Raw genomic sequence first — 114,629 nt, 5'->3', positions numbered from 1 at the left:
GTAGGTGCGTTTGCGCAGATCGTGGAAATCGTCGGCCGATGCCTCGCCGTGGCAAGCCGCAAGCGCGGCCTTGGCCTTGCGCGCAGTGCGGCGCCAGCTCTTCGCCAGCATGCGTGCATTCTTGCGGTGGCGGCCATCAAAGGAGACTGCGTCCAAGGCGGCGATCGCCTCCTTCAGAACGCCGGAGGTTTCCGCGAGCCGCTGTTCCAGTCCGCTTTCGGCTTCGGCCATCCAGTCACGGCGTCCTTCGAGAATGGTGATGATGCGGCCGAGCGCCTCGCTCTCCTCGTTCCCGCGGGCTGCATGATGCAGATATTGAGCGGTGCCGATGAGGGCGGTAGCGTCGCGGATCGCCGAAAGCGAGCGTGCGGCATCGCGCAGCCGCGCATTTTCCTGGGCCTGAAAATCCGGCGTCTCGCGGGCCACGAGGCGATAGAGCGAGCGTAGTCGCTTCAGGTTCTTGCGGAAAGAATGGATCGCCTCATGCGCGCCGTCCGGGCGTTCCCCGAGGACAGTGACGGCGTGTTCCAGCTGCTTGGTCGCGACGCTGCGGAACGCTTCGGTGAAATCGGCGTCAGGCCGAATGCGATAGGCCATGCCTGTCGTGCCCGTATTCTGTGGCAAGCGCCTGGTTGGAATAACGGAAATCGCCGGTCACTTCGCGGCCGAGCCAGGCAGGTAGGGCCGGATCATCAGTTTCCGCCGTCATTTCGACCTCGGCGATTACCAGTCCACGATGCTCGCCGGTAAAGACGTCGACTTCCCAGACGAACCCCTCATGCGGAACGCGGTAGCGCGTCTTCTCGATGACGACGCCGATCGCGTTCTGCAACAGCTCTTCGGCGTCGGCGATCGGTATATCGTATTCGAATTCGTCACGGGTGATGGTGCTGCGGCCGATCTTGATCGTCAGTCTCGCCTTCTTGCCGTCGAGGACGCGTACCCGCACGGAACGATCGTCCATCGAGGCGATGTAACCCTGCCTGAGGACAGACTTCGTCTCGACAGCGGAACGCCATCCATCGCTGCGTACGAGAAACTTCCGCTCGATCTCTTTCGCCATACCGGTGAACCTTTTGTGACGATTGCGGCACGGTAGACCAATTTCCACGCATTTCCTACCCATCTTGTCATATGGCCTGGTTTTATCTCGACAAGGTTCCGCCGGGGCGTTATTCGGGATCCGAATTCAATCGTTTCAAGGAAGTCGCACGACCATGGGCGAGAAAACAGAGAAGCTCCTTTCCATCCTGAAACTCCAGCCAGTCGTTCCGGTCTTGATCGTCGATGATGCAAAGACGGCCGTACCGCTGGCCCGGGCGCTCGTCGCGGGCGGGCTGAAGGCGATCGAGATCACCATGCGCACGCCGGCAGCCCTCGAGGCCGTGCGCGCCGTCGCCGCCGAGGTCGAGGGCGCCGAAGTCGGCGCCGGGACGATCCTCAATGTCGCCCATTGGGAGGCTGCCGTCGCGGCCGGTTCGAAGTTTATCGTCAGCCCGGGCACGACGCAGGAGCTGCTCGATGCCGCTGCCGATTCCGACGTGCCGCTGCTTCCGGGGGCCGCGACCGCCAGCGAAGTCATGGCGCTGCGCGAAGAAGGCTACCAGGTGCTGAAATTCTTCCCGGCCGAGCAGGCCGGCGGCGCCGCCTATCTCAGGGCGCTGTCCTCGCCGCTTGCCGGCACGCTATTTTGCCCGACCGGCGGCATTTCGCTGAAGAATGCCAATGATTATCTCTCGCTGCCGAATGTCATCTGCGTCGGGGGCTCGTGGGTGGCGCCGAAGGAACTGGTCGCGGCCGGCGACTGGGCTGGCATTACCAAGCTCGCGGCAGAGGCGGCAGCGCTGAAGGCCTGAGTTTCGGCAGGGGGCGGGCGAGCCTCACGGCTCAATCCCGCTCCCCCTATTTGTATTTCAGCCGTCGCAAACCTATGTTCTCCTCCAGTTTCAAACAGGGAGACGACGAGGAATGTTCGACGCAAAGAAGCTTCTCGACCAGTTCTTGGGTTCACAGATGCCGGGTCTCGGCGGTTCGGTCCGCGACAGGGCCGGCGACGCCGTGCAGACGGCAAAGAACAATCCGCTGGCGACTGGCGCCATTGCCGCCGTGCTTCTCGGCACCAAGACCGGCCGCGGTATTGCCGGCAATGCACTGGCGATCGGCGGTCTTGCCGCGATTGCCGGCCTCGGCTACCAGGCCTACAAGAATTACCAGGCGGGGCAGGCGCCCGCAGCCCCCTCGGATGCACCGTCGGCAAATAATCCGGTTCTCCTGCCGCCGCCTGCCGAATCCGGTTTCGGACCGACATCGCCTGCCGGCAGCAATGAATTCGTCCTCGTGCTGATCCGCGCGATGATCGCCGCCGCCAAGGCCGACGGCCATATCGACGATGCCGAACGCGCCCTCATCATGGACAAGGTCAAGGCCGCCGATGTCAGCGGCGAGGCTGCGGCCTTCATCGAGCATGAACTCGCTTCGCCGACGGATATCGATGCGCTCGTTGCCGCCGCGACGACGGAAGAACAGCGCGTCGAGCTTTACACCGCCTCGCGGTTGACCATCGACCCGGATTCGCGCGCCGAGCGCGGTTATCTCGATCTGCTTGCCGGCCGCCTCGGCCTTGCCGACCAGCTGGTCGACCATATCGAGGCAACGGTGTCCTCGGCTAAGGTGACCTTGTCACAGTGACATCTAAAGCATGTCGCGCAAAACTGTGCAGCGGTTTTGCGACAACGACATGCGTTGGAAATAAGGACCGAAAGCGTGAGGAGCGAATCTGAAAGATTGCGACGCGCTTAGGCCGGTTGCCTTTGTTGGGTGGCTGGCCTATCCACTCTTGCGAAAAAGGGAGTGGACATGCGTGATCTTGCAAATTTCAAGGGCTGCCCGGCGCCGAAGCCGGTCACACTGAAGGGCCGTTTCGTTACCGTGGAGCCCTATCGGTGCGCCGAACATCTCGAGGCGCTGTGGGACGGGCTCGGCGGCATGGGCATCAATCCGCTGCTTCTCTATTTCGCCCAGGACGACTTCTCCGGTATCGACGATTTCGCCAACTGGCTGGAAACCGTCTACACCAAGTCCGGCTGGCTCACCCATATCTTCCGCGACAACGCCACCGGCAAGATTCAAGGCATGGCCAATTACATGCGCGCCGACCCGGCGAACGGTGTCGTCGAGATCGGCGGTGTGGCGCATGGCGTCGAGATGAAGCGTTCGCCGCTTTCAACCGAGGCGCATTATCTGATGGCCAAACACGTCTTCGAGGATCTCGGATACCGCCGCTACGAATGGAAATGCGACAATAACAACGAAGCGAGCAAGACGACGGCCGCCCGTTACGGCTTCAGCTTCGAAGGGGTCTTCCGCCAGCACATGATCTCCAAGCATCGAAACCGCGACACCGCCTGGTTCTCGATGATCGATGCCGAATGGCCGATGATCAACGATGCCTTCGAAGCCTGGCTTTCGCCTGGGAATTTCGACGCCGAGGGCAACCAGATCCGCCGCCTGCAGGATATCCGCGCCGATCTTGAAAAGGAAAGGCTCGTATGAGCCCGGAAAGCCGCTCGCAGGCAACCGCCGCCGGCATCATCCTGCTTGGCGCTGCCCTCGTCATCTATTTCCTGCCGACCATCGTGCTGTGGATCGGCAATTTCTCGCCGACGCTGGCAATCGTCGTCGGCGTCTGCCTGATCCTGGCATTTTTCGCAGTTTTCTGGCTGCGGGCGCGCTACCAGCGCAGCCGGGGAAAGTAATTTTATCCCTGCAGCGAGGCTCCGAGCAGCAGGGCGCCCATCAGCATGACGAGCACGGCGCCGAGGATTTCGATGGCATTGCCGACCCAGATCGAGGCGGTCGAGCCGCGTCCGGAGAGGCGGACGGCCGCACTCTTGGCGGTGACCGCAAGTGTGGCAAGCAGGGAAACGGTGATCGCCGTGCCAAGCGACATGGCAGCGACCGAAAGCACGCCGCCGAGATAGAGCCCGTTCAGCAGTGAGAAGGTCATGACCAGCAATGCGCCGGAGCAGGGGCGCAGACCGACGGCAACGATCGCCGACCAGGCCTCGCGGGCGCTGAACCTGTCGCCGCCGAGCAGGGCTGGATCGGGCACATGGGCATTGCCGCAGGTCTCGCAGAGCATGCCGGTAACGAATGTGTGGCCGGCTTCGACAGGCTGCGCCTTGCCGTTGAAGGTATAGGCCTGGCGTTCGGCGGCATTGTCCTTCCAGTCGAGCATCATGCTGACCGGACCGGCAGGCGTCGCCATCAGCCGGCGGCGCGGCATGTTGCCCACCAGCGAGCGCAGTTTGCGAAACAGCAGCCAGCCGCCGAAGAGGATGACCATGATGAAGCTTGCGATCTCCATCGCGTGGGTCGCTGCCGTCAGCGTGATGCCGGTGCCGCGCAGCACCAGCCAGGCGCCGCCGACCAACGCCACCGCCATCACGCCCTGGACGAAGGCCGAAATGAAGGAAATCACCACGCCGCGCTTCAGCTCGACCTCGTTGGCGATCATGTAGGAAGAGATGACCGCCTTGCCGTGGCCCGGGCCGGCGGCATGGAAGACGCCATAGGCGAAGGAGAGGCCGATAAGCGATGCCAGCTGCCAGGGGTCTTGGCGCATCGCCTTCAAGGCGCCGGTCAGCGCCCGATAGAAGGCCTGCTGCTCATAGTTCACATAGAGCAAGAGCGGTGCGAGCGGCCCGCCTGTCGGCTGGAAGCTCGGCTCCGCCGTGCCGATGCCGAGCGGCGATTGCGCATGAGCGAGACTTGCCGCCGTCAACAGCGCAAGGGTCGCAGCGGAAAGGATGAGGGGCAGGCGTTTCGTCAGCATGTGACTTCCAGCCGGGTGGCGAAGAGTTTGGACATGTTGGTGCCGGTGGGATCGTTGAAGAAGGCGTCCGTCAGCGACTGTTTGTTTTGCGAGATTACCTCGTCGGCATCCGGCCGCACCACCTGATGTTTGCAGGCCTTGAAGCCGTCGCCGACGATTGCCAGCTCGTTGTCTGTGGGAAAATCGATCGAGGTGTAGAGCGTCGGGTCGTAGACGCCGAAGGTGAGCCTGCCCTTCAGCGGCATCTTCTCCACCGGCTTCACCGCGAAGAACATCAGCAGCTGGCCATCCTTGTAGTCGACATGGATGATGTCGGGCTTCTGGACGGTGATGTTCTTCCCGTTGATCGTCAGGTTCATGTAGTAGTCGTAATCGGCAAGCGACTTCTTGACCGTGTTGCCGACGTCGGTCAGCTCGTTCGGCTCCAGCTTCAGGTCGGTGTTCTTGTCGAAATCCATGACCACAGAGGACGAAAAGACCTCGTCGAAGCGCCAGACATTGCGCAGTTCCTCGACATTGCCGTCCTTGCCGGCCACGACTTCGAGACGCGCCTCCACGAAGATGTGCGGATGGGCAAAGGCGGCGGCCGGCGCCAGCGAAAGAAGCGCGGCGATCAGTATCGTTGAATGTCTCATCTATCCCGCTGCCCTGTTCGCTGCCCCAGACTTCTTGCCAGAAATTGGGACGGAATTGGGACCGGACTCCGTATCGGATTCGTGGGGCCACACGTTGAAGCGGGGCGGAATGTCGCATCGCTTCGCAAGAGCGCTGCCCTAAGGATGCTTCTTGAACCAGTTATGCAGGTAATCGACGAAGATCCTCACCTTGGCCGGCAGGTAGCGCCGGTGCGGGTAGACGGCATAGATGCCGCGGTCGGTCGGGGTGTAATCGTTGAACAGGGTCACCAGTTCGCCGCTCTCGATCGGCTTGCGGGCGATGAAATCCGGGATGAAGGCTACGCCGATGCCGGCAAGCGCCGCGCGTAGTGTCGCATGCGGGCTGTTGACTTCTATCGGTCCGGAAACGGCGACGGCGAACGAGGTGTTGTCAGGATTGTGGAAGCGGATGCTCGCCTGGGTGCGCGCATTGGTATCGACGATGAAGGGGACGCTGGAAAGGGCCGTCGGGTGATCGAGATCGGGATAACGCTCAAGAAATTCAGGGGTGGCGCAGATATGGATGCGGAAATCCGAGATCTTGCGGGCGATCATGCCGGAATCTTCGAGCTTGGTGATGCGGATCGCCACGTCGAAGCCTTCCTCTATCAGATCGACGAACCGGTCATCGGCAGCGATCTCCAGCGAAAGGTCGGGGTTCTCCTTGGCGAAATCGATCAGCGACTGGCCGACATCTGCATCGACGAAGGTGCGCGGCACGGAAATGCGCAGTCGTCCTTTGAGCTGTGCATTGTTCTCGCGCACGAGATCGGCGAGGTTGTCGATCTCCTTTAAGATATCGGAGGCGGTGCGGTAATAGGTGTGGCCGGCTTCGGTCATGGAGAACTGCCGGGTGGTGCGGTTGAGCAGCAGGGCGCCGAGCTCATCTTCCAGTTCGCGCACATATTTGGAGAGCAGCGCTTTCGAACGGCCCGTGCGCCGTGCCGCGGCGGAGAAGCCTTCGGCCTCGACGACATCGATGAAGGCGCGTATGCGGGTCAAGGTATCCATGGCACCCCTCAGGCTGTTTCGGAATGTTGAACAAATTGGCTCGTCTTGTTCAATAATTTTTTTAGCCCCGAGATCAAAAAATCGCTTGATTATGAAGGCGAATATTCTTATTTCCCACTCAGCCCAAAGTCGCACGTGCCCATGGGTGTCCGCCGAACCCTCGAATTGGTGAGGAAATCGGTAAGGTACCTGGAATTAACCCCTCCAGTCGCTATTCCGGCCAACCGGAAAATGCGAGGACGCCTGAAGCAACGACGGTGCGGGCCTTTTTGTTCTCTCCCTGCTTTCCATCAGCGGGGGTTACTGAAGAGGCACACCATCATTGCCGGAAGTGCGGTTGGGATTCTCCCTCCAATCCATGGCAGACAAAGCCGAACTTACACCGCATCGCGGCGTTGGTTCACTATCCGCGCATCGAGCGCTTGCTATGGTTCCGGGGTCTCCACCGGCTGGTTCCAATGCGAGCTATCGTATGCCCTTTGTCCTCCGGTTCAAACCGGAGCTCTGGAATTGGAAGAGGGAATCGATATGACCACCCAGCGCATCCGCGACTTTCTCGCAACCCGACGTCCCGATGGTCCCTGCCTCGTGGTTGACCTCGACGTCGTTCGCGACAATTTCCACGCCTTCCGTCACGCCATGCCGGACAGCGCCATCTACTATGCCGTCAAGGCCAACCCGGCCCCGGAAGTGCTGAAGCTGCTCGCAGGCCTCGGCTCCAATTTCGATTGCGCATCCGTTGCCGAAATCGAAATGGCGCTCGAAGCCGGCGCGACCGCCGCCCGCATCTCCTACGGCAACACGATCAAGAAGGAACGTGACGTTGCTCGCGCGCATGCGCTCGGCGTCAGCCTCTTTGCCGTCGACAGCCACGAGGAAGTCGAGAAGATTTCGCGCGCCGCTCCCGGCGCCCGTGTCTTCTGCCGCGTGCTCACGGATGGTGAAGGCGCTGAATGGCCGCTGTCGCGCAAGTTTGGCTGCGTTCCGCAGATGGCTGTCGACGTTCTCGTCTACGCCCATCAGCTTGGCCTGCACTCCTACGGCGTCTCGTTCCATGTCGGTTCGCAGATGACCAAGGTCGATGCCTGGGATTCGGCGCTCGCCGATGCCAAGCGCGTCTTCGTATCGCTTGCCAAGCAGGGTATCCACCTGCAGATGGTCAACATGGGCGGCGGCTTCCCGACCAAGTACCTGCGTGACGTTCCGTCCGCAGAAGCTTACGGCAAGTCGATCTACCAGGCGCTGCGCACGCATTTCGGCAACCAGATCCCGAAGACGATCATCGAGCCGGGCCGCGGCATGGTCGGCAATGCCGGTGTCATCAAGGCGGAAGTCGTTCTGATTTCGAAGAAGTCGGACAATGACGATGCCCGCTGGGTCTTCCTCGACATCGGCAAGTTCGGCGGTCTCGCCGAGACGATGGACGAAGCCATCCGCTATCCGATCCGCACGGATCACGACGGCGATGAGATGGAGCCCTGCGTCATCGCTGGCCCGACCTGCGATTCGGCCGACGTGCTCTACGAGAAGAACCTTTATCCGCTGCCGATCTCCCTTTCGATCGGCGACGAGGTTCTGATCGAAGGCACCGGCGCCTATACGACGACCTATTCGGCGGTCGCTTTCAACGGGTTCGAACCGCTGAAGGCTTACGTCATCTAAGGTCGTTTCCGCCGGCCCCGTAACCAGCCGGGGCGGCAATTTCACAATTTTCCTTCATCGCCGCTGATAACGGTATTGGGTACGGGAGGCCAAGATGGCCGCTGTTCTTGATTCTGTCCGCGCATTCTTTGCGCCCACCACTTTCACCATCGACGCCGAAAATCCCTCGGATGTCGTTGCTCGTGAAAACCTGCTCGACCGCGTCATGGGCGCGGATCGCCGCAAGAAATCGTCGGAGAAGATTCGCCGCAACCGCGTTCCGGCCGAGGGTCTTGCGCTCGTCGCGCGCGATCGCGACGGCCGTGTCATCGGTACGGTGCGGCTCTGGAACATCGAGGCCGGCGTCAATGACGAAGGCACGCCGATCAATGCACTGCTGCTCGGGCCGCTCGCTGTTGCCTCGCAGCATGGCGGCAAGGGCATCGGCGCGGCGTTGATGCGCGCGACGGTCCTCGAAGCGAAGAATCGCGGGCATGGCGCCGTCCTGCTCGTCGGCGATACGGCCTATTACGAGCGTTTCGGCTTCTTTGCCGAAAAGGCCTGCCATCTCGTCATGCCGGGTCCGTTCGAACGCTCGCGCTTTCTTGCGCTCGAACTCACGGAAGGCTGGCTTGACGGCGCGGCCGGCATGATCGTCCCTTCGGGGCGCATGCTGGCCAGCGCGCCGGTTCGCCGCGCAGCCTAGCGGATCGACCCGAAAAGACGCGGCTCTGTAAGGCTGCTCCGACCGGCCGGCCAGGTCGGGAATTCTTCCCCCGGCTGGTACTGTCCGCGCCGTTTGACCACCCAGGCAGGCGGGCCTGGTGTGGTTGCGGCGCGGATATCTTTTTGGCGGGTGAAGCGGCGCGTGGTCGCTAGCTCCCCGGCGCACGCGGAAACACAATTGCGTGAAACGGGCCGACGGCACGCGAACATGTCGCGGCGATATCCTATCTTGCGCCGCATGATCCGCCTTCTCTCCCTTCTGCTTCTCCTCTGCCTGCCGCTTGCCGCAACGGAGCCGGTGGCTGCCCAGAGCACGGCTTCCGCCGTTGCCGGGCTTGGTCCGCGTCTCGATCACGCGGCGAGCGACCCTGCGATGGGGTCTCTCAAGACGGTGATCGTCGCTCGCGACGGACGCGTGCTCAGCGAGCGCGGGTTCCATGGTCATTCGCCGTCGGAATCGACCAATATCAAATCCGCTTCGAAGTCGATCATTTCGGCGCTGGTCGGTATCGCCATCGACAAAGGCCTGCTCAACGGGCCGGATCAGAAGATCGCGCCGATCCTTAAGGCGGATCTTCCGGCATCACCAGACCCGCGCATCAACGACATCACCATCGGTAATCTTCTATCCATGCAGGCCGGGCTCGATCGCATGTCGGGGCCGAACTACGGCCACTGGGTCTCCTCGCGCAACTGGGTGCGTTTTGCGCTCTCGCAGCCTTTCGTCGATCAGCCCGGTGGCGAGATGCTCTACTCCACCGCATCCACGCATCTGCTTTCGGCCATTCTCACCAAGGTCGGCCGGCGGTCGACGCTGGCGCTGGCGCGCGAATGGCTGGGTCCTGTCGACGGTTTCCGCATCGGTGCCTGGGAGCGCGATCCGCAGGGCACCTATCTCGGCGGCAATCAGATGGCGATGAGCGCCCGGTCGCTGCTTGCCTTCGGCGAACTCTACCGCAACGGCGGCAAGACCGCCGATGGCCGCCAGATCGTCCCTGCCGACTGGATCTCCCAGTCGTGGCAGCAGCGCACAAACTCGCGCTTCTCGGGCGATGAATATGGCTATGGCTGGTTCACGCGGCAGATCGGCGGCGAGCAGGTGCATTTCGCCTGGGGTTATGGCGGGCAGATGCTCTACATCGTGCCGTCGCTCGATCTCACCGTCGTCATGACCTCGGAAGAGAGCGGTTCGTCTGCCCGGAATGGCTACAGGGACTTGCTGCACGGTCTGTTGGCGGACATTATCGGCGCGGTGCGGGCCGCCTGAAGACAGTGCCGCGTGTCTTTGCAGACGCGTAAAGGACGCTGCAACGCTTGAATTGCTGCATTATGCAGCAGGAAAACCCCGAGATCGTTAAATTCTTAGCGAAGCCTCCAATCAAACCGCAAAACGCTTGCTGTAAGTTCCACGGGAATTTCGGGAAAGCGCCATGCTGCTGGATCTCAGGACAATCTATTTCATTGTTGCCGTGAGCTGTTTCGTGCTGGGCATTCTCCAGCTTGCAGCCTATGCGACCGGCCGCTTCGAGAGGTGGCCGCTGTGGTGGGGTCTGAGCAACCTTCTTGTCGGCGTCGGGTCCTTCCTCGTCGCGTTGCGCAATCTCGTTCCCACCTCCGTCTCGATCGACGGCGGCAATATCGTCACCATCGCCGGCTACATGCTGATGTTCTTTGCCGTGCGGGTGTTTTCGGGACGAGCGCTCGACCAGCGCACCTTCTGGCTTGCCATCGTCCTCGTCAGCGTTCCTGTCGTACTCATCGTCAGCGATCCGTCGGCAGTCTCGGCGAGGCTCCTCTACGTCTCCGTCATCTGCTGCCTCTGCGATCTTGCCGTCGCAAGGGAGGCAATTGGCATTGTCCGGCGCGAGAGGCTTTATTCGGCAGCCTTGCTTGTCGGTCTCTATGTCTGCACTGCGGCGATCTTTGCGGTTCGCAGCATTCTCGCGGCGACCGGTGAGATTGGCGGGCCGGATCCTTTCGGCAGCAGTGCAATTCACAGCTGGATGGCGGTGTCGGCGGTCGCGTTCATCATGCTGCGCAGCATGGCCATGGTGCTGATGGCCGCCGAGCGCAGCCGAAATCAGCTGACGGAACTCGCTCACCACGATCCGCTGACCGGCGCGCTCAATCGCGGCGGCCTTGCCCAGCATCTGCCGGCTCTCGGTTCCCAGCCGGTGTCGCTGCTGATCATCGACATCGACCATTTCAAGCAACTGAACGACAGGCATGGCCATGCCGCCGGCGACGACATGCTGCGGCTTTTCGCCAGCGTTTCGAGAGGTATCATGCGCTCCGACGATTTGCTCGCCCGCCAAGGTGGCGATGAGTTCCTGGCGGTGCTGAGAAATGTTTCCTGCGAAGATGCGGTGGCGATTGCCGAGCGCATCCGTCTCGCCTTCGCCGCTGCCGTCATGCAGCAGCCGGACCTGGCGATCTTTCCGACGCTGAGTATCGGCGTTGCCGCGCGCGGGGAACGCGGCGGAGATTTTGAACGGCTGATGCAGAAGGCGGATGAGGCGCTCTATCGTTCAAAGCGCGAAGGCCGCAACCGCGTCGAAGCCTTCTGGGAAAATCAGCAGGCCGCTTAGCGAAAAGGGCCGAACCCTTTATCTCGGAGCGATCCTAGATGTTCTGGTCCATCGTCTCGGCCGGGATTTCATCGGCGCGGTGGATGCGTACGACGGCGGCTGGCACGCCGGCGACCGTGCAATGCTCGGGCACCGATTTGAGCACGACGCTACCGGCGGCAACTTTGCTGAAGGCGCCGATTTCGATATTGCCGAGGATCTTGGCGCCCGCGCCGATCATCACGCCGTGGCGTATCTTCGGGTGGCGGTCGCCGGTCTCCTTGCCGGTGCCGCCGAGCGTGACGTTCTGCAGGATCGACACTTCATCCTCGATCACAGCCGTTTCGCCGATGACGATGCCCGAACCGTGGTCGAGCATGATGGACGCGCCGATCCGCGCCGCCGGATGGATATCCGGGCCGAAGACCAGCGAAACGAGATTGGCGAGCCAACTGGCGATCTCCGGCCGGCCGGCGACCCAGAGCGCATGGGCGATACGATGCGTCTGCAGCGCATGAAAGCCCTTGAGATTGAGTAGCGCGTGCAGAAATGTCGTGCAGGCCGGATCGCGCTCGCGCACGGCGATGAGATCGGCCTCGACCTTCCGCATGATATCGGCATCAAGTGTGGACAGGATGAGATCGAACAGATCACTTGTTTCCACCTGCGCCACGGAGAGCCGCGCGGCCAGCACGCGGGCGATGATCTCATCGTTGTTGGCGGTGTCGGTTACCTCAGCGGCAAGCAGCCGCTGCAATATCGGTTCGCGTGCGGCAAGGTCGGCGGCCTCGGCGCGGATCACGGTCCAGACGGATGCATCGCCCAAAGGCTGCGGCTGTTGCTCGGCCAAACCGAGGCCGGTCGATTTCGACATTCCCGTTTCCTCTGTCAGCCAGGGTGGCGCGCAAAGCGCTTCCGGTGCGGTTCATGTTTCGCCCGGGCAAGGCATTTGGCAAGCCCTGATTATCTTCTAGCCGTACGACGGTTGCAGGCCAGGTGTCCGCTCCGGAAGCCGGCGCCAATGATAGAGCACATCAGGCTCCCGTTCTTCGTTGTCGGCGCCATCGGTCTCCTCTTCGGCGGTAAAACCGTGCCGTTGGTAGAAAGCGCGAGCGCCCACATTACGCTGGAACGTCCAGAGCCTGATCTCGTCCATCTCTTCCTTGGCGCAGCCGAGAAGCAGGGAGCCGATGCCGTTGCCTTGAAAGTCCTGGAGAACGTAAAGCTGCTCTATCCAGTTGTCGCCATAGGCGATGACACCCACGAGCCGGTTGCCCATGGCAGCGCCGAGGATCGAGCAATTCGGCAGCAGATGCATGCGCCAGTACTGCTTCTCTTCCTCGGGTGTATGCACATCCGGCAGGCAGCGCAGCCGCTGCCACAGGGCGACACGTCTGATTTCGGCTGCGGCTTGCATGGGGTCGGCCGTCAGCGCCACGATTTCGGGTTCCGTCAGGGCGTCGTCCATTACCGGCAGCGAGGCTCAGGCCGCAATATCGATGACGCCGCAGTCGCCGGCCTCGGAGCCGAAGGCGAGCAGCTTACCGTTTTTGCTCCAGCTCATCGCCGTGATTGCGCCCTTGCCGGGTCGGCGCAGCAGCGCTTCCTTGCTGTCGGCGATGCGCACGGCCAAGATCATGCCGTCGATGAAGCCGATGGCGAGGATATCCTCGAGCGGATGGAACTTCACCGCGGTCGCCATGATATTGGCGCGAGTGCCGAGCTCCAGCGGCGCCTTGCCCATCGGCCCGTCCTTGCCCTGGAAGGGCCAGACGATTGCCGCAGGCGCGCCTGAAGACGCGAGCCACTTGCCCTTGACCGACCAGGAGAGCGATTTCACCTTGGAGGGGTAGCCGGTCATGCGCATGTGGCGGGCTTCGGTGCCGGGCTTGATGTCGAGCTTCCAGCCGTGCAGTGCGTTTTCCTGCATCGAGGTGACGAGGAAATTACCATCCGGCGAGAAGGTGACGCCGGTATGCGCACCCTTCCATTCCAGATCGACCGGCTTGGCGTTCATGCCGATCCAGTGCAGCGACACGCCGTTGTAGCGCGCCGCCGCGATGCGCAGGCCCTTCGGTGCAAAGGCAAGGCCTTCGACCGTGCGCTCCTCGGGGAATTCCTTGGTCGTGCCATCGGCAAGGCGCACGAGCGAACTCTTGCCGTAGGAATAGGCAACGGCACCCTGCGGGCCGGCTGCGACCTGCGAAATCCACTTGCGCGGCGCGGTCGCGATTTCGCTGACGCTGCCGTCGGCGGCAATGCGCAGCACCTTGCCGTCCTCGCCGCCCGATATCAGGCTCTCGCTGTAGGGATCACGAATGGCGGTGAGCATGCCCTGGTGGGCTTCGGAAACCCTGTCGCCGCCTTCCAGCCGGTGGAAAGTACCGTTTGCGCTTGCGAAGAAGGGAACATCACCTAAAAATTCGACGGCCAGAACGTGGCCGTCGAGATCAAGCGGTGCAACTGTCGGCATCAGGCGGCTGCCCCGCAGGCCTTGAAGGAGGCTTCGAGCTTCTCGCGGTCGAGTTCGCGGCCGATGAAGACGAGACGGCTCTCGTGCTTTTCGCCTTCCTTCCACGGCCGCTGGTGATCGCCCTCGATGATCATGTGCACGCCCTGAACGACGTAACGCTCGGGATCGTCCTTGAAGGCGATGATGCCCTTGAGACGCAGAATATTAGGCCCCTGCGTCTGGGTGATCTTCTGGATCCAGGGGAAGAAGCGCTCCGGGTTCATCTCGCCGCCGCGCAGCGACACCGACTGCACCGTTACATCGTGGATCGCCGACATCGCGCCATGGTGGTGATCGTGGTGATGGTCATGGTCATGATGGTGGTGGTCGTGATCGCAATCGGGGCCGCAGACATGGTCGTCATGGCCCTGCTCAAGGAAATGCGGATCGTTTTCGAGCGCGCGCTCCAGGTTGAAGGCGCCCTGATCGAGCACGCGAGCGAGATCGACGCCCGAGCGGCTGGTCTTGTAGACGCGGGCGGCCGGGTTGATGGCGCGGACGATATCCTCGATCACATCAAGTTCTTCCGGGGTCACGAGGTCGCTCTTGTTGATGATGACGACATCGGCGAAGGCGATCTGGTCCTCGGCCTCGCGGCTGTCCTTCAGGCGCAGCGGCAGGTGCTTGGCATCGACGAGGGCGACGACGGCGTCGAGCTCGGTCTTGGCTCGCACGTCGTCATCCATGAAGAAGGTCTGGGCGACCGGCACCGGATCGGCAAGGCCGGTCGTCTCGACAATGATGCCGTCGAAGCGGCCGGGACGGCGCATAAGGCCTTCGACGACGCGGATCAGGTCGCCGCGCACCGTGCAACAGACGCAGCCATTGTTCATCTCGTAGATTTCTTCGTCCGACTCGACGATCAGGTCGTTGTCGATGCCGATTTCGCCGAATTCATTGACGATGACCGCATATTTCTTGCCGTGATTTTCGGAGAGAATGCGGTTGAGCAACGTCGTCTTGCCGGCGCCGAGATAACCGGTGAGCACGGTAACGGGAATGGGCTTCAGGGTGGAGATCGCGTCGGTCATGAGAACCTCTAGGATTAGGCGTGCGGCCGGGCGGCTTGGGATCGGCTGCTTGAACGGTTGGTCTCATATAATGGCTTGAGCGTGGCAGTTCAAAGGGTTTTATAATGTTATAAGATCACATCGTTTGCGCGGCGCAGATGTGCCATATTTACCGCAGCTGAGTGACGTCAAATGCATCGACATCCTCCAGCAGTTCCACCAGTCCCTTGACCGCATGGGTAATCAGCGCCTCACCCTTTTGCGCCGTCGCAGCTGCGGCGTTGCCTGCCACGCCTTCGGCATTAAGGTCCGACATCTTCCAGCCGAAGGCGTGCGGCCCGTAGGCGCGCAGATGCTTGAAACGCTCGGCGAATTCCGTCTGTCGCGAGGGGAAGTCTGCCGCCTTCGCCATATCAACCTTATCGGGATGAAGTGCCAGCATAACCGAGGTCTCGATATCGCCGCCATGGATGCCGATCGCCTTTTCCTCCGACGTGACCACGCCGTCCGGCACGCCGAAACGGGTCCAGCTCGTCGCCACCGCCAGCATGGCAAAGCGGACCCGCGCCTCGGTCGCGACGACTGATATGACGGGCGAATTGCCGCCATGGGCGTTCAGCATCACGAATTTGCGGATGCCCTGCTTCGCCAGGCCTTCGGCGATGCCGAGCCAGCGGTTTACCGCTTCGTCGAAGGCAAGCGTCTTCGTTCCTTCAACATCCATGTGCTCTATGGAATAGCCGATGGATTCGGCGGGCAGGAAGGTGACCGGCAGGCCGGCGGGCAAGGCTATCTTCAATCGCCCGGCGATGCCTTCGGCAATCAGAGTGTCGGTTTCGAAGGGCAGGTGAGGGCCGTGCTGTTCATGTGCGCCGAGCGGCAACACGGCGATCAGATGGCGCCCGTCAGGTGCAAAGGTCGGACTGCTGTCCTCGAAGCGCGGCGAAGGTGTCATCATCCGGTCGTTGCCTCTTGTTTATGACGAGATCCTGGGCAATGTCATATCGCAGTGGCGTCGGGGCTTAAAGATCAAAGGGATGGCTATGGGAAAGAAGCACAAGGACGGCAAAAAAAACAAGTCCAAGAAGAAGGACCAGACCGAGTATACGCTCGTCGATCTCTCCCCGGCTCTGACCCAGGCGGCGCGTTCCATGCGGACGGTGCTCTCGCGCAACCTGCTTGAAAGCGGCCTCTATGCCGGCCAGGACGGTGTCATCCTCTCGCTTGCCGAAAGTGACGGCTTGACGGCAGGCGGCCTCGCCCAGAAGCTCGGCGTCAAGGCGCCGACGATGACGCGCACGATCGGCCGCATGGAGGCGCAGGGCTTTCTCGAGCGCAAGCCCGATGCCGAGGATGCACGCCTCACCAAAGTCTATCTCACCGACCTCGGCCGTGGCAGCGTTCAGGGGATCGAGATGGCGGCTTCGGCCTGCGACATGCTGGCGACGCAGGAGTTCTCCGAGAAGGAAATCCGCAATCTCGTCCGCCTGCTGAAGGCGATCGATGCCAATCTGCAGGCCGAAGCCATTCCTATCGAAGAACCGGACGAAGACTGAAATTTCCCCGAAAGACGAATTGCTTCCACCGATTAAATCTTTTAATTAAACATTTTAAGGGCCGCGCCGGTTTGACGGCGGGGTCTTGTTGCTTGCGTGCTGCCTGGAGGAGGACACGTGGTCCAGAAGATCAAGCTTTCGACAATCGCCGAAACGCTCGGCATTTCAACGGCGACCGTATCGCTTGCCTTACGCGACAGTCCGCTCGTCGCCGGCAATACCCGGGAGAAGATCAAGGAACAGGCCCGCGCGCTCGGCTATATCTACAATCGCCGTGCCGCCAGCCTTCGCACCTCGCGCTCCGGCATCATCGGCGTCGTCGTGCACGACATCATGAACCCCTTCTATGGGGAGATCCTGAAGGCGATCGAAAGCGAGCTCGACCGCAGCCGCCACACCTTCATCCTTTCCAACCACTACGACAATGTCGAAAAGCAGCGCACCTTCATCGAGACGCTCCTGCAGCTCGGCGGCGACGGCGTCATCATGTCGCCGGCGATCGGTACGCCGCCTGAGGACGTGCAGCTGGCGGAAGAGAACGGCATGCCGGCGATCCTGGTCGCCCGCTCGATGGAAGGGCAGGACCTGCCGACCTATCGCGGCGACGACAGCTACGGCATCTCGCTCGCCACCAACCACCTGATCGGCCTCGGTCATCGCTCGATCGCCATGATCGGCGGCACGGACCAGACATCCACCGGCCGCGATCGCTACCAGGGTTATGTCAATTCGCTGCGCAAGGCCGGCATCGAGGTCGATCCGAACCTGCGTATTCCCGGCCCGCGCTCGAAACAGGGCGGTTTCGAGGCTGCAGTGCATTTCCTTTCGCTGCCGCAGAAGCCGACCGCAGCCGTCTGCTGGAACGATCTTGTGGCGATCGGCCTGATGAACGGCATTGCGCGCGCCGGCCTGGTGCCGGGACGCGATATTTCCGTCACCGGTTATGACGATCTCGAGGAGGCCTCGATCGCCACCCCGGCGCTGACGACTGTCTGGAACGGTCAGGCCGAGGTCGGCCGCCTGGCCGCCCGGGCGCTGCTCGATCGCCTTGCCGGCAGCCATGAGCCAGATGGCATGCATCTGATCAAGCCGGAAATGCGCATTCGCCAGTCCACCAGTCCCCATCGGCCCCGCGCCTGAACCACGACCGCCATCCAAGAGGAAAAGCCATGTCCCGCATCGCCATTCTCGTTCCCGGGAAGATACACGAGCGTGTTCTCGAAAGGCTGAAGGATCGTTTTGAGATTATTGCCGTCGCACGCGAGGAGAAGCTTGCGCTGGACAGCGAGACCGCCGGCCGCATCCGCGGCGTCGCCGTTTCCGGTTCCTTCCCGGGCGCCTGGATGGACCAGCTGCCGCATGCTGAAGTGATCGCCAATTTCGGTGTCGGTTATGACGGCATCGACGTGAAACGCGCCGCAGAAAAAGGCATCGTCGTCACCAATACGCCTGATGTGCTGAACGACGAGGTCGCCGATACGGCGATCGGCCTGCTGCTGAACACGGTTCGCGAACTGCCGCGGGCCGAAGCTTGGTTGCGTGCGGGCAACTGGAAGCCGGGCACGGCCTATCCGCTGTCGCGCTTCTCGCTCAAGGGTCGCCATGTCGGGCTTTATGGCCTTGGCCGCATCGGACTCGAAATCGCCAAGCGGCTGGAGCCGTTCAAGGTGAAGATCAGTTATCACACGCGTTCACGCCATGCCGATGTGTCCTACGATTATCACCCGACGTTGAAGGGGCTGGTGGAAGCGGTGGATACGCTGATCGCCATCGTTCCGAAGACGCCGCAGACGCACAAGACGATCGATGCCGATATTCTGGCAGCACTCGGCCCAAACGGCATTCTCGTCAATGTCGGCCGCGGCTGGACGGTGGACGAGGAGGCGCTGAGTGCCGCGCTTGCTTCCGGCGCGCTCGGTGCTGCCGGTCTGGACGTCTTCTATGAAGAGCCCACGGTGCCGGCCGACCTGTTTGAGCCGACCAATGCCGTGCTGCTGCCGCACGTCGCCTCCGCGTCCGTGCCGACACGCAATGCGATGGCCGATCTCGTCGCCGACAATCTCATCGCCTGGTTCGAGAAGGGTGCGGCGCTGACGCCGGTGCCGGAGACGCCGCAGAAGGCTTAGGTGCGTCGGATAGAACTTGATTCATGCGATATGCTTCAGGTCTTTGATGCCGATACCGGCTCTGTCAATCGACTGTTGTTGTTGGACGATATGTTGCTCGGCACGATCCCTTCGGTTACATTCTCGCCGATTTTTACAACTTATGTTCGCAACCTTCCGTACGGCTTGGAGCCGCGTCGACAGGCTAGCCGAAGAAAAGGAATTGACGGCATGTCGGAGCCAAGTGCGTCGAACACGACGAGCCTCGAGACCGGCCAGGGTCTGATGCCGGCGATTTCGACCGGCAGTCTGCCGGCGGTCGTGACGGTTATTCTTCCGCCTGAGAAAGCCGGCGAGGTCAGCGAGCTTGCAGAGCGGTACCGGCTGGCAACGGCGGAGCCGCATACTTTGATTACCTTCGGCCAGGAGGCCATCGGCGGTTTCGGCGCCAAGCTCGATGCCATCCTTTCGCAGATTACCAATGCGCAGTCGCCGGTGCTGTTCGAATTGTTCCGGACGATCCGGGACGGCATCAACGACGCCGATCTCAAAGGGCTCGAGGCAAGTATCCGGGAAAAGCTGAAGGGCAGTTTCCTGGAGCGCCTGCTGATCGCTGTCGGCCTTGGTGACCCGGCCAAACGCCTGAAGACGGTGACGGACGAGGTTCGCGGCATGCTGCAAAGCAAGGCCAAGTCCCTCGGTGATCTCGTCAAGCCGATGGAGGTGCAGATCGAGGAGGAGAGTGGCAAGCTTATCCTCGAGGTGTCACGCATGAGCACGCTGGCGCAGGGGTATCGCGATACGATCGTGTCTCTCGGCGTCTTCGTCGAGGCCGGTCGACGTATTCTTGCCGATGCCGGCCACGAACTTGACCGGTTGACCAACGAGGCAGCCTCCGGCGATCCGCTCAAGGTGCAGGAAGCCCGTGATTTCTCGCAGAAGCTCGATATCTTCCAGAACCGGGTCCTCGTTCTCGAAACCGCCTATGCCAAGGCGCCGGCCGATCTCGACTCGATCGGTATTGCCCGAGGTGCGGCGCTTTCGACCCTTGCGGATACGGTAACCTCGGCCAATGCAGAATTCAACGACATCAAGTCGATCCTGATCCGGCTGCACGCACTCTTCCAGATGCAGTCGATCCAGCAGATGAATGCCATGCGGCGCGAACTGCGCGCATCGCTTCACCAATATGGATCCGAGGTGCTCGAGGATGTCTCGGTCACTTCAGTCAAGGCTGCCGGGGAGACCCGGCTTGCCGATGCCGATCTCGTGCTTAGCACCGCGCAGCGGCTGCGTAATATCGCCGACAAGGTGGTCGCCGAAGGCGAGCGAAACAAGGAGCGTTATGCCGCCGCCCGCGTCAAGCTCGAGCAAGCGCGCCAAATCGTGACCGATCGCCCGATCTGAGACTTCAGGAGAAATACAGCGCATGGCAACCTTCAAGCTCAACAAGGGTCAGTCATTTCAGATCCAGAAGGAAATCCAGCTCGTCCATTCGGGACTTGTCTGGGATCCGCCCGAAGGTTCAGGCCCGGCCTTCGATCTCGATGTGCATTGTTTTGCGCTGGTCCATCCCGGCGGCGATGCCAACCGTGCGCGGCTCTACAATGAAGGCTCGCATGCGCTGTGTTATGCTTTCGTGCGCAGTTCCGGCAATCCGGAAGGCTCGCTCATCAAGAACGCCGACGGCTCCTTCCAGACGGATGACGGCTCGATGTGGCACGAACGCGATGACCGGACCGGACGTGGCGGCCTGATAAAAAGGTCAGAACCGGACGATGACGGTGACGAAGACGACCATGGCGGCGGTCACCATGACGAGGGTTTCCGCGAGGAGTTCAAGATCGTGCTGGCGAAGCTGCCGGGGGAGGTCTCGGAGCTTGCCGTCTGGGCGACGATCCATGATGCCGAGCGCAAGAGACAGGATTTCGGCAAGGTCAAGAACGCCTATATCGAAGTTTGCGATGCGATGGACGACGAGCTCTGCCGCTATCAGCTTACGGCCGAGTTTGCCGGCAAGACGACGATACAGGTGGCTTCCTTTCTGAAACAGCCGGATGGATCCTGGCGATTCCATGCCGTCGGCGCGGGATCGAACGCCGGACTTGGCGACGTCATTCAAGCCTATTTCGGCTGAGCGGGAGCCTCAATTGACAAGCGGCGAGGCAGATGGACCACCGGAAAAGCAGCCGGGCCGGTTGCCAAAGGTGCTTTTTCCGGAAAGCGCATCGCCTGAGATTGCCGCTCCTTCCCGGCCGCCTGCTGAACCGAGAATCCTGTTTGGTTCGCCGCAAGCCCCGACACTCAAAGGCGACACACCCCGCGTTCTTGCGGCCGGCGAAGTTCGCCGGCGCATTCCCTGCAGCGTGGCGGCGCTTCTGGAGATCGACGCCAACGCTGCGGCATCGCTTGCGTCAATGGCGTTGCGCATCGTTGACGGGACCAATCTCGACGACCATCATTTCGACGACGTCGTGCGCTTCGGCGCCAGCCTCCAGACAGAGCATGGCAGGCTTGCCGAAAGCGAACTCGCCCTTGTCGACAGCGAAGTGTTGGCGCGTGGAAAGCGCCTGAGTGCCGAGCTGCTCCAGCGTCTCGGCGATCTCGACCCTGACCGCGTCTTTGCCGTTCGCGGCGGCGTTCTGAGGGCGATCAAAGCGCTGGCGGCGCCGCGCGATCCTGCCGGCCTGTTTTCGCAGCTTTACCCTGAAGTGCAGGCCTTGGCGAAAGAGCTCGATGCGCTTGCGCCCGAGATTGTCATCATCGCGAAAGGGTTGCGCGCGGTCGGCAAAGGCTATGCGACGCTCGACCGCAATCTGGCGGCCCATATCCTGGCGGGGCGTTTCCTCGTTCATTACGTCAGCGGGCTCCAACTGTCCGATCACGAGCGGCAGGCCCATTACGCCTCGCAAGCCGAAGCGATCGAGACGAGGACTGTCAGTCTCGCGGCCACGAAAGCCACGATCGAGGTGAGCACGCGGACGGTTGCTGCCGTTGCACGACACGTCGATGCATTGGGACACGCTGCAGAAGGCCTGTTGCAGGAGGAGCTGCCGGCGTGGCATGCGGCCTATTCCGCGGCGCTGACGGCGGCGCGAACCGCTCAATCACCAGCGCAGGCCGGCGCCGGAGCGCCGTTGCGCGGCATTCACGCGCGTATTCTAGGAAAACTCAAATCGGAGGGATGACCCATGACGACATTCAAGCTGCACAAGCCCGAGGAAGAAGTTCGCCGCGTCGGCTTCGTCCTTCAGAAACAGGGCATTCACGAGCGCATTCCGGCGCAGGTCGGCCTCAACATCGATGTCTCGGGCTCGATGAGCGACCTTTTCAAATCCGGTGCGGTACAGGCGGCGCTCGAGCGTATTCTTCCCGTCGCTCTCTATTTCGATGATGACGGGCGTATCGATACCTGGGTGTTCTCCAATCAGGAGAAGATGGCATCGCTCGCGCCGGCTACAGCGAAAAATTACGAAGGTTACGTCGAGCGCGAGATCATCAGCAATAATAAGCTGAAAACCGTGCTCTGGGGTGGCACCGATTACGGCCCAGTCATCCGCTCGAACCTGATGACATATGGTTTGATGGAAGAGGAGGCGGCTGGCGGCCTGCTCGGCATGATCTTCGGCATGAGCCGCGATACATTCGGCGAGGAGACACGTTCGGGTGTTCCGGCGATCAACTACTTTCTCACGGATGGCGAGAATGCCGACCGGGATGCGGCCTGGACGTTGCTGCAGAAGGCCGAGCACGCCGAATCGCAGATCTACTACGTCATGGTCGGCGTTGGCGACGAACGCTTCGACTTCCTGCGCAGCGCGGCAGAGCAATTTCCGAATGTCGGCTTCGTCAGCGTCAAGGATCTTGGGGAGTTCGTCGGCAGCGACGATGCCTATGAGAAACTGCTGCCGGCGGAGCTCTGCACCTGGCTCAAGCACGAGCATGATGACGAGGACGACGATCACCATTGATCGACGCGGTTCAACGCCCGGCGGGTCTGGTCGCTCGCCGGCACCGCGCTGTCAGGCAATCGCCTGCGCGGGTCTGATCGGCAGCTTGGCCGCAGCATAGCTGCGGACGGCGTCGCCGAAAGCGGCGAACAGCTGGTTCGAGGACTTGTCGGTTTCAGCCCAATATTCCGGATGCCATTGCACGCCGACGGCGAAAGCCTTGGCGTCGATAACGGAAACGGCCTCCACCGTGCCGTCCTCGGCGATCGCTTCCACCTGCAGGCGCGGGGCGGTCCTGGCGATCGCCTGGCGGTGCAGGGAATTCACGCGGATCTCGCCTGGGCCGAGAATGCCTGCGATGCAGGAACCTTCCTTGACGTGGACGGTCTGGCGAATGGCGTACATGCCGTCCCGGTCGACACCTTCCGGCCGGCGATGGTCCCAGTTGCCGGGCTGCTCCTGGATCTCGCTTGCCAGCGAGCCGCCGAGGGCGACATTCAGCTCCTGGATGCCGCGGCAGATGGCGAGCAGCGGGATGGCGCGGTCGATGGCGCGGCGGATGAGCGGCAGGCTGGTGGCGTCGCGGGCGGGGTCGAAGGGGCCGTCCTTGTCATTCGCCTCGGCACCGTAGAGCAAGGGATGAACATTGCTGGCCGAACCGGAGACAAGCAGACCGTCGACGCGGTCGAGGATCGCGTCGGTATCGTAGCCCTCCTCGAAAGCGGGGATGATGAAGGCCATGACACCGGATGCGTTCAATGCGGCGCGCAGATATTGATGCTGCACGGCATGCCAGGTCGCGCCGTCGAAGCTACGGATATCGGCAGGAATGGCAACGATCGGTTTCGTCATATCAGCCCCGGTGAAAATCTTTATTGTCGTCGTTTCTTCCGCCTGAACGGCCGTCAAGTCAACGCTTGGCTGTATCAGGTGGCCAAATTGCGACGGAAGCGGCGCCCTGCCTTTCCGGTTTGCCGCTAAGCCGCTGATTCTGATGGATACGTGCGCGTTGCCTTATTGCCGTCTTGATGCCAAAGGCTAATAGACTAAAGCTTGAATCGCGGCTTGCGCCATGCTTAGCTTTGCCCTTGCTGCGGGTAGGGGTGAGATTGGCCGCGCAGTGTCATCTATATGGGAGGTTTTTGATGGATCGTCGTTCGTTTTTCAAGAAGGCGGGAACCGCCAGCGCCGGTGCGGTCGCCGCAACGGCATTGGCAGCGCCTGCGATCGCGCAGGAGAATCCGAAGATCGCGTGGCGCTTGACATCGTCGTTTCCGAAGAGCTTGGATACGATCTATGGCGGAGCCGAGGATATCGCCAAGCATGTTGCCGCGGCGACAGATGGCAATTTCACGATCCAGCCCTTTGCGGCCGGTGAAATCGTGCCGGGTTTGCAGGCTGTCGATGCCGTTGCCGCCGGTACGGTCGAGGCAGCCCATACCACCTCCTATTATTTCGTCGGCAAGGACCCGACTTACGCCATCGGAACGGCCATTCCGTTCGGGCTGAACAGCCGCCTGACCAATGCCTGGTACTATGAAGGCAACGGCAATAAGCTGATGAACGAATTTTATGCCACGCAGGGCATGTATGCGCTGCCGGCAGGCAATACCGGTGCGCAGATGGGCGGCTGGTTCCGCAAGGAAATCAACACGCTCGATGACCTCAAGGGCGTCAAGATGCGCATTGCCGGTCTCGCCGGCCGCGTCATGGAGAAGGTCGGCGTCATCCCGCAGCAGATCGCCGGCGGCGACATCTATCCGGCGCTGGAAAAAGGCACGATCGATGCGGCGGAATTCGTCGGCCCCTATGACGACCTGAAGCTCGGCTTCCACAAGGTGGCGAAGTACTACTATTATCCGGGCTGGTGGGAAGGTGGCCCGACGGTGCACGGGTTCTTCAATCTCGAAAAATGGAGCAGCCTGCCCAAGCATTATCAGGCAGCGCTGACCGACGCTTGCGCTTTCGCCAACACCAACATGCTGGCGAAGTACGACACGAAGAACCCGACCGCGCTGAAGCAGCTGGTCGCGGAAGGTGCGACGCTGCGCCCGTTCAGTCAGGAGATCATGGAAGCCTGCTTCCAGGCGGCGACGGGCATCTACAGCGAAATTTCGGGCACGAACCAGTATTTCAAGAAGATCTACGACGACCAGACCGCCTTCAAGCGGGATGCCTATCTCTGGATGCAGCTGTCGGAGTACACCTTCGATACGTTCATGATGATCCAGCAGCGGGCCGGGAAGCTTTAAGGCTTTCCGCCGGCAGACTCGGCGCTTTAGACGAATGCGATACCAGAACCCCGGATTTCCGTCCGGGGTTCTGTTTTTGCTGGACTATTTCGCCGGTGGCGGCGGTGCTCCCGGCAGGCCGTTCAGTGGCGGCAGGGTCAGGCCGGGGATCTGCGGTGAGCCATTGCCACCGCCCAGCGGCGGCAGGCCGAGCTGGCCGCCGAAGCCCGGGACTTCGATCTTGATCGAGTTCGGGTCGACCTTCGGACCGTGATCCAGCCAATAGGTTACCGATTGCGGCCAGAAGATCACGATCGCCACCAGGATCAGCTGCATGCCGACCCAGGGGAGCGCACCCATGTAAATATCCGAGGTCTTGACGTCCTTGCTGGCGATCGAGCGCAGATAGAAGAGCGCGAAGCCGAAGGGCGGATGCATGAAGCTCGTCTGCATGTTGACGCAGATCAGGACGCCGAACCAGATCAGGTCGATGCCGAGACTGGAGGCGACGGGAGCGAGCATCGGGATGACGATGAAGGCGATCTCGAAGAAATCGAGGAAGAAGGCGAGCACGAAGATGAAGATGTTGACGAAGATCAGGAAACCAACCGGGCCGCCGGGAATGCCCGACAGCATGTGCTCGATCCAGCGCGAGCCGTCCATGCCCTGGAAGACCAGGCTGAAACAGGTGGAGCCGATCAGGATCATCACCACCATGGATGTGATGTGCGTGGTCGATGCCATGGCCTCGCGGATCAGCGGCCAGGTGAGGCGGCGATTCATAGCGGCGAGCAGCATGGCGCCGACGACGCCGAGCGCGCCTGCTTCGGTTGGCGTCGCAAGGCCCATGAAGATCGTGCCGAGCACGAGGAAAATCAGCACGATCGAGGGCACCATGCCCATCAGCACCTTCACGAGCAGCGCCCAGTTGAAGTCGCCGCGCACCTCCTTGGGCAGCGGCGGCATCGATTTCGGCCGGACGATCGACAACACCAGGATGAAGAGCACGAAGATCGTCACCTGCAGGATCGAGGGGCCGATCGCGCCGAGATACATGTCACCGACCGACTTGCCGAGCTGATCGGCAAGAACGACGAGCACGAGCGAGGGCGGGATCACCTGAGTGATCGTGCCCGAGGCGGCGATGACGCCGGTGGCAAGGCGCGGATTGTAGCCATAGCGCAGCATGATCGGCAGCGAGATCACCCCCATGGTGATGACGGAAGCGGCCACCGTGCCGGTGATCGCTCCGAGCACGGCACCGACGAGGATGACCGCATAGGCGAGGCCCCCGGGTATGCCACCGAAGAGTTTGCCGGTGCCTTCGAGCAGGTCCTCTGCCAGCCCGCAGCGCTCCAACACCGCGCCCATGAAGGTGAAGAAGGGGATGGCGAGCAGGAGGTCGTTGGAAAGAATACCGAAAAAGCGCAGCGGCAGAGCCTGCAGGAAGACCTCGCCGAAATGGCCGGTGGCGATGCCGACGATGGCGAAAAACAGGCCGACGGCGGCGAGCGAAAAGGCGACCGGAAAGCCGTAGAGCATGAAGATGACCATGCCCAGGAACATGGCCGGAGGAATGATACCGAAATCAAACAAATCCGCTTCTCCCAGCCGGCGTTACTGCAGCGGCTTTTCGTATGTCGTGTCGATGGTGATGTGGCCGGTGAGCGCTGCGATCCGCTTGACCAGTTCCGAGACGCCCTGAAGAGAGAGCAGCGCGAAACCGGCGACAAGGATCAGCTTGACGGGCCAGCGGATCAGCCCGCCGGCATTGCCCGATATTTCCCCCTGATGGTAAGAGAGCGTGAAGAAGGGCCAGCACAGCCAGGTCAGATAGACGCATGCGGGAAGCAGGAAGAGGATGAGGCCGACGATGTCGATCCAGATCTTCGCCCTGTCGGAAACCGAACCGTAAATCAGGTCGACGCGGACATGTTCGTTGTTGCGCAGCGCATGCGAGGCGCCGAGCATGACGACGAAGGCGAAGAGATACCACTGGATCTCAAGCCAGCCGTTCGAACTGTAGTTGAAGGCATAGCGGACGATGGCGTTTCCGGCGCTGATCATACAGCAGAACAGCACCATATATTCGGCAAGTTTGCCCATGAACTGACTGATCGAGTCGATCAGCCGGCTTGCTGCCAGAAGTACCGACATGCGCCTCCCCTTGTTCTTGTCCCGCCGGTTTTCCGGCAGCTTTCCCTCTTGCAATCGATGTAGACCACGGCCTTTGAAATTGGAAGGATAAATGCCTCGCGTTGGAGCATAGTCTTAGACGCGCTGGCCGGGCCGTATGGCCGTCGAATATTTCAACAACCCAGGCGTGGATAAATTATTTCAATAATCTCGCCAGCAGGCTGCATTAACGCGCGTAGGCTGTGCGGTTCACCCTATGGTTTTAGAAAATTTGACCAAATGTTTGATTCCATTGAAATCAATTTTTAAAGGGTTGGGCTTAGAATTCCCGCGCACAGGGAAAGTGTGGATGAAGCCAGATAACCCGAACAGGGTCCCTTTAGATGTGTATCTGTCGTTTGTGAGCTCCCTTTCCGGGAACCGCATGACGCTGCTTGCTGGCGTGATCGTCCATGTCGCGACCTGCCTTGCCGTTGCTGCCAAGACGCAGTCCTTCGTCTACATCCTGCTGGCAGCCGCCTTCCTCCTGGTCTTCTGCATTCGCATGGTCGTCTTCCGGCAATTCGACCGCGTCGACAAGGAGAGCCTGTCGCACGCTGGAATCGAGCGTTGGGAGCGGATCCTGGTTGCCGGTGCGGCCTGCACTACCGCCCTGCTTGGCATCGCCAGCGGCTACGCCATCTTCGTCGTGCATGATTCCTTTGCGGAACTTGCCTGCATTGCCGTCACCATGGCGACCATGGTTTCCGTTGTCGGCCGCAATTACGGTTCGCGCCTGGCGGTCGACCTCCAGACCTTCTCCTGCTGTCTGCCGATGATCGTCTGCAGCCTGTTGGCGCTGGATTTTTATCGTGGCCTGCTGTCGATCTTCCTCATTCCCTTCTGGCTGACGACGCGGGCCATGGCGAACGGCGTCCGCGAGTTCCTCTATGAGAATGTCATCGCGCGCCGGGAAATCACCATCATCGCCGACCGCTTCGATACGGCGCTCAACAACATGCCGCATGGCCTGGTCATGGTCGATGCCGAAAACCGTATCCAGGTCGTCAATCGCAAAGCCTGCGAGCTTCTGAAGATCGGTGCGCCGGAGCGGTTGAAGGACCGCGACCTCGGCGCCGTGCTGCGCTACGGCGCGCGCTACAGCTTCATGGACGCCTCACAGCCGGAGCTCATTCTGCGCCAGCTCACCCAGGTCGCCGAAGGTAACCTGTCGCGCACGCTCATTCATTTCCCCGAGGGCCTGTCGCTCGAATTCTCGGCCAGCCGAAGGGCAGACGGCGGCGCGGTGCTGATCTTCGAGGACGTGTCGAGCCGGGTGAAGGCAGAGCAGAAGATCATGCACATGGTCCGCTTCGATGCGTTGACCGGCCTGCCGAACCGAGAATATTTCGGGCAGCTGGTGCAGGAGTATCTCGCCAAGCATCAGAGGAAGTCCGGGCCGCTCGGCTTCATGGTCCTCGATATCGACGAGTTCAAACATGTCAACGACATGCGCGGCCACGTCACGGGCGACCATCTGCTCTGCGCCATCGCCGCCCGCATCAAGCAGGCCTCCGGCAATGCCATCCTCGGCCGGTTGATGGGAGACCAGTTCATCCTGTTCTTCCCGCATGCCAAGGAGCCGGCTTCGCTCGATATCGAGATCCGCCGCGTGCACGCCGCAATCCAGGGCAATTACGCGGTCGACGAACTGACCTTCCTCGTTTCGCTCAGCGCCGGCTACGCGATCCTCGAAAGTGCCGCGTTTGCGATGGACGAATGGAGCGTCAAGGCTGATCTTGCGCTGTTCGAAAGCAAGTCGCGCTTCAAGGGCGGCATTTCCGGCTTCGAGCGGGAGATGGATGGCCGCTATATCGAGCAGCAGAAGCTGAAGGCGGATCTGCGCGACGCGGTCTCGGCGCAGGCGCTGCATCTCGCCTTCCAGCCGATGTTCCGGGCAGACGGCTCGCGGATCGAATGCGCCGAGGCGTTGGCGCGCTGGGTGCATCCGGAGAAGGGCTCGATCCCGCCCGACGTCTTCATCCGGCTCGCCGAGGATATGGGCATCATCTCCGACATTACCCGCTTCGTCCTGTTCAAGGCGTGCAGCGAATGCATGAACTGGCCGGAGCATATCGCCGTCTCGGTCAACCTCTCGGCGCGGGACCTGCGCGATGCCGATATTGTCTCGGTGGTCGCCGAAGCGCTTGCTCATTCCGGCCTCGACGCGGCGCGGCTACATCTCGAAGTCACCGAAAGCTGCCTGATCGACGAGCCGGCGGCCGTGCGCGCCATCCTGGCGGAGCTCAGGGCCCGCGGCATCACCATCGCTATCGACGATTTCGGTACCGGCTTCTCCAGCCTCAGCTATCTCGACACGCTGCCGCTCGATATCGTCAAGATCGATCGCTCCTTCGTGCGCAACATCGTCGAGGATAACCGCCGCCTCAAGCTGCTGCGCGGCACGGTCCATCTCGCCCGCGAACTGGGCCTGAAGATCGTCATCGAAGGCGTCGAAACCGAGGAGCAGCTCGCGCTGCTCAACAAGCACCGCAGCGCCGATCTTGTTCAGGGCTATGTTTTCTCGCCGCCGGTGCCTTCGCAGAATATCCCGCTGTTGCAGCAGGGCATCGGCCGCCGCGTCGTGCAACGCCGCCGCAACAAGGTCGCCTGAGCGCTCTGCGACGGCCAGTTTTCCCCTGAAGAGCGCGCGCCGCGTTAACCTTAACACTTTAAAAACTACGGAAATTATCGGATTTCCTTGCCTAAATTTCGCTGGCGTATGATTAATGATCCGTTAACGAGCGGATCGAGAAATGTCAGAGACACTGTTCAAGCGTAGTGATTTCAGCACAAAAATTTTGGAAGTTTTGGATCATGTCGAGTATCGCCGCGTCGAAAGCAGCGAAGACATGGAGCAGGTGGAACGGTTGCGCTACAAGGCTTACAAGGCCCATGACGTGCTGGCGCTCGCCCCGAAAGGGCTGCTGGACGACAGCGATTTCGACAGCCACGCCTATATTTTCGGTCTGTATTATTATGGGGAACTGGTCAGTACGATCCGGGTTCATTATGTGACACCCGAACATCGCCTCAGTCAGTCCGGTGGCGCCTTCCCCGAGGCGATGGATGAACTTCTGGATGCCGGGTTGACCTTGATCGATCCGGCACGTTTTGCCGCCGACCCCGAGCTTACCGCCGATCTGCCGTGGGTGCCCTATCTGACGCTGAGGCCCACCATCGTGGCGGCGGCGTATTTCCGTGCGGACCGCGTTCTTCAGTTCGTTCGGCCTCCGCATGCGGCCTTCTACAAGCGGGTCTTCTATGCCGATACAGTTGTGCCGGGCCGGCTGGCGAAGAATTACGGGATCGACATGACGCTGATGGCGACGAATGTGATCGAGGTCGGGCGGAAGCTGTTGACGCGCTATCCCTTCTTCATCTCCAGCGCCAGCGAGCAACGCATGATGTTTTCGCGTAATCCCAACGACACCTTGCCGCCGCTGACCATCATTCCGACGGCGCGTTTCGTGCCGCAAGGCGAACTCGGCACCGACCTGCCGCTATAATTTGTCCTTGTCCCCGAGGGGGAGGTGAAGGGCAGCTGACGTGGCGACGGAGGCAGGCGAATCGGCCGTCCTTCAGGCCACGTTCCGGGCCGCTGACATGGCAGTTGCGGCGTGTGCCTGCGGCATTCTCATGGATTGCGCTTTCGCCTGTCATTGTGTAATCCCTGCACGTAGGGATTTCCCTCGCCTAGAGGGAAATTAGGCAGCGCAGAGGCATTTCAGGGAGACGATATTTATGGCCGAACATCATACCGGACCGGTCGAGACCGGCGCGCCGATGGATTACAAAGAACATGAAAAGACCTACGACATGTTCATCGCCAGCGCGAAATACGGCTCGATGCTTCTCATCGTCCTCCTGCTTGCGATGACCGCCGGTTTCTTCGGCGGCGCCGGTCTTCTCGGCGGCCTCTTCGTCTTCATCATCCTTCTCGCCGCCGGCATCTTCCTGTTCCGCTGATCGCGTAGATTCAGAGGGTCAGAGCGTCCTTTGCGCGTCCGAAAGGACACACGGCGCTCTGAGGGGAGGAGAGCTTCTCCGAAGCTTTGTGAATGAGGTGCTTGGCCCGCGCAGGTGAGCCTGCGGCGGTCCGGCTGACCCGGAGGAGGGGGCAGTTGGGCAATATCGTTTTCGTTGCAAGGGAAATTGCGGGCGAGGAGACACGTGTCGCTGCCTCCGCCGAGACCGTGAAGAAGATGAAGAATTTCGGCTTCGACGTCGTCGTCGAAGCCGGTGCCGGTGCGGCTTCGCGCATTCCAGACGGGGAGTTCGAGGCCGCGGGCGCCAGGATCGGCAGTTTTGCGGATGCAGCCTCCGCGGATGTGGTGTTGAAGGTGCGCCGGCCCAGCGGATCGGAAATCTCCGGCTATAAAAGCGGCGCCGTGATCATCGCCATTATGGATCCCTACGGCAATGACGAAGCGATTGCGGCTTTGGCAAGTGCCGGGCTTTCGGCTTTCGCGATGGAACTGATGCCGCGCATTACCCGCGCCCAGTCTATGGATGTGCTGTCGTCCCAGGCCAATCTCGCCGGTTACCAAGCCGTCATCGAGGCGGCCGCGGTTTATGACCGCGCCATGCCGATGATGATGACGGCGGCCGGCACCGTGCCGGCCGCCAAGGTCTTCGTCATGGGCGCCGGCGTCGCGGGTCTTCAGGCGATCGCGACCGCGCGCCGCCTCGGCGCGGCGGTCTCGGCCACCGATGTTCGCCCCGCCGCCAAGGAGCAGGTCGCCTCACTCGGCGCCAAGTTCATCGCCGTCGAAGACGACGAGTTCAAGGCGGCGGAAACGGCCGGCGGCTATGCCAAGGAAATGTCCGCCGACTATCAGGCGAAACAGGCGGCTCTGATTGCCGAACACATCGCCAAGCAGGATATTGTCATCACCACCGCGCTGATCCCCGGTCGTGCGGCACCGCGGCTCGTTTCGCGCGCCATGCTCGCCTCGATGAAATCAGGTGCGGTCGCCATCGACCTCGCGGTCGAGCGCGGCGGCAATATCGAGGGCGTCGTCCCCGGCGAGATCGCCGATGTCGAAGGCGTCAGGGTGATCGGTTTCGCCAACATGCCGGGCCGGGTTGCTGCCAGCGCCTCGGCGCTCTACGCCAAGAACCTCGTGACCTTCCTCGAGACAATGGTCAACAAGGAAACCCGGAGCGTCGTCGTCAATCTTGACGACGAGCTCGTCAAGGCGACGATGCTGACCTATGCCGGCGACGTGGTTCATCCCGCCTTCGGCGGCGCGAAGAAGGGAGACATCTGATGGCCAGTGAAGCAATGGACAGGGCGCTGGAGCAGCTCGACCAGGCGGTGACCGCCGTCATCACGGCGGCGGCCCAGGCGCCGGAAGCGGCAAGCGCTGCGACCGGCGGGGCGATCGATCCTTTCGTCTTCCAGCTCGCCATCTTCGTATTGTCGATCTTCGTCGGCTATTACGTCGTGTGGTCGGTGACGCCGGCACTGCATACGCCGCTGATGGCCGTCACCAATGCGATCTCCTCCGTCATCGTCGTCGGCGCGCTTCTGGCGGTGGGCATCTCGACCAGCGGGCTTGCGACCGGTTTCGGATTCGTCGCCCTCGTGCTCGTCTCGGTGAACATCGTCGGCGGTTTCCTCGTCACGCAGCGGATGCTTTCGATGTACCGCAAGAAGGACCGGTGAGGGACCGATGACCAATATCGCAGCCTTCCTCTACCTTGTCTCTGGGGTGCTCTTCATCCTGGCGCTGCGCGGCCTGTCGCATCCGGCCACCAGCCGCAAGGGCAACCTCTACGGCATGATCGGCATGGGGATTGCGATCCTGACGACGCTGGTGCTGGCCACACCGAATTTCGGCGGCTTCGTGCTGATCGTCCTTGGCCTTGCCATCGGCGGCAGCGTCGGCGCCTATGTCGCCCGCACCATCCCCATGACTTCGATGCCGCAGCTCGTCGCCGGGTTCCATTCGCTGGTCGGCCTTGCCGCCGTGTTGGTCGCGGCTTCCGCGCTCTATACGCCTGCTTCCTTCGGCATCGGCGAGATCGGCCAGATCCACACCGAGGCGCGCATCGAGATGGCGCTCGGCGTGGCGATCGGAGCGCTGACCTTCACCGGTTCGATCATCGCCTTCCTGAAGCTCGACGGACGCATGTCCGGCAAGCCGATCCTGCTGCCTTACCGGCATGTGATCAATGCGAGCCTGCTGGTGCTGATCGTGCTCTTCATCATCGGGCTTGCCGCCACCGAAAGCCATTTCGACTTCTGGGCCGTCGTGGCCTTGTCGCTGGCGCTCGGCGTTCTGCTGATCGTGCCGATCGGCGGGGCCGATATGCCCGTCGTCGTCTCGATGCTGAACTCCGATTCAGGCTGGGCCGCGGCCGGCATCGGCTTCACGCTCGGCAATCTGGCGCTGATCATCACCGGCGCGCTCGTCGGTTCCTCCGGCGCGATCCTCTCCTACATCATGTGCAAGGGCATGAACCGTTCCTTCGTCTCCGTCATCCTCGGCGGTTTCGGCGGCGAGACGGCGTCCGGCGGACCCGACACATCAGACAAGACCGTCAAGCTCGGCTCGGCCGAGGATGCGGCTTATCTGATGGCCAACGCATCGAAGGTCATCATCGTGCCGGGATACGGCATGGCCGTCGCCCAGGCCCAGCATGCGCTGCGCGAACTTGCCGACAATCTGAAGAAGAACGGCGTTGAGGTGAAATATGCGATCCACCCGGTCGCAGGCCGGATGCCCGGCCACATGAACGTGTTGCTCGCCGAAGCGAATGTTCCCTATGACGAGGTTTTCGAGCTCGAGGATATCAACTCGGAATTCGCCCAGGCCGACGTCGCCTATGTCATCGGCGCCAATGACGTCACCAATCCGGCGGCGCGCGACGACAAGACTTCGCCGATCTACGGCATGCCGATCCTCGACGTCGACCGGGCAAAGACCTGCCTCTTTGTCAAACGCTCGCTCGGTTCAGGTTATGCCGGCATCGACAATACGCTGTTCTACAAGGATGGTACGATGATGCTGCTCGGCGATGCGAAGAAGATGACCGAGGATATCAACAAGGCGATCGCGCACTGATCGACGCAGATACAGCCGCCCTTCGGGCGGCTGCTTCGTTCACGCGGCAGGCCACTGCTGTCTGCCTTGGCTGGGCGGCCGCTTTCGTCAGGTTTCGCCCGGCACGAGTGTCATCTTTTCGACGCCGATCGCCAGGTTCAGGCCTTCCTGAGCCTGGACGTTCAACGGCTGCAGCATGAAGGCCTTGTCGGTGCCGCCGGCGATGACCTTGGCGCCGGCGCCTGCACCGATGCTCGCATCGGCGCCGATCCCGTAATATTCGCCGGCAAGGGCGAATTGCGGGATATCCGTGCCTGTCTTTGCCAGCACCTGCCAGATCATGACGCTCTTGCCGGTCTGGCCGATATCGAGGCCGAATTTCTCGATTTTGCCGGCATAGACTGCCTTTGCGCCGCCAGCCGCCGGCGTATAGGTGCAGATAAGGTTCTTCTGCGAGGTGACGATCAGACCCTGACCGCCATCCGATCCGCAGACCAGACGGCCAAGCGTGACATAGTTTTCCGCGCCCGCCGGGCTCGCCCAGGCAGTGGCCGTCAGCGCCGCGGCTGCGATCATCGTTTGCTTGAACATGGTCTTTCTCCTTTGGAACGACCTGTCCGAAACGGGTGGAGGTAGCGATTGTTCCCGGGGCTTAGTCCCGCTCCAGCGTCGCGCGCTGCGCCGTCAGCACCCATAACAGGCCTTCGGGCCGGAAATCGATCTCGACCGTGCCGCGGAAGGCGGAGGCGGCATGGGCTTTGATAACGGTCGTGCCGAAGCCCGAGCGCGATGGCTGCTCGGTGACCGGTGGGCCGCCGCGCTCTTCCCAGGTGAAGCGAAGCAGGGCATCCGGCTTGTCTTCTTCGCTGACGTCGCGCCACTCGAAGCGGACACGGCCTTGCGGTACGGAAAGCGCACCGTATTTCACCGAATTGGTGGCGAGTTCATGCAAGGCGAGGCCGAGATTCTGCACGGCATCCGGCTTCAGCACGAAGTCTTTGCCGCTGATGTTGATCTGCTCGCGCGATTGCGGGAAGGCCTGCAGATGGATGTCGACGACCCGCCGCAGCGACACGCCTCCCCATTGCTCGCTGGTCAGCAGCTCGATCGAACGCACCAACCCCTCGAGGCGGTCGGAGACGGCGGCGCGGAAGGACTCGACGCTGTCGGACTGCTTGGCGAGCTGGCGCATCATTGCCTGGGCAAGCGTCAGGAGATTCTTGGTGCGGTGGACGAGCTCGTGCATGACGAAACGCAGCCGGTCCTCGGTCTGGCTACGATCGAAAGAGGCATTCGAAAGGGCAATCGCCACCTGGTTCGCCTCGATGACGCTGGTTTCGACCGGTGAGACGATATGGCCTTCGCCCATGCGGTTCGCCATGTCGGCGATATCGCGGATGGTGGTGCGCACCTGCCGTGCGACGGCATAGGCGGCCAGCACGGCGACGAGCACCAGTGCCACGCCGCCGATGATGAGGAAACGCCAGGTGCTGAGGATCGAAGCCTGGGCGATCGGTCCCCAGATCACCGTCTTCCACGACCAACCGGGAATTTGGGCATAACCGAGGAGCATGTGCGGCAGGATCTTCTCGTCTTGGAAGACGCCGCGGGACACGGTGAGCGCCGGTAGAATGCGTGGGTCGAAGGGCGTGCCGGGTTCGAGATTGGCAGGGCCGGTCGCTGCAACGACGTGGCCGCTCTCATCGATGACGGCGGCCGACCAGCCGGGCGCAAGGCCTTCGGTGGTCACGAGCTTGCCCAGATCCTTGGCATCCTGCGTGATGATGAGGGCCGCGACCGGATCATTCTTCCGTGGCAGGGTGACGTTATAGACCCATTCGCCGCTGGTCCGGCCGCGAAAGACGTCTGATGCCTCGATGCGACCGGAAGCCATGACCGCTTCGAGGGATGTCATGTTCGCCGTTTTGCCGAGCGGCGTGCCGAACGCCCGGCGCGTGTTCAGCAGCTGCTGGCCGGTGCGGTCGACGGCAATGACGAAAAGAGTGTTGTCTCTAAGGGCCGTTTCCGTGCGCTCGTGGAAGGAGGCGAGATTGCCGTTTTCAAGCTCGGGCGAACTCGAAAGCAGCCGCAGGGTCGTCGCCATGTCCTGAAGCTGGCGGTCGATGATGCGTGAAAGGGCAAGCGCATCCTGGGCCGTCTCGCGCTTCAGCGTCGAACGCTGGTTGTCCTCCAGCTGCAGCAGAAGCAGCGCCACGAAGGCGAAGATCGGCAATGCGATCGCCACCGCCATGGCGACGAGGTAGGTTCCGATCGAGGCTTTCGGAAAGAACAGCGCGACGATCTTCATCTGTCGCAATTCAAAATGTTGCAATGTCCTTTGCGCGTCTGAAAAGACGCGCGGCGCTGTAATGCGCGTGGCCCGCAACGTTTTTCGTTTGCGGCCAGGACAGCAAAGATCCACATCTCTCGCAAACCGCCCCCAACACGTGTTCAAACGTCCGATAGCGGGCTATCGAAGCAGGTCCATGTTAGGGGGAGCAAGAGCAGGTTGCAACATACTATGACAGGCCATCGACGACGACGGACGCTTTTTCGGCGTCGCGTCTTAATGGCGATGCGGCCGCCCTTGCGCCACGTCGCTTCCACCGCCTGGCGTGGCACGATATCACCTCCATGATATCCAGAGCCGGAAGATTCGTTCGAATCATCAGGGCCTTTGCCGGTGTCCGATGGGTGGTGCGACCGGCAAGTGGTGGTTGCGGGTCGCCCGATGCTCCGGGCCGCCCAATTATGTCTTTAGCCGGCTGGGGCCACGCCGACGCGGGCAAGGCCGTCGCGAGCCGGCTGGTATTTGGGGTCGAGGCCGATCGCGTGGCGATAGGAGCGGGCGGCCTTTGCCTTGTCGCCGCGGCGTTCGTAGACGAGCGCCTGGTTGGCCCAGGATTCGGCAATGTTGCCGTTGAGCTCGATCGCATGGTTGAAATCGGCAAAGGCGTTGTCGTCGTCGTTCAACGCGATATAGGAAATGCCGCGGCCATTATAGGGCTCGGGCGAATTCGGCGCGAGTGAGATCGCTTTCGAGAAATCGTCGATCGCCTTATCCTGCTGATTACGCTTCTGATAGATCAGGCCACGATTGTGATAGGCGCGGCCATCGGTGGTGCCGAGCTGGATCGCCTTGTCGAAATCGTTGAAGGCCTGGTCGTCCTGGCCGGCCATGCGATAGACATTGCCGCGGCCGATATAGGCGACGTCGTAGCTCGGATTGATCTGCAGAGCGGCATTGTAGTCGGCAATCGCCTGGGCTTGCTGGCCCATATTGCGATAGACGAGGGCGCGGTTGGCGTAAGCCTGGAAAAACCGCGGATTGATCTGCAGCGCCGTGTTGAAATCGTTCAGCGCCGGGCGGAACTGGCCGGCGCGGCCATAGGCGGAACCACGGACGTTGTAACCTTCCGGATCCCGCGGATTGGCGTTGATAACCGCCGTCAGCGAAGCGATATTTTCTTCCGAGCCCTGCGCCTTATCGATGCGGATCACGGCATCCGAGGTATTGGTCGTGTCGCAGCCGGCGAGGCCGAACATTGCCGCCAGCGCCAAAGCGGTCAGGAACGCCGTTTTCTGCAAGCGCAAAGCGCGGGACGGATTGAAGGTGTTGACAGCCATTCGGGCTCGCTTTCCCCATGCGGCATACCCGGTGCGCGGATATGCGATCTTCAGCGGCAAACTAAAAAAGCGGCGGCGAACCCATCGCCCCCGCCACAATGCATCTGAAAACGTCGAAAAAACGACGGAAACGCTCAGCGTGCGACCACACCTTCGCGCTGGGCGCGCTTGCGGGCCAGCTTGCGAACGCGACGAACAGCCTCGGCCTTTTCGCGAGCGCGCTTCTGCGACGGCTTCTCGTAGTAGTCGCGCATCTTCATTTCGCGGAAAATGCCTTCGCGCTGCATCTTCTTCTTGAGAGCGCGGAGAGCCTGATCAACATTGTTATCGCGGACAAGTACCTGCACGAGAATCACGTTCCTTTGGTTGGTTGATGCCGGAGGCGGCGCAGCGGCCAGAGGCAAAACAATAACGTTCGCGCGGCCGCAGCCTTGCGATTGGTGATGCGGGATAGCAGATTGGGCACGGGAAGTCCAGATGGATATGGGAGGCGCACGGAAAAATCATGCTTGCCCGATATCCGGTCACGATCCGGCGGTTTCGGGCAGGGTTTCGTCCAGCGCGGCGATCGCCTCCTTGAGAGCCGTCCTGACCCGGAGGCGATCGGCAGGCTCCAGCCGGCTCATATCCAAATGCAGGTCAAGGCCCGAGAGGTGCTCGCTGAGAACGCGGCTTTTGTGGTCCGCACCGAGCGTCAACCCATCCACCGCATAGGGCACGATCTCGCGCTGTATGCCCTTCATGGTGATCGGCGGCAGGGGATGGGCGTCGACGATTTCGTTCACCAGCGCGTAGGTTTCGTAGCTGATGACGATCTCTCCTCCTTGCGCGATCGATTGCAGCCGGGCTGCGAGATTGGCCTCCGCCCCGATGATCGTATAGTCCATGCGGTCGTTGCTGCCGAAATTGCCGACATTGCAATAGCCGCTGTTTACCCCCATGCGGACGACGAAAGGCTCTTCGGTGCCGTTTCTGCGCCATCTGTCCTTGAGTTCGCCGAGACGGCGCTGCATGTCGACGGCCATGCGCAGACATGCTTTCGCATCCTCTTCCGGGCCCTTGGTTTCGGGATCACCGAAGAAGACCAGCATCGCGTCGCCGATGAATTTGTCCACCGTGCCGCCATGCTCCAGGGCAATGTTCGACATCTCGGTCAGATATTCGTTGAGCATCTCCGTCAGGGCTTCCGGTTGCAGGCGCTCGGTCGTCGCCGTGAAGTCCTTGATGTCGGAGAAGAAGATCGTCAGGCGCTTGCGCTCGGTATGGACGACGACGTCCTTCTGCCCGGAGAAGATGCTCTTGTAGATCTGCGGCGAGAGATAGCGCGAAATCTTCATCGAAACGCTGGCGAGGAATTCGTTCGCCGCTTCCAGATCCTGGTTGGCGCTATGGATTGCGCGCGTCTGCTGTCGCTGGAGCACAATGAAGCTGATGCCGATGACGGCGACGAAAAGAAAATAGCAGAGCAGGTATTTGAAGGCGAAGACGTTGCTCGCGTAGGGCTGCCGGATGATGACTTCCTGAATGCCGCGAACATCGCCCACCTTCCAATCGGTCTTCGGGCTTTCGGGGTGGGTATTGTGGCAGGCAACACAGGCTTGGCCCATGACGACGGGGGTGATGAACCGCAAGGTATCGGTCAATCCGACGCGGGTGAGATCGTTCAGGGTCTGCTGCGGATTGGCGCGCAACGCAGCGAGCGCTTTTTTCTCGAAGTCGTCGAGCTCGTGGGATGCGCGGCTCTTGAACGGCAGGTCGGAGACGAAACGGTAGGTGATATTGGCCTGCTGCTCCTTGATGACGTCGCCGAGCTCCAGGGAAAGCGTGGCCGGCAGCGGGATGGCGCCTGGAATATTCGCATAGTTGTGGGACACCACCGTGCCCTCGGTCGCGCCGCTGGCATGGGCGGCCAGAACGCGTCCCACGACATTCGTGGAATAATAGGAGCGGATGCTCGATATCAGCGAGCTCATGTCGCGGGCCTGGCGCCGCAGGGTATTGCCCGAGAGATCGCTGATATCAAGCCAGACGGCAAGCGGCAGCCCGGCGAGCATTGCCAGCACGACGACAATCAGCCAGTAGCCGCTTCGGCGTGCGGCGGATTCGGAAATCACGGCGACCTTCATCCTTCTCTCGAAAGAGCATCCGATTTTCGATCGTTACAAGAGCATTTCACCGCGCGCCGGGCAAGGTTGAAGCCTTTTCATCCAGGCAAGCCCGGCGAAAACTGGAGGCGTGGCCGTATTGAAGACGGTTCCCTGCAGTTCGCCGGAAAGCGAAATGCGGGAGGCTGAAAAGAGCGCGCCCCCGGGATGCATCTGCGAATGGCGTTTGGGAGGAAAGCGGCGTAGCTTGTCTGCCGGCAGGTGCGGGTCGCCCTGCCGGCCGTGGGAGGGGACACCCGGTGAGATCATGACGCGTGCGCAGCAAATCGGTGTCGTTCTCGGCCTGGCGATCGTGACTGCGCTGACGATCCTTCGAGCAAGTGATCCCGGGATCTTCAAGTTGATCCGCGGCGTGACCTTTGACGAGTATCAGCGGCTGGTTCCCAGAACCTTCGAGCCGATGCCGGTGCGCGTGATCGACATCGACGAGACCTCGTTGCACGAATTCGGCCAATGGCCCTGGCCGCGCGACCGGATGGCCTTGCTGGTGAACCGGCTGTCGGAGATGGGCGCATCGGCCATCGCCTTCGATATTCTTTTCGCCGAGCCGGACCGGCTGTCACCGCGCAATGTTGTCCGCGACGTCGCGGGGATAGACCCTGCGCTTGCCGAGAAACTGCCCGACAACGACGAGATATTCGCTCGATCGATTGTCGAAAAACCCGTCGTGCTCGGCTTCGGCCTTTCCAATGAAGGCCACTACCGGCCGCCGGTGAAGGCGGGCTTTGCCTTTACAGGCGAAAGCCCCGTTTCGGCTCCACCCTATCTCGGTGCCTCGACGCCGCTGCGGCCGCAATTGGAGACCAACGCGGCGGGGCTCGGCCACATCAGCCTCAATCCCGGCAATCCCTCGCCGGTGGTACGGGCGGTCCCCCTGTTCCTGACCGACGGCGAGCAGCTCTATCCGAATCTCGCGATCGAGGCGCTGCGTGTCGCACAGGGGGCTTCCACATATGTTTTATCAGGCGCGCCCGATCGGGCCGGCATCATGACATCGGTAAAGATCGGGGATTTCGTCGTGCCGCTGACGGCGGCGGGCGAGCTCTGGCTCTATGTCACCCCCGACCGGGCGGAGCGTTATATATCCGCCCGGCAGGTGCTTGCGGCCGAAGGGGTCTCTCCAGATGTCGCCGCCGCCATCGACGGCAGCATCGTCTTCGTCGGGACGTCGGCGGCCGGCCTGCAGGACATCCGCGTCACCGCGCTCGGCGAGAACGTTCCCGGCGTTTCGCTGCATGCGCAGGCCGTCGAGCAGATCCTCTCCGGCCGCTTTCTCTCGCGGCCCGACTGGGCGGACGGGCTGGAAATCCTGATGATCGCCGTGCTCGGATGCCTGCTCGTCGGGGTGACGACCTTCGTCAGTCCCGCCGTCGCTCTGGCCTGCGGCCTGCTGATTACGGCCATGGCACTGGTGGCGTCCTGGCTCTCGTTTCTTTATGCGGGGCTTCTCCTCGATCCGCTGGCTCCGATCATCAGCGGATCGATCACCCATTTCGCCTCGACCTCGTTCCGGATCCTGGTGATCGACAGAGAGCGGCGCGAGGTGCGGCGCGCCTTCGGGCATTATCTTTCCCCGTCGCTGCTCCATCGCATCGAGCATTCCCGCGACGCGTTGCGCCTCGGCGGAGACGACCGCGAGCTGACGGTCATGTTCGTCGATGTCAGGAGCTTCACCGAGATCAGCGAGCGGCTGGCGCCGACTGCCGTGGTCGCGTTCCTGAATACGTTGCTCGATGCGCTGAGCCGCCATGTGGTGGCCAATGAAGGCACGCTCGACAAGTTCATCGGCGATTCGATCATGGCGTTCTGGAATGCACCCGTCGATGTGGCGGACCATGAAACCAAGGCCGTTCGCGCAGCGCTTGCCATGCGCGAAACGCTGGCCGAACTGAACGCCGGCGACGCTTTCGGCTTCGGATCCGGACAAGAGGTCGGGATCGGCATCGGCATCCATACCGGCCTTGCCTGCGTCGGCAATATGGGCGCCAAGACGCGCTTCAACTATTCGGCGGTCGGCGATGCCGTCAACATTGCGGCGCGGCTGGAATCATGCTGCAAAGAGGTCGGTTTCGATATTCTGATATCAGACAGCACGGCGAGATCGGCGCAGGGAATGGCGCTGATCGAGGCCGGCGCCATTCCGCTCAAGGGGAAAAGCAGCCGAACGCAGATCCTCGCCGTCGTCGGCGACGAGCGCGTCGCAACCTCCGCCGAGTTCGCCGCGCTTGCGGTGGTTCATGAGCAGCTGACACAGGCGCTGCATTCGCATTCGAAAAATACGCGCAAGCTTATCGGCACGGCAAAGCTCAGGGCGGCGCAGGTGATCGGCGGGCTGGCGGAATTCTACCAGCGGATATCCGGCAGAAGCGATCACTTCCGCGAGGTGCATGATGGTTTCGAGAAGAGCGTCGCCGATTGACGGCATCAGCGGTTGCGATTGAAATTCCGGCCCCTGTCGTGGTTCCCGTCCCCATCACGATCGCGATCTTTATCGTGATCGCGGTCACGATCTCGATGATGCCCTTGATCGTGATAGTCGTGATCATCGTGCTGATCGTGATGTTCATGCCGGCCACGGCCATCATGCTTGTCGGGTTTATCCGGTTTGTCGTGATGCGGCGTGTCAGGCTTGGTCGGCCGCTCCTTCTGCGGCTCGGCCTGTTTCTGCGGCGGATCCTGCCTCTGCGGCACGGGCGAAGCCGGAGGCGGGGGCCGTTTTCTGTCCTTTCTTTCCGGCGCGACGGAGGCCATATTGCAGCCGCCGAGCATGCCTATGCCGCCCGCAAGCCGCTGATTGCCGGAGAGGAAGGGCAGGGCGCGCTCATTTCCGAGCGTCTCGAAGATGCTCGGATCGACCCGGCGCGCCGCCGACATATTGCCGTTCGGCTTGGCCACCACGCAATCGCAGCGCTGCTGCAACTGCCGGCAGCCGCCCGGACCGCAGAAACGGGCAGCACCATTCAGCAGCACGACGGCGGTCGTGCCGTCAGGGCCGACGTAGAAATCGAAAGCGGTGCCGCGTACGCCGATCGTGCCGGCCGGCGTCAGGATCTGGTAGGCCGAGGAGTTGGAACTGCCGCTGACCCAGCGGAACGTACCCTTTGCCGCCCTGATGGTCAGTTTCTTGACCGATTGGGAATCATCGAAGACATATTTGTCGATGACGACCGACGAACCCCAGCCGACCGCGAGCTTTGTGCCGTCACGAAACAGGAACTGGCCAAGCCCCGATTGCGATGTCTTGATGCGCTCGTTGCGATGAACGCTGGTGTCGACCTCGATAGGACCGCTCTGTCCCGTCACCTCTGTCTTGATGACGACAGCCTGGCCGACCGGCTCGGCGGCGGGTGCCGGCCATGCGCTGCTTAACGCGATGCAAAGCGTCGCGACTGATACTGAGCGCCAACCCCACATGATACACATACCCCACAACATGTGATTGTTAACATTTTAGCAATTGCTTGTCTTCTAACCCTGTTGGGTTAGGACCCAGGGTCAGCGGTTAAGCGCAAATGCCGTCGCCGGCGTCATTCGCCTGAAGCGGCATTCTCTTCAGCGTGTCGAAACCAAAGCTCTCGCGCGTCGCAAAAGAACCGTTGTGCCGCATTTGGATTTGCGATTTGTATGAGCGCGGAGAACAAGCCCTTTCCCGAAGGAGAAGAAGGCGGATGCGGAAATATTCGGTTTTTGCCGTGGCACGGGAGGCCCTTCGCGGCCACAAGGGCTGGGAGAAGCAGTGGACGTCACCGGAGCCGCGTGCCGAATACGACGTCGTCATCATCGGCGCCGGCGGCCACGGCCTGGGTGCTGCCTACTATCTCGCCAAGGAGCACGGCATCACCAATGTCGCGGTGATCGAGAAGGGCTGGCTCGGCGGCGGCAATACCGGGCGCAACACGACCATCATCCGCTCGAACTATCTCTACGAAGAGAGCATGCACATCTACGAGCATTCGATGAAGCTCTGGGAGGGGCTGTCCCAGGAGCTCAACTACAATGTGATGTATTCGCCGCGTGGCGTGATGATGCTCTCGCACAATATTCACGACCAGCAGTCCTTCAAGCGGCATATCCATGCCAACCGGCTCTATGGTATCGACAATGAATGGCTGACACCGGAACAGGCGAAGGCCTATTGTCCGCCGCTCGATATCTCAGCCAGCGCGCGCTACCCGATCAACGGGGCGGCCCTGCAGCGGCGCGGCGGCACGGCGCGGCACGATGCGGTTGCCTGGGGTTATGCACGGGCGGCGTCAGACCGCGGCGTGCACATCATTCAGAATTGCGAAGTGACCGGTATCCGGCGCGGCCCCGATGGACGGGTGACCGGGGTCGAGACCTCGCGTGGCTTCATCGGCGCCAGGAAGGTGGCGGTGTCGGCGGCCGGCCATACTACCACTGTCATGCAGATGGCTGGCGTGCGCGTGCCGCTGCAATCGAGCCCGCTGCAGGCGCTGGTTTCCGAACCGCTGAAGCCGATCTTTCCCTGCGTCGTCATGTCGAACACGGTGCATGCCTATATCTCCCAGTCCGACAAGGGAGAGCTCGTCATCGGCGCCGGCACCGACCAGTACAATTCCTATTCCCAGACCGGCGGGCTGCAGATCATCACGCACACGCTCGACGCCATCTGCGAGCTCTTCCCGATGTTCCGGCGCGTCAAGATGATGCGGCAATGGGGCGGCATCGTCGACAATACGCCGGATCGTTCGGCGATCCAGTCGAAGACGCCGGTTCCCGGGCTCTACGTCAATTGCGGCTGGGGCACCGGCGGCTTCAAGGCGACGCCGGGTTCGGCCAATCTCTTTGCGCATCTGATTGCCCGCGATGAGCCGCACAAATTCAATGCCGGGCTGACGCTGGAGCGCTTCCGCAGCGGCCGGCTGATCGACGAGGCGGCGGCGGCGGCGGTGGCGCACTGATGTTGACGGAGGCTCTCCTGACGATCGGGATCAGCGGCGCGGCCATGCCGGCCGGTGACGTCTTTCCCGGCGTCGGAGATTTCCGCCTGCAGAAGATCCACAAGGCTGCCGGCGAAAGCGAATGGCCCTTCGTTGCCGAGAGCGGCACGCTGCTTTGCGCAATGATCCTGCGCAAGCCAGCCGTCTATTTCGTGCCTGAGGCCGGCGGAACGCCGGGACGTGCTTTCGCGATCGACAATGATATTACCATGATGGCTTTTGCGAATATCGGCATGACCGACGTACTGGAGCCCTACGACAATTTCGAACAGCTTCTCAAGCGCCTCATTCCCTATGTGACGATGGGAAAGCGTCTCTGCAATCAACCTCCCGGAACCAATGTTTCCGGGTCGGAACTCTAAGACGGGTAACACATGCTGCTGATCTATTGCCCCTACTGTCAGGAAGAGCGCTCCGAGCTCGAATTCCGTGGCGCAGGTGACGCGCATATCGCGCGGCCCGCCGATATCGCCTCGATTTCGGACGAGGAATTCGAGTCTTATTTCTTTATCCGCGACAATCCGAAGGGGCTGATCTTCGAGCGCTGGCGGCATATTCACGGCTGCGGGCGCTTCTTCAACGCGGCACGCGATACGGTGACCGACAAGTTCATCATGACCTACAAGGCGGGGGAGCCAAAGCCTGAGATCGGTGCGGCGGCCAAGCAGCATGGGCCTGTCGAGACATATGAAGCCGTGGAAGGAGAGGCGCAATGAGCGGCGTGAACCGTATCGCCGGCAAGGGGCGCCTGACACCGGCCAGGACCGCGCGCTTCAGCTTCGACGGCAAGAGTTATACGGCGCTCGAAGGTGATACCGTCGCCTCGGCGCTGATCGCCAACGGCGTGCATCTCATCGGCCGTTCGTTCAAATATCACCGGGCCCGCGGTATTCTGTCGGCAGGGGCCGAAGAGCCGAACGCGCTGATCGACGTTTCCCGCGATACGGCGCGCAAGCAGCCGAACGTGCGCGCCACCGTGCAGGAAGTCTTCGACGGCATGATCGTCAGCTCGCAAAACCGCTGGCCCTCGCTTGCCTTCGACGTCGGTGCGGTCAACAATCTGATGTCGCCGTTCTTTGCCGCTGGTTTCTACTACAAGACCTTCATGTGGCCGCGCGCCGCCTGGAAACACGTCTACGAACCGCTCATCCGTCGTGCCGCCGGCCTCGGCGTCGCACCGACGGAGGAGGATCCAGACCATTATGCCAGCCGCTATGCCCATTGCGACGTGCTGGTGGTCGGCGCCGGTGTTGCCGGGCTTTCGGCGGCGCTGGCTGCGGCCGAGACCGGCGCCCGCGTGATCCTTTGCGACGAGCAGGCGGAAGCGGGCGGGGCATTGCGCTACGATGCCGGCGTGAGGATCGACGGACAGGACGGCAATAGCTGGGCACAGAAGGCCGTGGCGCGGCTGAAGGCGATGGATAATGTCGAAGTGCTCACCCGCACGACCGCCTTCGGTTACTACAACCACAATTTCGTCGGTCTTGCCGAGCGCGTCACCGATCATATCGCCAAGCCTACCCGCGATCTGCCGCGTGAGCGGCTTTGGCAGGTCCGGGCGAAGCGGGTGATCCTTGCCACCGGCGCGATCGAACGGCACATGGTATTTCCGAACAATGACCGGCCGGGCATCATGCTCGCCTCGGCGGGGCGGATGTATCTCAATCATTACGGCGTTGCTGTCGGGGCCAAAGTCGGCATCTACACGGCGCATGATTCGGCCTATGAGGCGGCTTTCGATCTGAAACGATCCGGTGTTTCGATCGCCGCCATCGTCGATTGCAGGCAGACGCCGGGAGCGGCGGTGCTGGAGGAGGCGCGGGCGCTCGGCATCGATGTTCTGGCCGGCCAGTCGGTCGTCAACACCTCGGGACGGCTGCGCATCTCGTCGATGACGGTGGCGCGCAACGGCGGCGGTTCGCCGCGCAAGATCGCGGTCGATGCGCTCTTGGTTTCGGCCGGCTGGACACCGTCCGTCCATCTGTTCTCGCAGTCGCGCGGCAAAGTGGCCTTCGATGCCGAAAGCCAGCGTTTCCTGCCCGGCTCCTATGCGCAGGACTGCCTCTCCGTCGGCGCCTGTAACGGCACCGACGACCTGCAGCGGACGATCGAGGAATCGCTTGCCGCCGGCGAACTGATGGCGCAGGCCACCGGCAGAAGCAGCGGCGAGAAGATCGCAATTTCGGCCGAACAGGCCTATGACTGGACGGGCGGCATGATTGGTGCCGCCGAAGGCGCCGGACCGAAGACCAACGCCAAGGCCTTCATCGATTTCCAGCATGACGTCTGCGCCAAGGATATCCGCCTTGCCGTGCGCGAGGGCATGCATTCGATCGAGCATATCAAGCGCTTCACGACCAACGGCATGGCCTCGGACCAGGGCAAACTGTCCAACATGCATGGCCTGGCGATTGCCGCCGAAATGCTCGGCAAGGAAATCCCGCAGGTCGGACTCACCACCTTCCGTGCGCCCTATACGCCGGTCACCTACGGTACGCTGATCGGCCATTCGCGCGGAGAGCTGTTCGATCCGACGCGCAAGACGCCGCTGCACGCCTGGGAAGAAGCCCATGGCGCGGTCTTCGAGGATGTCGGCAACTGGAAGCGTGCCTGGTTCTATCCGCAGGCCGGCGAGACCATGCATCAGGCGGTGGCTCGCGAATGCCGGACGGCACGCGAGGCGGCCGGTATCTTCGACGCCTCGACGCTCGGCAAGATCGAGGTGGTGGGGCCGGATGCGGCGGAATTCCTCAACCTCGTCTACACCAATGCCTGGGACACGCTGAAGCCCGGCAAGGCCCGCTACGGTATCATGACCCGCGAGGACGGTTTCGTTTATGACGACGGCGTTGTCGGACGCCTGGCGGACGACCGTTTCCATGTGACGACGACCACCGGCGGCGCGCCGCGTGTTCTCCATCACATGGAAGATTACCTGCAGACGGAATTCCCGCATCTGAAGGTATGGCTGACCTCGGTGACCGAACAATGGGCTGTCATCGCCGTGCAGGGACCGAAGGCGCGCGAGATCGTCGCGCCGCTGGTTGAAGGGCTCGATCTTTCGAACGAGGCTTTCCCGCATATGAGCGTTGCCGAGTGCACGGTTTGCGGCGTGCCGGCGCGGCTCTTCCGCGTCTCTTTCACCGGCGAAACCGGCTTCGAAATCAATGTGCCGGCCGATTACGGCCAGTCGGTGCTCGAAGCGGTCTGGGCCAATGCCGAACCGCTCGGTGCCTGCGTCTATGGCACGGAGACCATGCACGTTCTTCGCGCCGAGAAGGGTTACATCATCGTCGGACAGGATACGGATGGGACCGTGACCCCCGATGACGCCGGACTTTCCTGGGCGGTTTCGAAGAAAAAGACGGATTTCGTCGGCATTCGCGGGTTGAAGCGGCCGGATCTCGTCAAGGACGGGCGCAAGCAGCTCGTCGGCCTCGTCACCAAGGACCCGAAGCTGGTGCTCGAAGAAGGCGCGCAGATCGTCGCGAGCCCGAACGAGCCGAAGCCGATGACCATGCTCGGCCACGTCACATCAGCCTATTGGTCGGACAATTGCGGCAGGTCGATTGCCTTCGCGCTCGTCGCCGGCGGCCGGGCGCGGATGGGCGAAACGCTCTATGTGCCGATGCCGGACCGGACGATCGCCGTCGAAGTGACGGATCTGGTATTCTTTGACAAGGAAGGGGGCCGCATCCATGGCTGATGTCGCAATTCGTAAACCGGCGCTGGCCGGACGTCTCGGCGGCTCCGCAGCGGTGCGGTTGACGACCGCACCCACGGCCAGCCGGGTGGCGCTACGCGCGCCGGCGGAATCGCTCTCGGCACTTTCTTCTGCTCTCGGCCTGACGCTGCCGGATGCTCCGAAGACATCCGGCCGGGCCGGCGCCCGATCGGCGCTCTGGATTGGCCCGGACGAGTGGCTGGTGATCGATGAGGCCGGCGCCGGTCTGATGGCTGCACTTTCCGCCGCCGGTACGCTGCATTCGGCGACCGACGTTTCCCACCGCAATGTCGCGATCATCGTTTCGGGACCGGGTGCCGAGGCGACGCTTTCGGGCGGCTGCCCACAGGATCTGTCGCTTTCTTCCTTTCCGGTCGGCGCCGCATCGCGCACGGTCTTCGGCAAGGCGGAAATCGTGCTTTTCCGTACGGAAGAAGACACGTTCCGGGTGGAGTGCTGGCGGTCGTTTTCGGATTATGTCTTCGGGCTGCTGAACGAGGCGGCTGAAGACGCTGGGCACTGAGTCTCAGCAAATCGCGGGCGTGCGCTCATTCAAGGGGTAAGCGAATGCTGCACCATGTCTCCCTCGGTGTTTCCGATATCGAGCGGTCGGCGGTATTTTACGATGCCGCCTTTGCCGCGCTCGGTTATATCAGGGTCTGGGACGATATCAGGCCAGGGCAAACAGGGCAGGCAGTCGGCTACGGCCTTCCCGGCGGCGGGGACAAGCTGGCGATCAAGCATCGCCCGGACGGCCAGCGTGCGCCCGGCCCGGGTTTTCACTTGGCGTTTGCCGCGCCGAGCCGCCAGGCGGTCGATCGGTTCTATGCGGTGGCAATCGCGCATGGCGGCAGCGACAATGGCCGTCCCGGCCTGCGGTCTCATTACGGTGAGCACTATTATGCGGCGTTCGTCATGGATCCCGACGGACATGCTCTCGAAGCCGTGTTCAATTCGGCCGAATAACAAAGCGATTTTGCTCAGATGTCCGCGGGACGGTCCTTCGGGTCGAATTGGATGATGGTGATCCATTTTGCCGTCAGTGCCGGCTTCTTCTCGTTTTCGATCTCGATCGTAACGTCATAGGTGGTCATCAGCATGCCGGCGCCGCGGAAGCGGGCTTCGGAAAGCAGGAAGCGGCCGCGGACGCGGGCGCCGCTTTTCACCGGCGTCATGAAGCGGACACGTTCGAATCCGTAGTTGATACCCAGGGTCTGTTCGCGCACTTTCGGCAGGCAATTGTAGTTCATCGTCGACAGCAGAGACAGTGTCAGGAAGCCGTGCGCGATGGTGCCGCCGAAGGGGCTCTCGGCTGCCGCACGCTCGGGGTCGACATGAATGAACTGATGGTCGTCAGTCGCCGCCGCGAAGGCGTCGATCATCGTCTGGTCGACGGTGACCCAATCCGAAAGGCCCGTTTCCATGCCGATCAATCCCCGCACGTCGGAGAGTGAAATTTCCGTGACCATGAATTCCTCGTGAAACAAGCCGCCGCGGCAAAGCCTTATCGTGCATTTGTGACGATTGCGACAAGGATTTGCGCAAGCGCGGGGAGGTGGTCAATTTTCTACGAAAAAGGCGATCGAGCGCGGCTCGACGGTTGCGTGGCCAGTGGTTTTCGTTGCTCCATCCGGCGTCAACTGGCGCCAACCCGGTTCGCCCTCACACGGAAGCGTGAAAAATTGGCGGCTCTTCGACCGGTTGAAAAGCACGCCAAGCCGGGTCTGCCTGCCGCGTGCGGAGCGGTCGCCGGTCGATAGTAACATGCCGAGGGTGGACAGCGACGGCGTCTCCCATTCGGTAACGGTCATCGGCTCACCGGAAAGCGAAATCCATTCGACATCACCATTTCCCGCCAGGAAGCCCATTTCGGAAAGGACGGTGAAGCGGCGACGCAACCCCGCAACGAAGGCGGTATGGGCGATGAGACCCTCGTCTAACGCCTTCCAGTCCAGCCAGGTGATCTCGTTGTCCTGGCAATAGGCGTTGTTGTTGCCATGCTGACTGCGGCCGCCCTCGTCGCCGGCCGTCAGCATGATGCTGCCGCGGGTGGCAAAGAGGGTTGATATCAGCGCCATCACATCCTCTCGGCGACGCTTGCGGATCGTCGGATAGACGGTTTCCCCCTCGACGCCGTTGTTCCAGGAGTGGTTCTCGTTATGGCCGTCGCGATTGTGTTCGCCGTTGGCGTCGTTATGCTTTCCGGCATAGGAGACGAGATCAATCAGCGTGAAGCCGTCATGGGCGGCGAGGAAATTGACGCTGCGCGTTTCCTTGCCGTCGTTGCGGGAGAAGATATCGGAGGAGCCGGCGAGTGCGGTTGCCAGCGCGCCGGTCTTCCAATCGTCGCCGCGCCAGTAGCAGCGCAGATCGTCGCGAACCCGGTCGTTCCATTCAAGGAAGGGCGGCGGGAAATTGCCGAGCTGGTAACCGCCCGGGCCGATATCCCAGGGCTCGGCGATCATGATGCGGTCGGCAAGCACATCGTCGGCCAGGATCGCGGCCAGTGTTCCCCCGTCGCGCTCGAAGCCTGTCGCGGTGCGGCCGAGAACCGGGGCGAGATCAAAACGAAAACCGTCGACGCCGGCATTGAGCACGAAATGGCGCAGGCTGTCGATGACGAGGCGGCGGACCTCAGGATGATCGCAGGCGAGCGTATTGCCGGTGCCTGTGTCGTTGACGAGTTCGCCCGGCCAATTCTGGGCGTGGCGATAATAATGCAGGTTGTCGAGGCCGCGCAGCGACAGCGTCGCGCCATAACGGTCGCTCTCGCCGGTATGGTTGAAGACGAGGTCGAGGATGACGGCGATGCCTTCGGCATGGAGGCCCGCGACCGTCTCGCGCAGCTCCGTCATGCCGCCAGGGACGAGCCGCGGATCGAGCGCCATGAAGGCGACGGGATTGTAGCCCCAGCCGTTGGTGAGGCCGAGCGGCGGCAGGTGGCGTTCGTCGATCCAGGCAGTGATCGGCATCAGTTCGACGGCATCGACGCCGATGCGCTTCAGATGCGCGACGACGGAGGGATGGGCAAGCGCTGCGACCGTGCCGCGCTCTGCCTGCGGCACGTCGGGATGGAGAATGGTGAAGGGCCGTACCGCCACCTCATAGATAAAGCCACCCGGTTTGAAGAGCGGCTTGCTGATCGCAGCTGGGGTATCGGTGGTGACAATCGCCTTCGGCATCAGATCCTGGCTGTCTTCGCCATAGATGCCGAGACGGGGATCGTAGCGGAACGGCCGGTCGATCTCCTTGGCGTAGGGATCGATCAGCAGTTTGGAGGGATCGAACCAGAGGCCGTTGTCGGGCGCGTAGATACCATCGGCGCGATAGCCGTAGCGCGCGCCCTCCTTCAGTCCGTCGACAAAGAGACGATGAATGTAGTTGCTGTCGCGCGCCATCGGCAGGCGGGCGAATTCCCTGTTGCCGTCATCCTCGAAGAGGCAGAGTTCGATCTGTGCGGCATGATGCGACCACACGGCAAATTCGACGCCGGTCTCGAAGACGATCGCGCCGGCTTGCGCCGAACTGCTTCCCTGCATGTTTCCCCCGGATCAGGTGATCACGGTTGGCGCATCGCGTCCCGTGCGTTCACGAATGCTGGCAATGCTTTCGGCGGCCGCGATCAGATCGGCGAGCGCTTCCTGCGTTTCGATGTTGTGGCGAGTCGAATCCGGCTCGTAGCGCTCGATATAGACGCGCAAGGTTGCGCCAGACGTGCCGGTGCCGGACAGACGGAAGACGACGCGGGAGCCGCCCTCGAAGAGCACGCGGATACCCTGATGTTCGCTCACCGATTTGTCGATCGGATCGTGATAGGCGAAGTCGTCGGCCTTCTCGACCTTCAGGCTGCCGAAGCTCTTGCCGGGCAGGGTGGGCAGCTGGCTGCGAAGATTGTCCACCAGGCCGTTCGCCGCATCGGTGTCGAGGCCTTCGTAATCATGTCGCGAATAATAGTTGCGGCCGTAGGTCTGCCAGTGCTGGGTGACGATATCGGCGACGCTCTCGCCGCGCACGGCAAGAATATTCAGCCATAGCAGCACGGCCCAGAGGCCATCCTTTTCGCGGACGTGACTGGAACCTGTGCCGGAGCTTTCCTCGCCGCAGATCGTCGCCATGCCGGCGTCGAGCAGGTTGCCAAAGAACTTCCAGCCGGTCGGCGTTTCATACATGCCGATGCCGCGCTTTTCGGCGACGCGGTCGGCAGCACCCGATGTCGGCATCGAGCGGGCGATGCCGGCGAGGCCGCCGGAATAGCCGGGGGCGAGATTGGCGTTGGCGGCAAGGATCGCCAGGCTATCGGAAGGTGTGACGAAGATGCCCCGGCCGATGATCAGGTTGCGGTCGCCGTCGCCGTCGGAGGCGGCGCCGAAATCGGGCGCGTCATCGCCCATCATCTCATCGAAGAGTTCCTTGCAGTGAACCGGGTTCGGGTCCGGATGATGGCCGCCGAAATCCGGCAGCGGCATGAAGTTGCGCACCGAGCCCGAGGGAGCGCCAAGACGATTTTCGAAGATTTCCTTGGCATAGGGGCCGGTGACGGCGCTCATCCCATCGAAGGCAATGCGGAAGCCGAGGCTGATCAGGTTGCGAATGGCGCCGAAATCGAACAGTTCTTCCATCAGCGCGGCATAGTCCTCGACCGGGTCGATGACCGAGAGGATCGTGCCGCCGGGAAGCTCGTCTTTGCCGATGCGGTCGAGATTGACGTCGGCGAAATCGGCGATCTTATAGCTGTCGATCGTCTTGGAGCGCGCATAGATCGCGTCGGTGATCTTTTCCGGCGCCGGGCCGCCATTGTTGATGTTGTACTTGATGCCGAAGTCTTCGGTCGGGCCGCCGGGATTGTGGCTGGCGGAGAGGATGATGCCGCCGAAAGCCTTATACTTGCGGATGATGTGGGAGGCGGCCGGCGTCGAGAGGATACCGCCTTTGCCGACCATGACCTTGCCGAAGCCATTGGCCGCGGCCATCTTGACTGCCTTCTGGATGACCTCGCGATTGTAGTAGCGTCCGTCGCCGCCGATGACCAGGCACTTGCCCTGATAGCCTTCCAGCGAATCGAAGATCGACTGGATGAAGTTCTCCGCATAGTTCGGCTGCTGGAAGACCGGAACCTTCTTGCGCAGGCCCGACGTGCCGGGTTTCTGGTCCAGATAGGGCGTGGTGGGGACGGACTTGATCATTTTAGGTCACATGCCTTTCGAGACGAGGCTTGAATAGAGGGCAGCGTAGCGTTCGGCGCTCTTCTCCCAGGAGACATCCGATTTCATGCCCTGCTTTTGCAATTGGGTCCAGAGTTTTCGGTCCTGGTAAAAATGCATCGCACGGCGGATTGCCTGTAGCATGCCCGTTTCTGTCACGGGGGCAAATTGTATGCCGGTTGCCACTTTCGCCGCAAGTGCGGCATGATTGGCGTCGATCACCGTGTCATTGAGCCCGCCGGTGCGGGCGACGATCGGAACGCAGCCGTAACGCAGGCCGTAAAGCTGGGTCAGGCCGCAGGGTTCGAAGCGCGAGGGGATGATGATCGCGTCGCAGCCGGCCTGCATCAGGTGCGACATCGGCTCGTTATAGCCGATCGAGACGCCGATGCGACCGGGGTGGCGGCTGGCGGAGGCGAGCAGCGCGCCTTCCAGTGCGGCTTCGCCGGAGCCGAGCACGACGAGCTTGCCGCCCATGGCGACGATCTCGTCGGCGATGTTGGCGACGATATCCATGCCCTTCTGCCAGGTGAGACGGCTGATGACGCAGAAGATCGGGGCGTCGTCATTGTCGAGACCGAAGAATTCGGCGATCGAGCGACGGTTCTCCTCGCGGTTTTTCAGCGTCGTCGAGCCGTAATGGGTGTGGACGACAGGATCGGTCGCCGGGTTCCAGATATCGGTGTCGATGCCGTTGACGATGCCGTGCAGATCGTCGATGCGGCTGGCGATGACGCCTTCGAGCCCCATGCCGAATTCCGACGTCAGGATCTCATCGGCATAGGTGGGGCTGACTGTCGTGATCGCATGGGCAGTCTTAAGCCCGCCCTTGAGGAAGCCGACAGTGCCGTAATATTCGATGCTTTCGGTGGCGAAGGCATGGGCGGGCAGGCGCAGGCCGGGAAAGATCTCTGAACCGAACTGGCCCTGGAAGGCGATGTTGTGGATGGTCAGCACGCTCGGCAGTTCCGGCGTCGGATTATAGCGCATATAGACCGACGTCAGTGCCGCCTGCCAGTCGTGGGTATGGACGAGATCGGGCCGCCAGCCGGGCAGCAGGCCGGCGGCGATCTCGGAGGCGGCGAGCGACAGGGCAGCGAACCGGCGCCAATTGTCCGGATAGTCCTTGCCGAGCGGATCGAGATAGGGGCCGCCTGGCCTGTCGTAATAGGCCGGCGCATCGAGGATAAGCAGATCGAGGCCCTCGTGCTGGACCTCGAGCACGGTCGCCCGCTCACCGAGCAGGTCGGGGAATTCGAGCCTGACGACGGGGTCGCGAATGACCTTCATGACGGCGGGATAGCCGGGCAGAAGGGTCTTGGTCTCGACCCCGAAGGCTTTCAGAGCAATCGGCAGGGCGCCGGACACATCGGCCAGACCCCCTGTCTTGATCAAAGGGAAGACTTCGGACGAAACCGAAAGAACTTTCATAAGTCAGATATCCAGCTTGTCGATCATCGGTTGCGTGATCAGGCAGATGCCGCTTTCCGTCCGCCGGAAGCGCTTGGCATCGAGCTCGGCATCCTCGCCGACAACCAGGCCTTCCGGAATGACGACACCATGGTCGATCACCACATTCTTGAGCTGCGCGCGCCGTCCGATCTTCACGTTTGGCAGAATGACCGCTCCTTCCATCTTGGAGAAGGAGTTCGCCCTGACACCGGTGAAGAGCAGGCTGTTGTTGAGCATGGCGCCCGAGATGATGCAGTCGCCTGACACAACGGAGGAGGTGGCCGAGCCGCGGCGATCCTCGTCGTCATGGACGAATTTCGCCGGCGGGGTGATCTCGGCATAGGTCCAGATCGGCCAGGACTTGTCGTAGATGTCGAGCTCCGGAACGATCGCCGTCAGGTCGATATTGGCCTGCCAATAGGCGTCGATCGTGCCGACGTCGCGCCAGTAGGGCTCGTGCTCGAAATCCGAACGGACGCAGGACTTGGCGAAGCGGTGGGCGACCGCCTTACCGTTCTTGACGATATAGGGGATGATGTCCTTGCCGAAGTCGCGGCTCGAGGTCGGGTCGGCGGCGTCGCGGCGCAGCGCATCGAGCAGGAACTTGGTGTGGAAGACGTAGATGCCCATCGAGGCGAGGGCGAAATCCGGCTTGTCGGGAATGGGCGGCGGGTCGGCCGGCTTCTCGACGAAGGCGATGATCTCGTCCTTGTCGTTGACATGCATGACGCCGAAGCCGACCGCTTCCATGCGCGGCACTTCCAGGCAGCCGATGGTGACGTCGGCGCCGGAATCGACGTGCTGCTGCAGCATCCATTCATAGTCCATCTTGTAGACGTGGTCGCCGGCAAGAATGACCATGTATTCGACGCCGTAATCCTGGATGATGTCGATGTTCTGATAGACGGCGTCGGCCGTGCCTTCATACCATTGCGTCTCGGAGACGCGCTGGCTGGCGGGCAGAATATCGAAGCTCTCGTTGCGCTCGGGGCGGAAGAAGTTCCAGCCGCGCTGCATGTGGCGGATCAGCGAATGCGCCTTGTATTGCGTGGCGACGCCGATGCGGCGGATGCCGGAATTCAGGGCGTTCGACAGGGCGAAATCGATGATGCGGGCCTTGCCGCCGAAATAAACGGCCGGCTTGGCACGCCGGTCGGTGAGTTCCTTGAGACGACTTCCCCTGCCGCCCGCCAGAACATAAGCCATTGCATCGCGGGCAAGTGGCTGAACGCGCTTTTCTACCATTTTCTCCTCCCACCATTCACTAATTTTCAGGTTCAAGCATGATTGTCGCCAAGGGCGGCAAGGTAATCGAGCAGGTGATGTTGCCGCCGGCATCGACGGCCTGCACGCGCCCGCCATTGCCCTTGCCGCTGCCGCCGTAGATGTCGGCATCGGTGTTCAGGATTTCCCGCCAGCGCCCTGCGGACGGCAGGCGGATCGAGTAGTTCTCGCGGTAGACAGGGGTGAAATTGGTGATGACGGCGACCGGCTTCTGGCCAGGCGCCTTGCGCAGCCAGGCAAAGACGGAATTCTGGTGGTCGTCGGCAACCAGCCATTCGAAACCTTCGCCCTCGCAGTCACGCGCATGCAGCGCCGGCTTGCTGCGATAGGTGAAATTGAGATCGCGGACCAGGCGCCGCATGCCCTCGTGCATGCGGTATTGAAGCAGGTTCCAGTCGAGTGCCTTCTCTTCGCTCCACTCGCTCCATTGGGCGAATTCCTGGCCCATGAACAGCAACTTCTTGCCCGGATAGCCCCACATATAAGCGTAGTAGGCGCGCAGATTGGCGAACTTCTGCCAGTCGTCGCCCGGCATCTTGGCGATCAGCGAGCCTTTTCCGTGCACAACCTCGTCATGCGAGAGCGGCAGGACGAAATTTTCCGAATAGGCGTAGAGCAGGCCGAAGGTGAGTTCGTTGTGATGGTGCCCGCGATAGATAGGATCGCGGCTCATGTAGCTTAGCGTGTCGTGCATGAAGCCCATGTTCCACTTGAAGCCAAAGCCGAGGCCGCCTTCATGAACGGGCTGCGAGACTTTCGGCCAGGAGGTCGATTCCTCGGCGATGGTCATGACGTTGGAATTTTTGCCATAGATGCGGATGTTGAGATCCTGCAGAAAGCGGACCGCTTCGAGGTTCTCGTTGCCGCCATATTCGTTCGGGATCCACTCGCCGTGCTTGCGCGAATAATCGAGGTAGAGCATCGAAGCGACGGCATCGACACGCAGACCGTCGAGGTGGAATTTTTCGGCCCAGTAGAGCGCGTTGTTGACGAGATAGGAAACGACCTCGGTGCGGCCGAAATTGTAGATCGCCGTGCTCCAGTCCGGGTGGAAGCCCTTGCGCGGATCTTCGTGCTCGTAGAGTGCCGTGCCGTCGAACCAGCCGAGACCGTGTTCGTCGGTCGGAAAATGCGCCGGCACCCAGTCGAGGATGACGCCGATGCCGACCTTGTGGCAGCCGTTGACGAAACGGGCAAAACCCTCCGGCTCGCCGAAACGAGCGGTCGGCGCATAGAGGCCGGTCGTCTGGTAACCCCAGGAGGGGTCGTAGGGGTATTCGGTGATCGGCAGGAATTCGATATGGGTGAAGCCCATGTCGGCGCAATAGGGGATGAGGCTGGAGGCGAGCTCGTCCCAGGACAGCATCGTGCCGTCCTGCCGGCGTTGCCAGGAGGCGGCATGCACCTCGTAGATCGAAATCGGCTGGCGGCGCTTGTCGGTCTCGCGCCAGTGCTTCAGATGGGCCTCGTCTTCCCACTCCTGCTCCAGCTCGGCGGCGGTGATCGAGGCGGTCTTCGGTCGGAGCTCGCTGCGGCGGGCGAAGGGATCGGCCTTCAGCGGCAGCAATACGCCATCCTTGCCGCGGATCTCGAACTTGTAGGCAACGCCGATCGGTACGTCAGGGGCAAAGATTTCCCAGATGCCGCTGTCGGCACGGAAGCGCATCACGTGGCGGCGGCCGTCCCAATTGTTGAAATCACCGACGACGGAGACGCGCTGCGCGTTCGGCGCCCAGACGGCGAAATGGATGCCCTGGGCGCCGTCATGCTTGATGAGGTGGGCGCCCATCTTGTCGAACAGGCGCAGGTGCGAGCCCTGGCGGGCGAAATAATCATCCATCGGTCCGAGCACCGGACCGAAGCTGTAAGGATCGGTGACAGCCCATTCGGCATCGCCGCGCCGGGCGCGGTAACGCACCGGCTGGAGCTTGGTGAGGGAAACCGGGCCGGCGAAGACGCCGTCGGCATGGAGCTGTTTCAGTTCGCCAATGACGCCGCCGTCGAGCGTCATGGCGGTCACCTCCTCCGCGCCCGGGATGAAGCACCGGGCGACGAAAGCGTCGCCGGCCTGGTGCACACCTAGGACGGCAAAGGGATTGGAATGCGAGCCGGCAAGGATTGCCGTGATTTCATCTGCCGAAATTTCCCAGGAAAGCTTTACTTCAGGGACCGTTTTCGGCGTTTTCATCCGGCTCTCCAGATTTCGTCTGCATATTGCCTGATCGTACGGTCGGAAGAGAACCAGCCCATCCGCGCCGTATTGTTGATCGTCTTGGTGTACCAGGCGGACTGGTTGGTCCAGATCTGGTCGACCTCGCGCTGGGCTTGGGCATAGGCGTCGAAATCGGCGGCGACCATGAACCAGTCGTGCGAATAGATGCCGTCGATCAGCGCCGTGTAACGGTTGCGGTCATCGGGCGAGAAGACGCCGGAACCGATGGCGGCGAGCGCCTGAGCGAGTTCGCGCGATCCCTCGATGATGGCGCGGGGATTGTGGCCATCACTGCGGACCTTCGACACTTCGTCGGCCTTGAGGCCGAAGATGACGATGTTGTCCTCGCCGACATTGTCGCGCATCTCGACATTGGCGCCATCGAGCGTGCCGATTGTCAGCGCGCCGTTCAGGCCGAACTTCATGTTGCCGGTGCCGGATGCTTCCATGCCGGCGGTCGAGATCTGCTCGGAAAGGTCGGCGGCCGGAACCATGACTTCGGCGAGCGAGACATTGTAGTTCGGGACGAAGACGATCTTCAGCAGGCCGCGCACCGACGGGTCGTTGTTGATTGTGCGGGACACGTCGTTGATAAGCTTGATGATGAGCTTGGCGTTGTAGTAACTCGGCGCCGCCTTGCCGGCGAAGAGTTTCACGCGCGGCACCCAGTCGAGCTCGGGATGCGAGCGAATCTGATCGTAGAGCGCGACGGCCTCGATGATGTTCAGCAGCTGGCGCTTGTATTCGTGGATGCGCTTGATCTGGATGTCGAACATTGCCGACGGATCCAGTTTCACGCCCATGCGGCTGGCGACGAGGTTGGAGAGTGCCACCTTGTTGGCGCGCTTTATCGCTGCGAATTTCTGCTGGAAAGCCGGATCGGAGGAATGCACGTCGAGCGCACGCAGCTTCTCGGCATCATCGAGGAATTCGTCGCCGATCGCTTCGCGGATCAGGCCGGTGAGACCGGGATTGCACTGCTGCAGCCAGCGGCGCGGCGTGATGCCGTTGGTCTTGTTGTTGATGCGGTTGGGATAGAGCTTGTGCAGGTCGGCGAAGACCGTGACCTTCATCAGGTCGGTGTGCAGTGCCGAGACGCCGTTGATCGAATGCGAGCCGACAAAAGCGAGGTTGCCCATGCGCACGCGGCGATCGCCACTTTCATCGATCAGCGAGATCGAGCGGATTTCCGCATCGGAGAAGTTCTTGCCCTTGCGGGCGTCGATCAGGATCTTGGCATTGATCGCATAGATGATCTGCATGTGACGCGGCAGCAGACGCTCGAACAGCGGCACAGCCCAGCTTTCCAGCGCCTCGGGCAGAAGCGTGTGGTTGGTGTAGGAGAAGGTATGGCGGGTGATTTCCCAGGCCTGGTCGAAATCCATCCCGTGTACGTCACAGAGCAGGCGGACGAGTTCGGCGACCGAGACGGCGGGGTGAGTGTCGTTCAGCTGGATCGCCACCTTGTCCGGCAGCGAGGTGAAGTCGTCATATTGCTGCAGATGGCGGCGCAGAATGTCCTGCAGCGAGGCCGATGAGAAGAAGAATTCCTGGCGCAGGCGCAGTTCCTGGCCGGCCGGGGTGGCGTCGGCAGGATAGAGAACCCGGGTCAGGCTTTCGGCCTTGTTGCTTTCGCGGAGCGCGCCGATGTGGTCGCCGGCGTTGAAGGCATCGAGCAGGATCGGATCGATCGGTTGCGCCGACCAGAGGCGCAGCGTGTTGACGCGCTTGCCGCGCCAGCCGACGGCCGGCGTGTCGAAGGCGGCGGCAATGACGCGCTCGGCCGGTTTCCAGACGTAGCGCGGCTGGTCGTCATGGGTGGTGATGAATTCGACGGCGCCGCCGAAGCCGATTTCATAGGCGCTTTCGCGGCGCTCGAATTCCCAGGGATTGCCATGGGCGAGCCAGTTTTCCGGCAGTTCCACCTGCCAGCCGTCGGCCAGCTGCTGGCGGAAGAGGCCGTGGACATAGCGGATGCCGTAGCCATAAGCGGGCACGTCGACCGTCGCCATGCTCTCCATGAAACAGGCAGCCAGACGGCCGAGGCCGCCGTTGCCGAGCGCGGCATCCGGCTCCAGGCCGGCGATGACGTTGACATCGACGCCGAGCGAGGCGAGTGCATCGCGCACCTCCTCCATCAGGCCGAGGTTGGAGACGGCGTCGCGCATCAGGCGGCCGATCAGGAATTCAAGAGAAAGATAATAGACGCGCTTGGCGCCGGTCGCATAAACCTCGCGGGTGGACGCCATCCACCTGTCGATGATGCGGTCGCGCACCACCAGGATCGTCGCCGTCAGCCAGTCATGCGGCTTTGCCACCTTGGCATCCTTGCCGATGCGGTAGGTCAGACGTTCGATGATTTCTTCAGCGAGAATTTCCGGCCTTGAACTGCGAGGGGCGGGGGAGGGGATGATCGGCTTGGAAACAGTGTTCATCGTCAGGTCTCGCCAATTTTAATTTGGTTTCAGGATGTTATGCCTGATTTAATCAATTCGTCGCTTGCGCCGGCGACAGTTTATGCATCGTTACTAAGCACTTGCAACAAGGGATTTGGACAAACGAAAAATTTGCGAAACCTTCATAATCAGGTGGGCCGAGGGGGTTGATTTCAATCGCTTTTCCCGATCAGATGGGTGGGATAGCGATAACGAAAAGCCGCTCCCTTTGTTCCGGAGCGGCTTTTTGTTCGGCTTTTCGCCGGGACCGATCGTCAGTTCGTCAGACGCGTCAGCTGCGCGGAGGCCTTCGCTCCGATCGCCTTGAAGGCGGCAAGCAGATCTTCCATCTTTTCCGCCTGGAAATAATGGGCGTCATCGGAGGCGCAATAATGCAGCAGCGCCTGTCCGCCGGAGGGTGCCATGAAGGCGATCGTATAGATTTCGATGCCCTTGGACTTTGCTGTGTCGCATGTCGTCTTGGTCAGTGTGTCGTATGAACGGCCGTTGCTGCTATCATTGTTATTGTCGCCGTCGGTCATGAAGACGATATACTTTTTCGGCACTTGCCCGGTTTTCTGCTTGTGGGCGGCGTCTTCGGCGTCGTTCCCAGCGGCGTTCTTAGCGGTCAAAGACGAGTAGGCCGTGTTCATTGCGCCGCTGGAATTTGTGCCGCCATTTGCCTGAAGTGCGTTGACATAGCTTGAGACACCGACAGTCCCCCAGGCGAGACTGCTAGCTGGGTATTCAACGATATCGTAGGATACCGCGCCTGTGCGCACATATTCTGCGTTGGGATCCGCGCTATTGAGTTGACCAAAAAGATTGCCGGCAGCGAGCTTCAGCGCCTCTATCTTGGTGTAGTAATTTGTGCGGCTGCCGGTGCATTTGTCGTAAACCCACTTATTATTCTTGCTGTTGTAGTGGAGGTTGCAGTCATAGGTAAAGGATTCGGTCGGATCATCTGCGTTAACGGTTGCGGTAGGGTCTCCCATCGACCCTGATTTATCGAGGGCGAGATACATCGAGATGGAGCCCTGGGTTTGCGATTGGCCGCCAACCGTCGTGCCCGATGTCGAAAGATGCTGCGAGCTGAAGCCGATCGCCTGCATGAGCGGATTGACGGCGAGATCGTAACTCGGTGAAACAGTTACCTGGTAGGATGTCGACTTTCCCGATGTCGTTGTCCGGACATCGACGCCTGTCGTGCTCTTGATATCGACGCTGCTCTGCATGTAATTCGCCATTTGCCCGGCGACGAAATCCCGCGCGAAGGCCTCGGCCTGCGAGGTTTGGATCGTGCCGTTTGCCAGCGCGGTCGCGGTTGCCAGCGCGGCCGAATCGGCGGCTTCCTGCAACTGCTGCTTCGAGAGCAATATGTCGCCCACCTGGATCGCCATGCCGGCCGCCCCGAAAAGGACGGGCAGCAGGATCGCCGTCATGATTCCGAAATTACCGCCACGGTCGCCAAGCATGCGACGTAGGCAGGGAGTCTGTAGAAAGGAGGTGCTCATCATGTTCACCCGTATATGGAGGCCCTGTGGGGTGATATTAGGCACGCTCCTCCTTTCCGCTGTCCTTACGGCGTCAATACAATTTTAACGAATCGTCGGATTTTTCCAATTTTGGGATTATTTCAGCGGAATGACGTCGACCGCCTGGACGGCGCGGTGGCCGCCATAGCTCTTCAAGACGCCGATGACGGGGACGACATCGGAATAGTCCCGGCCGTACGCGACGACGATGTGGTCCATGCCGGCGGCAATGTTGTTGGTCGGGTCCAGTTCGATCCAGCCGATCGTCTCGCCGCACCAGATGCGCACCCAGGCATGCATGGCGTCCGCCCCTTCCAGCCGTTCCTTGCCGGGTGGCGGGATGGTGCGCAGGAAACCGGAGACGTAGCCGGCCGGAATGCCGAGGCTTCTGAGAGCCTGGATCATCACATGGGTGAAATCCTGGCAGACGCCGCGCTTCAGCTTGAACGCCTCGAGCGGCGTGGTGTCCACCGTCGTCGCCTCCGGGTCGTAGGTGAAATCCTTGTTGATGCGGGCGCAGAGCGCATGAGCGATCTGCATGGCCGTCAGATCAGGCGTGGCGCAGCTTCGCGCATATTCGGCGATCTCGCGCGCTTCGGTGAGGCGCGGGCTGTCACCGAGGAAATGATGCGGCGAATCCGGCGCCAGCGACCACATGCCTGATATCTCCTCCGGCAGGTCGGCAAGCAGCGGCGAGAAATCGGCGGCGATCGGCTGGCTTTCCACCTGCACGCGGGCCTGCATGCGAATGTCAAGCGTCTCGTGCGGCGCGCGCAGCAGGAAGGAGGTGGTGGGGTGATGGAAGAAATCGACGAAATGCGACTGCTCGTCCGGCGAGGGCGAAATGGTAATCGAGCCGGCGATCAGCCGCTGCCGATTGGTGAGCGACAGGGGCATCAGGCGCATGATGTGGCGGGCGCCGGAGGCTGGCGCGTCGTAGCTGTAACCCATGTGCAGCGAGAGATCGTAGAGCATCGCCGTCACCCGAGATAAGTCTGGGCGAGCAGATCGGAAAGCTGCTCCAATTCGCGCTCGAGCCGTTGATAGACCTCGACCCCCATGCCCTCCGGCGTCATCACCGCCAGGCCGGAATGGAGCCGCATCGCCTCGCGGTAGAAGGGCGACATCTGGCCGTTGATCATGGCATTCGGCAGTTGTTCGACTTCGTGATGGATCTCGTTCACCTGGAAGAGGACCGAACGCGGGTTGAGCGGGTCGAGCGCCAAGAGGTCGGTGACGGTCAGCCGAGCGGTGTTGACGTTATAGCGGCGGCGATGGGTCATGACGCTGTCGCCGATCTCTAGCAGCATGTCGAGCGCGCCGTCAGGCGCTTCCGGGCCCGACATGTGGCCGAGCAGGCGCGTCATGTGGAGGCCGCGTTCGATATAACGGCCGAGCGAAAGGAACCGCCAGCCGGTGAAGCGGTACATGTTTTCATGCATGAGACCGGCGAAGCCTGCAAGCTTCCGCAAGAGGATTGTCATCGCGTGGCTGGCATCGTCGCCGGCAGCGACGGTGACGTGGAAGCGGTGGGCGGTCTTGGCGAGATCGTTGAGCGCCAGCCAGCCGTCCGGCGAGAAACGGTCGCGGATGTTGCTGGCCGAATAAACAGCGCTGTCGATGTTGCGCAGCAGCGTTTCCGGCACGGCGTCGGCGGTATCGATATCGACGGCCGTGAGATAGTCGGAGACGTCGGCGAGCAGCGGCTGGCTCGGATCGGCGGCTTCGGCGAAACGCGCATGCCAGGCGCGCAGGATGCGTAGCGCCCCTTCCGCGCGCTCGATGTAGCGGCCGAGCCAGAACAGGTTGTCGGCAGCCCGACTCGGCAGGCTGCCCGGCATGTTGCGGGTGAAGCTGCCTTCGGCGGGCAGCAGCGTGTGGCGCTCGACCGGTTTGTCGCTGACGATCCAGACATCGGCGGCCGCACCACCGGACTGCATGGCGATCGCCGCAACATCGGCGCCGGAGCCGATGCGGGCAAAACCGCCGGGCATGATCTGCCAGCCGTTTGCGGTGCGCGCGGCGAATACGCGCAGCGACATCGGGCGCGGCACGAGCTTGCCGTCCACCCAGGCGGGTGTGGTCGACAGCGTGACGACCTCCTGGCCGACGAGCTTCGGGCCGTCCGAACTCAGCCAGTCGGTTATCGAATCCTTGGCAGCCGCGCGCAGCGATGAGCCGAGCACGGATTCGCCGTTATCGTCGAAGAAGGGAGCACGGGAATAGGCCGGGCCGATGACCATCTTTTCGATGTTTTTTGCCACGTGCTCGCGCTCTTCCTCCTGACCGCACCACCAGGTAGCGATCGAGGGCAAATGCAGATCCTCGCCAAGCAGATGGTGACAGATGGTCGGCATGAAGGCGAGAAGCGCCCGGGTTTCAAGAATGCCGGTGCCGAGCGCATTGACGATGGTGAGGCTTTCGGCGCGCAGCGCTTCCACGAGGCCGGGCGTGCCGATATGCGAATTCTGGTTCAACTCCAGCGGGTCGGCAAAAGCTGAATCGAGACGGCGCCAGAGCACGCCGATCGGCTTCAAGCCGGCGACGGTGCGCACCATGACACGGCCCTTGACGACGGTCAGATCTTCGCCCTCGAGCAGCATGAAGCCGAGATAGCGGGCGATGTAGGCGTGTTCGTAGTAGGTCTCGTTGGCGGGGCCGGGTGTCAGCACGGCGATGCGGTCGTCGCCCGAATGTTTCATGCCCTGTAGCGCGTCGCGGAAGGCGCCGAAGAAGGAGGCGAGGCGATGGACCGGGGTTTCAGCATAGATATCCGAGAAGGCACGAGTCGTCGCGACGCGGCTTTCCAGCGCGAAACCAGCGCCTGAGGGAGCCTGCGTCCTGTCGGCGAGCACCCACCAGTTGCCGTCGGGCCCGCGGCCGATCTCGAAGGCGCAGAAATGCAGATAATGGCCGGATGCCGGCTTGATGCCGGCGAGCGGGCGCTGGAATTCGGGATTGGCGGCGATCAGTGCCGGTGGGAGGAAACCTTCCTCCACCAGCCGGTTGTCGCCGTAGATATCGGCGATGATCGCTTCCAGCAGGTCGGCGCGCTGGACGAGGCCCGCCGACAGCGTCTGCCATTCGCGCTCGTCGATCAGCACCGGGATATGCGAGATCGGCCAGGCTCGCTCGCCGGTGCCCTTGCTGCCATAGGCGCGATAGAAGACGCCGGCATCACGGAGGTAGCGGTCGGCGCGGGCGAAACGCTCGGCGAGATCCTTTTCCGGCATTGCGCTCAGATGCGAGAGGAAATTCTGCCAGACGGGGCGGACGACGCCGTCGTTGTCGACCATCTCATCGGCGGTATCGGGCAGCGGCGCATAGTCAAAGGCCGCATTCTTGGCGATGCGGTCCTCTGCCTCTTCCTTGCGCTCCACTGCCGGCTTCTTGCCCATCAAAACTTAAGCCTCAAACCCTCGGCCTCAAACCCCGGCGGGCCGCCTCAGATCCAGCGTCAGCGGAAATTCCGGCGAACCCGTCTCGACGCGCGGAATGTATCCGCCCGCCGTATGCCCCCACGGCTCGAACCGGGTGAGCCGTCTTGCTTCCGCCTCGTTACCGTTGACCGGGAAGGTGTCATAGGTCCGGCCACCCGGATGGGCAACATGATAGATGCAGCCGCCGATCGAACGTTTCGACCATGTATCATAAATGTCAAAAGTCAAAGGTGTGTTGATCGGCAGGACGGGATGCAGGCCCGAGGCCGGCTGCCACGCCTTGTAACGGACACCGGCGACCGACACGCCCGACGTACCTGTCGGCGTCAGCGGCAGGGTGCGGCCATTGCAGGTGACGGTATAACGCGAGGCATTGTCGGTTTCGAGCCGCACCTGCAGGCGTTCGACGGAGCTGTCGACGTAACGGGCGGTGCCGCCCGGCGCGCCTTCCTCGCCCATGACATGCCAGGGCTCCAGCGCCTGGCGCAGTTCCAGCTTCGAGCCCTCGTATTCGACCTCGCCGCAGAAGGGGAAGCGGAATTCGAGCTGGGCCTTGAACCATTCCGGGCTGACGTCGAAGCCGTTTTCGCGAAGATCGGCAAGCACGTCGAGGAAGTCGGCCCAGACGAAATGTGGCAGCATGAAACGGTCGTGCAGGGTCGTGCCCCAGCGGACGAACTTGCCGTCGACGGGATTGACCCAGAAGCGGGCGATCAGCGCGCGCACCAGCAATTGCTGGGCAAGCGACATGCGCGCGTTCGGCGGCATCTCGAAACCGCGGAACTCGATGAGGCCGAGCCGTCCTGTCGGGCCGTCGGGCGAGAACAGCTTGTCGATGCAGATCTCGGCGCGGTGGGTGTTGCCGGTGACGTCGGTCAGAAGATTGCGGAACAGGCGGTCGACGAGCCAGGGCAGCGGCTGCTGGCCACGGCCGGGGGCTCCGATCTGCGCCATGGCGATCTCCAGCTCGTAGAGGCTGTCGTGACGAGCCTCGTCGATACGCGGCGCCTGGCTGGTCGGGCCGATGAACATGCCGGAGAAGAGGTAGGAGAGCGAGGGGTGACGCTGCCAGTGGAGGACGACGCTCTTTAAGAGATCGGGACGGCGCAGGAAGGGGCTGTTGTTCGGATTGGCGCTGCCGACGACGACATGGTTGCCGCCGCCAGTACCGGTATGGCGACCATCGATCATGAACTTGTCGGCGCCGAGCCGGGTGGCGCGCGCCTCCTCGTAGATCGCCGTGGTGATGTCGACGCAGTCCTTCCAGTTGGAGGCCGGATGGATATTGACCTCGATGACACCGGGATCCGGGGCGACGCGGATGACGTTGATGCGCTCGTCCTGCGGTGGCGGGTAACCTTCGATATGGACGGGAAGCTTGAGCTCGGCGGCGGCGTTTTCGGCGGCGGCTATCAGCTCGAGATAATCCTCGATGCGCTCGACCGGCGGCATGAAGATGCAGAGCCTGCCGTCGCGCGGCTCGACCGACATGGCGGTGCGCACAGCGCCGCGGAGTTCGCCGAGCGTCTGTTCGACCCGGCCGCGATTGCTCTCGTCGGCATGGAAGGAGGCTTCCGGCATTGCCCGGCCAGCCGGTACGAAGACATCAGGTAGCGGTTCGCGTGGGATCGTCGGATCGGCCGGGTGAATATAGGGGTAACGCGCCGGGGGAACATAGGGCAGTGTGCCGAGCGGCAGACGGTAACCGATCGGACTGTCGCCCGGGACGAGGAAGATTTTGCCGCGTCGGGTGCGCCATTTCTCGCTGACCCAGACTCGGCTTTGCGCTGCTTTGGCATTCCATGCCTGAACCGGAAGGATGTAACCGGTCGGGGTCGTGAGGCCGCGGGCGAAGACGCGGGCGATGCGGTTGCGTTCCTCGGGATCCTTCAGCTTCGAATTCGCCGGGTCGACGTTTTCGGGAAGGCTGCCTTCCTTGATGATCCAGTCAGCAGGATCCTCATAGGCCGGCTGCACCATATCGGGCTTGATCGCCAGCTCCTTTGCGATTGCCGTCAGGAGCTTTTCGGCATCCTCGGCTTTGACGCCGGTATCCTTGCCTTCGGCGGCGACCAGATCGAGGTTCTGCCAGACCGGCTTGCCGTCGCGGCGCCAGTAAAGCGAGAAGGTCCAGCGCGGCAGGCTTTCGCCCGGATACCATTTGCCCTGGCCATAATGCAGGAAACCGCCGGGGGCGAAGCGTTCGTGCAGCTTGCGGATCAGGATGTCGGCCTTTTCGCGCTTGGTCGGGCCGACGGCGGCGGTGTTCCACTCCTCGGACTGGAAATCGTCGATCGAAACGAAGGTCGGTTCGCCGCCCATCGTCAGATGCACGTCCTCGGCCTCGAGGACACGATCGACCTTCTCGCCGAGTTCGTTGAGCTCCTCCCAGCTTTCATCGGAAAAGGGCTTGGTGATGCGCGGGTGTTCGGCGACGCGCGAGACCTTCATGTCGAAGGCGAATTCGGTTTCGGCCTCGCCGAAATAACCGCCGGAAATCGGTGCGGCGTTGCGGTAATGCGGCGTTGCGGCAAGCGGGATATGGCTTTCGCCGGTCAGCAGGCCGGACGTCGGATCGAGGCCAACCCAGCCGGCGCCGGGCAGATAGACCTCTGCCCAGGCATGCAGGTCGGTGAAATCGACTTCGGTGCCGGAGGGGCCGTCGAGCGCCTTCAGGTCCGGCGTCAGCTGGATGAGGTAACCGGAGACGAAGCGGGCGGCAAGGCCGAGATGGCGAAGGATCTGGACGAGCAGCCAGCTGGTGTCGCGGCAAGAGCCTTTGGCGGTTTCCAGCGTTTCTTCCGGCGTCTGCACGCCGGTTTCCATGCGGATGACATAGCCGATCTGCCGCTGCAGACGGGCATTCAGGCCGACGATCATATCGACCGTCGGCTGGTCGGGCGACCAGTCGAGCGTCGGCAGCAGCGCCTTCAAGCGCGGACCGGCCGGCTCCGGCGTCATGTAGATCGACAGATCCTCCTGGATCGTTTCAGGGTATCCGAAGGGCCACTTGGTCGCCTCTTCCTCGACGAAGAAGTCGAAGGGATTGTAGACCGTCATGTCGGCGACGAGATCGACCTCGATCTTGAACTCCGTCACCGGGTCCGGGAAGACGTAGCGGGCAAGGTAGTTGCCGTAAGGATCCTGCTGCAGGTTGACGAAATGGTTGGAGGGCGTGACCTTCAGCGAGTGGCTGAGCACCCGTGTCTTCGAATGCGAGGCAGGTTTCAGTCTGATGATCTGTGGGCCGAGACGGATCGGCTTGTCATAGGTGTAGTGCGTCAGATGATAGATACTGGCTTTGATCGACATATTTCTTTTTATCCGGCGCGCATCGTCGTGCGGCTTGCTGTTCCCAAAAAGCACTGTGTGCAATGCAGCGAAAGAAAGCAAGGTGGAAGGTCAAGGGGCCGACGGCTTTACGCCGCCTTGGTAAATGTGACGGCAGCCTTCAGGCCCCTGCCGTCCTTGCCCGGCTCCAGCGTCAGGGCGGCGTTGAAAAGATTGGCGATTTCATCGACGATCGGCAGGCCGAGGCCGGCACCCGGCGCACCTGTCTCATTGCCGCGCGAAAAACGTCCACGCACCGCCGCCAGCTTTTCTCGCGGAATGCCGGGGCCGTTGTCCTCGACTTCGAGGCGGATCGTCTCTGATGCGGCGATGATGCGGACGGTGACCTCAGCTCCCTTGCCGGCATAAGCGATGGCATTGCCGGCAAGGTTGCGCAGCATTTCGCCGATCAGCAGCGGCTCGGCGCGGACCATTGCCGGGCTTTCGCCCTCAAATCCGAGATCAATGCCGGCGACGGCGGCCGTCGGGATCTGCTCGCCGGTGATTTCTTGAGCGATGGCGGCAAGATCGATGGCGGAGGCGGTCAGCGCCTCCTTGGCGGTGGCGGCGTCGATCTTCGCCATCAGGAGAAGCTGGGCAAGGATGCGCTCGGCATGCGCCACGGCCTGATCGCCCTTCAGCGCTGCGGCCTGCGCCTCATCAAGCGAGCCGGCGCGGGCGGACAGGGCAAGCTGGGTACGGATGATCGCCAGCGGTGTGCGCAGCTGATGGCTGGCATTGCCGGTGAAATGGCGCAGCGCATCGAGCGCCGACTGCAGGCGGACCATAAAGGAATTCACCGTTTCGACCAGCGGCTCGACCTCGCTCGGTACGGTCTGCTTGATCGGATGCAGGTCATCGGGGCTGCGTTCGCCGATGGCGTCGCCGAGCTTGTAGAGCGGGCGGAGCGCCACCGTGACCGAGATCCAGACGATGACGGCCGCGCCCGCGATCATGAAGGCGAGGCGGAGTGCGGAGCGGACGAGAATCGCCTGCGCCAACTGCCGGCGGGCGATAGTGGTTTCGGCGACCGTCACGACGAAGGGCTCGGAGCGGATGCCCGTCGAGGCCGAGCGTTCGAGCGTGGCGATGCGGATCGGCTCGTCGCGGAAGGTATCGTCGGCGAAGGCGGCCGCATCGCCCGGCGTCTTCTTCAGGACCGGCAAGGACTGGTAGCCGGTGATGAATTGGCCCGGCGGGCCGTCGACGCGGTAGAAGACTCGATCCTGCGCGGCCGAGGTCAGCATCTCAAGTGCGACATAGGGGATATCGACCTGCAGCGTGCCGTCCTCGGCGACGACGACGCGTTCGGCAATCGCCAGCGCGGAGCCGGCAAGCACGCGGTCGGAGACGATGTTCGATGTCTGGACCGCCTCGCGATAGGTATCGGCGAGTGCCAGCGTGCCGATGACGGCTGTGGAGACGAGCAGCCAGAAGAGCAGCCGGCGTCTGAGGGAATAGGCGGCTTTCATGAGGCCTCGGGCAGCTTGTCGAGATAATAGCCGATGCCGCGGGCAGTCTTCACGGTCAGGCCGTGCGGCGAGAGGCGCTTTCGCAGGCGGCTGACATATTGCTCGATGGCGTTTGCGGAAATGTCGTCGTCGAAGGCCGTCAGCGATTGAATGATCGCCTCCTTGGCGACGACCTTGCCGGCCCGCATGAACAGAATTTCGAGCAGGCCGAGTTCGCGGGCGGGAATATCAAGGGGCGTGGCACCTGATGAAAAGGTGCGGGAATTGAGATCGAAGGAGATGCCGCCGAAGCTGACCGTCGCCGAACGCAGGCCGGCCTGGCGGCGCAGCAGCACGCGCACACGGGCCTCGAACTCGGCGATATCGAAGGGCTTGATCAGATAATCGTCGGCGCCGAGATCGAGCCCCTTCACCCGCTCTTCCGGCGTGCCGCGCGCGGTCAGGATGAGGACGGCCGCCTGGTTCTGCCGGGCGCGCATGGCGCGCAGCACGTCGAGTCCGTCCATCTCGGGCAGGTTGAGGTCGAGGATCACCAGATCGAAATTTTCCGCGGCGATGACCGCATTGGCAGACGCCCCGTCATGGACGACATCGACGGCATGGCCCGTGCCGCGCAAGATCGCCGACAGGCCGTCGGCCAGCGCGATATTGTCTTCGGTGAGCAGGATGCGCACGGATGTTTCCCCTGTTTTTCAAAGGAGATTACAGAGGTGAAGGAGGGATGTCACAGCGATTTTGAAATCTAGAGTGCCGCGCGTGTCGTTCAGGCGCGCAAAGGACGCTGTCATACTTTGTACCTACGCATCGCGCTTTCCGAAAATCGATTCCGGTTTCGGGCCGATGCGCTGGGTCAACGGCCGGGAAAGGCTCGATCTCAGCTTCCGGTTCTTTCGATCCGCTCGCGCTGCGTCATCGCGGCGGCGAGGAGTTTCCGGAAACGGGGATCGCCGCGGATGTTGTCGAGGTCGGAATCGTTGTTAAACCATTTGATATGGTAGACGGAGCTGTTCGGCAGCAGCCTTTCAAGAAGGTCGATCGCCTGTTCGGCGTCGCCGAGGACGGAATAGACGCAGGCGAGATTATACTGCGCGACAATGTCATCAGGATCGATGGCGATCGCGCGGGCGGCCCAGTCGCGTGCCCTTGCCGCATCGCCGAGATGAGCTAGCGCCAGCGCGCCGCGATGGGCGGGGCCTGAATTTTCCGGATTGAGGTTCAGGGCGCGTTCGGCGCGTAGCAGGCCGAGGCGCGCCCAGTTTTCCGTGTCCAACACACGGCCGAGCGAGCGGTAGGCGGACATCAGATGGATCGGTGAGACATAGTCATCCGGGCGGATTTCGGCGGCGCGGGTGAAATATTGAACGGATTCGGCAAAGTTACCGCGCATGAAGAAGAACCGGGCATAGTGGAAATTCGCCTCGAAGAGGTTCGGGTCGAGCGCCAGGGCACGTTCGAAGGCCGCCGCCGCCCTATCATCATAGCCGCTCTGATGCAGGGCGAGGCCGTGTGAGGCATGGGCCTCGGGAAGGTCAGGATCGAGCGCCAGGGCGCGGGCGCTCATGTCGAGGATACGCCTCAGCGGCACATCATCAACTGCCCAATCGCGGATCGCCGCGTCGCAATCGGCGATGCCGGCATAGGCGCGGGCATAGTCCGGGTCGAGCTCGACCGCCTTGCAGAACATCCGCCTTGCGAGCTGGAGATAGGATTTTGTCCAGGTGTGGGAGAGCTGGCGGCCCCTGAGATAATAGGTATAGGCCTCGACATTGGCGGTCGGCTCATTGGCGATCGCCTTCTTCTCTTCCGGCAACAGACGCACCTTCAACTGGCCGACGATCGCATGGGTGATCTCGTCTTGGATGGCGAAGATGTCGGTCAGGTCGCGGTCGTAACGCTCGGCCCAGAGATGGTCGCCATTGGCGGTGTCGATCAGCTGACCGGAGATGCGCACGCGATTGCCGACGATGCGCACACTTCCCTCGAGCACGTAGCGCACGCCAAGCTCCTGAGCGAGCCGCTTCACCTTCACCGATATGCCCTTGTAGGTGAAAATGGTGTTGCGCGGCACGACGTGCAGGCTGGAGATCTTGGAGAGATCGGTGATGATGTCTTCGGTGATGCCATCAGAGAAATAATCCTGATCGGCATCGCCGCTCATATTGGTGAAGGGCAGCACGGCAATGAAGCAGGTGTTGCGGTTCTGCGCGACCAATCTGGCGGAGGAGGGCGGCGCCAAGCTGACGGTATAGACCTGAACGGGCTGCTTGATGTTCTTCAGAATATGCTCGCCGATGAATTCGAAGCCGAGGTTGAGGCGCGAGCCGACCTGATCACGCACCGATGCCGACACGGCGATGCCGCCCGGCGTTGCGATACGCTCAAGCCTGGCAGCGAGATTGACGCCATCTCCGAATATGTCGCCGTTCTCGACCACGACGTCGCCGAGATTGATGCCGATGCGGAATTCGACGCGCTCGTCCTTGGGCACGTTCTCGTTGCGGGCCGCCATGCTGCGCTGGATCTCGGCGGCGCAGGCGACCGCATTCACCACGCTCTGGAATTCGGCAAGGATGCCGTCGCCGGTGAGTTTGAAGATCCGGCCCTTGTAGTCTGAAATACGAATATCGACCAGCTCACAGCGATGGCGGTTCAACGCCTGCAACGTGCCGGATTCATCGATGCCCATCAGCCGGCTGTAGCCGACGACATCAGCAGCGAGAATAGCGCTCAGTCGTCGTTCCATGACCCCTCCCATGGATCTTCCCAGATTACTCTAGCTTTTTATAGAGTTTTTGTCGCGTAGAGTCCTCCCCCGAATAAGAAATTCGGGCGGTTTCGACGTTGTTTACGCGGCAGCGCGACCATATAACGTCGTCGATCTTCATCAATACTCTAAATGGGTGAAGGATGGCGGTCGTCCCTAATCCTTTTTGATGAAAATGGGATTCTAATCGGAGAAGGCGGCAGTGTTCTGCTTCTGCCGATGCTTCTGGAATCGGCATCATGAAACCGATCGCCGATGGATTTAGGGCTTGAGCCGGACCTAATGGCATAACCTAGAAGACGAATCGCGAGGAAAACAACACGGACGAAATGGTGATTTGCGCTTGCTTCAACCGTTGCCGTGAGACCGGCGCAGGTTATTGTGGCGACGTTTCATGCGCAAGAGAGGTTTTGGATGACAGGTTCGGCCCGGAATTTTCTCGAGTTTCATGATATTCCGGAGGCCGGGCTTCGATCGATTGTCGCTCGCGCCGGCGAGCTCGCCGGAGCCTGGGATGAGCGTGCGATGCCGCAGAGCCTTGCGGGAAAACGCGTCGCGCTGATTGTCGACGACGGCGGCTGGCGCAATACGACCGCCTTCGATCTCGGCATCCAGGCGATGGGCGGCATCTGCGTGCATGTACCAATCAGCTTTAATACCAGGGAGGAAACCAGCGATCTTGCGGCTTATCTAGGCAACTGGTTCGACATGCTGGTGATCCGCACGAAGGAGCTTGCGACACTGAAGGCGGTCGCTGCCGTCTCGCCGGTGCCCGTCATCAACGCGCGAACGCGTTCCAACCACCCTTGCGAGACGCTCGGCGACCTTGCCTATATCAAGAGCTGGCGCGGCTCGATCGACGGGTTGAAGGTAGCCGGCGTGGCGGCGGACGCGAATATCTTCCGCTCCTGGGTCGAAGCGTCGATTGCGCTGCCGATCGAGGTGGTCCAGGTCTATCCCGAACGCTGGCATGTCCGAGACAGCGCGCTGCTCGATGGGCGCTTCCGCGCGAGCACCGACATGGGCGAACTATTGGATGCCGACGTCATCGTCACCGATTCATGGCCGGGCGACGCCGCGGCCGATGCACTTGCCGGCCACCGGGTCGGGACCGATGTGCTCGATCGGTTGCGGGAGGACGCGATCTTCCTGCCGTGCCCGCCGGTGACGCGCGGCCAGGAGGTGACGGCCGAGGCGATGGAGCATCCGCTCTGCCGAAGCCGTGCCGCAAAGGCTTTTCTGCTGCACGCGCAGAATGCGCTGATGGAGTGGATAGCGGCTTAATTCCGGCCTTCGATCTCCACCGCGCAGCATGTTCATGATAGAAGAGGCGCGGGATCGGGAGGTTTGGCAGATGGGAGAGTTGACGATCGAGCTCGCGAAAAGTCCGGCAGAGATCGCCGCCGTGCGAGATCTCTGCCGATCATTCCGGCAATGGCTCTATGACAATTATCCCCAGCATCGGTCGGTGGTCGATCTCTATTACAATCCGCAAAAATTCGAGGCGCTGCTCATCGACCTGCCGCAGATTCACGCAAGGCCGAAGGGCGCGATCTTCCTGGCGCGGCTCGACGGAGAGCCTGTCGGCTGCGTCATGCATCACGAGCAGGCGCCTGACATTGCTGAGATGAAAAGGCTTTTCGTCTCGGCCGTCGCTCGCGGTCATGGTGTTGCCGTTGCGCTCTGCGAGGCATCGATCGCCCAGGCGAGAGCTGACGACTATCACTCGATGCGGCTTGACACCGGCATTTTTCAGACGGCAGCGCAGGGGCTCTATCGGCGCCTCGGCTTCCGGGAGCGGAATGCCTACTATCAGGTCCCGCCGGAGCTCGAACAGATCCTGCTCTTCTTCGAGCGGGAACTGTGATCCCGTCACGCACCGCGTGCCGCTTCGGTCGCGGCCTTGCTCCTCCCGGCGTGCTCAGGCATTGTTGCAGGATGAGGAGAGCTTTCATCTTGCTGCTGGCGTTCTGGCCGGGTTTTGCCTTGGCGGATCAGGCCTTCTATCCGGCAAAATCGGGCAACGCCGATGCGCCGGTGCTGACGGTTTATTCCTCGCTCGACGAACCGTTGGCGCGGCCGATGATCCGGGGTTTCCAGGAGGCCAATCCCGACGTCGCGGTCAAATATGAGGACATGCTGACCGGCGACATCTACGACCGGATCGTCCGGGAAACGGATGCCGGCAAGAAGACGGCGGACTTCGCCTTTTCCTCGGCGATGGACCTGCAGGTGAAGCTTTCCAACGACGGATATGCGCAGGTCAGCAACCTGCCGATGAGTGCGCCATGGCCGAAATGGGCGAACTGGCGTAACACCGCCTACGCGCTCACCTTCGAGCCGGCTGTGTTCGTCTATCACAAGCCGAGCTTCGCGCATGAGCCGGTGCCGAACTCGCGGGCTGAATTCGTCGATTATCTGAAGCGCAAGGGCAACGACGTCCATGGGCGGATCGGTACCTACGATATCGAGCGCTCCGGCGTCGGCTTCCTTTTCATGGCGCGCGACCAGGAGCAGTTCGGCGACATCTGGTCGGTGATCGGGGCGATGGGGGCTGCCGGCGTCAAGCTTTATTCGACGAGTTCGGCGATTCTCGAACGCGTTGCCGACGGACGCTTCGTGCTCGGCTACAATATTCTCGGCTCCTATGCGGCCGACTGGGCCTCGCGTTATCCCGATGTCGGCATCGTGCTGCCGAAGGATTATACGGTGGTGATGTCGCGGATCGGACTGGTGCCGCAGGCGGCCGCCGAGCCGGAGCTAGGGCGGCGTTACCTCACCTTCTTCATGTCGCGAGAAGGGCAGACGATCATGGCGCGCGAACTGCAGATTCCGGCCGTCAGCCCCGAAGTCGCGGGGGAGAATACCGCCAATACGCTGCAGGAACTGCTCGGCGCCCAACTGCGGCCGGTGCCGGTCAGCCCCGGGTTGATGGTCTATCTTGACCAGGTGAAGCGGGCGCGGCTGATCGCGCACTGGAACGAGGTTCTGCGGACGCAGTGAAGGCGCTTTCGGTGGGCTTCGCTCTCCTTAGAGAGCTTTGGGTCGCTGCGCCCGGAGTCTCGCCAGACAAAGCCCTGCAGCCGTACTTCGGCGGCGGGTAATGCACGTGCCATCGGCAGCGAACAACGGTGATTTAGATTGGCGCCTGCCAATTACGGCAAAAAAGTGTCGTCTCCTTCTGGATATCTCGCCGGTGTCAGCTAAATGACAGGTTGTTGTGGTCGCTTTGGCTACTTCTTCTCCGTGGAGGCGGAGAGTTGAAGCCTTGGGAGGTATTCCGCTCGTCATTCAGGATCCTTGCGTCCGCTGGCCGGCCATTCCTCCCGATTCCCAGAGAACAACAGGTGGTTCGCTCAGCCGCCGACGGAGGACACATCGTGAAGCATACGTTCATCGCAACCCTTTTCGCAGCGACTATCGCGCTGCCGGCCTATGCGGCCGACTACACCATCATCGCGCCGGCCGCGCCCGGCGGCGGCTGGGACCAGACGGCCCGTTCGCTGCAGACCGCGCTGCAGCAGGAGAAGATCTCCGGCAACGTGCAGGTCCAGAATGTCCCGGGCGCCGGTGGCACCATCGGCCTTGCGCAGTTCAGCAGCCAGGCTGCCGGCAACCCGAATTCACTGATCGTCGGCGGCTATGTCATGGTCGGCGCGATCCTCACCAACAAATCGCCGGTCACGCTCAAGGACGTCACGCCGATCGCTCGTCTGACCGGCGAGTATGAGGCCGTCGTCGTTCCTGCCGCGTCCGAGATCAAGACGATGGCCGATCTGGTCGCGGCGCTGAAGAAGGATCCGGGTGCGGTTTCCTGGGGCGGCGGCTCTGCCGGCGGCACCGACCACATCGCCGTCGGCCTGATCGCCAAGGCTTCGGGCGTCGATCCGACCAAGATCAACTATGTCGCCTTCTCCGGCGGCGGTGAAGCGCTCGCTGCCATTCTCGGCGGCCAGGTCACGGCCGGCGTATCGAGCTATAGCGAGTTCGAATCGCAGGTGAAATCCGGCACGCTCCGTCTTCTCGCCGTATCCAGCGACAAGCGCATCGATGGTGTCGATGCCCCGACGCTGAAGGAAGCCGGCACCGACGTCACCATCCAGAACTGGCGCATGGTTGCCGCTGCTCCCGGCCTGTCGGCAGAGCAGGTGGCAAGCGTCACCGCCGATTTCGAGAAGCTGCACAGCTCCGCCACCTGGCAGGAAACTCTGAAGACCAAGGGCTGGGCCGACACCTATCTGTCCGGCGACGCCTTCAAGGCGCAGCTCGAGAAGGATGTCTCCGCCACTGAAGGCATTCTCAAAGATATCGGACTTGTTCAATGAGCGAGGATAACACCTCCTCGGCAACCGAGCGCCGCCCTGATTGGGCGGCGTTCATCATTGCCGTTTTCCTCTTCGTCGTCGCCGGCGTGATGGCCTGGGATGCCTTGCATCTGAAAACGATTGCGCAGTACGACCGCATCGGTCCTGCGACAGTGCCTCAAGTGGTGGCGTTCGGCCTCTTCTGTCTCGGGATCTGGACCGCCTTCGAAGCCTGGCGCGGCGATTTTCCCGAACGTGACCGGCAGGAAGTCGCACCCGTCATCTGGATCGTTGCCGGTCTTGCCGGCCAGATGCTGCTTTTGCGCGTCGCCGGCTTCTCGATCGCGACCGGCATCCTCTTCGCGCTGACGGCACGCGGCTTCGGCAAGCGTAAGCTCTGGATCTCGCTGCCGCTTGGCATCGTCCTCAGCTTCGTCGTCTGGGCGATCTTCTCGCAGCTGCTGCAACTGACGCTGCCGGCCGGCCCGCTCGAACATCTGTTCTTCTGACCGCGCGGACGCGCTGTCAGCTCTTTTGATTTTGCGCGGCGCCTGACCCCGAAATCGGATGGTCGGGAAGGCCGCTTGGGACACCAAGATGAGCACATTCGAATTCCTATGGCAGGGTATCCTGGTTGCGATGCAGCCGATGAACCTGGTTTATGCACTGGTCGGCGTGACGCTTGGCACCGCCGTCGGCGTGCTTCCCGGCATCGGCCCGGCACTCACCGTGGCGCTGCTGTTGCCCGTCACCTACAAGCTCGATCCCGGCGGCTCGCTGATCATGTTCGCCGGCATCTATTACGGCGGCATGTATGGCGGTTCGACGACCTCGATCCTGCTCAACACGCCGGGTGAAAGCGCCTCGATCGTCACCGCGCTCGAGGGCAACAAGATGGCGCGCGCTGGGCGCGGCGGACCGGCGCTGGCGACGGCGGCGATCGGCTCCTTCGTCGCCGGCCTGATCGCGACGCTCGGGCTTGCGTTCATCGCTCCCTATGTCGTCAAGCTGGCGCTGGTCTTCGGGCCGCGCGAATATTTCGCGCTGATGGTGCTCGCCTTCGTCACCGTCTCCTCGGCTTTCGGCGACTCCGCCTTGCGGGGCCTGACTTCGCTATTCATCGGCTTTGCGCTCGCGATGGTCGGCATCGACCAGCAGACAGGGCAGGCCAGGCTTTCCTTTGGCATTCCCGACCTGCTCGACGGTGTCGAGGTGACGACGCTTGCCGTGGCGATGTTTGCGATCGGCGAGACGCTTTATATCGCCGCGCAGGGCAACCGGATCGCGGAGAAGGTCGAGGCGGTCAAGGGTTCGCTCTGGATGACCGCTGAGGACTGGGCGCGTTCGTGGAAGCCCTGGCTGCGCGGCACGCTGATCGGTTTCCCGATCGGCGCGATGCCGGCGGGCGGCGCCGAAATCGGCACCTTCCTCTCCTATGCGACCGAAAAGCGGCTGGCGAAGAACCCGGAAGAGTTTGGCCATGGCGCGATCGAAGGCGTGGCCGGTCCCGAGGCGGCGAACAACGCCTCGGCCGCCGGCACGCTGGTGCCGCTTCTGACACTCGGCCTGCCGACGACGGCGACGGCGGCGATCATGCTTGCCGGCTTCCAGCAATACGGCTTGCAGCCGGGGCCGCTGCTGTTTGCCACCAATCCGCAGCTCGTCTGGGGACTGATCGCCAGCCTGCTCATCGCCAATGCGATGCTTTTGGTGCTGAACCTGCCGATGATCGGGCTCTGGGTGCGGTTGCTGACCATTCCAAAGCCGTGGCTCTATGCCGGCATCCTGCTGTTTGCGACGCTTGGGACAATCGGCGCCAATCCATCCGTGTTCGAGCTCGGCATGCTGCTCACTTTTGGCCTGCTCGGCTATGTGATGCGGCTCTTTGGCTATCCGATCGCGCCTACCGTCGTCGGCCTGATCCTCGGGCCGCTTGCCGAACAGCAGCTGCGCCGGGCGCTGGCGATCAGCCAGGGCGATGTCACGACGCTGGTGATGTCGCCGATCGCGGCGGGTCTGCTCATCGTTGCCGCGGCCGCCTTCCTCATCCCGTTGATCCTGCGGCTTCGCGGCAGGGGACAGGTACTGTCGCAGCTGGCGGCAAACGAAGACTAAAATAAGAAGACGACCCACCCCCTCCTCGAGGCTGGCCATGGAGACATGCGCTGGCCTCCCGTTTTTTGCATGGCTGAGGTGATTTTCTGAGCATTGTGGAGGCATATGCGCGATGCCATCTATGAGCAGTCAATCGTAGAGCAAGAGGAAAAGGACAATGTCCGCACTCCGCAATTCAGTCCGTACTGGCTTCCTTGGCCGCGCATTCGCCCTCCTTGGGGCTGCAAACGCCGTCAGCGCTGCTGTCGAAGCAGGTCGCCGTCCGCGCGCCAACGACCTCACCACACTCGGTATCGACCCGACCTCCTTCGATCAGGTCTCCCGCTAAGACCTCCAAGTCATGCATGAATGAATTAGCCCGCAACCGGATGGTCGCGGGCTTTATTTTTATCTGCAAGAGTGTCGCACACTGCGGCTTCTTGCATCGTCAGGCGTGAAGTTCCTCCTGCCGGGCGACGTGACCCTCCACCTTTTCGCGCCTGTTGTGGCGGATGGATGACCAGAGGGACAGGCCGATCAGCGCAGCGCCGCCGAGGCCGGTGATGACTTCGGGGATGTGCACCAGCGTCTGCACATACATGATCACCGAGAGGATCAGGATGGCGTAGAAGGCGCCGTGCTCGAGATAGCGGTATTCGGCAAGCGTTCCCTTCTCCACCAGCATGATCGTCATCGAGCGCACGTACATGGCGCCGATGCCGAGGCCGATCGCGATGACGAAGAGGTTCTGCGTCAGCGCGAAGGCGCCGATGACGCCGTCGAAGGAGAAGCTCGCATCCAGCACCTCCAGATAGATGAAGGCGCCGAGGCCACCCTTGGCGGCAGCACTCATCGTCTGCTGCGAAGCATCGAGCAATCCGCCGACCACCTCGACCGCGAGGAAGGTGAGCAGGCCGTAGATGGCGCAATGGACGAAGACGGTGGCCTCCTCGCCGCCGATCAGCCAGGAAAAGACCAGCATCAGCGCCAGCACGAAGGCGATCTCGATACCCTTGATGGTGGCGGATCGCGCCATCATTTTTTCGAGGCCGCCGATCCAGTGAACTTGCTTCTCGTGATTGAAGAAGTAGTTGAGGCCGACCATCATCAGGAAAGTGCCGCCGAAGGCTGCGATCGGCAGATGTGCGTCGTTCATGATGCGGGCATATTCCGCCGGCTCGCGTGCGGCAAGCACCAGAGCGTCCCAGGGGCCGATCTGTGCCGCGATCGCGACGATTGCCAGCGGGAAGACGATGCGCATGCCGAAGACGGCGATGACGATGCCCCAGGTGAGGAAGCGCTTCTGCCAGACCGGCGTCATCTCCTTCAGCTTGTTGGCGTTGACGATGGCATTGTCGAAGGAAAGTGAGATCTCCAGCACCGCAAGCACCGTGCAGATGAAGAAGACGGTCGCCATGCCGCCGATCGTGCCGGTCGTCTGCCAGCCGAGTACGGCGCCGAGAACGAGGCCGAGGGCGGTGACGATGAAAGCCCAGCGGAAATAGCTGAGCGAGGATTTAGGGGTCTGAGGTTGATTCATGGCCGCACCTCGCGGCCGCAAATCGTGTTGAAGAGAGTGGATATATTGGAGAAACGCGGCACGCCACAACGGGCACGCGGGTCAGGCATGGTGAGCTTGGTCATCGATGAAAAATCCGCCGGCTAAGCTGCAGGCGGTACCGACATCACGAGAGCGCCGTAAAAACTCTCGCCAGAGGGGCCCGGCACCAAAGTTCCCCCGTCAGCCGATGTCTGGAAGGCTGCGGGATAGGCTCTAGGTAATGGGCTTCCCGGGCCAGTCAAGGCCGACAGGCATGCCGAGATTGGGTAATTTTTTTGGAACCATCCTGATGCCCGCCCGTTAGGCACTGTTGAGCTTAAAAAAGGAGGCCGATGATGCACACTTCGACCCATGTTCCCGATAAACGCACGGAGGCATCCGACCGCATGAAGCGGGCGAAGCCAAACCGCATGCAGAAGGCGCAGGTGCTGCCGCCGCATCATGTCGATCTGACGCTGACGCCCGGTGTCTATCACGACATTCACGTGCCGGCCCATGTTACCGGTGCCGATCTTTCCAAGGGTGGTCTCGACATTAAAGGCCCCGACGTGAAAGCCAATGCAGAGACCAAGAAATAACGGCTATTCCGGAAGCCTCTTTGGGGCGCTGACGGTAGATTTGAAACAGGGTGAGAAACATATGACGATCAACTTTGTGCCCCGCGAGATCTTCATCCGGCACGAAAATGAATGGCAGGCTGTCCGCGAGGCGGCGGACGAGCACATCAAGATCGGCAAACGGCAGAAGCCGCTCGCGTCCATCGGCGGCACGGCGTCGGTTGGGAAAAACGATGCTTCGGCCGCGCGCTCCGAATGACCAACGGACGGTCACGCTGACATTAGCGACATTAGCGCCCGGCATGATGCCGGGCAGTCGCGTGCCTCACGCTCGAAGCCGATCAGGCCGCCGCAGACGATAGCGCCGAAGAACCGGGCGAAGATGACGGGATAGTGGATGCGCGACGCCGGCATCATGTCGGCGATGATGCGATCCATGGATTTTTCCCTCGGAACAGATGAAATTTTCGCTGGCTAATGTCTGAGCGCGGAATTTGTTCAGCTTTTTCCCCTCATGCGTTTCGGCAGCCGCGTTGGCCCCACCGATGCACCTAGGCGTTTTCATGTCATTCGAGGGAAAGATCGGCGAGCCAGGCATCATCCTGCCGCCGCGCCAACCTTTCGGAAAGGATTGGGCAGCGATAATCCCGGCCTCACGGGAATCGGACAGATGGCCAAGACAGTGACACGCGGCCGCCGCAAGGCGCCGGCGAGAGGAAAGAGCAAAGCGCGCAGCAGCGGTGGCGGATTGCTGCCCTGGGCGGTGATCGGCATTGCCGCGATCGGCGGCATCGTCGCCCACGACCATTGGAAGAGCATCCAGCCGATGCTTGCAAGGCAATCGGCATCGATCACGCGGGAAACGGCGGAGCCGAGGCCTGTCGTCAGGAAGGACGTGCCGCCGAAGCAGGTGGCGCTTGCCGCCCCCACGCCGAAAGCCGCAGCGTCGGTGCCTCAGTCGCAGATGCTGCCGCCGGCCGCGATCCCGACGCCGATGATCCAGCCGATAAAGGCAGTGCCGTCCCCGGCCTCCCCTGCCGTTTCGGAAACCGGGACAGTCGCCTTCGGCTATTGCGGCCAGGGCGCCCATATCAATTGCGTCGGCGACGGCGGCGTCTTCTGGTACAAGGGCGAAAAGATCGTGATCGCCGACATGGCAAGCCCGGTGGTCGATCAGGCGCGCTGTGACGGCGAGCGCCGGGTGGCCTTTGCCGCCAAGTCGCGGCTGCTGGCGCTTCTGAACGCCGGACCCTTCACCATGAACGCTGCGGGCAAGAGCGAGCCCTCAGGCGTGCCGCGCGTCGTCTCGCGCGACGGGCGCTCTTTTGGTGCGCAGCTGATCAACGAGGGCTTGGCACGCAAGCCCGGGGCTGCCGGCAGCGCCTGGTGCGCCTGACGGCTACTGCATAATTCCTTAAATCGGAATCGATGCAAAACCGCTGCGCACTTTTGCTGGAATTGCTCCGGCTACTTACCCTTTTTCACCAGCTTGCCGCCGGTGCGGAAGCTCCCGGTGAAGGAGGAGTCCTTGCTTTCGGCGGTGCATTCGATCGCGATCGGCTTGCCGGCATAGGGATTGCCGAAGGTGCAGAAGCCGGCAACCTTGACCTCCCCGGTCATCTTGTTGCCGACGCCCGTGGTGACGAGGCTGAGCGGCAGCCGGGCATTGCCATTGGAGGCGGGCTTGATGCCGCTGCCGTCGCCCTGGAAGCCGAGCGCCTTGCCGTCTGAAGTGAAGATGAAGGTCACCAAGCCATTGGCCAGCGTGACGCTGGCAAGCTCGTTCTTGCAGCCTTTGGTGGCGTCGAATTTGGCGACGACCAGCTTGGCGCATTTGCCGGAAAGCGTAATGACGCCGGGCGCACCGGGAAAGGTCTCGGCGGGTGCGGCCGGCGCGGCAGAGGCCGGCACGGCGAGGACGGCAGAAAAAATTGCGGCGGCTGCCGGTGCGAAAAGTCTCATTGTCTGTCTCAACCCCATCTGTCTGCGACGGCGAATCGGCCATGCGCTGGATGGGTCAGGCAATGGCACGGTTCTGTGACTTATTTTGGTCTTGCCCGGCGTCGAACGGATGTCGAACAGGGCGTTAGGAACTTTTGAAGTCGTCCCAGAGGATTGCTGCCCCGGCCGCGAATATGGTGATCGGAATCAGCCAAAACTTGATGCTGACGGGTTCGACGACATGAAACTGCATATATCCGAAACCGAAGAGGCCAGCCCCAACCAGGGCGAGGCCGAGGATTATGGATATCGCTTTGCGCGTCCGCGTCCTTTGCGTCATACATCCCCCTATCTCCCACGTGTGGGGCTATCCTACAGCCATTGAAATCCTGTCCGGATCATGGTCGCCGACCAATCACGTGCAAGCCCTCGCTCCGCAAAGTGCCGGATCTGGAGCGCGTTCCAGGCTCAGGAATCAAAAAATCCCCAAGGGGGGATTTATCAACGATGTCAGGGAGATCGGATGGTGGGCGTGACAGGGATTGAACCTGTGACCCCTACGATGTCAACGTAGTGCTCTCCCGCTGAGCTACACGCCCATCCGATGGCGGCGCATAGATCACAAAACCTTCGGAGCCGTCAATAGGCTTTTTTCAGTTTTGTGACGCGCCGCTCGTCACGCCTTATGCGGCAAGCATTTTGTTGACCTCATCGACGAGGTCGCGCAGGTGGAAAGGCTTGGAAAGGACCTTGGCATCCTTCGGCGCCTTCGAATCAGGGTTCAGCGCCACGGCGGCAAAACCGGTGATGAACATTACCTTCAGGTCGGGGTCGAGTTCGGTGGCGCGGCGCGCCAGCTCGATGCCGTCCATCTCGGGCATGACGATATCGGTCAGCAGCAGGGAAAACGGCTCCTCGCGCAGCCGGTCATAGGCGCTGGCGCCATTGTCGTAGGAAAGGACCTTGTAGCCGGCCTTTTCGAGCGCTTTCACCAGGAAGCGGCGCATGTCATTGTCGTCTTCGGCGAGAAGTATCTTCTGAGTCATCAATCCAGACCGCGATCCATAAGTTTTTGGTGGGCTACCAGCCGTTTACACTAGTCTTTACCCGGTAAACAACCGGTGAATTGCCTGTGCCTGACCGCCATCCCTTCTACATAGTATGGACTTGCGGCCGGGCAACTGGCAACATGGGCAAAGCAGTCAGTTCATGACATGGTAAAGAGGGCCGAAAGTGCCGGAAATACGCGAGTACGAGCTTTTTGAGGTCCATGAGCCCGTGTCGCAGACCATTCCCTTCGTCTACAACTCCCCCCATAGCGGCCGTATTTATCCACCGGAATTTATTGCCCAGTCCAGGCTGGAGGGCATCGCCATCCGCCGTTCCGAGGATCACTATGTCGACGAGCTCTTCGGCTCGGCCGTCGCACTCGGCGCGCCGCTCCTGGCGGCCAACTTCCCGCGCGCCTATCTCGACGTCAATCGCGAGCCCTACGAGCTCGATCCGCGGATGTTCGACGGGCTGCTGCCGCCCTATGCCAATGTCAATTCGCTCAGGGTCGCCGGCGGGCTCGGCACCATTCCGCGCATCGTCGCCGAGAACATGGAGATCTATGCGCGGCGCCTGCCGGTGCAGGAGGGGCTCGACCGTGTCGAAGCGGTCTACAAGCCCTATCATGCGGCGCTTCGCCGGCTGATTGCGCGAACGCATGTGCAGTTCGGCTTCGGCGTGCTGATCGACTGCCACTCGATGCCCGGCAATGTGCGCGTCGCCGGCAGCACTTCGCGACCTGATTTCATCATTGGTGATCGCTACGGCACCAGCGCTTCGGCCGAGCTTTCGCGCGCAGCCATCGCCATCCTCGAGGAAATGGGTTTTGCTGCGATCCGCAACAAGCCCTATGCCGGCGGCTTCATCACCGAACATTACGGCCGGCCTTCGCGCGGCCTGCACGCGCTGCAGATCGAGGTGAACCGGGCGATCTATGTCGATGAGCTGACGCTGGAGAAACGCGAAGATTTCGCCGCGGTGGCTGATGCCGTCACGGACTTCATGCAGCAGATGGCGGAATACGTCGAGAAATTTGCCGGAGATCGGGCGCTGGCCGCCGAATAGATCTCTTTTCGATGTCGCTGACGTCTGACCTTCGTCTTCCCAGCCAAAAAAAACCGCGCTTGTGAGCGCGGCTAAGTCTAGGGAGGAAACACCCAAGGAGGGTATTTACAGTCAGAAGACTGTATGAAGACGCTACTATTGCATTGCACAAATGTCAAGCAATATATTGCGCTGCGATATCTTTGGGCAGTTAGAGCCAAATTGCCTGCTGCGTTTGCATTCCCGTTGTTTTTCGCTATGAAAAGCGCCATTCCCGCCAGCCAAACGGATCCATCATGTTTCCTGACCGTTCGTTCTTCAACCGCCTGGCGGAGGCCGCCCGAGCCGAGACGCTTCCGCGCTTCCGCTCCGGCCTCGATGTCACGAACAAGCTTTCCTCCGGTTTTGATCCGGTAACGGAGGGCGACCGGGCGGCCGAGCTCGCCATCCGGGCGCTGATCGAGGAGAATTTCCCCGGCCACGGCATTCTCGGCGAGGAACATGGCGATGTCGGGCTCGACCGCGAATATGTCTGGGTGATCGATCCGATCGACGGCACGCGTGCCTTTATATCCGGTGTGCCGGTGTGGGGAACGCTGATCGGCCTGCAGAAAGACGGCCGGGCGATCATGGGCATGATCGAACAGCCCTTTACCGGCGAGCGTTATTTCGCCGACCAGAATGGCTCGATCTATACTGGGCCTGAAGGCGAACGGCGGCTGGCGACGCGCCAGTGCGACGCGCTGTCGAACGCCATCCTGTTCACCACCTCGCCGCATCTCTTTGCCGGCGAGGAGATGGAGAAATACCGCGAGATCGAAGGCCAGGTGCGGCTCTTCCGCTACGGCTGCGACTGCTATGCCTATGCGCTGCTTGCCGCCGGCCATATCGATCTCGTCATCGAAAACAGCCTGAAGCCCTATGACGTTGGCGGTATCATTCCCGTCATCGAGCGAGCGGGCGGCATCATCACCACCTGGGACGGCGGACGGCCGGAAAACGGCGGCTCGATCATCGCTGCCGGCAGCCGGGCGGTCTACGAACAGGCGATCGCCATCCTGCAGCGCTGATCCCAGGGTCAGCAGCGCTGATCCCGATCAACCGCGCTGGTCGGTCACGTGCCGAGGGCGGCGACGTCCTGGTTTTCTTCGGCATCGCTGCCGGGAATGAAGGCATGGAAGGCGGCAAGGGCGGCGGCGCGGTAGATATCCCGTTCCTGGAAGATCTCGTGGCGGGCGCCGTTGATCGGCACCAGCTGACCGGCGCGGAAATAACGCGAGAGCCGCTCCTGCGCCGTGTAGGGCACGACACCGTCACGCGTCGGGGCAATGATGACGGTCGGGATGGTGATCGAGAAGAGGTGGTAGGGCGAGGTAACCCGGTCCATCGTGCGAAAGGCCTCGGTCAGCCAGCGGGCTGTGGGTGGCCCGAGTGTCAGCTCCGGATGGGCCTTCATCATAGCGACATTGCGCTCGAAGCGGTGCTCGTCCGAGGTCAGCGGATTGTCGCGGAAATCCGGCTCCTTCAGTTTCGAGGTCAGCGGCAGGAAGCCTAGGCCGACGGCGTTCAGCGTGCCGGCAAGGGTGCGAATGACGCGGGGCGAAGCCGCCTGGCCGGTCAGGCCGATGAAGGGCGCCGACAGCACCATGCGATCGATACGCGTGGTAAGATAGGGGGCGGCCGAGAGCGCGATCAGGCCGCCTGTGGAATGCGCGAGCAAGTAGAAGGGCAGGCGGGTATCCGGCAGCACCACCTTTTCGAGGAAGGTGTCGAGATCGCGCTCGTAATCGACGAAGCGGCGGATGTGGCCGTGGTTGCGGCGTTTCAGGAGCCGCTGCGAGCCGCCCTGGCCGCGCATGTCGAAGGTCGCGACCCAGAGACCCCTGGCCGTCAGGTCGCGGATCGTCTCGAAATATTTCTCGATATATTCGTTGCGGCCATGGAGGATGACGACGGTGCCCTTGGCAATCTGGCCGCTAGAGCGGAAGACGGCGTAACGCAGGTGGTGACCGTCATGGGTTTCGAAGAACCCCTCCGTGCGGTTTTCCGGAGCGGGATTGTCGGGCGTCGAATAGAGAACCTGATCCATGACTTTGCCAATGCGCCGCTGCTGACTGCTTCCACCTTCAGGGATAGCGTATGGCATCCGGCTTGGAAAGCGGTGCGGCCGCAAGGCCCACCGCATAATTCCTTAAATCGGGATCGATTTAAGGATAAAATTATGCAGCATTTCAAAGTGTTACAGCGCCCTTTGCGCGTCTTTTCGGACGCGCGGCGCTGTCGCGCGCGAAAAGGGCCGGCAGGAGCATGAGGGTGCTCGCGGCCGGCCGAAGTTGAGACTGAAGAAGAAGGGACGATGCACTTCAGCCATCGGGACCAGATTCACCCGACGCCGAAATTTCTAGGCGAATGCGCCTGAACGCGCTCCGAACCGGTCGTTCATGCGGGGTTCACGGGCCGATCAAGGCGATTCCGGAAAGGTCTTGAACTCGTCAAATCCCATCACCATCTCCTTTCTGCGGGTGCCGAACAGGGCCTGCGCAACCGTCCCGAGGCCGCCAAAAATGGGGTCTTAGGGGCATTTCATCGCAACACGTCGCTTCCACAGGAGGACATCATGCGTCACGTAGACTTCTCTCCCCTTTATCGTTCGACCGTCGGTTTCGACCGGCTCTTCACCATGCTCGACAGCCTTGCCCAGCCGGAGCAGGCGCAGACCTATCCGCCCTATAATATCGAGCGCACCGGTGAAAACACCTATCGCATCACCATGGCCGTTGCCGGTTTCGACGAGACCGAACTTTCGATCGAAGCCCATGCCCACGTCCTGTCCGTGAAGGGTGAAAAGAACGAGGAACCTGCCGAAAGCGGTGAATTCCTCTACCGCGGCATTGCCAAGCGCGCCTTCGAGCGCCGCTTCCAGCTTGCCGACCATGTCGAGGTGACCGCCGCTTCGCTGAAGAACGGCCTGCTGCACATCGACCTTCTGCGCAATATTCCCGAGGCCATGAAGCCCCGCAAGATTACGATTGCTGCAGAACCGGTCGAGGCTCCGAAGGCCATCGAAGCGCAGATCATCAACGGCTAATCAGATCCTTATCAAATGAAACGAACGGCGCTCCATCGGGGCGCCGTTTTTTATTGCCGCTTTGCGCGACATGCTTCATGCCGGGCTGGCGGCTTCGTCGATTTCCTTGTCCGTTGCGCGGCGGGCCGCGGCGGCGGCGTATTTCTGGGCGATGACGGCGCAGACCATCAACTGGATCTGGTGGAACAGCATCAGCGGAAGCACGATCGCGCCGATCGACTGGCCGGCGAAGATGACGTTCGCCATCGGCACGCCGCTTGCAAGGCTCTTCTTCGAGCCGCAGAAGGTGATGGTGATCTCGTCGGCCTTGTTGAAGCCCAGCCAACGGCTGCCGAACATCGTCAGCACCAGGACAATTGCCAGCAGAACCATGTCGGCGACGATGACGACGGCGATATCGGCGATCGAGAAGGTGTGCCACAGACCTTCGACCACAGCCGTGCTGAAGGCGAGATAGACGACCATCAGGATCGAGCCGCGGTCGACGGGCATCAGGATCTTCTTCTTGGCGCGGATCCAGTCGCCGATCCAGGGCTGCAGAATCTGGCCGACGATGAAGGGGGCAAGCAGCTGCAGCAGGATCTGCTCTAATGCGTCGAAGGAGAAGCCGCCGTGGCCGCCGACGGAAAACAGCAGGCCGACGAGCAGCGGTGTCAGGAACATGCCGAAGATGTTGGATGCCGAGGCCGAGCAGATGGCGGCGGGCACGTTGCCGCCCGCCATCGAGGTGAAGGCGATCGACGACTGCACCGTCGACGGCAGCACGCAGAGGAAGAGGATGCCGAGATAAAGCGGCTGCGGCAGGATCGTGTCGGGGATCAGTCCGAGCGCCATGCCGAGCAGCGGGAAGATGCCGAAGGTCGTCAGCAAGATGACGAGATGCAGGCGCCAGTGCAGCAGGCCTGATATGACGACATCGCGCGACAGGCGGGCGCCATGGAGGAAAAACAGCAGCGCGATGGCAAGGTCGGTGGCGATGCCGAAATAATCCGCGAATGCGCCGCTTGCCGGCAGCAACGAGGCGAGGATGACGGTGCAGACGAGCAGGATGGTGAATGTATCGGGCAGAAAGCGGCGCATGGCGGTCTCGCGGCGTGATAAAACAGTCATTGTTCTGTCGTGCATTATGATCCAGGATGCAAGGAATAACAGTTATCGAGAAACTGGATCATGTTGGACCTTTCACAATTGCGCAGTTTCGTTGCCGTCGAACAGATGGGCAGTTTCACGCTCGCGGCAGAGAGGCTCGGCCTCGGGCAGTCGACTGTCAGCCAGCACATCCAGCGGCTGGAGACGGCGCTCGGGCGCAAGCTGCTGGCGCGCGACACCCATAAGGTGATGCTGACCGGCGATGGCGAGGCGCTGCTGTTGCATGCGCGCGCCATGCTTTCGATCGAGGGGCAGGTACAGTCGCTGTTTAAGAACAACAGCCTGCGCGGCAGTCTGCGGCTCGGCGTGTCGGAAGATTTCGTCACCAGCCAGCTGCCGGCGGTGCTCGAGGATTTCGTTCGTTCGCACCCCTCCGTCGACCTCGAGCTGACAGTGGCGCTTTCCGGCGTTCTCTACGAGATGCAGGACAATGGCGAGATCGATCTGGTGCTCGCCAAGCGCCGGCTCGGCGATGCGCGCGGAAAACTCGTCTATCGCGAGCCGCTCGTCTGGCTGGCGCGTGATCCTGAGCGTGTGCTTGCCTCCGGTCCTCTGCCACTGATCGCCTTTCCGCCGCCGAGCGTCACACGGGTGATCGCGCTCGAAGCGCTCGGGCGAAACGGGGTGCCGTGGCGGATCGTCTGCACTTGCGGCAGCCTGAGCGGGTTGACGGCAGCGGCGCGAGCCGGGATGGGCGTGCTGGTGCAGCCGCGCAGCATGGCGCCGTCCGGCCTGAAGGAGATCGCCGCGGGAAAACTTCCGGTGCTGGAGGACGTGGAATTCGTGCTGGTGCCGCGCAAGGGCGCGGACCAGGCATTGGTTTCAGCACTGTCGGAGGATATTCTGCAAAAGGTGAGGGGACTGAGGTCGGCGTGAGTCCTTGCCCGTCACCGAAAGGCCTGCCGGGCCGGCAAGCCTTTCGGGCAGGCGATCAGGCGGCCAGGCACTTCAAGAAGCCATCGACATCCGCTTCGGTGGTCGCGAAGCTGGTGACGAGACGGATCAGGGTTTCGCTTTCGGAAACGAGTTCGGGCGTTGCCGCCGGGACCGGCCATCCGTAAAATTTGGCACCCTTTTCCTCCGCAATTTTTGCAGCACTTTTGCTGACGACGGCAAAGACTTCGTTGGATGCGGTCGGCCAGGCCAGGCGAGCGGAGTTGCTCGTGCCGATACCGGCGCGCAGCCGGTCGGCCATGCCGTTCGAATGGCGGGCGAGATCGAGCCAGAGGCCGTCTTCGAAATAGGCATCGAACTGAGCGGCGATGAAACGCGACTTGGAGAAGAGCTGGGCGGCGCGCTTGCGGATGAACGGCATTTCCCGGGCTTGATCCGGATTGAAGAAGACGATCGCTTCGGCACACCAGCAGCCGTTCTTGGTGCCGCCGAAGGACAGCATGTCGACGCCGCGCTTCCAGGTCATTTCGGCCGGGGTGGCGCCGAGGGCGACCAGGGCGTTGGCGAAGCGGGCACCATCCATGTGGAGCGGCAGATTGCGCTTCCTTGATATGGCGGCGATCTCGCCGATCTCCGGCAGAGAATAGACGGTGCCGATCTCGGTCGCCTGGGTGATGGTCACGGCGCTGGCGCGGCCGTGATGGACGGCGTCCTCGGGAAAGCTTGCGATCTTCGCCGAAAGCTTCGCCGGGTCGATCTTGCCGGCTTCGCCGTCAACGGCAACGAGACGGGCGGCGCCGGAGAAAAATTCCGGCGCACCGCATTCGTCCTCGATCACATGGGCTTCCGAATGGCAGAAGGTGATGCCGCCGGGGCGCTGGACGCTTGCCAGCGACAGCGAGTTCGCCGCCGTGCCGGTGGCGACGAAGAAGATCGAAACCTCACGCTCGAAGATCTCGGAAAAACGGGCTTCGACCTTTCTGTCGAGATCGCCGGCGCCATAGGCGGCGGCAAAGCCGGTCGATTCCGTCAGCAGACGTTCGGCAATGGATTTGTGGGCGCCGGCCCAGTTATCGGAAGCAAAGAACATGTGGGGAAACCGTGGGAAAGGAAGGGGTTGGCAAAGTCCGCAGCGGACATTACGCCAAAGCTTCACAGGATCAAGGTTGTCGCCCGCGACACATCACGGAAATTGAACTACGCAATCAATAAACAAAATAAGACGTCATAACGTAATTTTATTTCGTCATCGCCGCTACCCAGGCAATCTTCCGTCGCAAATTGACGTTTTTTGACGGAGCGCTCTTGCAGAGCCGAATGCTTTCTGGCATAGAACTGATGAATTAGGACAGTGTTGCTGTCCTATTTTGGCCTTTATGACCGAAGAGGCGCCGAAAGCCCTGGAACAGAACGGCTTTCACGCTATAGTTCTTCCGAGCGCCAAGCCTCAAGGGCGGCGCGCGGAGGCGAATGGCAGGCGCGGAACGCGACGGTTTGCTTTCCTTCAAAGCAGATGTCTGCGGCCGATCTTCACAATGCAACAGCGCTGTCATGCGCCGAACCTATCTTCGGGTTGCGGCGCGGGACGAAAAGCCGCCCGCGGCCCCGCGGGTTTCGACAGGAGGAAAGATGATGACGAAGACGCCATCCATGGAAGTTGACCGGTTTGCTGCTGCTAATCTGCGCGCGACGGCCAATATGTCCAAATCCGCCTCCGGCCTGCCGAAGAAACAGGGCCTCTACGATCCGCGCAACGAACATGATGCCTGCGGCGTCGGCTTCGTCGCCCATATGAAGGGCCAGAAGTCGCACCAGATCGTCAAGGATGGCCTGTTCATCCTCGAGAACCTGACGCATCGCGGCGCCGTCGGCGCCGATCCGCTAATGGGTGACGGCGCCGGCATCCTGGTGCAGATCCCCGACCGTTTCTTCCGCGAGGAGATGGCCGAGCAGGGCATCACCCTGCCGCCGGTCGGCGAATATGGCGTCGGCCATATCTTCATGCCGCGCGATGAAAAGCAGATCGAGCACTTCAAGAAGGTGATCAAGGACGTCATCACCGAGGAAGGCCAGGTCTTCATCGGCTTCCGCGACGTGCCGGTCGACAAATCCTCGCTCTCCAAGGCGCCGGCCATTGCCGCAACCGAGCCGCATCATGTGCAGGTCTTCATCGGCGCCGGCGAGGATGCCGAAAACAACGACGAGTTCGAGCGCCGGCTGTTCACGCTGCGCAAGGTGATCTCCAACCGTATCTATGACGAGTTCGACGGCGAGGAGAGCAATTTCTACCCGGTGTCGCTGTCGTCGGCGACGGTGGTCTACAAGGGCATGTTCCTGGCCTATCAGGTCGGCGTCTATTACAAGGACCTGTCGGACCCGCGTTTCGAAAGCGCGGTCGCCCTGGTGCATCAGCGCTTCTCGACCAACACCTTCCCGTCGTGGAAGCTCGCACATCCCTACCGCATGGTTGCCCATAACGGCGAGATCAACACGCTGCGCGGCAACGTCAACTGGATGGCGGCGCGCCAGGCGTCGGTCTCCTCGCCGCTGTTCGGCGAGGACATCTCCAAGCTCTGGCCGATCTCCTACGAGGGGCAGTCGGACACCGCCTGCTTCGACAATGCGCTCGAATTCCTGGTTCGCGGCGGTTATTCGATGGCGCATGCGGTAATGATGCTGATCCCGGAAGCCTGGGCCGGCAACCAGTCGATGGCCGCCGAACGCAAGGCTTTCTACGAATATCATGCGGCGCTGATGGAGCCGTGGGACGGGCCGGCCGCGGTCGCCTTCACCGACGGCAAGCAGATCGGCGCGACGCTCGACCGCAACGGCCTGCGGCCGGCGCGTTATCTCGTCACCAATGACGATCGCGTCATCATGGCCTCCGAAGCCGGCGTGCTGCCGGTTCCGGAAGAGATCATCATCCAGAAGTGGCGCCTGCAGCCGGGCAAGATGCTGCTGATCGACATGGAAGAAGGCCGTATCATCTCAGACGACGAGGTGAAGTCGCAACTTGCGACGGCCCATCCCTATCGCAGCTGGCTCAACCGCACGCAGCTCATCCTCGAAGACCTGAAGCCGGTGGAGCCGCGGGCGCTGCGTCGCGACGTGTCGCTGCTCGACCGCCAGCAGGCCTTCGGCTACACGCTCGAGGATACCCGCATCCTGATGTCGCCGATGGCGACGACGGGCCAGGAGGCGATCGGTTCGATGGGCACGGATACGCCGATCTCGGCCATGTCGGAAAAGTCGAAGCTGCTCTACACCTATTTCAAGCAGAACTTCGCGCAGGTTACCAACCCGCCGATCGACCCGATCCGCGAGGAACTGGTGATGAGCCTCGTCTCCTTCATCGGGCCGCGGCCGAACATTCTCGACCACGAGGGCGCGGCGAACGCCAAGCGGCTCGAAGTGCGCCAGCCGATCCTGACCAATGGCGATCTCGAAAAGATCCGCTCGATCGGCCATACGGAAGACCGTTTCGACACCAAGACGCTCGATTTCACCTATGATATTGAACGTGGCGCCGAAGGCATGCCCGAGATGCTCGACCGGCTCTGCGAGCGTGCGGAAGCGGCGGTCAAGGGCGGCTACAACATCATCGTGCTCTCCGACCGCCAGATTGGGCCTGATCGAATCGCCATTCCGGCGCTGCTGGCAACGGCTGCCGTGCACCATCACCTGATCCGCAAGGGGCTTCGCACCTCGGTCGGCCTCGTCGTCGAGACCGGCGAACCGCGCGAAGTGCACCATTTCTGCCTGCTCGCCGGCTATGGTGCCGAGGCGATCAACCCGTATCTCGCCTTCGACACGCTGCTCGACATGCATGCCAAGGGCGAATTCCCGAAGGAAGTGGATGCCACCGAAATCGTCTACCGCTACATCAAGGCGGTCGGCAAAGGCATCCTCAAGGTCATGTCGAAGATGGGCATCTCGACCTATCAGTCCTATTGCGGCGCGCAGATCTTCGATGCGATCGGCCTGCAGTCGGAGTTCATCGACAAGTATTTCTTCGGAACCGCGACGATGATCGAAGGCGTTGGCCTCGAGGCAATCGCCGCTGAGACCGTCGCCCGCCACACCGCGGCCTTCGGCGCGGACCCGATCCTGGCGACGACGCTCGATATCGGCGGCGAATATGCCTATCGCATGCGTGGCGAGAGCCATGCCTGGACGCCGGATGCGGTTGCCGCCCTTCAGCATGCCGTGCGCGGCAATGCCGAGGATCGCTACCGCGAATTCGCCGATATGGTCAACAATTCGGCGCTGCGCATGAACACGATCCGCGGGCTCTTCAAGATGAAGAGCGCCGAGGCGCTCGGCCGCAAGCCGATATCGATCGACGAGGTCGAGCCGGCGGCCGATATCGTCAGGCGTTTCTCGACGGGGGCGATGTCCTTCGGCTCGATCTCCAGGGAGGCGCATACGACGCTGGCGATCGCCATGAACCGGATCGGCGGCAAGTCGAACACCGGCGAGGGCGGCGAGGAATCCGACCGCTACATGCCGCTGGCCGATGGTTCGATGAACCCGGAACGTTCGGCGATCAAGCAGATCGCGTCGGGCCGCTTCGGGGTGACCACCGAATATCTCGTCAATGCCGACGTGCTGCAGATCAAGGTGGCGCAAGGCGCCAAGCCTGGCGAAGGCGGCCAGCTGCCGGGTCACAAGGTTGACGCGACGGTTGCCAAGACCCGCCATTCGACGCCGGGTGTCGGCCTGATTTCGCCGCCGCCGCATCACGACATCTATTCCATCGAAGATCTGGCGCAGCTGATCTACGATCTGAAGAACGTCAACCCGACCGCCGATGTTTCGGTCAAGCTCGTCTCTGAAGTCGGCGTCGGCACGGTTGCCGCCGGTGTCGCCAAGGCACGCGCCGACCACATCACGGTCGCCGGCTTCGACGGCGGCACGGGTGCGTCGCCGCTGACGTCGCTCAAACATGCCGGCAGCCCTTGGGAAATCGGCCTTGCCGAGACCCAGCAGACGCTGGTGCTGAACGGGCTGCGCTCGCGCGTCGCCCTGCAGGTGGACGGCGGGCTGAAGACCGGCCGCGACGTCATTATCGGGGCGCTGCTTGGAGCCGACGAGTTCGGCTTTGCCACCGCGCCGCTGATTGCCGCCGGCTGCATCATGATGCGCAAGTGCCATCTCAACACCTGTCCGGTGGGCGTGGCGACCCAGGATCCGGTGCTGCGCAAGCGCTTCAAGGGCGCGCCGGAGCACGTCATCAACTATTTCTTCTTCGTCGCCAACGAAGTGCGCGAAATCCTCGCCTCACTCGGGTTCACCCGGCTTGACGAGATCATCGGCGCCTCGGAGCTTCTGGAGAAGGACGAGATGCTGAACCACTGGAAGGCGAAGGGCCTCGATTTCAGCCGTATCTTCCACAAGGTCGACGCTCCCAAGGAAGAGACCTTCTGGACGAGCCGACAGAAGCACCCGATCGACGATATTCTCGACCGCGTGCTGATCGAGCAGGCGCAGCCGGCACTGATGGCCAAGACGCCCGTCGCCTTCGAGGTCGGCATCAAGAACGTCGACCGTTCGGCAGGCGCGATGCTTTCCGGCGAGGTCGCCAAGCGCTTCCGCCATCGCGGGCTGAAGGAAGACACGATCAATGTGACGCTTCGCGGCACGGCGGGGCAGAGCTTCGGCGCCTTCCTGGCGCGCGGCGTCACTTTCAACCTGATCGGCGACGGCAACGACTATGTCGGCAAGGGCCTTTCAGGCGGCAAGATCATCATCCGGCCGCCGGAGAATTCGAGGATCGTGGCCGAGGACTCGATCATCGTCGGCAACACCGTGCTTTATGGTGCGACCGAGGGCGAATGCTATTTCCGCGGTGTGGCGGGCGAACGTTTCGCCGTGCGCAATTCGGGCGCGATCGCCATCGTCGAGGGTGTCGGCGACCATGGCTGCGAATACATGACCGGTGGCGTCGTCGTCGTGCTCGGCGCCACGGGCCGCAACTTTGCGGCCGGCATGTCCGGCGGTGTCGCCTACGTGCTCGACGAGACCGGCGATTTCGCCAGCCGCTGCAACATGGCGATGGTCGAGCTCGAGCCGGTGCCCGAGGAGGACGACATGCTGGAGAAGCTGCATCATCACGGTGGTGACCTCATGCACAAGGGACGCGTCGACGTCTCTGGCGACATGACGCGCCATGACGAGGAGCGCCTCTACCAGCTGATCTCCAACCATCTGCACTATACGGGCTCGGCCCGCGCCACTGAGATTCTCGACAACTGGGCCGACTACCGTCCGAAGTTCCGCAAGGTCATGCCGGTCGAATACCGTCGGGCGCTCGAGGAAATGGAGCGCAGCCGGATGGGCATCGCCGCGGAATGAATTGCACCGGGACATCCGTCACCTGCTGACTGCCGGTGACGGATGACGAAAATATCTCAATGACCCGTGACGATCACGCCGACGGCCAAGGCTGTCCAGATCGCACGGATGTCTTGCAGGGGATATGGTCCAATGACGGTCAAGACAAGCAACTTGCCCCGGGTACCGGGACTGACGATAGACAGATTGGCTGCGGTGAGGCGGTCATGAGGGTAAGGGACGAAAACATGGGTAAGGTTACAGGGTTTCTGGAAATCGACCGGCAGGTGGCGAAGTACCAGCCGGCGTCGGATCGTATCCGCCATTTCCGCGAGTTCACGATCCCGATGTCGGACCCGGAAGTGCAGAAGCAGGCCGCGCGCTGCATGGACTGTGGTATCCCCTATTGCCACGGCCCGACCGGCTGCCCTGTTCACAACCAGATTCCCGATTGGAACGACCTCGTCTACAACAACAACTGGGAAGCGGCGATCCAGAACCTGCATTCGACCAACAACTTCCCTGAGTTCACCGGTCGCGTCTGCCCGGCGCCCTGCGAGGAAGCCTGCACGTTGAATCTTGAGGATGCGCCGGTCGCCATCAAGACGGTGGAACAGGCGATCGCCGACAAGGCCTATGAGCTCGGCTTCATCCGGCCTCAGCCGGCCACGGTCCATACCGGCAAGAAGGTCGCCGTCATCGGCTCCGGCCCTGCCGGCATGGCTGCCGCCCAGCAGCTCGGCCGCGCCGGCCACGAGGTCCATCTCTATGAGCGCGAGACCAAGCCGGGCGGACTGCTGCGCTACGGCATTCCCGACTTCAAGATGGAGAAGAACTTCATCGACCGCCGCGTCGAGCAGATGAAGGGCGAGGGCGTCACCTTCCATTGCGGCGTCAATGTCGGCGTCGACGTCAACGTCGAGCAGTTGCTCGCCGATCACGATGCCGTCCTCTACTGTGGCGGTTCCGAGACGCCGCGTGAGGCGGGCATTCCGGGCACCGACCTTGCGGGCGTGCATGATGCGATGCCCTATCTGGTGCAGCAGAATCGCCGCGTCGGGCGCGAGAACATCGACAGCGTCGGCTGGCCGTCGGACCCGATCCTTGCCGGCGCCAAACATATCGTCGTCGTCGGCGGCGGCGATACGGCTTCGGACTGCGTCGGGACTGCGTTCCGCCAAGGGGCCGTCAAGGTCACACAGCTCGACATCCGGCCGCAGCCGCCGGAGAAGGAAGACAAGCTTGCCGTCTGGCCCTTCTGGGCGACGAAGATGCGCACCTCCTCCTCGCAGGCCGAGGGCGCGGTGCGTGAATTCCAGGTGGCCACTCTTGAATTCGTCGGCGAAGACGGTGTGCTGACCGGCGTCAAGTGCTGTGAGGTAGACGAGCGCCGGCGGCCGGTTCCAGGCACGGAATTCGTCATCCGGGCCGATCTCGCTTTCATCGCCATCGGTTTCCGCGGGCCGTTCACCGGCAGCGTGCTGAAGGAGCTCGAGGGCAAGCTGACGCTCAACACCGATAAGCGCGGCTCGACCAACGTCGTCGCCAACGACCGCGACTACAAGACTTCGATCGACAAGTTCTGGACGGCGGGTGACGTGCGCCGCGGCCAATCGCTGGTGGTCTGGGCGATCCGTGAAGGCCGCCAGGCTGCGCGCGCCATCGACGAGGAATTGATGGGCTCGACCGTCCTGCCGAACTGACCGTCAGTCACACCTTCCCGAAGACACGAACTCCGCCCCTCCGGCGGAGTTTTTTTATAGAGCACTGCGCATCCGAGAGGACGCGCAGCGTGTGGTGCGACCGCTTGACGCGGAGGCCGTGCGCCGCAAGCCTCAGGCAATGCCGGGAAGCGAGATTTTTCGCCGGACGCGGGCTCAGGAGGAGCCGGCGGCGACCGAAGCGGAGGTGCCCCGCCGTTTTGGCCATCGGCTGCGGCGTGAGGCCGCAAATGATCGACAAGGATACTTCAAATGGTTTCCGCACTGGACAGCACGCGGCTGGTTTCGGCCCAATATGCCCTGAAAAGTCTTCGCGACTCCGACGACAGCTCGCAGGACACGCAGAGTTCGTCGGCCGCCAGCATTCTGAGCAGCTATGGGCTCGATTCGAGCTCCGCCTCGCTTCTTTCCAACCAGGCCCTTTCCGGGCTGCTCGACACGCTTTCAGCCCAAAGCGACACGTCTGACGAGACCGATACGACGGGTGACGGCGCCGATGTCACCAGCGCCTCCTTCATGTCGATGCTGAAGCAGCAGCTGCAGGATGCGGCTGCGGCCGAAGGCGAGAGCGGCAAGGCCCATGACATGCTGGCCGCCCTCGAGGCAGGCACACTCACCATCACCGATCCGACGCAGGGCGTGTCGGTCAACGCCTGGGATGTCGATGATCCCGACGAGGCCGACACCGAGAGCAAGGCCGGCAAGGATATCGATGTCAGCGGCTGGAGCGACTTCCTCGACGCGCATCTGGAGCGCGGCGCCGATGGCGCCTTCGTCAAGGAAAACGGCAGCTATGTCGACCAGACGAACGACAGCAACGCCTTCTTCGGCCTGATCGGCTCAAACTACTATTATCTGAGCTGGCCGCAGGCGACGGCGAAGTAGACGGAACGAAGCGGAGGGCTACCTCAGACGGCGCTTTTCACTTGACCGAGACTTCGGCCGGCGCCTTAACCACAGGCAGGCGGTAATCATCGACGCGGCCGGGAGGTGCTGGCGTCATTTCGCCCTGCTCGACGAGGAGATCGCGCGGCGACCGCGTCAACGTCATCGGCGGCGGCCTGGCGCCGAGAAGCTCGGCGCCGCCGTCGAGATTGGGATCGGAGAGACTGATCGGCACGGTATGTTCGACCGGATTGGCGGGAAGGCCGAGACCGGGCAGATTGCTGGAGTCGAGGCGGACCAGATCGGGGCTTGCCTGCGTGCCGAGAAGACGCCGCGCCGGTTTTTCCACATAGAAGGCAAGTTTGCGCCGGCCGGCCTGGGTCAGGTTGATGCCATCGGAGGTGCGCAGGCGCACCTGCTGGCCGTTCACATCCGAACCGGTGACGATAAAATTGCCGTTTTCGTCGACGAAACCATCCCAGATATCGACGAATTCGCCGCCGATGCTTTCGACTTGGTTGCGGTAAAGCTGATTCATCTGGACGGCATCGGCCGTCATCGAATCGGATTCGAAGGCGGGCAGGCCAACCCAGAGCAGCGGGATCTTGCGGCCGGTGACTTCCTTGCCGAAGGAAAGGACACGACGGCGGTATTCGCTGGTCCAGCCGTCGGTGCGGAATTTTTCCTTGGCGGTGTCGGTCACCATCTGCTGGCGGTCGTTGGCGCCGATCATGACGACGACCATTGCCGGCTTCAGCTCGTCGATCATCTTCGGCAGCTGTTCCGGCCAGTCGTAATAATCGTCGCGGACAAGACCCGAGGAGACGTTGCCGCGGGCTTCGACGACGACGCCGGGCGAGGTCTCGAAGGCGGCGGTGAGGCCGTCGCCGAGGCCGCTGGCCAGGAAATCGCCGACGATCAGGATCGTCCGGGCGTCGCCGAGCTTTTGCACCGCCGGCTCCTCCTGTACGGGAGCGCGGACCGGCGGCGCGGTGCGGGTATTGACGATGGCCTTCGGCGCCGGCGGGCGTTTGCGCTGCTGGCGCCTCGGTTGCTGGACATCAGGGGCTTGCGGCGCGTCATCGAGATAGCGCCGGCCGAGGAAAAAATCGAGGATCGAACGGCGCTGATAGCGCTGCTCCTGGGCTTCGGCGACATGCACCGGTGCAGACACGCCAAGGCATAGCGAAACCGCCGCCAAGGCGAGCACGAGCCAACGGATTGGGGTGCGATCAGTTTTCTTCGTCATGGGCAGTTCCGCATCTGCCGGCATCTTGCACGCAGGGCAGGCCAGCGTCCACTCCCGCTATTATCTAGGTCACGGTTCTGCCTGTTGTAGAGCATCATGCCGAAAAGTGTGTGGGGTTTCGGGCGGTATCATGCCCTACTTCCTTGATTCAAATGCGGATTGAGATTTCCGGCCGGTCCGGCCGGGATCATCCCGATCTAGCGGCGCAGTGCGTTCAGAAGCGGCAATGAGGGCTCACCGTCCGGCTGCATGCCGATGCGCGACTGCACGGCTGATATCGCCGCTTTCGAACCCGACCCGAAATTGCCGTCGACCTCGCCGTTGTAATAGCCGAGCGTCTTCAGACGGGTCTGCAGCTCGAATTTCTCGGTGATGTCGAGTGCGCCGTCCGGGCGCGGCCAACGCTGTTGCATACCGCCGTAGCCGGCGATCTGGTCGGCCAGCAGGCCGACGGCAAGCGCGTAGCTATCCGAGGCATTGTAGTTCTTGATGGTGTAGAAGTTGGCGGTCATCAGGAAGCCTGGGCCACTGGGCCCGGCCGGCATCTTCAGCACGGCTTTGGTGGCGCTCTCGCGGAAGGCCTTGCCGTTCGGACGTGTCAGGCCGAGTGCCGCCCATTGGGCCAGCGTGTGGCTCTTGCCGGCCTGCTTGGCGACTGCGGCGGGAACGACGACCTCGTAGCCCCAGGTCTTGCCGGTGTCCCAGCCGTTCTTCATCAGGAGATTGGCCGAGGTCGCCAGCGCGTCAGGCACAGAATTCCAGATATCGCGATGGCCGTTGCCGTCGGCATCGACGGCATAAAGCAGGTAGCTTGTCGGGATGAACTGGGTGTGGCCCATGGCGCCGGCCCAGGAGCCTGTCATCTCGCGTGCCGGCACATCGCCGTTCTGCAGGATCTTCAGCGCGGCAACCAGCTGCTTCTTGGCGAATTTGGCGCGGCTCGGATCAGCATAGGCAAGCGTTGCCAGGGCGCGCGGCACGTAATGCAGCCGGTCGTCCTTGTCGAGGACCGCGCCGTAATTCGATTCCATCGACCAGATGGCCAGCAATATGGTCTTGTCGACGCCGAACCGCTGCTCGATCGCAGCGAGCGTTCTTGCGTGCTTGACGGCCATCTCGCGGCCGATCTTGACCGTATAGGGATTGACGCGGGAATCGATATAGTCCCAGATCTTCGAGGTGAATTCCGGCTGGTAGGCTGCCTTTTCGAGCACGGTCGGATCGGGCTCGCTCACCCCGGAAAAGGCCTTTTGATAGGTTGCCTTACTGATGCCACTCTGAGCGGCAGTCTGGTAAAAATCCGCGACCCATTTCTGGAAGCGGGAATCAGCTTTCGCGTTGTCGGGGACCAGTGCCACCTGGGCAGCGACAATGAGGGCGAGAGCAAGACCACGAAGGGAGTTTTTGTGATTCTGGGTCATCGACAGTCGTATCCGTCATCTTCAGTTTCTGGTGCAGCGGGGCATCATGTCCGCCCAGACCCGAGACTACAGGAACGGAGTCAACAAATTCTTTACCATGGCGATCCGCTGCGGTCACCATTTGCAAAACAGTAGCAATTCTATACTAGTTAAAGCTAAAAAACTCCATTTCCAAAGCGATATGATCGAAGCAGGAGGCCGGGTGTGGCTCAACACAACAAAGTTCGTAAAGCAGTATTTCCGGTTGCCGGGTTGGGAACGCGATTCCTTCCGGCGACAAAGGCTGTTCCGAAGGAAATGTTGACCGTCGTCGACAAGCCAATCATTCAATATGTCGTCGACGAGGCGATCGAAGCCGGGATCGAACATCTCGTCTTCGTCACCGGACGCAACAAGCACGTCATCGAAGATTATTTCGACATTCATTTCGAGCTGGAGCAGACGCTGCGCGAGCGCGCCAAGAAGGCGGAAATTACCCTTCTCGCCCAGCAATTGCCGAAGGCCGGCACGGTGAGCTTCACCCGCCAGCAGGAGCCTCTCGGCCTCGGCCATGCCGTGTGGTGCGCCCGTGAGATCGTCGGCGACGAGCCCTTCGCACTGCTGCTGCCCGATATGATCATGAAGGGCGACAAGGGCTGCATGAAGGGCATGATCGACCTTTACGGCCAGAGCGGCGGCAATATCATCGCCGTCGAGGAATGCGCGCCAGACCAAGCGCATAAATACGGGATCGTCGGCGTCGGCGAGGCGATCGGCGACGGCTTCCGCATCACCGGCATGGTGGAAAAGCCTGCCAAGGGGACGGCGCCTTCCAACTTCTTCATCAACGGCCGCTATATCCTGCAGCCGGAGATCTTCAAGATCCTCGAAACCCAGGAGCGCGGCGCCGGCAACGAGATCCAGCTCACCGACGGCATGCTGAAGCTGCTGAAGGAACAGGATTTCGCCGGCTACCACTTCCGCGGCGCGACCTACGACTGCGGCGCCAAGGACGGCTTTATCCTGGCAAACGTCGCTTTCGCCCTCGAACGCGCCGATATCCGCCCCTCCGTCGAAGGCGGCTTCAGGGAACTGCTGGCCGGTCTGAAGTAAGGCTTCCGCTCAGCGCAGATTCAAAGTGATAGAGCGCCGCGCTTCCTATCGGACGCGCGGCGCTTCCATTTTCCCGATGCAAGCCGCTCCCGCACTTCTGCTGGAGTTGCTCTAGGCTCCAAACCCAATCAAGCCATTGATCAAAATTGATCGCTGTGATTCATTGTGATGACAATGGGAGTTTTGATGATGGCAGGAGAGTTCTGGTTTGATGATCAGCAGTGGGCGGTGATTGCGCCTCTACTTCCCACGAACCAACCCGGTGCTCATCGCACTGACGACCGTCGAGTGATTAGTGGAATCATCCATGTCCTGCGATCGGGTTGCCGATGGCAGGATTGTCCCGCTTGCTACGGGCCTTCAACAACCATCTACAATCGCTTCCATCGCTGGTCTGCGAAAGGAATATGGCGGCGGCTGTTTGAAGCTCTGGCCCAAACAACCGATCGGGATCTTCATATGATCGACAGCACCACCGCCAAAGCCCACCGATCAGCCGCTGGCGGAAAAGGGGGGCGGATGCCGAGGCAATCGGCCGCTCGCGAGGCGGCAGATCGACAAAAATCCATGCTGTTGTCGATGGTTGCGGCCGTCCAATCGCGCTGCGAATAACGCCCGGGCAGCGCGGCGACGCACCCGTTGCCGTTCCACTGCTCACGCTCTTGCCTGCGAGCCGCCTATGTGCCGCAGACACCGCTTATGACAGCGACACATTACGCGACTTCCTCACCGCCCGCGGCACGCAGCCGGTCATTCCCAACAATCCTACTCGAAAGCGCATGCAGCCCTTCGACCCCATTGCCTACAAGCGCAGGAATATTATTGAACGCACCTTCTGCCGCCTGAAGGATTGGAGGCGCATCGCAACACGATACGACAAGCTTATGATCAACTTCGAGGCAACTTGCTACATCGCTGCTCTCGTCATTTGGTGGGCATGATTGAGTCTGGAGCCTAAAGCGCGTCGCGATCTTTCCGATTCGCTCCTTGCGCTTTAAGTCTTTGTTTTTACGCATGTCGTTGGCGCAAAACCGCTGCACACTTTTGCGCGCCATGCTCTAGCGTTTCAGCTTGAGACCGACGCCGGCTCGCCATTGCTGCGAATCGGTGCCTTCCTTGCGCGTCGTCAGCTCGTAGCCGAGCGTGCTGGTCAAATCGAGATAGCGGTTGATGTTCCAGGTCAGGCCGGTTGCGGCGGTATAGACGAGCTCGTCGTTGATGGTGCTGTCCGTGGGATAGTCGCGCCATATTACTCCGCCGATCATCGTCCCGACCAAATTATCGCGCAGCTGGTGAGTGACCGTCGTCGTCAGCGCGTGCGAGACGTAGCCGCTTTCGCCTGCCGTGGTCGAGGGCTGGATGCTGGTCTGCAGATCGAGATTGACATCGGTGCCGCGGATCGGCGACCAGAGCAGGCTCGCATCGAGCGTGGCGGTATCGATCGAGGACAGGCGGCTGTCTTCGAAATTCGCCATCTCGTAGCCGACACCGACTTCACCCTTCAGCTTTTCACCGAGATCGACCTCGACGCCTGCCTTGGCGCCATAGCTATGTCCGGAACGCTCGTAGCCGGCGGAGTCTTGCGTTTCGTCATAGACCGTGCGGCCGATGTTGGCCTCGATGAAGGGGATGAGCGCGGGGGACAGTTCGTAGCCGACGCGGCCACGCAACGTGCCCGCCGTCTGGTTGCGGTCGCTGAGGGAGACGGTCGTGCCGTTCGAAAGTTTAGCGTCCGAATAGATCGAGCGTGTAAGCGCAAGTGCAGTCGTGCCGCGCAGGATGCCAAAATCGCGCTGGACGGAGGCGCCGGCCGAAAATTCCTGGACGTCCGACTGCTGCGCGGCGTTGGTGATCGCGTCGGGATCATCGGTGTCCTCGCGGTAGAAATTATAGCCGGCGATGAGGTGCGCCGTGGTGTCGTCGGTAAGATCGAGCCTGAGATCGCTGTTGATCTTGAAGGAGGGTTGTTCCTCACCCTCGCCGCTGACATTCTTCTGCCAGGCGCCTTCCGAGGTCACGGTCAACTGATGCCGGCCCCAGTCCGAGGTCAGGGTCGCTGCTGCGTCCGTTTCAAGAAAGGCGCGCCGTTGCGTGGTATTGCCGTCCTTGGTGGTTTCGGTGTTGATGCTCTGGTTGACGCTCGGGCGGAGCACGAACGTGCCGATCGGGATTCCCGGCGTTTCCTCTGTCGAGGCACTTTCGGCAGCCCTGCGGCGTGGCAGTGCCTCGTCGACCGGCGCTTCACGGGTGTTCAGCCGGCGTATGTCCTCGTCGAGGATGGAACCGGTAATGTCGTCGCCGGCTTGTGCATCCGATATGGCGGGCCGCTGCTGGGCGTCGTCTGCGTTTGCAGTCGTGCCGTTTGCCGCGGGAGCGGCGGTATCGTCGGTCTCGTCATCGAAACCGGCGGTGGGTGTGGTGTTATAAGTGGTGCGATTGTCCTGGGAGGCGGAGGAGCGGCTGTTTGCCGGTTGCGACGAGGCGGATTGCGCGAAGGCTGCCGTCTGGCTGAGAAGCAAGCAGCCGAACGCGGCAAAAGAGACGGCACGGCTCATGGCGCGGAGCGGCGTCACACTGCTCGTCTGTTTTGGCTGGCCCATGCAATTCGCGCCTGACATGCTTTCGGTTCTTACCCAAAGGTAAAGCCTCGTGGTTAATCATTCGTTGCTGTCGGCGGGCGCTGTTCACAATTCGGAAAGAGTGCGGGGTGGACTTGGAAAGTGAAAAGGTCTAACGCAATTTCATGAATAGAAGAGCGATCAACCTCGTTGAAAACAGCGTGCTCGAATCGGCAAAACGCACGATAGAGACCGAAAGACGCGGTCTTGAAGCGCTCGAACAGGCTTTTGACAATGGATTGGCCGGCCCTTTCACGCGGGCCGTCGAAGTCATCGGCGACATCTCCGGACGCGTCATCGTCACCGGCGTCGGCAAGAGCGGGCATATCGGCGCCAAGCTCGCGGCGACATTCGCTTCGACCGGAACGCCTGCCTTTTTCGTGCATGCGGCGGAGGCCAATCACGGTGATCTCGGCATGATCGCACGTGATGACGTCGTGCTGGCGATTTCCAAGGGCGGCGAGAGCGCCGAACTCAAGAGCATCATTTCCTTCACGCGGCGCTTTTCCATTCCGCTGATCGCGATTACCTGCAGCGAAGGGTCCTCGCTCGCGGCCGCCGCCGATATCGTCCTTCTGATGCCGAACGAGCAGGAGGCCTGCCCCAATGGGCTGGCGCCGACGACCTCGACGCTGATGCAGCTTGCCATCGGCGACGCGTTGGCGGTGGCGCTCCTGGAGGCACGCGGCTTTACCGCCACGGATTTCCACGTCTTCCATCCCGGCGGCAAGCTGGGCGCGAGCCTGATGCATGTCGCCGATATCATGCATACCGGCGAGCGGCTGCCGCTCGTTGCCAAGGGCACACCGATGCCGGAGGCGATCACGGTGCTGTCGCGCAAGCATTTCGGCTGCGTCGGCGTGCTGGACGAAGATGGGCGGCTCTGCGGTATCGTCACCGAAGGCGACATGGCGCGCAACCTGACACGCAATCTTTCAGAGCTTGCCGTCGACGACATCATGACGCGGACGCCGAAGACGGTGAAGCAGACGGTGCTGGCGACCGCAGCCCTGGCGCTGCTCAACCAGCATCACATCGGCGCGCTGATCGTCATCGACGAGGACCGCCGGCCGGTCGGGCTGGTGCATTTCCACGACCTGTTGCGGATCGGCGTCGCCTGATCACAGCGATTTGATCAAACGGGCTCGACCGTCAGGTCGCGGCCGTTGCTCGAAACCACCTTCACCTGCGTTCCGACGGGCAGGTCGGGTCCCATCACCTGCCATAGCGTATCGTCAAGGCGGATGCGGCCGCGGCCCTCACGGATCGGTTCGTGCAGCGTCGCCGTGCGGCCGACGAGGCTAGCGCCGCGCTGATTGAGGAAGGGCTCGTCGGTTGTGGCATTGCGCAGCGTCAGCCGGCGGCCGGCGAAGGTCGTGGCAACGGCGAGAAGCGCAAAAAGGATCGCCTGCAACTCCCAGACCCAGAAGGCGCTGTCCCAGAAGAGCAGCGACAGTGCACCGACGATCAAGGCGGCAAGTCCGATCCAGACCAGGAAGAAGCCGGGAACGATCAATTCCGCGGCGAGCAGCACGAGGCCCGCGACCCACCAGCTCCACGGACCGAGTTCGGCGACGATCTTCGCCAGCATGGCTTATCGCTCCTGCTCGGGGTTGAAAGGATTGGGGGTCGACGGATTGATCGGCGGCGTCGAGCGCGCCGGTGCGGGACGTGGACGCGGCGGCACAGGCAGCGGCGTTGACGGGCTGTTGCCGGCATCGCCGAAGACTTCACGGGCAATGGCGCCGATGCCACCGAGCGAGCTCAGGATGGAAGAGGCTTCCATCGGCATCATCACGATCTTGGAATTGGGCGCCGAACCGATCGAGGTGAGCGCCTCGGTATATTTCTGGGCGACGAAATAGTTGATCGCCTGGATGTCGCCGGCGGCGATCGCCTCGGAGACCATCTTCGTCGCCTTGGCTTCGGCCTCGGCCAGACGTTCGCGGGCTTCAGCGTTGCGGAAGGCAGCCTCGCGCTGGCCTTCGGCTTGGAGAATGGCGGATTGCTTGGCGCCTTCGGCCCTGAGGATTTGCGCATTGCGCGAGCCCTCGGCCTCCAGCACCTGGGCGCGCTTTTCGCGCTCGGCCTTCATCTGGCGAGCCATCGCATCGACGAGGTCGCGCGGCGGCTGGATGTCCTTGATCTCGACGCGAGTGACCTTGATGCCCCAGGGATGCACGGCCTCGTCGACGACGCGCAGCAGCCGGTCGTTGATCGCATCGCGGTTGGAGAGCAGTTCGTCGAGATCCATCGAACCCATGACCGAGCGGATGTTGGTCATGGTCAGATTGAGGATGGCGTTTTCGAGGTTGGAGACCTGATAGGCAGCCTGGGCGGCGTTCAGCACCTGATAGAAGGAAACGGCATCGGCCGAAACCGAGGCGTTGTCCTTGGTGATCACCTCCTGGGTCGGCACGTTCAGCACCTGCTCCATCACGTTCAACTTGGCGCCGACGCGCTCGATGAAGGGGGTGATGAGGTTGAGGCCTGGCTCCAGCGTGCGGGTATAACGCCCGAAGCGCTCGATCGTATAGCGGTAGCCCTGCGGGACGGTTTTGATCCCGGCAAAGAGCACCAGGATGACGAAGATGACCAGCACGATCACAACGATGTCGAAGCCGCCGAACAGCATGAAAAATTCCTCCTATCGGCGCATTCGCGCCTGCCCAACTCATGTGGTGAGTTAGCACGTTCTTTGCGAGGAAGAAATGATGGCACAACCGGCTAGCCTCCAAGCGAAAAGGAGGTTCCGTTTCGTCTAAGTCATTGGGCTGTTTCCAGTTCCTCGGCCGATGCTGCTTTCTGAAGACGGTTTCTCAGAGCCAGCCCTGCAATTCGCGGCGGACGACCTTTTCCAGCACTTTCATGCCGTCCTCGCCGTCGTTGAGGCAGGGAATATGCGCGAACTTCTCGCCGCCATTCTCGTGGAAGGAATGGGCGGCCTGTTCGGCAATCTCCTCCAGCGTTTCCAGACAGTCGGAGACGAAGCCGGGATTGATGACGGCGATGCGCTTGACGCCGTCCCTGGCGAGCTTCTCCACCGTCTTGTCGGTGTAGGGCTGCAGCCATTCCTCCGGCCCGAAGCGGGACTGGAAGGTGACCATGAAGTTTTCCTTGGTGAGCCCGAGCCGCTCGCGCAACAGCCGGCCGGTCTTCTGGCATTGACAGTAATAGGGATCGCCCTGCTTGAAATAGGACATCGGTATGCCGTGGAAGGAGGCAAGCAGCATCTCGGGCTTCCAGTCGAGAGTCGAAAGATGCCTTTCGACCGACGCGGCGAGCGCCTCGATATAGGTCTCGTCGTCATGATAGGCGGGAACGGTGCGCAGCGCCGGCTGCCAGCGCATCGAGAGCAGCTTCTGGAAGGCCTTGTCGTTGACGGTGGCGGTCGTCGCCGCCGCATATTGCGGATAGAGCGGGAAGAGCACGATGCGGTCGCAGCCCTCTTCTTTCAGCGCGTCGATGCGCGAGGCGATCGACGGCGTGCCATAGCGCATCGCCCAGTCGACCTTGACGTTATCAAGATCCTTCAGGCGCTCGGCCATCAGCTCCGACTGGTTGCGGGTATAGGTGCGCAGATAACTTTCGTTCCTCTCCTTGTTCCAGATCAGCTCATAGGCCTTGCCGACCTTCTGCGGGCGGGTGTTGAGCACGATGCCGAACAGGATCGGATACCACTTCCAGGGCGACCATTCGATGACGCGGCGATCGGTCAGGAATTCCCTGAGATAGCGGCGCATCGAGGTATAGTCGGTGCCGTCAGGCGTGCCGAGATTGACCAGCAGGACACCGACCTTGCCTGACTTGACGGCCGGATGGTCCGCCGGGCGGAGTGAAATATCTGCTGTCATTCTGGCCCCAAAGCTCTTTCTGTCTCTTCGGCTCATACGCAGCCTCGAGATCGTGGTTCACCCTATAGAAACAAAAGCCGGCCCGGGAAACCCCGGACCGGCCAGTGGCATCGGGACAAATCGTCTTACTTGGCGGGGACCTCGATCTCCTTGCCGACCGTCAGGTGACGCGGGTTCGGCTTGCCATTGGCATCCGAAAGCTTCCGCCACATCGTGCCGTCGCCATAGAAGGTCACGGCGAGATCCCAGAAGGTGTCGCCCGCAGCGATGACATGGGTGGAAGGCGTCGTTGCGGCAGGTGCGGAGGCTGCCGGTGCCGGCGCTGGTTCAGTAGCGGGCGCCGGTGTTGCTGGTGCCGGGGCAGCGGGTGCCGGCTCGGTGGATGGAGCAGGAGCAGCGGGCGCGGGGCTGGGTTCGGCAGAGGGGGCCGGAGCAGCCGGTGCGGCAGGCGCCGGCTCGGAAGCGGAGGGAGCAGGCGCTGCCTGCGCCAGTTCGGTGACGCGGCCATCCGTATATGGCTTGTAGGGCGAATGCGCAGCGACATATTCGGCGGTCACGTCGGCAAGGTCCGGACCGTAATCATAGGCGTTCTTGCCTTCCTTAAAGATCGAATAGCCATCGCCGCCGGCCCGCATGAAATTGTTGGTGGCGACTTTGTAGGTCTTGGCGGGATCGATCGGAGCGAAATTGTCGCCTTCCTTCACCTGGACATCGCCGACGCGGCTGCCGACAGGCTTCGACTGGTCGAAGGCGAACTTCAGGCCGGCGACCTGCGGGAAGCGCCCAGCGCCCTGGTCGATCTGGCTGACGCCATTTTCGAGCGCTTTGACGACATCTGCGCCAGTCGTCTCAAACGTAGCGAGCGTGTTCTGGAAAGGCAGGACGGTGATGACCTCGCCCTGGGTGACCTCGCCGCCGTCGATCGAAGCGCGCAGGCCGCCGCCGTTCTGGACGGCGATGGTGACGCCCTGGTTCTTGGTGCGATCGAGCATGGCGTCGGCCACCAGATTGCCCATCGAGCATTCCTTGACGCGGCAGACCTTGCGGTCGCCTTCGATCGGGCTTTCGGAGGAGCCGATCACCTTCTTGCGCAGTTCTTCGATCGGCTTTGCGAGTTCGCCGATACGGGCAAGGACAGCCGGATCAGGCGTGAAGGTGGAATCGATCAGGATCGGATCGCCCTTGGCATCTTTGACGACTCCGCTATCGTCGAAATTGACGACGAGATCGCCGAGATACTTGCTGTAGGAGGCAGCCTGGACGACCGGCACTTTATAGCCGCCGGGATTGTCGACCATCGTCGGATAGGGGCCTTCGGCCTTGGGGTCGGTGTTCGAGAGCAGGCTGTGGGAATGGCCGCCGACGACGACATCGACATCCGGGATCTTGGCGATCAGGGCGAGATCTCGGGGGTAACCGACATGGGTCAGCGCGATGATCTTGTTGACGCCCTGGCCCTTCAGATCCTGAACGGCCGCGGTAATGCTCTGGACGTCATCGGCGATCGTGACGTTCGGGCCGGGGGAGGAAAGCTCTGCCGTGTCATTGGTGACGGCGCCGACGATACCGATCTTCTGGCCGGCGACATCGAGCACCAGCGAGGGCTTGATGCGGTCGCCGAGCTTGGAGGCGGCTGTCGCCTTGACATTCGCCGTCACGACAGGGAACTGCACCTTGTCGAGGAAGGTCGCAAGCCCGTCCTCGCTGTCGTCAAATTCATGATTGCCGACGGTCATGGCGTCGAACTTCATCAGGTTCAGGAACTCGGCTTCGGCTGCTCCCTTGTAGGTCGTGTAGAAGAGGGAGCCCTGGAAATTGTCGCCGGCATTCAAGAGGAGGACGTTCTTGCCGGATAGCGCCTGGCGGCGCTGATCGATCGCGGTCTTCAGGCGGGCAGCACCCCCGAAGCATTCCTTCTTGCCTTCCTCTTCGGCCGAGCAGGTGGAGTCGAACTTGTTGACCGATTCGATGCGCGAGTGGAAATCGTTGATATGAAGAATATTGAGTTCGTAATCTGCAAAGGCGGCGCCCGTGCTCAGCGCCAGCATGGACGCGGTCAAAAGACCGAAGCTGAAAGACTTCGTCATCCCTGTTCTCCTGATTGAGGCGAAAGATCCCCCTGATCCCTCGCCGATCCCTTTCATCGTGCGCCGGGGCGGTTTCCCGGCCTGCGGATGTTCCATCAGACGATGCACGACCGCAAGAGAAAGCTGGGCCAGGCGGGACGCTTTCCAAGGGGGCAGGGCAAAAAAGCCGGGCTGCTTATCCCCGGCATTCGCCGTCGGCGGCGTTTCGGTAGAGTTCGTGCACGGCCTCTGCGATATTCGGGACCGTGGCGAGCGCGATGATCAAGCAGAGAAGGGAAACGAGGCGATGAAAGCGCCGGCCGGCCCGATAGGCAAGGAGGGCGCCTGCGCCATAGATCAGGACTGCCGGCACGGCGAAGATCAGCACCTGCAGCGGTCCGTCGCAATCGGGAGCGGCGATGCCCTGGGCACGATATTCGTTCGCCGGCGAAACGACCGCAATTGCCGCAAGCGGCATGGCGAGCAGCAGGACGAGGTATGAGGCGAAGGCCCGCATGCTGTGCTTAGCCTACCGCCTCATCTCTCAGCCGCGGCGGGAGAGCGTGAACTGTGAACCCGTTGCTGTCGTACAATTCAGCTGGGTTGATCCGATCAAAGCGCAATTAACAAGGGAACTTGTTCTTTTGATATTCGAGTACAGATTGATCTGAATAATTCCATCTGGGGCCGTTGTATATGTTCCCGACGCCATCTGAGTATTTGTTCCATCATTCGTGCGGGTTACAAACTGTCCGCTTGTGAAAGTAGACGTTAAGCCGTTGGCGTCTGCCCACGCGCCTTCAACTGAATTTGTAACGGGCGGCGCGACCGCGGCCAGTTGTCGCGGCTCTGATGAAACGCAGGCGGCAAGAGCGGCCGCTGCACCGACAAGAACGAGACCAGTTCTGATTTTCATAAGGCTTCTCCCGGCGAATCGGCGCGGCGGACGGCCGCCAAGTTCGGGCAAAACATGGCGCGCGCCCGGCATGAAGGCAAGCCTTGGTGGGGCGGCGGGCGGCATTTAGACAGCCGGCGTTACAAAAATGCCCGCCTTGCGGCGGGCATTGTCAAAGCCGTGCAGGCAATCTCAGCGAACCAGAATGTTTCTGAACTGCCACGGATCCTTGGTGTCGATATCCTCGGGGAAGAGGCCCGGACGGCCGTCGAGCGGGGTCCAGTCGGTGTAGTGACCCTCGACCGGGCCGAGATACGGCATCTGCACCTCGAGGCAGCGCTTGTAATCGATCTCGTCGGCTTCGACGATGCCGGCATTCGGGTTTTCCAGCGCCCAGACCATCCCGGCGAGGACGGCTGATGTGACCTGCAGGCCGGTGGCGTTCTGGTAGGGGGCGATGCGGCGGGTTTCTTCCAGCGACAGGCGCGAGCCATACCAGTAGGCATTCTTCTCGTGGCCGTAGAGCAGTACGCCGAGTTCGTCGATGCCGTCCTCCAGCTCGTCCTCGTCGAGAACGTGATGGACCGGCTGCGGCGTGCCGCCATTGCCGAACATTTCGTGTAGAGAGAGCACGGCGTCGTTGGCCGGATGGTAGGCATAGTGGCAGGTCGGGCGGAAAGTCACTTCGCCGTCCTTGTCGCGAACGGTGAAGAAATCGGCGATCGAGATCGACTCGTTGTGGGTGACGAGGAAGCCATATTGCGGGCCGGGCGTCGGGCACCAGGTGCGCACGCGGGTGTTGGCGCCCGGCTGCTCCAGGTAGATCGCCGCCTTGTTGCCCTTCTTGTGCTTCTTGGCGTTCTTCGGCATCCATTCTTCATGCGTGCCCCAGCCGAGTTCGGCAGGCTGCAAGCCTTCGGAGATGAAGCCTTCGACGGACCATGTGTTCCAGAAGACGTTGAGCGGCTTCGGATGCTTGGTGCGCTGGGTGTCGCGCTCGGCGATGTGGACGCCCTTGACGCCGAGCTTTTTCATGAGCTTTGCCCAGCCTTCGCGATCATGCTGGTCCGGTTCGTCGAATTTGAGGCCGGTGTCGTTGGCGAGGTTGACGAGCGCCTGCTTGACGAACCAGGAGACCATGCCGGGATTGGCGCCGCAGGTGGAGACGGCGGTGGCGCCACCCGG

Annotated in this window: 99 protein-coding genes, 1 tRNA gene and 1 pseudogene (2 of these 101 cut by a window edge); 49 read left to right on the top strand and 52 right to left on the bottom strand. The window is 61.9% G+C overall.

Annotated features, from left to right (window positions below; translation table 11 throughout):
• Together J3P73_RS21540 and J3P73_RS21535 are read right to left on the bottom strand one after the other, a co-directional pair.
• On the bottom strand, nt 1–597 hold the 5' portion of the coding sequence (locus tag J3P73_RS21540) for a CHAD domain-containing protein (RefSeq protein WP_027689356.1). The gene continues 312 nt to the left of window position 1, outside the view; the window shows 597 of its 909 coding nt (coding positions 1–597); its start codon is at nt 595–597; its stop codon lies off the left edge, out of view.
• Nucleotides 575–1,063, bottom strand: a complete 489-nt coding sequence (locus tag J3P73_RS21535) for a CYTH domain-containing protein (protein WP_024322283.1) — start codon at nt 1,061–1,063, stop codon at nt 575–577. The genes J3P73_RS21540 and J3P73_RS21535 overlap by 23 nt, the downstream gene beginning before the upstream one ends.
• A 154-nt stretch (nt 1,064–1,217) precedes the next feature.
• Here J3P73_RS21535 and J3P73_RS21530 point away from each other — a divergent pair, with 154 nt between their 5' ends.
• The 4 genes from J3P73_RS21530 to J3P73_RS21515 all read left to right on the top strand — a co-directional run bounded on the left by J3P73_RS21530 (nt 1,218) and on the right by J3P73_RS21515 (nt 3,755).
• The gene (locus tag J3P73_RS21530) at nt 1,218–1,856 is read left to right on the top strand and encodes a 2-dehydro-3-deoxy-phosphogluconate aldolase (RefSeq protein ID WP_130692756.1); all 639 of its coding nucleotides are present in this window, start codon (nt 1,218–1,220) and stop codon (nt 1,854–1,856) included.
• Between the two features lie 112 nt (nt 1,857–1,968).
• Nucleotides 1,969–2,688 (top strand): tellurite resistance TerB family protein, encoded by a 720-nt coding sequence (locus J3P73_RS21525; protein WP_018072739.1) that lies wholly within the window; start codon nt 1,969–1,971, stop codon nt 2,686–2,688.
• Between the two features lie 168 nt (nt 2,689–2,856).
• Nucleotides 2,857–3,552: a GNAT family N-acetyltransferase gene (locus tag J3P73_RS21520; protein ID WP_130692752.1), complete on the top strand. Its 696-nt coding sequence runs from the start codon at nt 2,857–2,859 to the stop codon at nt 3,550–3,552.
• The gene (locus J3P73_RS21515) at nt 3,549–3,755 is read left to right on the top strand and encodes a hypothetical protein (protein ID WP_018483508.1); all 207 of its coding nucleotides are present in this window, start codon (nt 3,549–3,551) and stop codon (nt 3,753–3,755) included. The genes J3P73_RS21520 and J3P73_RS21515 overlap by 4 nt, the downstream gene beginning before the upstream one ends.
• A gap of 2 nt (nt 3,756–3,757) precedes the next feature.
• On the opposite strand, the gene J3P73_RS21510 is transcribed toward J3P73_RS21515, so the two are convergent.
• From J3P73_RS21510 to J3P73_RS21500, 3 genes are all read right to left on the bottom strand, one after another.
• The gene (locus J3P73_RS21510; RefSeq protein ID WP_130692750.1) at nt 3,758–4,834 is read right to left on the bottom strand and encodes a nickel/cobalt transporter; all 1,077 of its coding nucleotides are present in this window, start codon (nt 4,832–4,834) and stop codon (nt 3,758–3,760) included.
• The gene (locus J3P73_RS21505) at nt 4,828–5,469 is read right to left on the bottom strand and encodes a DUF1007 family protein (protein WP_018072743.1); all 642 of its coding nucleotides are present in this window, start codon (nt 5,467–5,469) and stop codon (nt 4,828–4,830) included. Before J3P73_RS21505 ends, J3P73_RS21510 begins: the two co-directional genes overlap by 7 nt.
• Nucleotides 5,470–5,607: 138 nt before the next feature.
• Complete coding sequence (locus tag J3P73_RS21500; RefSeq protein ID WP_003542994.1) at nt 5,608–6,501, bottom strand: LysR family transcriptional regulator; 894 nt, start codon at nt 6,499–6,501, stop codon at nt 5,608–5,610.
• A 528-nt stretch (nt 6,502–7,029) separates the two neighbouring features.
• On the opposite strand from J3P73_RS21500, the gene odc2 reads away from it, so the two are divergent.
• From odc2 to J3P73_RS21480, 4 genes are all read left to right on the top strand, one after another.
• Nucleotides 7,030–8,163 carry an ornithine/lysine decarboxylase gene (odc2, locus tag J3P73_RS21495; protein WP_130686814.1) on the top strand — a complete coding sequence of 378 codons (1,134 nt, stop codon included), beginning with the start codon at nt 7,030–7,032 and terminating at the stop codon, nt 8,161–8,163.
• Between the two features lie 94 nt (nt 8,164–8,257).
• The gene (locus J3P73_RS21490) at nt 8,258–8,848 is read left to right on the top strand and encodes a GNAT family N-acetyltransferase (RefSeq protein ID WP_130692748.1); all 591 of its coding nucleotides are present in this window, start codon (nt 8,258–8,260) and stop codon (nt 8,846–8,848) included.
• Between the two features lie 258 nt (nt 8,849–9,106).
• A complete protein-coding gene (locus J3P73_RS21485) occupies nt 9,107–10,135 on the top strand; it encodes a serine hydrolase domain-containing protein (RefSeq protein WP_130687153.1) in 1,029 nt (342 codons plus the stop codon).
• 163 nt (nt 10,136–10,298) lie between these two features.
• The gene (locus tag J3P73_RS21480) at nt 10,299–11,456 is read left to right on the top strand and encodes a GGDEF domain-containing protein (protein ID WP_024322290.1); all 1,158 of its coding nucleotides are present in this window, start codon (nt 10,299–10,301) and stop codon (nt 11,454–11,456) included.
• 34 nt (nt 11,457–11,490) lie between these two features.
• On the opposite strand, the gene cysE is transcribed toward J3P73_RS21480, so the two are convergent.
• The 5 genes from cysE to J3P73_RS21455 all read right to left on the bottom strand — a co-directional run bounded on the left by cysE (nt 11,491) and on the right by J3P73_RS21455 (nt 15,915).
• On the bottom strand, nt 11,491–12,309 hold the full coding sequence (cysE, locus tag J3P73_RS21475; protein WP_075224434.1) for a serine O-acetyltransferase: 819 nt from the start codon (nt 12,307–12,309) through the stop codon (nt 11,491–11,493).
• 96 nt (nt 12,310–12,405) lie between these two features.
• Nucleotides 12,406–12,903 (bottom strand): GNAT family N-acetyltransferase, encoded by a 498-nt coding sequence (locus tag J3P73_RS21470; RefSeq protein ID WP_130692746.1) that lies wholly within the window; start codon nt 12,901–12,903, stop codon nt 12,406–12,408.
• A gap of 15 nt (nt 12,904–12,918) precedes the next feature.
• Complete coding sequence (locus J3P73_RS21465) at nt 12,919–13,908, bottom strand: WD40 repeat domain-containing protein (RefSeq protein WP_075224432.1); 990 nt, start codon at nt 13,906–13,908, stop codon at nt 12,919–12,921.
• Nucleotides 13,908–14,978: a CobW family GTP-binding protein gene (locus J3P73_RS21460; RefSeq protein ID WP_075224431.1), complete on the bottom strand. Its 1,071-nt coding sequence runs from the start codon at nt 14,976–14,978 to the stop codon at nt 13,908–13,910. Before J3P73_RS21460 ends, J3P73_RS21465 begins: the two co-directional genes overlap by 1 nt.
• Nucleotides 14,979–15,126: 148 nt before the next feature.
• The gene (locus J3P73_RS21455) at nt 15,127–15,915 is read right to left on the bottom strand and encodes a creatininase family protein (RefSeq protein ID WP_075224430.1); all 789 of its coding nucleotides are present in this window, start codon (nt 15,913–15,915) and stop codon (nt 15,127–15,129) included.
• 85 nt (nt 15,916–16,000) lie between these two features.
• Between J3P73_RS21455 and J3P73_RS21450 the strand changes: the two genes are divergently transcribed.
• From J3P73_RS21450 to J3P73_RS21420, 7 genes are all read left to right on the top strand, one after another.
• A complete protein-coding gene (locus J3P73_RS21450) occupies nt 16,001–16,513 on the top strand; it encodes a MarR family winged helix-turn-helix transcriptional regulator (RefSeq protein ID WP_075224429.1) in 513 nt (170 codons plus the stop codon).
• 117 nt (nt 16,514–16,630) lie between these two features.
• The gene (locus J3P73_RS21445) at nt 16,631–17,653 is read left to right on the top strand and encodes a LacI family DNA-binding transcriptional regulator (RefSeq protein ID WP_024322297.1); all 1,023 of its coding nucleotides are present in this window, start codon (nt 16,631–16,633) and stop codon (nt 17,651–17,653) included.
• A 29-nt stretch (nt 17,654–17,682) separates the two neighbouring features.
• Entirely contained in the window at nt 17,683–18,639 is a 957-nt protein-coding gene (locus J3P73_RS21440) for a 2-hydroxyacid dehydrogenase (RefSeq protein WP_130692744.1), read from the top strand.
• Between the two features lie 210 nt (nt 18,640–18,849).
• Complete coding sequence (locus J3P73_RS21435; RefSeq protein ID WP_207579698.1) at nt 18,850–20,025, top strand: Toxic anion resistance protein (TelA); 1,176 nt, start codon at nt 18,850–18,852, stop codon at nt 20,023–20,025.
• A gap of 22 nt (nt 20,026–20,047) precedes the next feature.
• A complete protein-coding gene (locus tag J3P73_RS21430; protein WP_018072756.1) occupies nt 20,048–20,755 on the top strand; it encodes a TerD family protein in 708 nt (235 codons plus the stop codon).
• Nucleotides 20,756–20,768: 13 nt separating this feature from the next.
• On the top strand, nt 20,769–21,806 hold the full coding sequence (locus J3P73_RS21425) for a hypothetical protein (RefSeq protein ID WP_130692740.1): 1,038 nt from the start codon (nt 20,769–20,771) through the stop codon (nt 21,804–21,806).
• 3 nt (nt 21,807–21,809) lie between these two features.
• Nucleotides 21,810–22,589 carry a VWA domain-containing protein gene (locus J3P73_RS21420; protein WP_018072758.1) on the top strand — a complete coding sequence of 260 codons (780 nt, stop codon included), beginning with the start codon at nt 21,810–21,812 and terminating at the stop codon, nt 22,587–22,589.
• Nucleotides 22,590–22,640: 51 nt separating this feature from the next.
• Here J3P73_RS21420 and J3P73_RS21415 read toward each other — a convergent pair whose 3' ends face one another.
• Nucleotides 22,641–23,420 carry a gamma-glutamyl-gamma-aminobutyrate hydrolase family protein gene (locus tag J3P73_RS21415; protein ID WP_130665113.1) on the bottom strand — a complete coding sequence of 260 codons (780 nt, stop codon included), beginning with the start codon at nt 23,418–23,420 and terminating at the stop codon, nt 22,641–22,643.
• 293 nt (nt 23,421–23,713) lie between these two features.
• Here J3P73_RS21415 and J3P73_RS21410 point away from each other — a divergent pair, with 293 nt between their 5' ends.
• Nucleotides 23,714–24,820, top strand: a complete 1,107-nt coding sequence (locus J3P73_RS21410) for a TRAP transporter substrate-binding protein (RefSeq protein ID WP_018072760.1) — start codon at nt 23,714–23,716, stop codon at nt 24,818–24,820.
• Nucleotides 24,821–24,904: 84 nt separating this feature from the next.
• On the opposite strand, the gene J3P73_RS21405 is transcribed toward J3P73_RS21410, so the two are convergent.
• The gene (locus tag J3P73_RS21405; protein ID WP_130692738.1) at nt 24,905–26,395 is read right to left on the bottom strand and encodes a TRAP transporter large permease; all 1,491 of its coding nucleotides are present in this window, start codon (nt 26,393–26,395) and stop codon (nt 24,905–24,907) included.
• A gap of 21 nt (nt 26,396–26,416) precedes the next feature.
• Nucleotides 26,417–26,956 carry a TRAP transporter small permease subunit gene (locus J3P73_RS21400; protein WP_018497531.1) on the bottom strand — a complete coding sequence of 180 codons (540 nt, stop codon included), beginning with the start codon at nt 26,954–26,956 and terminating at the stop codon, nt 26,417–26,419.
• Between the two features lie 328 nt (nt 26,957–27,284).
• Between J3P73_RS21400 and J3P73_RS21395 the strand changes: the two genes are divergently transcribed.
• The 6 genes from J3P73_RS21395 (at nt 27,285) to J3P73_RS21370 (ending at nt 34,047) form a co-directional block, all read left to right on the top strand.
• Nucleotides 27,285–29,588 (top strand): putative bifunctional diguanylate cyclase/phosphodiesterase, encoded by a 2,304-nt coding sequence (locus J3P73_RS21395; protein WP_130675769.1) that lies wholly within the window; start codon nt 27,285–27,287, stop codon nt 29,586–29,588.
• A 142-nt stretch (nt 29,589–29,730) separates the two neighbouring features.
• Nucleotides 29,731–30,483: an N-acyl amino acid synthase FeeM domain-containing protein gene (locus J3P73_RS21390; RefSeq protein ID WP_003542957.1), complete on the top strand. Its 753-nt coding sequence runs from the start codon at nt 29,731–29,733 to the stop codon at nt 30,481–30,483.
• A gap of 235 nt (nt 30,484–30,718) precedes the next feature.
• Entirely contained in the window at nt 30,719–30,943 is a 225-nt protein-coding gene (locus tag J3P73_RS21385; protein WP_003552834.1) for an aa3-type cytochrome c oxidase subunit IV, read from the top strand.
• A 155-nt stretch (nt 30,944–31,098) separates the two neighbouring features.
• On the top strand, nt 31,099–32,247 hold the full coding sequence (locus J3P73_RS21380) for a Re/Si-specific NAD(P)(+) transhydrogenase subunit alpha (protein WP_024322305.1): 1,149 nt from the start codon (nt 31,099–31,101) through the stop codon (nt 32,245–32,247).
• The gene (locus tag J3P73_RS21375; RefSeq protein ID WP_130662247.1) at nt 32,247–32,645 is read left to right on the top strand and encodes a proton-translocating transhydrogenase family protein; all 399 of its coding nucleotides are present in this window, start codon (nt 32,247–32,249) and stop codon (nt 32,643–32,645) included. The genes J3P73_RS21380 and J3P73_RS21375 overlap by 1 nt, the downstream gene beginning before the upstream one ends.
• Nucleotides 32,646–32,652: 7 nt before the next feature.
• On the top strand, nt 32,653–34,047 hold the full coding sequence (locus tag J3P73_RS21370) for an NAD(P)(+) transhydrogenase (Re/Si-specific) subunit beta (protein ID WP_207579697.1): 1,395 nt from the start codon (nt 32,653–32,655) through the stop codon (nt 34,045–34,047).
• A gap of 87 nt (nt 34,048–34,134) precedes the next feature.
• Here J3P73_RS21370 and J3P73_RS21365 read toward each other — a convergent pair whose 3' ends face one another.
• The 5 genes from J3P73_RS21365 to J3P73_RS21345 all read right to left on the bottom strand — a co-directional run bounded on the left by J3P73_RS21365 (nt 34,135) and on the right by J3P73_RS21345 (nt 39,779).
• Entirely contained in the window at nt 34,135–34,617 is a 483-nt protein-coding gene (locus J3P73_RS21365) for a DUF992 domain-containing protein (protein WP_018072768.1), read from the bottom strand.
• Nucleotides 34,618–34,678: 61 nt separating this feature from the next.
• Nucleotides 34,679–36,334: a sensor histidine kinase gene (locus tag J3P73_RS21360; RefSeq protein WP_018072769.1), complete on the bottom strand. Its 1,656-nt coding sequence runs from the start codon at nt 36,332–36,334 to the stop codon at nt 34,679–34,681.
• A 449-nt stretch (nt 36,335–36,783) separates the two neighbouring features.
• A complete protein-coding gene (locus tag J3P73_RS21355) occupies nt 36,784–37,653 on the bottom strand; it encodes a tetratricopeptide repeat protein (RefSeq protein WP_018072770.1) in 870 nt (289 codons plus the stop codon).
• Nucleotides 37,654–37,787: 134 nt separating this feature from the next.
• Entirely contained in the window at nt 37,788–38,000 is a 213-nt protein-coding gene (gene rpsU / locus J3P73_RS21350) for a 30S ribosomal protein S21 (RefSeq protein ID WP_018072771.1), read from the bottom strand.
• A gap of 177 nt (nt 38,001–38,177) precedes the next feature.
• The gene (locus J3P73_RS21345) at nt 38,178–39,779 is read right to left on the bottom strand and encodes an adenylate/guanylate cyclase domain-containing protein (protein ID WP_130675767.1); all 1,602 of its coding nucleotides are present in this window, start codon (nt 39,777–39,779) and stop codon (nt 38,178–38,180) included.
• Between the two features lie 286 nt (nt 39,780–40,065).
• On the opposite strand from J3P73_RS21345, the gene J3P73_RS21340 reads away from it, so the two are divergent.
• Nucleotides 40,066–42,237, top strand: a complete 2,172-nt coding sequence (locus J3P73_RS21340) for a CHASE2 domain-containing protein (protein WP_130692736.1) — start codon at nt 40,066–40,068, stop codon at nt 42,235–42,237.
• Between the two features lie 5 nt (nt 42,238–42,242).
• Here J3P73_RS21340 and J3P73_RS21335 read toward each other — a convergent pair whose 3' ends face one another.
• Nucleotides 42,243–43,232 (bottom strand): FecR family protein, encoded by a 990-nt coding sequence (locus J3P73_RS21335; RefSeq protein WP_130675765.1) that lies wholly within the window; start codon nt 43,230–43,232, stop codon nt 42,243–42,245.
• A 254-nt stretch (nt 43,233–43,486) separates the two neighbouring features.
• Here J3P73_RS21335 and J3P73_RS21330 point away from each other — a divergent pair, with 254 nt between their 5' ends.
• Genes J3P73_RS21330 through J3P73_RS21305 form a run of 6 tightly spaced genes read left to right on the top strand, consistent with a single transcriptional unit; the run spans nt 43,487 to nt 49,469 of the window.
• Entirely contained in the window at nt 43,487–44,740 is a 1,254-nt protein-coding gene (locus J3P73_RS21330; RefSeq protein WP_018497539.1) for a sarcosine oxidase subunit beta family protein, read from the top strand.
• The gene (locus J3P73_RS21325; RefSeq protein ID WP_130692734.1) at nt 44,740–45,141 is read left to right on the top strand and encodes a hypothetical protein; all 402 of its coding nucleotides are present in this window, start codon (nt 44,740–44,742) and stop codon (nt 45,139–45,141) included. The genes J3P73_RS21330 and J3P73_RS21325 overlap by 1 nt, the downstream gene beginning before the upstream one ends.
• 12 nt (nt 45,142–45,153) lie before the next feature.
• Entirely contained in the window at nt 45,154–45,495 is a 342-nt protein-coding gene (locus J3P73_RS21320; RefSeq protein ID WP_128405920.1) for a sarcosine oxidase subunit delta, read from the top strand.
• Entirely contained in the window at nt 45,492–48,485 is a 2,994-nt protein-coding gene (locus J3P73_RS21315; RefSeq protein ID WP_130675763.1) for a sarcosine oxidase subunit alpha, read from the top strand. The genes J3P73_RS21320 and J3P73_RS21315 overlap by 4 nt, the downstream gene beginning before the upstream one ends.
• The gene (locus J3P73_RS21310; protein WP_012758987.1) at nt 48,478–49,026 is read left to right on the top strand and encodes a sarcosine oxidase subunit gamma; all 549 of its coding nucleotides are present in this window, start codon (nt 48,478–48,480) and stop codon (nt 49,024–49,026) included. The genes J3P73_RS21315 and J3P73_RS21310 overlap by 8 nt, the downstream gene beginning before the upstream one ends.
• Before the next feature lie 44 nt (nt 49,027–49,070).
• Nucleotides 49,071–49,469 (top strand): VOC family protein, encoded by a 399-nt coding sequence (locus J3P73_RS21305; RefSeq protein WP_130692732.1) that lies wholly within the window; start codon nt 49,071–49,073, stop codon nt 49,467–49,469.
• Between the two features lie 14 nt (nt 49,470–49,483).
• On the opposite strand, the gene J3P73_RS21300 is transcribed toward J3P73_RS21305, so the two are convergent.
• From J3P73_RS21300 to J3P73_RS21235, 14 genes are all read right to left on the bottom strand, one after another.
• Entirely contained in the window at nt 49,484–49,972 is a 489-nt protein-coding gene (locus J3P73_RS21300; RefSeq protein ID WP_130675761.1) for a MaoC family dehydratase, read from the bottom strand.
• Nucleotides 49,973–50,062: 90 nt separating this feature from the next.
• Entirely contained in the window at nt 50,063–52,042 is a 1,980-nt protein-coding gene (gene glgX, locus J3P73_RS21295) for a glycogen debranching protein GlgX (protein ID WP_130692730.1), read from the bottom strand.
• Nucleotides 52,043–52,054: 12 nt separating this feature from the next.
• The gene (locus tag J3P73_RS21290; protein ID WP_018072785.1) at nt 52,055–53,686 is read right to left on the bottom strand and encodes an alpha-D-glucose phosphate-specific phosphoglucomutase; all 1,632 of its coding nucleotides are present in this window, start codon (nt 53,684–53,686) and stop codon (nt 52,055–52,057) included.
• Nucleotides 53,687–53,692: 6 nt separating this feature from the next.
• A complete protein-coding gene (glgA, locus tag J3P73_RS21285) occupies nt 53,693–55,135 on the bottom strand; it encodes a glycogen synthase GlgA (RefSeq protein WP_130675759.1) in 1,443 nt (480 codons plus the stop codon).
• A gap of 3 nt (nt 55,136–55,138) precedes the next feature.
• Nucleotides 55,139–56,401, bottom strand: a complete 1,263-nt coding sequence (gene glgC / locus J3P73_RS21280) for a glucose-1-phosphate adenylyltransferase (protein ID WP_018072787.1) — start codon at nt 56,399–56,401, stop codon at nt 55,139–55,141.
• 19 nt (nt 56,402–56,420) lie between these two features.
• Complete coding sequence (gene glgB, locus J3P73_RS21275) at nt 56,421–58,628, bottom strand: 1,4-alpha-glucan branching protein GlgB (protein WP_018072788.1); 2,208 nt, start codon at nt 58,626–58,628, stop codon at nt 56,421–56,423.
• On the bottom strand, nt 58,625–61,087 hold the full coding sequence (locus J3P73_RS21270) for a glycogen/starch/alpha-glucan phosphorylase (protein ID WP_018072789.1): 2,463 nt from the start codon (nt 61,085–61,087) through the stop codon (nt 58,625–58,627). The genes glgB and J3P73_RS21270 overlap by 4 nt, the downstream gene beginning before the upstream one ends.
• Before the next feature lie 275 nt (nt 61,088–61,362).
• Complete coding sequence (locus J3P73_RS21265) at nt 61,363–62,601, bottom strand: pilus assembly protein (RefSeq protein WP_018072790.1); 1,239 nt, start codon at nt 62,599–62,601, stop codon at nt 61,363–61,365.
• Nucleotides 62,602–62,718: 117 nt separating this feature from the next.
• Nucleotides 62,719–63,597 (bottom strand): transglutaminase family protein, encoded by an 879-nt coding sequence (locus tag J3P73_RS21260; protein ID WP_075224481.1) that lies wholly within the window; start codon nt 63,595–63,597, stop codon nt 62,719–62,721.
• Nucleotides 63,598–63,602: 5 nt separating this feature from the next.
• A complete protein-coding gene (locus J3P73_RS21255; RefSeq protein WP_018072792.1) occupies nt 63,603–66,020 on the bottom strand; it encodes a circularly permuted type 2 ATP-grasp protein in 2,418 nt (805 codons plus the stop codon).
• Between the two features lie 27 nt (nt 66,021–66,047).
• A complete protein-coding gene (locus J3P73_RS21250; RefSeq protein ID WP_018072793.1) occupies nt 66,048–69,374 on the bottom strand; it encodes a transglutaminase family protein in 3,327 nt (1,108 codons plus the stop codon).
• 107 nt (nt 69,375–69,481) lie between these two features.
• Entirely contained in the window at nt 69,482–70,864 is a 1,383-nt protein-coding gene (locus J3P73_RS21245; protein WP_130656235.1) for a sensor histidine kinase, read from the bottom strand.
• Nucleotides 70,861–71,538 carry a response regulator gene (locus J3P73_RS21240; RefSeq protein WP_017967883.1) on the bottom strand — a complete coding sequence of 226 codons (678 nt, stop codon included), beginning with the start codon at nt 71,536–71,538 and terminating at the stop codon, nt 70,861–70,863. Before J3P73_RS21240 ends, J3P73_RS21245 begins: the two co-directional genes overlap by 4 nt.
• A gap of 200 nt (nt 71,539–71,738) precedes the next feature.
• Nucleotides 71,739–73,607, bottom strand: a complete 1,869-nt coding sequence (locus J3P73_RS21235) for an adenylate/guanylate cyclase domain-containing protein (protein WP_130656234.1) — start codon at nt 73,605–73,607, stop codon at nt 71,739–71,741.
• A 435-nt stretch (nt 73,608–74,042) separates the two neighbouring features.
• Here J3P73_RS21235 and J3P73_RS21230 point away from each other — a divergent pair, with 435 nt between their 5' ends.
• From J3P73_RS21230 to J3P73_RS21200, 7 genes are all read left to right on the top strand, one after another.
• Complete coding sequence (locus tag J3P73_RS21230; protein ID WP_130656233.1) at nt 74,043–74,912, top strand: ornithine carbamoyltransferase; 870 nt, start codon at nt 74,043–74,045, stop codon at nt 74,910–74,912.
• A gap of 70 nt (nt 74,913–74,982) precedes the next feature.
• Complete coding sequence (locus tag J3P73_RS21225; protein ID WP_130656232.1) at nt 74,983–75,495, top strand: GNAT family N-acetyltransferase; 513 nt, start codon at nt 74,983–74,985, stop codon at nt 75,493–75,495.
• An 89-nt stretch (nt 75,496–75,584) separates the two neighbouring features.
• Nucleotides 75,585–76,631, top strand: a complete 1,047-nt coding sequence (locus J3P73_RS21220) for an ABC transporter substrate-binding protein (protein WP_130656231.1) — start codon at nt 75,585–75,587, stop codon at nt 76,629–76,631.
• Between the two features lie 377 nt (nt 76,632–77,008).
• Complete coding sequence (locus J3P73_RS21215; protein WP_018483552.1) at nt 77,009–77,953, top strand: Bug family tripartite tricarboxylate transporter substrate binding protein; 945 nt, start codon at nt 77,009–77,011, stop codon at nt 77,951–77,953.
• Entirely contained in the window at nt 77,950–78,441 is a 492-nt protein-coding gene (locus tag J3P73_RS21210; protein WP_018072799.1) for a tripartite tricarboxylate transporter TctB family protein, read from the top strand. The genes J3P73_RS21215 and J3P73_RS21210 overlap by 4 nt, the downstream gene beginning before the upstream one ends.
• A gap of 88 nt (nt 78,442–78,529) precedes the next feature.
• Entirely contained in the window at nt 78,530–80,047 is a 1,518-nt protein-coding gene (locus J3P73_RS21205) for a tripartite tricarboxylate transporter permease (RefSeq protein ID WP_024322328.1), read from the top strand.
• Between the two features lie 157 nt (nt 80,048–80,204).
• A complete protein-coding gene (locus tag J3P73_RS21200; RefSeq protein ID WP_165406139.1) occupies nt 80,205–80,375 on the top strand; it encodes a hypothetical protein in 171 nt (56 codons plus the stop codon).
• A gap of 99 nt (nt 80,376–80,474) precedes the next feature.
• Here the strand turns inward: J3P73_RS21200 and J3P73_RS21195 are convergent, their stop codons facing one another.
• Nucleotides 80,475–81,566 (bottom strand): DUF475 domain-containing protein, encoded by a 1,092-nt coding sequence (locus J3P73_RS21195; RefSeq protein ID WP_075224406.1) that lies wholly within the window; start codon nt 81,564–81,566, stop codon nt 80,475–80,477.
• Between the two features lie 353 nt (nt 81,567–81,919).
• Here J3P73_RS21195 and J3P73_RS21190 point away from each other — a divergent pair, with 353 nt between their 5' ends.
• Together J3P73_RS21190 and J3P73_RS21185 are read left to right on the top strand one after the other, a co-directional pair.
• Nucleotides 81,920–82,165, top strand: coding sequence for a hypothetical protein (locus J3P73_RS21190; RefSeq protein ID WP_024322330.1), 246 nt, complete (start codon nt 81,920–81,922; stop codon nt 82,163–82,165).
• Between the two features lie 61 nt (nt 82,166–82,226).
• A complete protein-coding gene (locus J3P73_RS21185; RefSeq protein WP_165418124.1) occupies nt 82,227–82,403 on the top strand; it encodes a hypothetical protein in 177 nt (58 codons plus the stop codon).
• 14 nt (nt 82,404–82,417) lie between these two features.
• Here the strand turns inward: J3P73_RS21185 and J3P73_RS21180 are convergent.
• Nucleotides 82,418–82,582, bottom strand: a pseudogene (locus J3P73_RS21180) (MgtC/SapB family protein); the annotation flags it as partial.
• Between the two features lie 232 nt (nt 82,583–82,814).
• On the opposite strand from J3P73_RS21180, the gene J3P73_RS21175 reads away from it, so the two are divergent.
• Nucleotides 82,815–83,540 (top strand): hypothetical protein, encoded by a 726-nt coding sequence (locus J3P73_RS21175; RefSeq protein ID WP_130656229.1) that lies wholly within the window; start codon nt 82,815–82,817, stop codon nt 83,538–83,540.
• Between the two features lie 71 nt (nt 83,541–83,611).
• Here the strand turns inward: J3P73_RS21175 and J3P73_RS21170 are convergent, their stop codons facing one another.
• From J3P73_RS21170 to cpdR1, 4 genes are all read right to left on the bottom strand, one after another.
• A complete protein-coding gene (locus J3P73_RS21170) occupies nt 83,612–84,106 on the bottom strand; it encodes a hypothetical protein (RefSeq protein WP_245002690.1) in 495 nt (164 codons plus the stop codon).
• Between the two features lie 124 nt (nt 84,107–84,230).
• A complete protein-coding gene (locus J3P73_RS37655) occupies nt 84,231–84,425 on the bottom strand; it encodes a hypothetical protein (RefSeq protein ID WP_130656227.1) in 195 nt (64 codons plus the stop codon).
• A gap of 184 nt (nt 84,426–84,609) precedes the next feature.
• Nucleotides 84,610–84,684 (bottom strand) — tRNA-Val (locus J3P73_RS21165).
• A gap of 84 nt (nt 84,685–84,768) precedes the next feature.
• Nucleotides 84,769–85,131: a response regulator CpdR1 gene (cpdR1, locus tag J3P73_RS21160; RefSeq protein ID WP_003542883.1), complete on the bottom strand. Its 363-nt coding sequence runs from the start codon at nt 85,129–85,131 to the stop codon at nt 84,769–84,771.
• Between the two features lie 187 nt (nt 85,132–85,318).
• Here cpdR1 and J3P73_RS21155 point away from each other — a divergent pair, with 187 nt between their 5' ends.
• Nucleotides 85,319–86,200, top strand: coding sequence for an N-formylglutamate amidohydrolase (locus J3P73_RS21155; RefSeq protein ID WP_018072809.1), 882 nt, complete (start codon nt 85,319–85,321; stop codon nt 86,198–86,200).
• A 275-nt stretch (nt 86,201–86,475) separates the two neighbouring features.
• On the top strand, nt 86,476–87,249 hold the full coding sequence (hisN, locus tag J3P73_RS21150) for a histidinol-phosphatase (protein WP_130656226.1): 774 nt from the start codon (nt 86,476–86,478) through the stop codon (nt 87,247–87,249).
• A 44-nt stretch (nt 87,250–87,293) separates the two neighbouring features.
• Here the strand turns inward: hisN and J3P73_RS21145 are convergent, their stop codons facing one another.
• Entirely contained in the window at nt 87,294–88,268 is a 975-nt protein-coding gene (locus J3P73_RS21145) for an alpha/beta fold hydrolase (protein WP_130662226.1), read from the bottom strand.
• A gap of 528 nt (nt 88,269–88,796) precedes the next feature.
• Here J3P73_RS21145 and J3P73_RS21140 point away from each other — a divergent pair.
• Nucleotides 88,797–89,267: an Hsp20 family protein gene (locus tag J3P73_RS21140; protein ID WP_018072811.1), complete on the top strand. Its 471-nt coding sequence runs from the start codon at nt 88,797–88,799 to the stop codon at nt 89,265–89,267.
• Between the two features lie 75 nt (nt 89,268–89,342).
• Here the strand turns inward: J3P73_RS21140 and J3P73_RS21135 are convergent, their stop codons facing one another.
• Nucleotides 89,343–90,392: a bile acid:sodium symporter family protein gene (locus J3P73_RS21135; protein ID WP_130656223.1), complete on the bottom strand. Its 1,050-nt coding sequence runs from the start codon at nt 90,390–90,392 to the stop codon at nt 89,343–89,345.
• 45 nt (nt 90,393–90,437) lie between these two features.
• Here J3P73_RS21135 and J3P73_RS21130 point away from each other — a divergent pair, with 45 nt between their 5' ends.
• Nucleotides 90,438–91,292: a LysR substrate-binding domain-containing protein gene (locus J3P73_RS21130; RefSeq protein ID WP_130692728.1), complete on the top strand. Its 855-nt coding sequence runs from the start codon at nt 90,438–90,440 to the stop codon at nt 91,290–91,292.
• Between the two features lie 55 nt (nt 91,293–91,347).
• Here J3P73_RS21130 and J3P73_RS21125 read toward each other — a convergent pair whose 3' ends face one another.
• Nucleotides 91,348–92,400, bottom strand: a complete 1,053-nt coding sequence (locus J3P73_RS21125) for a threonine aldolase family protein (protein ID WP_130692726.1) — start codon at nt 92,398–92,400, stop codon at nt 91,348–91,350.
• Between the two features lie 539 nt (nt 92,401–92,939).
• Between J3P73_RS21125 and gltB the strand changes: the two genes are divergently transcribed.
• From gltB to J3P73_RS21110, 3 genes are all read left to right on the top strand, one after another.
• Nucleotides 92,940–97,664, top strand: a complete 4,725-nt coding sequence (gltB, locus tag J3P73_RS21120; RefSeq protein WP_207579696.1) for a glutamate synthase large subunit — start codon at nt 92,940–92,942, stop codon at nt 97,662–97,664.
• A 227-nt stretch (nt 97,665–97,891) separates the two neighbouring features.
• A complete protein-coding gene (locus J3P73_RS21115; protein WP_130692724.1) occupies nt 97,892–99,346 on the top strand; it encodes a glutamate synthase subunit beta in 1,455 nt (484 codons plus the stop codon).
• Between the two features lie 270 nt (nt 99,347–99,616).
• Nucleotides 99,617–100,249, top strand: coding sequence for a hypothetical protein (locus J3P73_RS21110; protein ID WP_130692722.1), 633 nt, complete (start codon nt 99,617–99,619; stop codon nt 100,247–100,249).
• Between the two features lie 37 nt (nt 100,250–100,286).
• Here J3P73_RS21110 and J3P73_RS21105 read toward each other — a convergent pair whose 3' ends face one another.
• Together J3P73_RS21105 and J3P73_RS21100 are read right to left on the bottom strand one after the other, a co-directional pair.
• Nucleotides 100,287–101,522 (bottom strand): SGNH/GDSL hydrolase family protein, encoded by a 1,236-nt coding sequence (locus J3P73_RS21105; protein WP_197726842.1) that lies wholly within the window; start codon nt 101,520–101,522, stop codon nt 100,287–100,289.
• Between the two features lie 173 nt (nt 101,523–101,695).
• Nucleotides 101,696–102,919, bottom strand: a complete 1,224-nt coding sequence (locus J3P73_RS21100) for a lytic murein transglycosylase (RefSeq protein ID WP_130692718.1) — start codon at nt 102,917–102,919, stop codon at nt 101,696–101,698.
• A 204-nt stretch (nt 102,920–103,123) separates the two neighbouring features.
• Here J3P73_RS21100 and galU point away from each other — a divergent pair, with 204 nt between their 5' ends.
• Together galU and J3P73_RS21090 are read left to right on the top strand one after the other, a co-directional pair.
• Nucleotides 103,124–104,011, top strand: a complete 888-nt coding sequence (gene galU, locus J3P73_RS21095; protein WP_018072820.1) for a UTP--glucose-1-phosphate uridylyltransferase GalU — start codon at nt 103,124–103,126, stop codon at nt 104,009–104,011.
• A 189-nt stretch (nt 104,012–104,200) separates the two neighbouring features.
• Nucleotides 104,201–104,952, top strand: a protein-coding gene (locus J3P73_RS21090; RefSeq protein WP_130770982.1) for an IS5 family transposase whose coding sequence is annotated in 2 segments (ribosomal slippage) — nt 104,201–104,528 and nt 104,528–104,952 — 753 coding nt in all. Because the reading frame shifts where the segments join, the coding sequence is not laid out codon by codon here.
• A gap of 117 nt (nt 104,953–105,069) precedes the next feature.
• On the opposite strand, the gene J3P73_RS21085 is transcribed toward J3P73_RS21090, so the two are convergent.
• Nucleotides 105,070–106,611, bottom strand: coding sequence for an outer membrane beta-barrel protein (locus tag J3P73_RS21085; protein ID WP_130692716.1), 1,542 nt, complete (start codon nt 106,609–106,611; stop codon nt 105,070–105,072).
• A gap of 143 nt (nt 106,612–106,754) precedes the next feature.
• Between J3P73_RS21085 and J3P73_RS21080 the strand changes: the two genes are divergently transcribed.
• The gene (locus J3P73_RS21080) at nt 106,755–107,750 is read left to right on the top strand and encodes a KpsF/GutQ family sugar-phosphate isomerase (protein ID WP_130692714.1); all 996 of its coding nucleotides are present in this window, start codon (nt 106,755–106,757) and stop codon (nt 107,748–107,750) included.
• Nucleotides 107,751–107,764: 14 nt separating this feature from the next.
• Here J3P73_RS21080 and J3P73_RS21075 read toward each other — a convergent pair whose 3' ends face one another.
• From J3P73_RS21075 to J3P73_RS21045, 7 genes are all read right to left on the bottom strand, one after another.
• On the bottom strand, nt 107,765–108,220 hold the full coding sequence (locus J3P73_RS21075; protein ID WP_018072823.1) for an NfeD family protein: 456 nt from the start codon (nt 108,218–108,220) through the stop codon (nt 107,765–107,767).
• Nucleotides 108,221–108,223: 3 nt separating this feature from the next.
• Nucleotides 108,224–109,264, bottom strand: coding sequence for an SPFH domain-containing protein (locus J3P73_RS21070; protein ID WP_011653489.1), 1,041 nt, complete (start codon nt 109,262–109,264; stop codon nt 108,224–108,226).
• A gap of 184 nt (nt 109,265–109,448) precedes the next feature.
• Nucleotides 109,449–110,483, bottom strand: coding sequence for a ferrochelatase (gene hemH, locus J3P73_RS21065; protein ID WP_130692712.1), 1,035 nt, complete (start codon nt 110,481–110,483; stop codon nt 109,449–109,451).
• A 125-nt stretch (nt 110,484–110,608) separates the two neighbouring features.
• Nucleotides 110,609–112,570 (bottom strand): bifunctional metallophosphatase/5'-nucleotidase, encoded by a 1,962-nt coding sequence (locus tag J3P73_RS21060; RefSeq protein ID WP_130656217.1) that lies wholly within the window; start codon nt 112,568–112,570, stop codon nt 110,609–110,611.
• A gap of 175 nt (nt 112,571–112,745) precedes the next feature.
• A complete protein-coding gene (locus tag J3P73_RS21055) occupies nt 112,746–113,066 on the bottom strand; it encodes a hypothetical protein (protein WP_130656216.1) in 321 nt (106 codons plus the stop codon).
• Nucleotides 113,067–113,093: 27 nt separating this feature from the next.
• A complete protein-coding gene (omp10, locus tag J3P73_RS21050) occupies nt 113,094–113,465 on the bottom strand; it encodes an outer membrane lipoprotein Omp10 (RefSeq protein WP_024322348.1) in 372 nt (123 codons plus the stop codon).
• Between the two features lie 171 nt (nt 113,466–113,636).
• A protein-coding gene (locus tag J3P73_RS21045; protein WP_018072827.1) for a homospermidine synthase crosses the window boundary here: on the bottom strand, nt 113,637–114,629 show its 3' portion. The gene runs 459 nt beyond the window's last position; 993 of the gene's 1,452 nt are visible here — the last part of the coding sequence; its start codon lies off the right edge, out of view; its stop codon occupies nt 113,637–113,639.

The organism is Rhizobium ruizarguesonis, from assembly GCF_017357285.1.
Lineage (GTDB): Bacteria > Pseudomonadota > Alphaproteobacteria > Rhizobiales > Rhizobiaceae > Rhizobium > Rhizobium ruizarguesonis.
This window is presented reverse-complemented; position numbering and strand designations above follow the sequence as displayed.

Bases quoted from the DNA above. Each gene is read 5' to 3' on its own strand.
- J3P73_RS21535 (WP_024322283.1), bottom strand. From the start codon at position 1,063: ATGGCGAAAGAGATCGAGCGGAAGTTTCTCGTACGCAGCGATGGATGG.
- J3P73_RS21530 (WP_130692756.1), top strand. From the start codon at position 1,218: ATGGGCGAGAAAACAGAGAAGCTCCTTTCCATCCTGAAACTCCAGCCA.
- J3P73_RS21525 (WP_018072739.1), top strand. From the start codon at position 1,969: ATGTTCGACGCAAAGAAGCTTCTCGACCAGTTCTTGGGTTCACAGATG.
- J3P73_RS21520 (WP_130692752.1), top strand. From the start codon at position 2,857: ATGCGTGATCTTGCAAATTTCAAGGGCTGCCCGGCGCCGAAGCCGGTC.
- J3P73_RS21515 (WP_018483508.1), top strand. From the start codon at position 3,549: ATGAGCCCGGAAAGCCGCTCGCAGGCAACCGCCGCCGGCATCATCCTG.
- J3P73_RS21510 (WP_130692750.1), bottom strand. From the start codon at position 4,834: ATGCTGACGAAACGCCTGCCCCTCATCCTTTCCGCTGCGACCCTTGCG.
- J3P73_RS21505 (WP_018072743.1), bottom strand. From the start codon at position 5,469: ATGAGACATTCAACGATACTGATCGCCGCGCTTCTTTCGCTGGCGCCG.
- J3P73_RS21500 (WP_003542994.1), bottom strand. From the start codon at position 6,501: ATGGATACCTTGACCCGCATACGCGCCTTCATCGATGTCGTCGAGGCC.
- odc2 (WP_130686814.1), top strand. From the start codon at position 7,030: ATGACCACCCAGCGCATCCGCGACTTTCTCGCAACCCGACGTCCCGAT.
- J3P73_RS21490 (WP_130692748.1), top strand. From the start codon at position 8,258: ATGGCCGCTGTTCTTGATTCTGTCCGCGCATTCTTTGCGCCCACCACT.
- J3P73_RS21485 (WP_130687153.1), top strand. From the start codon at position 9,107: ATGATCCGCCTTCTCTCCCTTCTGCTTCTCCTCTGCCTGCCGCTTGCC.
- J3P73_RS21480 (WP_024322290.1), top strand. From the start codon at position 10,299: ATGCTGCTGGATCTCAGGACAATCTATTTCATTGTTGCCGTGAGCTGT.
- cysE (WP_075224434.1), bottom strand. From the start codon at position 12,309: ATGTCGAAATCGACCGGCCTCGGTTTGGCCGAGCAACAGCCGCAGCCT.
- J3P73_RS21470 (WP_130692746.1), bottom strand. From the start codon at position 12,903: ATGGACGACGCCCTGACGGAACCCGAAATCGTGGCGCTGACGGCCGAC.
- J3P73_RS21465 (WP_075224432.1), bottom strand. From the start codon at position 13,908: ATGCCGACAGTTGCACCGCTTGATCTCGACGGCCACGTTCTGGCCGTC.
- J3P73_RS21460 (WP_075224431.1), bottom strand. From the start codon at position 14,978: ATGACCGACGCGATCTCCACCCTGAAGCCCATTCCCGTTACCGTGCTC.
- J3P73_RS21455 (WP_075224430.1), bottom strand. From the start codon at position 15,915: ATGATGACACCTTCGCCGCGCTTCGAGGACAGCAGTCCGACCTTTGCA.
- J3P73_RS21450 (WP_075224429.1), top strand. From the start codon at position 16,001: ATGGGAAAGAAGCACAAGGACGGCAAAAAAAACAAGTCCAAGAAGAAG.
- J3P73_RS21440 (WP_130692744.1), top strand. From the start codon at position 17,683: ATGTCCCGCATCGCCATTCTCGTTCCCGGGAAGATACACGAGCGTGTT.
- J3P73_RS21435 (WP_207579698.1), top strand. From the start codon at position 18,850: ATGTCGGAGCCAAGTGCGTCGAACACGACGAGCCTCGAGACCGGCCAG.
- J3P73_RS21430 (WP_018072756.1), top strand. From the start codon at position 20,048: ATGGCAACCTTCAAGCTCAACAAGGGTCAGTCATTTCAGATCCAGAAG.
- J3P73_RS21420 (WP_018072758.1), top strand. From the start codon at position 21,810: ATGACGACATTCAAGCTGCACAAGCCCGAGGAAGAAGTTCGCCGCGTC.
- J3P73_RS21415 (WP_130665113.1), bottom strand. From the start codon at position 23,420: ATGACGAAACCGATCGTTGCCATTCCTGCCGATATCCGTAGCTTCGAC.
- J3P73_RS21410 (WP_018072760.1), top strand. From the start codon at position 23,714: ATGGATCGTCGTTCGTTTTTCAAGAAGGCGGGAACCGCCAGCGCCGGT.
- J3P73_RS21400 (WP_018497531.1), bottom strand. From the start codon at position 26,956: ATGTCGGTACTTCTGGCAGCAAGCCGGCTGATCGACTCGATCAGTCAG.
- J3P73_RS21395 (WP_130675769.1), top strand. From the start codon at position 27,285: ATGAAGCCAGATAACCCGAACAGGGTCCCTTTAGATGTGTATCTGTCG.
- J3P73_RS21390 (WP_003542957.1), top strand. From the start codon at position 29,731: ATGTCAGAGACACTGTTCAAGCGTAGTGATTTCAGCACAAAAATTTTG.
- J3P73_RS21385 (WP_003552834.1), top strand. From the start codon at position 30,719: ATGGCCGAACATCATACCGGACCGGTCGAGACCGGCGCGCCGATGGAT.
- J3P73_RS21375 (WP_130662247.1), top strand. From the start codon at position 32,247: ATGGCCAGTGAAGCAATGGACAGGGCGCTGGAGCAGCTCGACCAGGCG.
- J3P73_RS21370 (WP_207579697.1), top strand. From the start codon at position 32,653: ATGACCAATATCGCAGCCTTCCTCTACCTTGTCTCTGGGGTGCTCTTC.
- J3P73_RS21365 (WP_018072768.1), bottom strand. From the start codon at position 34,617: ATGTTCAAGCAAACGATGATCGCAGCCGCGGCGCTGACGGCCACTGCC.
- J3P73_RS21360 (WP_018072769.1), bottom strand. From the start codon at position 36,334: ATGAAGATCGTCGCGCTGTTCTTTCCGAAAGCCTCGATCGGAACCTAC.
- J3P73_RS21355 (WP_018072770.1), bottom strand. From the start codon at position 37,653: ATGGCTGTCAACACCTTCAATCCGTCCCGCGCTTTGCGCTTGCAGAAA.
- J3P73_RS21345 (WP_130675767.1), bottom strand. From the start codon at position 39,779: ATGAAGGTCGCCGTGATTTCCGAATCCGCCGCACGCCGAAGCGGCTAC.
- J3P73_RS21340 (WP_130692736.1), top strand. From the start codon at position 40,066: ATGACGCGTGCGCAGCAAATCGGTGTCGTTCTCGGCCTGGCGATCGTG.
- J3P73_RS21335 (WP_130675765.1), bottom strand. From the start codon at position 43,232: ATGTGGGGTTGGCGCTCAGTATCAGTCGCGACGCTTTGCATCGCGTTA.
- J3P73_RS21330 (WP_018497539.1), top strand. From the start codon at position 43,487: ATGCGGAAATATTCGGTTTTTGCCGTGGCACGGGAGGCCCTTCGCGGC.
- J3P73_RS21325 (WP_130692734.1), top strand. From the start codon at position 44,740: ATGTTGACGGAGGCTCTCCTGACGATCGGGATCAGCGGCGCGGCCATG.
- J3P73_RS21320 (WP_128405920.1), top strand. From the start codon at position 45,154: ATGCTGCTGATCTATTGCCCCTACTGTCAGGAAGAGCGCTCCGAGCTC.
- J3P73_RS21315 (WP_130675763.1), top strand. From the start codon at position 45,492: ATGAGCGGCGTGAACCGTATCGCCGGCAAGGGGCGCCTGACACCGGCC.
- J3P73_RS21310 (WP_012758987.1), top strand. From the start codon at position 48,478: ATGGCTGATGTCGCAATTCGTAAACCGGCGCTGGCCGGACGTCTCGGC.
- J3P73_RS21305 (WP_130692732.1), top strand. From the start codon at position 49,071: ATGCTGCACCATGTCTCCCTCGGTGTTTCCGATATCGAGCGGTCGGCG.
- J3P73_RS21300 (WP_130675761.1), bottom strand. From the start codon at position 49,972: ATGGTCACGGAAATTTCACTCTCCGACGTGCGGGGATTGATCGGCATG.
- glgX (WP_130692730.1), bottom strand. From the start codon at position 52,042: ATGCAGGGAAGCAGTTCGGCGCAAGCCGGCGCGATCGTCTTCGAGACC.
- J3P73_RS21290 (WP_018072785.1), bottom strand. From the start codon at position 53,686: ATGATCAAGTCCGTCCCCACCACGCCCTATCTGGACCAGAAACCCGGC.
- glgA (WP_130675759.1), bottom strand. From the start codon at position 55,135: ATGAAAGTTCTTTCGGTTTCGTCCGAAGTCTTCCCTTTGATCAAGACA.
- glgC (WP_018072787.1), bottom strand. From the start codon at position 56,401: ATGGTAGAAAAGCGCGTTCAGCCACTTGCCCGCGATGCAATGGCTTAT.
- glgB (WP_018072788.1), bottom strand. From the start codon at position 58,628: ATGAAAACGCCGAAAACGGTCCCTGAAGTAAAGCTTTCCTGGGAAATT.
- J3P73_RS21270 (WP_018072789.1), bottom strand. From the start codon at position 61,087: ATGAACACTGTTTCCAAGCCGATCATCCCCTCCCCCGCCCCTCGCAGT.
- J3P73_RS21265 (WP_018072790.1), bottom strand. From the start codon at position 62,601: ATGAGCACCTCCTTTCTACAGACTCCCTGCCTACGTCGCATGCTTGGC.
- J3P73_RS21260 (WP_075224481.1), bottom strand. From the start codon at position 63,597: ATGCTCTACGATCTCTCGCTGCACATGGGTTACAGCTACGACGCGCCA.
- J3P73_RS21255 (WP_018072792.1), bottom strand. From the start codon at position 66,020: ATGGGCAAGAAGCCGGCAGTGGAGCGCAAGGAAGAGGCAGAGGACCGC.
- J3P73_RS21250 (WP_018072793.1), bottom strand. From the start codon at position 69,374: ATGTCGATCAAAGCCAGTATCTATCATCTGACGCACTACACCTATGAC.
- J3P73_RS21245 (WP_130656235.1), bottom strand. From the start codon at position 70,864: ATGAAAGCCGCCTATTCCCTCAGACGCCGGCTGCTCTTCTGGCTGCTC.
- J3P73_RS21235 (WP_130656234.1), bottom strand. From the start codon at position 73,607: ATGGAACGACGACTGAGCGCTATTCTCGCTGCTGATGTCGTCGGCTAC.
- J3P73_RS21230 (WP_130656233.1), top strand. From the start codon at position 74,043: ATGACAGGTTCGGCCCGGAATTTTCTCGAGTTTCATGATATTCCGGAG.
- J3P73_RS21225 (WP_130656232.1), top strand. From the start codon at position 74,983: ATGGGAGAGTTGACGATCGAGCTCGCGAAAAGTCCGGCAGAGATCGCC.
- J3P73_RS21210 (WP_018072799.1), top strand. From the start codon at position 77,950: ATGAGCGAGGATAACACCTCCTCGGCAACCGAGCGCCGCCCTGATTGG.
- J3P73_RS21205 (WP_024322328.1), top strand. From the start codon at position 78,530: ATGAGCACATTCGAATTCCTATGGCAGGGTATCCTGGTTGCGATGCAG.
- J3P73_RS21200 (WP_165406139.1), top strand. From the start codon at position 80,205: ATGTCCGCACTCCGCAATTCAGTCCGTACTGGCTTCCTTGGCCGCGCA.
- J3P73_RS21195 (WP_075224406.1), bottom strand. From the start codon at position 81,566: ATGAATCAACCTCAGACCCCTAAATCCTCGCTCAGCTATTTCCGCTGG.
- J3P73_RS21190 (WP_024322330.1), top strand. From the start codon at position 81,920: ATGATGCACACTTCGACCCATGTTCCCGATAAACGCACGGAGGCATCC.
- J3P73_RS21185 (WP_165418124.1), top strand. From the start codon at position 82,227: ATGACGATCAACTTTGTGCCCCGCGAGATCTTCATCCGGCACGAAAAT.
- J3P73_RS21175 (WP_130656229.1), top strand. From the start codon at position 82,815: ATGGCCAAGACAGTGACACGCGGCCGCCGCAAGGCGCCGGCGAGAGGA.
- J3P73_RS21170 (WP_245002690.1), bottom strand. From the start codon at position 84,106: ATGAGACTTTTCGCACCGGCAGCCGCCGCAATTTTTTCTGCCGTCCTC.
- J3P73_RS37655 (WP_130656227.1), bottom strand. From the start codon at position 84,425: ATGACGCAAAGGACGCGGACGCGCAAAGCGATATCCATAATCCTCGGC.
- cpdR1 (WP_003542883.1), bottom strand. From the start codon at position 85,131: ATGACTCAGAAGATACTTCTCGCCGAAGACGACAATGACATGCGCCGC.
- hisN (WP_130656226.1), top strand. From the start codon at position 86,476: ATGTTTCCTGACCGTTCGTTCTTCAACCGCCTGGCGGAGGCCGCCCGA.
- J3P73_RS21145 (WP_130662226.1), bottom strand. From the start codon at position 88,268: ATGGATCAGGTTCTCTATTCGACGCCCGACAATCCCGCTCCGGAAAAC.
- J3P73_RS21140 (WP_018072811.1), top strand. From the start codon at position 88,797: ATGCGTCACGTAGACTTCTCTCCCCTTTATCGTTCGACCGTCGGTTTC.
- J3P73_RS21135 (WP_130656223.1), bottom strand. From the start codon at position 90,392: ATGCACGACAGAACAATGACTGTTTTATCACGCCGCGAGACCGCCATG.
- J3P73_RS21130 (WP_130692728.1), top strand. From the start codon at position 90,438: ATGTTGGACCTTTCACAATTGCGCAGTTTCGTTGCCGTCGAACAGATG.
- J3P73_RS21125 (WP_130692726.1), bottom strand. From the start codon at position 92,400: ATGTTCTTTGCTTCCGATAACTGGGCCGGCGCCCACAAATCCATTGCC.
- gltB (WP_207579696.1), top strand. From the start codon at position 92,940: ATGATGACGAAGACGCCATCCATGGAAGTTGACCGGTTTGCTGCTGCT.
- J3P73_RS21115 (WP_130692724.1), top strand. From the start codon at position 97,892: ATGGGTAAGGTTACAGGGTTTCTGGAAATCGACCGGCAGGTGGCGAAG.
- J3P73_RS21110 (WP_130692722.1), top strand. From the start codon at position 99,617: ATGGTTTCCGCACTGGACAGCACGCGGCTGGTTTCGGCCCAATATGCC.
- J3P73_RS21105 (WP_197726842.1), bottom strand. From the start codon at position 101,522: ATGCCGGCAGATGCGGAACTGCCCATGACGAAGAAAACTGATCGCACC.
- J3P73_RS21100 (WP_130692718.1), bottom strand. From the start codon at position 102,919: ATGACCCAGAATCACAAAAACTCCCTTCGTGGTCTTGCTCTCGCCCTC.
- J3P73_RS21085 (WP_130692716.1), bottom strand. From the start codon at position 106,611: ATGGGCCAGCCAAAACAGACGAGCAGTGTGACGCCGCTCCGCGCCATG.
- J3P73_RS21080 (WP_130692714.1), top strand. From the start codon at position 106,755: ATGAATAGAAGAGCGATCAACCTCGTTGAAAACAGCGTGCTCGAATCG.
- J3P73_RS21075 (WP_018072823.1), bottom strand. From the start codon at position 108,220: ATGCTGGCGAAGATCGTCGCCGAACTCGGTCCGTGGAGCTGGTGGGTC.
- J3P73_RS21070 (WP_011653489.1), bottom strand. From the start codon at position 109,264: ATGCTGTTCGGCGGCTTCGACATCGTTGTGATCGTGCTGGTCATCTTC.
- hemH (WP_130692712.1), bottom strand. From the start codon at position 110,483: ATGACAGCAGATATTTCACTCCGCCCGGCGGACCATCCGGCCGTCAAG.
- J3P73_RS21060 (WP_130656217.1), bottom strand. From the start codon at position 112,570: ATGACGAAGTCTTTCAGCTTCGGTCTTTTGACCGCGTCCATGCTGGCG.
- J3P73_RS21055 (WP_130656216.1), bottom strand. From the start codon at position 113,066: ATGCGGGCCTTCGCCTCATACCTCGTCCTGCTGCTCGCCATGCCGCTT.
- omp10 (WP_024322348.1), bottom strand. From the start codon at position 113,465: ATGAAAATCAGAACTGGTCTCGTTCTTGTCGGTGCAGCGGCCGCTCTT.